The sequence below is a fragment of the Lentzea chajnantorensis genome (genome assembly GCF_054300775.1).
Map to the genome: position 1 here is coordinate 8503580 of NZ_JBSDZT010000002.1, position 113432 is coordinate 8617011.

The window sequence follows — 113432 nt, forward strand, 5'->3', positions numbered from 1 at the left end:
ACCTGGTGATGCTGGCCCTGTGGGAGCGGTCGCCGCGCACGGTGAAGGACCTCTCCACGGCCCTGCAGCTCGACCCCGGCACCCTCAGCCCGTTGCTGAAGCGGCTGGAGGCCATCGGGTACGTCGAGCGGCAGCGCGACAAGGCCGACGAGCGCGCGCTGGCGCTGACCCTCACCGAGCAGGGGCAGGAGCTCAGGAACGAGGCGCTGAAGATCCCCTTCAAGGTCGTCGAGCAGCTCGGCATGTCGTTCGAGGAGCTCGCCCAGCTGAACGAGGTGCTGCGCAAGGTGATCGCGAAGGCCACGGCATGAACCCCGCGCTGAAGCTCTGGTACTACGCCGGTGGGCGCGTGCCGCAGAAGCACCGCGCGTTCGTCTACGACGACGTGACCGGTCCGAAGTGGTTGCTGCGCTTCACGCTCCGCAGCCTGGTGCAGGTCACGCCGCTGACGACGGCCATCACGCTGGCGCTCGTGTTCGGGCTCGGGTCGCCGTGGCCGCTCGCCATCGCGTGCGGTGCGCTGGGATTCGTTGTGGGCCTTTACTTCGCGTTGTCCTACGCACCCGAAAGCGTGGATTACCGCCTCACGAAGTACGGGTATCCCAGAGGAACAGCGACCGCAGGCCGTCGAGAGCGCAATGCCGCGCAGGACCGCGAAAGCCAAGCGAAGTACGACGCGGTGTGGCGGCGATCCGAAGGGTAGGGCGACCATGGCCTTGGCGACGACCGACCGCTTCCGGTTCACCAGGCCACAGGCGCTCACCCTCACGGCCGGGGTGTTCCAGCTCGTCTTCGGGTGGCTCGACCTGTTCGGGCTCGACCCGAACTACCACGTGCTGCAGATCGGCGTCGGCGCGCTCGGCGTCGTCATGGCGTGGCGGCTCGACCTGGCGCGGATGTACGGCCTCCTGCTGCTCGTGTCGTTCGGCTTGCTGGCGTTCTACGTCGACGACATCACGGCCGAGAGCTTCCTGGAGGTGCGGACCGCGCTGATCGGGCTCGTGATCACGCTGGCCAGGGCGGCAAAGGGCGCTCGACGCTAGTGTCGCGCTCCACCGAGCGCAGCGCGGTCAGCGTCGCGTAGCCCTCGCCGAGCAGCGCGGCGTCCGTGCCGGGTGCGGGTGACTCCTCGGAGTACACGGCGACGAGCTCGACCTCGTTCTCGCCGGCCTCGTCCACGCGGCTCTGCACCGTGCCGAACCGGGCCAGCTCCGCCCAGCGGAGTCCGCGCACGTCACCGGCGTTCGGCACGTTGAGCGAGAGCACCGTCGCATCGGGCATCTCCCCCAGCAGCGGCAGCACGACGCGTGCCAGCTCGCCCGCCTTGTCCCACAGCGGTTCGGGGTGGTCCAACCCGACGTCGAGCGACACCGCGAGCGCGGACACGTCGTTCACGTGCGCGGTCAGGGCAGCGCCGACGGTGCCGGAGTGCAGGACGGCGCGTCCGACGTTCGCGCCCAGGTTGATGCCGGAGAGCAGCACGTCGGGCTTGCCGCCCAAACCGCCCTGGCAGGCGATCAGCGAGATCAGGCCGGGGTGGGCGGCGACCGCCCACGCCTCGACGTCGAGACCGGGCAGGTCACGGCGTTCGCTGACCACCCTGCCGGTGTCGCCGACCGCCGCCACCGAGGCGCTGGTGCCGCTGGCCTGCTGGGCCGGTGCCGCGACGACCACCTCGTAGCCCAGTGAGACCGCGGCCTGCGCCAGCACCAGCAGGCCGGGCGAGTCGATTCCGTCGTCGTTGGTGATCAGCGCGCGCATCCGCTCATTCCTCGATCGGCTCCAGTTCCACGCGTTTGCTCAGCTCCCGCACCGCGTCGCCGCTCCCGCTGCCGAGACCGTGGCGCGTCACGTTGACCGCGCCCGCGGCGGCGCCGAGCTTCACCGCGTCCTCCAACGACATACCCAGTGCGAGGCCCGCTGAAATCCCCGCGGTCATGGAGTCGCCCGCGCCCCGCGTGTCGACCGGCTGCAACTGGGGCATCTTCACGAAGTACAGCTTGTCCTCCAGCAGGGCCAATGCCGGTTCGTCCGCACGGGAGACCACCACGCCGTGGACGCACGACTCGGCGAGCTCGCGGCACTTCGCGATGAGCTTGGGCACGTCCTCCTCGCCCAGCTCCTCGTGGCTGACCTTCACGACGTGCGGGCCGCCGCGCACGGCCTCGGCCAGCCGGTCGCCGGCGAGGTCGACGATCACGCGGCAGCCGTTGCTGGTGAGGTCGGCGGTGAGGCGGTGGTAGACGTCGTGCGGCAGCACCCGGTCGTCGGACGGGCCGCTCAGCACGGCCGTGCCGGCGCGGATGCCCTCGATCAGGGCCAGCTCGTAGACGTCGTCGAGCTCGTGGCGGGACAACGCGTCCGGGAGCATCTCGACCACCTCGGACCGGCTTCCGTCGCGGCGGTCGTGCACGTAGGCGCCGTTGCGCGCGGCGACATCACGTGCGCGCAGGTCGACGTGCTCGCCTTCCAGCAACGTGCGCAGCACACGTCCGGTCTCGCCGCCGAAGGTCGCGCACACGACGGCTTCGACACCCAACGCGGCGATCATCCTGGACTGCCAGAAACCCTGGCCGCCCGCGTGCAGGTGCACGTCGGGCTCACCGTCGAGGTCCTCGACGGTGACGGTCAGTTGAGGGGACGGGGCGAATACGGCAACTCGGGCATCCACGGCATCCTGGTACCCGGTGCGGGCGAACACTATTCACCCGCACCGGATAAATCGGACATCACGCGCCGGAACCGCCGGTCGGGTCGTCGCCGTCCTGCGGTGCGGGCGCGCCACCCGGTGCCATCTTCTCGTCGGCGCGCCACTCGCCCGGTTGCGTCATCTCGCGGTACTCGTCCACCTCCTGCGGGGTCGGGTCGACACCGACCTCTTCGGCGAACTCCTCGGCTTCTTCCGGATCAGTCATGTCCGGCGGAGTACCCAGAAGCGCTCAACACACGCCGCCGTCGCGCCACGCACCCCACTGCCCGGTGGTTCCCGGCTCCTCGCCCCGCGTCCACCACTGCGCGATCCACCTGTGGCCGCCGTGCGAAACGACGTTGCCGCCGCTGTAGGCCTTGTCGCGGTCCCACGCGGGCTCCGCGCACGGGCCGGGCCCAGGGCCACCGGTGTCCCACGGGACCTGGGCGGACCGGTAGAAGTTGATGCCCATGGTGGTCCAGCGCGGGCCGTGGCTGCCCAGGCGCACCTTGAACTGGTCCCAACTGTGCGTCAACCACGGCGACCAGGCCAGCTCGGCAATCGCCGCGAGCCGCGGGAACGCCAGGTACTCGACGTCGTTCGAGGTCGCGACCGTCTCGGTCCACAGTGGAGCCTCGACGCCCTGGACGGCGGACTCGGGGACGCCGCTCAGGTGCGTGCCGGGGTTCCAGTCGTACGCGGTCTGGACCTCGATCAGGCCCGCCCACGTCAGGCCGATCGGCGTGCTGGAGTTGTACTTCATGTCCAGGTACGCCTTGTTCGCGGGCGACATGACGACCTTGTTGCCGCGCGCGACCGCCGCCTGCACCGTCGCGTTGGCCGTGGAGGTGCCCCAGTACTGCGGGATCGCGGCGGTGTCGGTCGTCGTCTTCACGAACTCGTGCCAGCCGAGCACGGTCTTGCCGTACTTCTTGACGATCGGCAGGGCGCGGTCCATGAACGCCTTGTAGTCGGCGTCGGTGGTCGCGTGCGCCTCGTCGCCGCCGATGTGGAAGTACGGGCCGGGGGTCAGCGCCGCGATCTCGCGGACCACGTCGTCGACGAACCTGTAGGTGATGTCCTTGCTGACGCACAACGAGGAGTAGCCGACCTCGATGTCGGTGCGCAGCGGCGGGGCCTGACCGGTGCAGTTGAGCTCCGCGTACGAGGAGAGCGCCGCGTTGGTGTGGCCCGGCAGGTCGACCTCCGGGATGACCGTGATCTTGCGGGCCGCCGCGTACTGCACGATCTCGCTGTACTGGGCCTTGGTGTAGAAGCCGCCGGGGCCGCCGCCGACCTGCGTGCTGCCGCCGTGGGAGGTGAGCCGCGGCCAGCTGTCGACCACGATCCGCCAGCCCTGGTCGTCGCTCAGGTGCAGGTGGAGGTAGTTGATCTTGTAGAGCGCGAGCTGGTCGAGGTAGCTCTTGACCGAGGCGACGGGGTGGAAGTGCCGTGCCACGTCCAGCATCGCGCCGCGGTAGGAGAACCGCGGGTGGTCGACGATCAACGCACCCGGCACGGTCCACGGACCGGGCTGCGCGGTCGTGCTCTCCACCTTGGCGGGCAACAGCTGCCGCAACGTCTGCACACCCGCGAACAGACCCTCGGAGGTGTTGGCGCGAATGGTGATCGCGGACGCGGCCACGTCGAGCTGGTACCCCTGCTGCCCCACGGTGCCCGGCGCACCGGAGAGCAGGAGCGCGATGCCGTCGGCGGGCGTGCCGGTCGTGTCGGACACCGGCAGCGCGAATCCGGTCGACGGCCGCAGCACGCCGGCCAGGAAGTCGCCCACGTCCCGTGCCGCCGGAGCGGTGTAGACCTTGGTGGTGGCGGTCAGCGCGTGCGTGACGCCGGCACGTGCCTGCACGGAGACCGGGACCGGCACCAGGCCCTGCAACGGTTCCGCGGCCTGCGACTGCGCGCTGACGGAGAGCGCGGCGGTCACGGTGATGACCGCGGCGAGAACACGAGTTCTCACGACTCCTCCTCCGAGTCGGGGGCGGCGGCCCGACTCACAGGGTGGTCACACCTCCCGATTGCCGTCAATGGTCTGAGCCAATTCCGGCCGGTCGCGACCGGGCAGGAAGGCCGCCTTCCTGCCCGGTCGCGACCGGGCAGGAAGGCCGCCTTCCGCGCCGCCCGGCGCAACGTCCTGAGCAGCACCGGCCCCGTCACCGCGACGAGCACGGCGGTGGTGGCGGCGCGCCCGAGGTCCCAGCCGAGCGAGGTGGCGAGGGTGAACGCGGCGAGCTTCACGAGGTTCTGCGCGGCGGAGGCCTCCGGGTCGAAGCTGACGCTCGTGCCCTCGCCGGCCGCGAACGGCCAGAACGACAGGTTCAGCAGGAACCCGTAGACCAGCGAGCTGACCACCCCGTACCCGGCGAGCAGCGCGATCTCCGCCTTGCCGCGCCACTGCGGCAGCAGCCCGGCCCCGAGCGCGACCCAGGCTGCGCCGAGCATCTGGTACGGCAGCCACGGCCCGACGCCGCCGGTCAGCAGGGCGGAGGCGAACAACGTCGTGTTGCCCAGCACGAACCCGAACCCCGGCCCGAACACCCGCCCGCCGAGAACCATGAGGAAGAAGACCGTCTCGATGCCGGCGGTGCCCGCACCGAGCGGCCGGATGGCGGCACCGAGCGCCGACAGCACGCCGAGCATCGCGACCGCCTTGGAGTCCATGCCGCGGTCGCTGATCTCCGCGAGCACCACGGCCAGCACCACCGGCAGCAGCAACGCGAACGTCCACGGCGCGTCACCACCACGTGCGAGGTCACTGGTCGGCGCGATGAACAACGGCCACGTGAACGCGGCCAGCCCGAGAACCCCGGAGATCGCGAGCGCGACGGCCGAGCGGGTGCGGAGGGCGATCATCGCGCTGCCTCGACCTCCTCCACGGTCAACCACGGCCCGAGGACCTTGCTGACCTGCGGCGCGAACACCGGCGACGACGTGACCACCGCACGCGCGGGCCCGTCCGCGACGACCTCGCCGTCGGCCAGCACCACCACGCGCGTCGCGAACTCCGCGACGAACTCGACGTCGTGGGTGGCCAGGACGACCGCGCTCCCCAGACCTGCGAGCACCCGCGCGAGCGCGGCCTTGGCCGGGTAGTCGAGACCGCGGGTCGGTTCGTCGAGCAGCAACACCCGCGGGGTGCCGGTCAGCATGACCGCGAGCACGAGCGCGAGCCGTTGCCCCTCGGACAGATCACGCGGGTGCGTCCCGTCGGGGACGTCGGCCAGTCCGTCCAGCACCGCGCGGCACGTCCCCGCGGGGCGGCCGGACTCGCGGTCGGCCTGGGCGCACTCGTCGGCGACGGTCTCCAGGTAGAGCAGGTCGCTCGGCTGCTGGGGGACCAGGGCGACGGTGCGGCGGCGCTCGGCGGGCTTGAGGGTCTTCGGGTCGGTGCCGGCGACGGTGACGGTGCCGGAGGTGCGGCGGCCGCTGCCCTGGGCGGCCCACAGGAAGGTGGACTTGCCGGAACCGTTGCGGCCCATCAGCGCCACGCGTTCGCCGTGCGCGACCTGGAGGGAAACGTTGCGCACGGCGTGGACGTCGCCGTACTTGACGACGACCTGGTCGACCGCAAGGGCGGTGTCACCGCGTGGTGCCGTTGCAGCAGGTGGTTCGGTGAGCCGGGCCCTGAAGTCCTTGGCCATGCGGCGCGCGTCCCGGACCGAGACCGGCACCGGCGTCCACCCCGCCAGCTGCGCCAGGCGCACCACGGGCGGGGCGACCGGGGCCTTGGCCAGGGTCGCGCCCACGTCCCCCAGCTCGCCGCCCGGCAGGAGCAGCGCGGAGTCGGCGTACTGGGCCACGCGTTCGAGGCGGTGTTCGGCGATCACGACGGTCATGCCGAGGTCGTGCACCAGGCGTTGCACGGCTGCCAGGACGTCCTCGGCGGCGCCGGGGTCGAGGGCGGAGGTGGGTTCGTCGAGCACCAGGACGCGCGGGTGGGCGGTGAGGGCGGCGCCGATGGCGACGCGTTGTTGCTGGCCGCCGCTCAGGGTCGCGAGTGGACGGTCGCGCAGGTCCGCGATGCCCAGCAGGTCCAGGGTTTCCTCCACCCGCTTGCGCATGACGTCGCCGGGCAGGCCGAGGGACTCCATGGAGTAGGCCAGCTCGTCCTCGACGTTGTCCGCCACGAAGCCCGCCTGCGGGTCCTGGCCGACGAAGCCGACCACGTCGGCGAGTTCGCGGGGTGGGTGGTGGGCGGTGTCGCGGCCGTCGACGAGGACGCGGCCCTCCAGGGTGCCGCCGCTGAAGTGCGGGACGAGGCCGTTGATCGCGCGCAGGAACGTCGACTTGCCCGCGCCGGTGCGGCCGACGACCAGGCAGAGCTTCTCCCTCGGGGATCTCCGCGGACAGGCCGGTGAGCACCGGGGTGCCGGTGTAGGTGATGGTGACGTCCTCGAACCTGATCATCGTTCCCTCGCGATCCCCAGCGGTGCCAGCGCCACCAGCACGGCCAGCGCCGGTGCGAGCGGTAGTTCGGGTGCCTGCAGCGGGACCGTCGCCGGCGACAGCGCCGGGTCGGTCGAGAGCACCAGTGCCGCGGCGCTCGCCACGCCGCTCAGCGCCACGGCGACCGCGCGCGGGGTCCAGCAGTCGGGGCGGTAGCGGGTGCGCGGCACCCGGCGGGCGCCGACCAGCAGGCCCGCGACGGCCAGCAGCACGCCGAGCGCGAGCAGGGGCCAACCGGAGTAGGCGTCGGCGAGCAGGCCGTACGTGCCGATGCAGAGGCCGAAGAGGCCCGCCAGGACCAGTGCGCCGGTCACCGCGCGGTCGCGGCGCGAGATGCCGGCGGTGCGGCCGTAGCCGCGCGAGTCCATGGAGGCGGCGAGGACGAGCGAGCGTTCCAGCGCGTCCTCCAGCACCGGCACCAGCAGCGTGCGGATCGCGTGCACGCCGTGGGCCGTGTCACCGCGCAGCTGACGGGCCTTGCGAACCGAACGCGCCGACGACACCAGTTGCGGCGCAACGGTCAGCGCCACCACCACGGCCACGCTCACCTCGTACAGCGCGGCGGGCAGGGAGCGCAGGAGGCGTTTCGGGTTGGCGAGGGCGTTCGCGGCGCCGACGCAGCTCAGGATCGTGGCGAGCAACAACCCCTGGTACAGCGCGAAGACCAGCCCCTCCGCGGTCACCGGTCCGCCGATGCGGATGCCCTGGGCCCAGTCCGGCAACGGGACCTGCGGCAAGGTGAACAACGTCGTCGGGCCCGCGATGCCGCCGAGGACCACGTGCAGCAGCACCCGCAGGCCGATGACCAGCAGCCCGAACTTGAGGAACACGCCATAGGTTCCCGCCCACGGCGTGTTCGCGCGGCACGTCACGACCACGACCCCCGCCACCGCCAGGACCAGGCCCAGCAGCAACGGGTTCGTGGTGCGGCTGGCGGCGGTGGCCAGGCCCAGGGCCCACAGCCACCACGCGCCGGAGTGGAGCCTCACGCCGCGGACCCCCGCCGAGCGCTCACTCTTCCGCGCTGCGCCGGCGACGGGCCACGAGCAGTCCCGCAACGACCAGCGCGCCGATCGCCAGCACGCCGAGCACCGTCCACAACGGACTACCCGGCTCCCGGTCCTGCTGCTGCGCCTTCTCCTCGACCGCGGCCGAGGTCACAGCGGCGGACGTGCTCGAAGACGGCTCCGAAGCCGACGCCGAAGTCGTCGCGGCAGAGGACGGGGGCGGTGCAGTGGTGGACGGCTGCCCGGCAGGCGGGGTCACGGGGACCTGCGGCGGTGCGGGCGGTTGCTGGGCCGGAGGCTGCTGGGCAGGCGGTTGCTGAGCGGGCGGCTGCTGGACCGGTGGCTGTGGGGCGGGTGCGGCCGGCGGGGCGATCCCCGGCTGCTCCCCCGCCCCGAACGCCCACCCCTCGACGCTGCCGCGAGCCGGCACGTAGGTCGCCGCGCCCTGGTTGCTGTAGGACCACGAACCACCGGCTGAGGCGTGCCAGTACGACCAGTACGCGGTGGCGGGCGAGGTGGTGACGCACCTGTCGGTGTCGGTGCCCGGCCTGCCGTTGATGCGGCAGACGAACCCCTGCTGCCGTGACGCGTAGGCGTAGCTGAACCCGGCCGCCGCCAGCGCCGCCACCCCGGAACCCGGACTGCCCGCCGCGCACCCCTGCTGCACACCACCGCCGAGACCGCGGAAGTCGACGACGACGGTCACGCCGTCACAGCCCGCCGCCTGAGCCGGCACCGGGACCGCCGCGGCGATCACCAGTGCCAGCACGCAGAAGAACCTCGTCACGGGGTGGCGCCGGGGGCGGTGCCGGCACCGAACGCCCAGCCCTCGACGCTGCCGGGCGCCGGGTCGTAGCTGCCCGCACCCGCGGAGCTGTAGGCCCAGGAACCGCCGGGCGAGGCGTGCCAGTACGACCAGTAGGCGCTGGTCGTGGGCGCGGTGCACGGGTTCGGCAGCGCGTTGATCCGGCACACGAAACCGGCCTGGCGCGGCACGAACGAGTACGTGAAGCCCGCGCCGGTCAGCGCGGCGAGACCGGTGGCCGGGTCGCCGGGAGCGCAGCCGGTCTGGACGCCGCCGCCCAGCGCGGTGAAGTCCACCACGACCTTCACGCCCGCGCAGTCCGCGGCGGAGGCGGGTGCGACGACGAACGAGCTCGCGACCAGGGCGAGGACAGCGAGGATGCGGCGCATCACGCACCAACCTTCCGACGACGGGACACGAGGACGAGCACGGCGCCGGCGAGCAGCGCGGAGGAACCGAGCAGGGTCAGCGCGACGGCCTCCTCGGGGCCGGTCGCGGCGAGCCGCTGAGTGGCCGGGGGCGTCGGACCGGCCGGCGCGGGAGCGACCGGGGTGGCCGTCGACGAGGTGGTCACCGGAGCGGTCGTCGTCGGCGGCACGGTCGGCTGTGCGGTGGTCGACGGGGGCGTGGTGGTCGGCGGGGTCGCGCAGTCGACCGCGGGCACACCGGGCGTGGCACCGGCGAACGACACGTCGGCGAGGCCCTTGCGGGCCAGGCCGAGCATCGCCTGGGTGGTCGCGCGCACGGCGCCGTAGACCTCGAAACCCGTGCTGTCGTAGGCGATCGCGCCGCGAGCGGCCTCCGGTCCGGCACAGCCGACCTGCAACGACCGCAGGTACGCCACGGCCCGGTCCGCGGCCGCCGTCCGGCCGCCCTCGACGAGCGCGCCGACCGCGAGGCCGGTGCTGTTGGCGTTCGAGCCCTGCAACGCCGACGGGAACCCGCCGTCCGCCTTCTGCTGCGCCACCAGCCAGTCCAGCGCCCGCGCGGACGCCGTCGGCTCCCCCGCCGCCTGCAACGCCTGCAGCACGATCGCCGTCGCGTCCACATCGGACTTGCAGACCGGCTGCCCGAACGAGATCGGGAACCCGCCGTCAGCGCACTGCGTGGACACCTGGAACGCGACCGGCTGCGCCACCGGCTGGTCGGCGCGGGTCAGCACGATGATCGCCAGCGCCTGCGTGAACGCGTTGGTCTGGTCGTAGTCGGGGTCGGTGCGGTCGCGGTAGCGGCCGGACTCCTCCCGCAGCGCCGCAAGGCGTTCGAGCAGGTCGGCACCGGCGAACGCGTGCGGGTCGGTGCCCAGCGCCTGCGCGACCAGCGCGAGCTTCACCAGGCCACCGACGTAGGACTCGGCCTCGCCGTCGCCCGCGAAGTACTGGAACTGCTCGGGTTCGGCGAGCCACGCCGCGGCCCGCACCGCCGTCGACCGGCCGACACCGGCGGCCGCGAGCCCGTAGACGCCGTCCGCGGTCAGGCCGTGGTCGACGAGGTCCGGCCCCTTCACCAGGTGGTCGCCACCGACGAACTGGCCGGCCAGCCACGTTCCCGCTGACGGCGGCTCGGCCGCCTGAGCGGCCGGTGTCACGACGAGCGCGGCCGCTACCACTGCGGCCAGCGCGGATGTCCGGATCACTGCTCTTCCCCCTGCCCCGCTGTCCTCGACGGGTCGATGGAGCCACCGCGCGCCACGGGCATTCGGACTGTCACCGTTGCGGGTCAGCGCCGGAGTTCCACCGGCTTCCCCCGCGGCGTGCGGATGCTGTTGTCCACCCGATCGTGCGGGAGGGATCACCCCGAGTCAAATGGCTGTGAGCCGGGCCATCAGCGGCCGGGGAGCTGGAAGGAGCTCACGACCGCGGCGAACTCCTCGGTCGGCTGCCCGCCGTTGGCCTGGTTCTTCAGCGCCATGTCCTGGTTGGCCGTCACGTACGGGCGCAGCAGCTCCTCGTAGCGCTGGAACGCGGTCTCGCGGTTCACGCTCAGCTCGCCAGCCAGCACGTACGCACCGACGAGCGCCAAGCTCGTGCCCTGACCGGACAACGGCGAACCGCAGTAGCCGGCGTCGCCGAGCAGCACGACGCCGCCGCGCGACCAGGACGGCATCCGGACCTGCGCCATGGCGTCGAAGTGGAAGTCCGGCGCCTCCCACATGTGCTTGAGCGCGGTCTGCCACTCCCACCCGGCGTCGGCGAACTTCTCCGCCACCAGCCGCCGCTGGGCCTCGACGTCGCGGTGGTCGAAGTCCACCTCGCCGTAGAACCCCATGTAGACCCGGCACTCCGCGTTGGCGCGGGCGCTCATGACCCCGCCGCCGACGACCTCGCCCTGCTGGAACACCTGCCAGTGGTCGAGGCCCAGGAAGTTCGGCGCGGTGAACACGGCGAGGTTGGTGCCCAGGTGGCGGACGAACTGCGCCTCGGGCCCGAACACGAGCCGCCGGACGTTCGAGTGCAGCCCGTCCGCGCCCACGACCACGTCGAAGTCCCGCGGGGCGGCCCGCTCGAACGTGACGCGGGTGCCGTCGATCGCGGTGATGGTGTCGTCGAAGAGGTACTCGACGCCCTCCACCGCGTCGAACAGCAGGCGGGCCAGGTCGTCGCGCATGACCTCGACGTCGGGGCTGGCGAGGTCGCCGCCGGTCAGCGTGTGCTCGGTGGAGCGGTGGAGCTCGGTGCCCTCCTCGTCGACCACGCTCATGCCGCGCATGCCCGTGGTCATGGACCGCAACCGGTCCCCCAGGCCCATCCGCTCCACCACGTCGAGCGCAGGACCGCGGACGTCGACGGCCTGGCCGCCGGGGCGCAGGCCGCGGTGGCGTTCGACGACGGTGACGTCGAAGCCGTGGTGGCGCAACCAGTAGGCCAGCGCCGGACCGCCGATGCTGGCGCCGGAGATGAGGACGTTCGTCATGGTGCTCCCCCTGTGGAGTGGCCGATGCGCACACCGTGGCGGGGTGCGCTGACCGGGGGCTGACCAACGGCTGTCAGTGGCTGACCGGGGCTGACCGGGGGCTCAGCCCGGCGTTCGGGAGGTGAGCCGGGCGGCCGCGGTGCCCAGACCGGTGGGACCGCGGTGGAAGACCGGGAGCCGGCCCACCGGCAGCGCGCCGGCCTCGTCGTACCGGCTGGTCTCCTCGTGCCAGTGGATGATCCCGGCGATCCAGTCCTTCAGCTCGTCGGCGTACCGCGTCAGGCCGGCTCGCGCACCGGCGTCCAGGGCCAGGTCGTCGAACATCTTCGGCAGGTCGGTCTCGACGGACCGCACGAACTGGCCGAGCCGGGCGTCCATCAGCGCGTAGGTCAGCTCGAAGGCACGGCTCTGCGGCACGCCGAGGAAGTTCTCGACGACGCGCACCATGTTGTGCACCTCGCCCTCGTGCTGGATCTCCTTGCGGTACGAGAAGACGTCGTTGAGCATCGTGCAGTAGTCCATGGCCGACCGCTCCATCGTCTGCACGACCCGCGTCTGCCACAGCTGCTCGGGAACGATCGCGGAGTGCGAGAAGCGGGACAGCGACGTCGTCAGCTCGGAGCCGAACGTGCTGCGCCGCATCTCCACGTAGTCCACGGGGTCCGGGATGCGGTTGTGGTGCATGTTGACCACCTCCCACACCCACGCGTCGAGCATGGCGTCGACGGTCTGGCGGAACGTGGCGCGGAAGGCCGGGTTCATCGGCGCCGCGGTCCGCTGCCAGAGCTCGGCCAGCGAGCGCTCCATCGCGTTGGCGGGCACCACGGTCTGCACGAGGTCGACCGGCATGCACGCCTTGAGGCGGGTGGTCTGCGTCTTCACGCCGAGCAGGTCGCGGGTCCGGCCGAACCACAGCGGGTAGGCGTCGTCGGCGTAGGTGCCCCAGGTGAGCCAGCAGCCGGACAGGTACAGCTCCTGCGCCGTGGCGTCCGGGTCGATGCCCGCCGAGCACAGCGGGAAGTCGAACCCGCGGACCTGGGCCTCGTCCCAGACGCCCTCACCGGTCATGCCCTGCTCGACCGCCCACGCGACCACCTGGTCGCGGGCCTGGTCCAGGTGCGGTGCCAGGGAGAGGGTGAACGGGACCTCGAACGCCGGCAGCGCGTACGGCTCGACGACCCTGGGCGTGCTGGAGAACTGCCGGAGCCGCTGCGGCAGGGTCTTGGCGAACGAGCCCAGGACGCCGAGCTGCGGCGGCGGACCGGAGTTCATGTACCGCGAGGACCGCAGGTGCCACTCGTGACCGCCCGCCTGCCAGTCCTGCAGGCCCTTCACGTAACCCAGGACGGCCGCGCGGCCGACGGGGTCGATGCCGTGCTCGTCGAGCAGGATCGGCACCTCGGTGAGCGCGGTGTGCTCGAACTGGTGCAGGCGCGAGGTCAGCAGGTCGTTGACGGCGTCCGCGGCGGCCTGGGTGGACAGGCCGAGGAACTTCTCGAACACCAGCACGCCGTTGGACAGCTCGCCCTCGTCGAGCACCTCGCGCTCGTAGGAGAACAGGTCGTTGCGCAGGTGCACGGCGTCGCTGAAGGTGTCGCGCAGCACGCCGATCGGCCGGGACAGCGCGATGCGCGCGGGCACCTCGAGGCCGACGGCGTGCTCGACGAGGTTCGCCGACCACGGTGCGCCACCGACCTTGCGGCGCATCTCCACGTACTCGATCGGGTTGGCGAGCCGGGCCGCGCTGATGTTGTGCAGCTCCCACATCGACTCGTCGAGCAGGTGCTTCGTGTTGGCGGCGAACCGCTCCCGCCAGTCGAGCGAGTGCCGGCCGACCGTGCGGCGCCACAGGTCGGCGAGGCCCTTCTCCACCGGGTTCGCCGGGTGTGCGGTGATGTGGCCGTCGACCGGCATGAACAGCGGCAACCGGTCGAGGTGGGCCTGCGCGCCCGGGACGTCCCTGGTGCGCTTGTACAGCTCGACGAAGTGGTCGTCGAAGTAGAAGACCCAGACGTACCAGTCGGTGATCAGGTCGAGCGCCTCCCCGTCGCAGTCGGGGTGCGTGTACGCGCAGAGCAGCGCGTAGTCGTGCGCTTCGAGGTCAGCGGCGGTCCAGATCACCGTGCCGTGCTGCGGCGCGTCGACCATGTCCATCTCGCGCGCCCAGGCCCGCGTGTGGACGCGGGCGCGTTCGAGGTTCGGGTTCAGCCGGGCCGGGTGGGGCGTGTAGAACTCCGGCAGCTGGAACGGCTGCATGGGCGTGGGACCTCCGCGCGGTGGACGTGATGCCCCGAACGCAACCAGTCCGGTGCCCGACGGCGCCAGATGGTGCGACCTTGATCCACACTTTGGCGGTGGGACGTCGCCCGATCAGATCAACCGGACGTTCACGGCGCACACTCAGCGCACCACTGCGCGCACGCAGTCCCGTCACCACCGTTCCGCCGGGTGAGCCGGTGTGACCGCGGTGGGGACGAGGTGTGGGCGGTGCCGCGCACCCTCGGTGGCCACACCACCGAGGGGAGCCGGGAATGCGCAGGACGAGGGACGTCGTGGAGCAGTGGGTGGCCGTGGCGGTCGTGGCCGCGGCCGTCACCGCGCTGGTGCTGCTGGGGCTGTGGTTGTAGCCGCGGCGAGGAGCGCGCGGGCGACGGCGACCGCCCTGGGCTGGTTCAGGCCCTCGGCGGCGCGGACCGCCCGTTCCCCGAAGGCGACGGCGGTCCCGTGGTCGCCGAGCGCCGCGTGCAGCCGGCACAGCTGGCCCAGCACGCGGTCACCGGCCCAGTGGCGGCCGGACCGCGTGATCGCGGCCACGCACCACCGCGCGTACCGGACGGCGTCGTGCAGCCGTCCCTCGACCTCGGCCGCGATGGCCAGCGCGAACGACAGGCCAAGCTCGCCGTAGCCGTCCTCGGCGTCGACCAGGCCGCGCAGCACCGCGTCGTCGTCGGCCAGCCCGGTTCCGGTGCGGCACAACGCCGCCGCCGTGCGTGCCATCTCCAGCGCCTTGGCCGGCCTGCCGAGCTCCAGCGCGGTGTGGGCGAAGTCGGTGCGCGCGAACGCCTCACCGCGCCAGTCGCCCGCCTCGTGGAACGCCGCGAGCGACAGCTCCAGGTGGGCGACGCACTCGTCGTCGTCGCCCAGGTTGTAGTGCACGAAGCTGATGTCCTGCAACGCCATCGCGGCCCGGTTGCGGTCACCGTGCTCCTCCAGCAGCGCCAGCGCCGCCCTGATGTGCGTCATGGCCCGGTCGTTGTCGCCGCGCAGCGCGTGCATCACGCCGACGTGGTGCAGCGCGCTCGCCTCACCGGTGGGCGCACCTACCTGGCGCATCAGCTCCAGGCCGCGTTCGAAGTGCCCCTGTGCCGCGTCGAGGTCGTTCGCCTCCCGCGCGGTGATGCCGAGCAGCCCGAGGACCGAGGCCTCCCCGCGCACGTCACCGATCTGGCGCATGAGGTCGAGCGCCGCGTGCAGGTGCTCGGCCGGGTTGCCACCGGGACGGGCGAAGTGCGCCCTGCCCAGGCCCTTCAACGCCTCCGCGCGGGCACGGAGGTCGCCGAGCTGGTACGCGGCGGCGAGCGCGAGGCTGTGCACCTCCACGCGGTCACGGCCGTGGCCGCGGTTCAGCAGGTACTGCGACAGGTGGTGCGGCAGCTGCCAGGCGTGCTCGTAGTGGCCCTGGTAGGCGGCCAGGTACACGGCGGCCCGCAGGTTGCGGCGCTCGGTGTCGAGCCACGCCGCGGCCTGGCGGGCGTTCGCGAGCGGCGGCGGGTCGAGCGGCGGGTACCGCACCGCCAGCGGGATCCGCGGGTTGCCGGGCGACATCAGGACCTCCGCCGCGGCGGCGTTGTGCAGGTAGTGGTCGAGGACGCGCACGACGCCCTCCTCCCGTTCGTCCGGGAGGACGCTCGCCTTCGCGTGGTCGGCCAGCAGGTCGTGGAAGCGGTAGCGGCCGTTGTCCCGTTGCTGCACCAGGTGTGCGTCCAGCAGCGCGTCCAGCAACCGTTCCGCGTCGGGCCGGGTCGTGCCGATCAGCGCGGCGGCGAGGGACGCGTCCCAGTCGTCGCCGGGGTGCAGCCCGAGCAGCCGGAACAACCGCTGCTGCTCGCCGGTGAGCTGGTCGTAGCTCATCGCGAACGCCTTCGCGACGCTGCGCTCCCCCGCCGCCAGCTCGGTCAGCCGCTGCTCGCCGAGCCGGCGCCGCAGGTCCTGCGCGGTCCACGCCGGCCGCGTCCGCCACCGCGCACCGGCGATCCGCACCGCCAGCGGCAGGCACCCGCACAGCCGGACGATCTCGCGGGCCGCCCGCGGGTCCTGGCCGGCGCGCGGGCCGACGATGCCCGTCAGCAGGTCCAGCGCGTCCTGCTCTGGCAGCACGTCCAGCGAGATCGTGCGGGCCGCGTCCAGGTCCACCAGCCGGTGCCGGCTCGTGACGAGCACCAGCCCGCTGCCCGGCAGCAGCGGCCGGACCTGCGCCGCGCTGACCGCGTTGTCCAGCACCACCAACGCCCTGCGGTGCGCCATCTCCGCACGCCACAGCGCCGCTCGCGCGTCCAGCTCGTCCGGGACGTCCCTCGCGGGCACCCCGAGGGCGGTCAGCAGCGCGTGCAACGCGTCCAGCGGCGTGCGCGGTTCGACGCCGTCGGTGTGCGAGTGCAGGTCCACGAACAGCTGCGCGTCCGGGAACCGGTCCTTGAGCCGGTGTGCCGCCCGCACCGCGAGCGTCGTCTTGCCGATGCCCGCCATGCCGTCGATCGCCGTGATCGCCACGCACCCCGGCGGCACCGCGGCGAGCACCCGGTCCAGGTCGTCCTGCCGTCCGGCGAAGTCCGCGATGTCGCCCGGCAGGTCGTTGCGCGCCCTGGGCCGGTTGTCCGCCCGCAGCACCTGCTGGTGCGCCTGCTGCAGCTCGGCGCCCGGATCGACGCCGAGCTCGTCGGCGAGCCTGCGGCGCACCTCCTCGTAGGCCCGCAACGCCTCGGCCGGCCGGCCGCTGCGGTGCAGGGCGTGCACGAGCTGGGCCCACATCCGTTCCCGCACCGGGTGCTGCCGGGTGAGCGCCCGCAGCTCCGGCACCAGCTGCTCGGGCCGGCCCCGGCGCAGGTCCCCCTCGATCCGCGCCTCCAGCGCCGCGAGGTGGGTCTCGACGAGCGCGGGCCCGTGGTCGCGTTCCAGCCGGTCGCTGCCGATGTCGGCGAACGGCCGCCCGCGCCACAACCCCAGCGCCACCTCCGGTTCCGCGTGCCCGAACAGGTGCAGGTCGACCTCGGCGGGGTCGACGTCGAGCAGGTACCCGCCCGGTCGCGTCCTGATCAGCTCCGGGTCGCCGAGGTCCTCCCGCAGCCGTCCGACCGTCGTCTGCAGCGCGTTGCGGGTACCGCCGACCAGGTCGACGAGCTCGTCCACCCCGACCACCTGCCGCACCCGCACCAGCAGCGCGGCCAGCACCACCCGGCGCTTGCCCGGTGGCACGTGCACGTGCCGTCCGCCGAGCACGACCTCCAGCGGCCCGAGCAGCCGGAACGCCGTCGTCACCCCCACTGCCCCCAGCGCACGACCTCCTCGAACGCCGAACGCTTCCGCGTCCGCGGCGACGCCCCCGGCGACACCTCGGTCTCCGCCGGGTGCCCGATGGCGATGGCTCCGATCGGCTCGTGCGTGTCCGGCACGCCGAACTCCGCCCGGAACGCCGGCCACTCCTCCCGCGGTATCCCGAAGAACACCGCGCCCAGTCCCTCGTCGACCGCAGTCTGCAGGATCAGCAGCGCCGCCATGCCGGTGTCGACGTGCCAGTACGGCACCGGCCAGTGGTCCTCGCTGCGGTCGGTCCAGCCCTTGTCCGGCTGCGCGTACCGGTCGAGGTAGGTGTCCTTGACCGACATCGGCACCACCAGCACCGGCGCGGCCTTCGTGTCGTCGGTGGCCCAGACCTGGCACCGCTCCCGGAACCGCCGCAGCGACTCCCCCTGCAGCACCAGGAACCCCTGCCCCTGCGAGAACCCGGCCGACGGCCCGCGCACCGCGTTGCGCATGATCCGCCGCAGGCTCTCGTCGCTGACCGGCTCGTCGGTGAACTTCCGCACCATGCGCCGCTTGCGCACGACGTCCTGGAACTCCACGGCCCCTCCCCACAGATCGCCCGGCCCCCCGACCGTAGCGGACCCCCTGCCCGCCCCCGCATCTGCAAGTACCACCAACTCAACATCAACCAGCACTTTTCTACTACCAACAGCGCTTCCGGCTCCCCGCCGCGCCCGGCCAGGTTCGGTGCACGGCGAACAAGTTGGTGGTAGTCAGCGGCGGTTTGATCAAGGGTTGGTGGTACTTGCAGATGCCGTCGGCAAGGAGGGTCAGAGGCGGCGCAGGCCGGCCAGCACGCGTTCCATCAACGCGCCGTCGGGACGGTCGTCGCCGTACGACGACGCGGTGCGGTGCACGTCGATCAGGCCGTGGCCCGCCATGTCGCCGAGCAGCACCTTCGTGACGCCCAGGGGCAGGCCGCGCAGTGCGGCGATCTCCGCCACCGACCGCGGCTGCGAGCACAGCGCCAGCACCTCCTGGTGCTCCGGCCGGACCGCGGTCACCGACCGCTCGTTCACCGAGACCAGCGTCTCGATCTCGAGGTGCACCTCGGAGGTGGTCCGGCCACCGGTCCACGCGTAGGCGCGCACGATCGACGCCGACTCGATCGGCGGCAGCGGCGGCACCGGCTCGAACACCGTCGTGGCGTACGGGTCCGGCTGGGCGTACAGGTCGGGCCGGGGGAACACCGGCGGTGCGGGGCGGTCCGGTTCCGCCACCGGCTCGGGCGCGGGTTCCCGCTTGGCCCTGTGCTTGCGGCCACGGCGTCTGATCCGGTCGCTGTCCAGGCTGAAGCCGCTCATCAGGTCGCCGAAGCTGACCTGCTGATCGTCGTCGCCGCTCATGCCAGCTCTGCCCGCAGCTCCGGCGTGAGCAGCTGACCCACCTGCCGCACGACCACCGTCATCTCGTACGCGACCTGCGCGACGTCGCAGCCGGCGGCGGCGAGCACCGCGAGGACCGAGCCGTCGCTGATCGACATCAGCAGCATGACGCCGCGGTCCATCTGGACCACCGTGCGCACCACGGCCTCGCCCGCGAAGCACGAGGACGCGGACTCGGCGAGCGAGACGACGCCGGCGACGATCGCCGCGAACTGCTCGGCCGACTCCGGTGGGAGCTTCGAGGACGAGACCAGCACCAGGCCGTCGGCGGAGATCACCACCGCGTGCTCGATGCCGGGCGTGCGTTCGGCGAAGTTGGTGACCAGCCAGCCGAACTGGTCCACCTGCGTGCTCATCGACTCTCCTGCCGGTCGGGAAGGCCCTTCTGCACGCCGCGCTGGAAGGCGTCGAGGAAGCCTCGGGCCGACTCGGGCGTCTGGCGTGCGGGGGGCGGCGGGGTGCTCGCAGCGGGTGCGGCGAACCAGGACGCGTGCTGTCCAGGAACGCGCATGGGCGTCTGCAACGTCTGCTCCTCGATCGCCTCCCCGCGGAAAGACTCCCAGGACTCGTCCCGCCGTGGTGCCAGTTCGGCGGGAACCAACACGATCGCGCGAGTCCCCTTGCCTTGTTTCGCATCGAGACGTACCACGATCTGGTGGCGCGCCGCGAGCCTGCCGACGACGAAAAGTCCCATTTCGCGGAACACCTGCACGTCTGCGCCCTCGCCGGCGGCCTCCAACCGGCCGTTGACGGCACCCAGCGCCTCGGCGTCGAGACCGATGCCCTGGTCGACGACGTCGATCTGCACGATGTCGCCGGCCTCGATGGACGCGCTGATGCTGACCCGGGTGTGCGGCGGCGAGAACGCCGTCGCGTTGTCGAGGAGCTCGGCGAGCAGGCGGACGAGGTCGCTCGCCACGTAGCCGACGACCTCGGCACCGGGCGCGGTGTGCACCACGACCCGCTGGTACTGCTCGATCTCCGCGGCCGCCGCGCGCAGCACGTCTGTCAGCGGGATCGGGCGGGTGAAGCGCCTGGCCACGTCACCACCGGAGAGCACCATCAGGTTCTCGTTGTTGCGGCGCATGCGGGTGGCCAGGTGGTCGAGCTTGAACAGGTTCGCGAGCTGCTCCGGGTCCTCCTCGAACTTCTCCAGCTCCTCCATCAGCCTGAGCTGGCGTTCCACGAGGCTCTGGCTGCGCCGCGAGAGGTTCACGAAGATGTTGCGCATGTTCGCGCGCAGACCGGCCTGCTCCACGAGCGAGCGGACGGCCTGCTGGTGCACCGCGTCGAACGCGCGCGCCACCTGGCCGAACTCCTCGGTCGTGTGCACCGGCACCGGTTCGACCTCGGTGGTGCCGCGCCCGGTCGCCACCATCTCCGGCAGCTTCTCCCAGGCCACGTCCAGCGCGGAGCGGCGCAGCGCGTTGAGCGAGCGCAGCAGGTAGCGGCCGACGACGAACCCGACGGTCGCGGCCAGGATGAGGCTCGCGAACAGCAGCGCCGACGCGGCACCCGCGGCGTCGCTGGTCTCGTCGCGCAGCCGGTTCGCGGTGTCGCGCAGGTCGGTCTGCAGGCCGCGGACGACGCCGTCGAGCGACTCGGCGACCGCCCCGGAGGCCTTCGTCCAGTCCGCGGCCGCGATCGGCAACGGCCTGGGCCGCGCGCCGCCGGACGCCGCGGAGTCCGAGGTCGGGTGCAGCAGCGCCGCGCTCAGCATCTTGCGGTGGGCCTCGATGTCGGGACCGTTGAAGCCCTGCCAGTACGAGTTCAGCTGCTCCGGCGTCGCGAGCGCGGCGAACTGGCCGGCGATGTAGCTGAGCTTCACGTTCGACTCGACCAGCGACCGCACCTCGGCCTGCGCGAGCAGCCCTCGGTCCAGGCCCGACAGCACGACGGCCTGCTGGTAGAGGACCTCCTCCTGCACGTGCAGCGCGTGGTGCAGGCCCATCGCGGTCTTCGACAGCGCCGGGTCGCCGAAGTCGCTCGCGAGCACCTCGTCGACGTCGAGCATCGACTCGGTCAGCGAGGTGTACTCCTTGACCGCGGCCGGCACGTCGGAGGTCTGCTCCCGCAGCGCGGGCAGCCGGGCGACCTTGGCCTCGACGTCGTTCATGCGCGCGGTGACGACCTCGCTGAGCGAGGCCTTCCCGATGGCGGTGCGCAACGCCTCCCGTGCGTCGTCGGTGCGGCGGACCTGGTCCCGCAGGACGTCCTGGCCGCCGCCTTCCGCGACGACCCGCCGTTCCGCCTGGACGCCTTCGACGACCGGGATCAGCGCGGTGCGGACCTTCTCCAGCCGCTGCAGTGCGGCGTAGGAGTCGGCCCGCTCCATGTGCGACTGGATCTGCAGGACGCCGGAGACCACCGCGATGGTGACCGGGACGATCAACACCGCGGCGAGCTTCACCGGCAGGCGCCAGTTGCGCCAGTTGACGAGCGTGGTGAACATCGGCTCAGACGAAGAGCTTCGCCGCGTTCAGGAAGAGGCGGTACAGCCCGTAGGCGAGTGGGATGCCCACCCACAGCCACGCGCCGACCAGCAACAGCAGCTGCGACTTCTCCCCTTGGGCAGAGTTCACTTCCGCGCTCACTTCTGCACCACGCCTTCCGACTTGTCCGCGTCTTCGGCCTTCTCGGCGGCGGTGTCCGCAGCCTCGGCCTCGTTCCACCTGGCCACGGTGGTCTGGTCACCTGCCGCGTCCCCGGTGGCCGGCACCGCGGCCGCGGCCTTCGGCTCGTGGAACCTCGGGTCGACCGGGCGGATCAGCTCGTTCGCGACGAAACCGACGACCAGCAGGCCGATCATGATGTAGAACGACGTCGCGTACAAGTCCGGTCCGGTGTGGCCGGCCTTCTTGCCCGCGTCCGCGATGGCGTTGACGATCAGCGGCCCGAGCACGCCTGCCACCGACCACGCGGTGAGCAGGCGGCCGTGGATCGCGCCGACCTGGTAGGTGCCGAAGAGGTCGCGCAGGTAGGCGGGGACGGTCGCGAAGCCCGCGCCGTAGAACGACAGGATCACCATCGCGCCGATCACGAACAGCGGGACGCTGGTCGAGCCCATGGTCAGCAGCAGCAGGTACAGCAGTGCGCCGACGCCCAGGTAGAGGCGGTAGATGTTCTTGCGCCCCACCAGGTCCGAGGTGGACGACCAGACGATCCGGCCGGCCATGTTCGCGGCGCTGAGCAGCGCGACGAAACCGGTGGCGGCCGCCGTGGCGACCGGCGTGGACGACTCCTTGAAGAAGTCGACCAGCATGGGCGCGGCCTTCTCCAGGATGCCGATGCCCGCGGTGACGTTGAAGCACAGCACGACCCAGAGCAGCCAGAACTGCGGCGTCTTGATCGCGTTGTTCGCCGAGACGTTGTGGGGGACGACCGCCTTCGGCCGGTCCTTCGCCAGCTCGGCCTTCGCCGCCTCGAACTCCTTGGAGGGCAGGCGGATCAGCAGCACGCCGACGGTCATGAAGACCGCGTAGGCGATGCCGTGGACCAGGAAGGCCTTGCCGATGCCCGAGGTCGAGGTGTTGCCGAACGCGGTGAGCATGGAGGTCGACCACGGGGAGGCGATCAGCGCTCCACCGCCGAAGCCCATGATCGCGATGCCGGTCGCCATGCCCGGACGGTCGGGGAACCACTTGATCAGCGTCGAGACCGGCGAGATGTACCCGATGCCGAGGCCGATGCCGCCCACGAGGCCGTAGCCGGCCACGACGACCCAGTACTGGCCGGCCCACACGCCGGCGGCCGAGATCAGCAGGCCGGAGCAGAAGCACACCAGCGACATGAACATCGCCCAGCGCGGTCCGCGGCGCTCCACGGTCGTGCCGAGCACCGCGGCCGACAGGCCCAGCATCACGATGCCGAGCTGGAAGGGCAGGGCGCTCTGCGTCCCGGTGATGCCCAGCGATTTCTCCAGCGGCGTCTTGAAGACGCTCCAGGCGTAGGCCTGGCCAATGGAGAGGTGAATCGCGAGAGCCGCGGGCGGAACGAGCCAGCGGTTCCAACCGGGAGGCGCGATCGTGCGTTCGCGCGCTAAGAACCCCACTTTATCCCCAACCGTCACGAAAACGCGGACCGGACGATCCTAGGCCAGCCGCACACGTGCGACAACGGTCCGAACCAGTCGCGGTGATGTTGCGCATCTCGCAACTCCGGTGCTGCCGAACCAGAAGATCCCTGCTGGACAACCATTTGAGACGAATGGACCTGTCCGATTTTGTCCTGTTCCCGGTACTCGCGCAGCTCCCAGCGGCGTTGACTGGACACGTGCGGGCGCTAGAGTGTGCCCGCACGCAGGAGGGGCGGGAACAGATGACCAAGGCGATGTGGTCGCCTGGCGAAACACAGCACGGACAACCGGAAATCAGGGGTTTCGCGTCGTTCGACGACCCCGAGGCCTTGTCGTACGTCGATTCGAACGGCAAACCGAACTTCGCGCTGATTCAACAGAGCGATGAATTCCGGACCCTGCGCCGCCGGCTCACGACGTTCATCTTCCCGATGACCGCTTTGTTCCTGGCTTCGTACCTGACGTTCGTGCTGCTGTCCGCGTATGCGAAGGACTTCGTCAGCACGAAGGTCGTCGGAGTGATCAACCTCGGGATCCTGCTGGGTCTCGGCCAGTTCGTCGTGTCCATCGTCATCACGCTCTCCTACGCGCGTTACGCCAAACGGAGGCTGGACCCGCAGCGCAGGCTGCTCGCCGAGAAGACCGGCGTCGAGGAGTAAGGCATGCCCACCACCGGCAACCCGGTGCTGAACCTCAGCGTCTTCGCGGTGTTCGTCCTGATCACCCTCTACATCGTCTACCGCTTCAGCAGCCGCAACGTGACGGCGTCGGACTACTACGCCGCGGGCAGCTCGTTCACCGGCGCGCAGAACGGCGTGGCGCTGTCGGGCGACTTCCTGTCCGCCGCGTCGTTCCTCGGCATCTCCGGCGGCATCGCGGCGCACGGCTACGACGGCTTCCTGTACTCCGTCGGCTGGGTCGTCGCGTGGCTCGTCGGCCTGCTGCTGATCGCGGAGGGCCTGCGCAACACCGGCCGCTTCACCGTCGGCGACGTGCTGGCGTTCCGGATGCGGCAGCGCCCGGTCCGCGCGGCGGCGGCGAACGCGACGCTGGTGATCTCGTTCTTCTACATGATCGCGCAGATGGCGGGCGCGGGCGGCCTGATCGCGTTGCTGCTCAACGTGTCCTCGAAGTGGGGCCAGGCGCTGCTGATCGCGGTCGTCGGCATGGTCATGGTGCTCTACGTGCTGGTCGGCGGCATGAAGGGCACGACGTGGGTGCAGATCATCAAAGCCGTCCTGCTGCTGCTCTGCGTGACGCTGATGAGCGTCTTCCTGCTCGGCAAGTTCGGCTTCAGCCTGTCCGCGATCATGGAGCAGGCCACCGAGCACAACGAGCTCGGGGCGGCGGTGCTCGACCCCGGCGCCAAGTACGGCTTCAGCGCGATGTCCAAACTGGACTTCGTGTCACTGGCGCTGTCGCTGGTGCTCGGCATCGCGTCGCTGCCGCACGTGCTGATGCGCTTCTACACCGTGCCGAACGCCGCCGAGGCGCGCCGTTCCGTGGTGTGGGCGACCTGGACGATGGTCATCTTCTACCTGTGCACGCTGGTGATCGGCTTCGGCGCGATGGCACTGGTGGGCACCGACAAGATCGCCGCGGCACCGGGCGGTGAGAACTCGGCGGCGCCGCTGCTCGCGTTCGAGATCGGTGGCGCGGTGCTGCTCGGCATCGTGTCGGCCGTGGCGTTCGCGACGATCCTCGCGGTGGTCGCCGGTCTGACCCTCGCGGCGTCGGCCTCGTTCGCGCACGACGTGTACGCCAACGTGATCAAGCGCGGCAACGTGGAACCGCGCCGCGAGATCAAGGTCGCCCGCCTCACCGCCGTGGTGGTCGGCGTGCTGTCGATCATCGGCGGCATCGCGGCGAACGGCCAGAACGTGGCGTTCCTGGTGTCGCTGGCACTGGCGCTGGCGGCGTCGGCGAACCTGTCGACGATCCTCTACACGATCTTCTGGCGGCGCTTCAACACCACCGGCACGCTGTGGAGCATCTACGGCGGCCTCGGGTCGTGCCTGGTGCTCATCATCTTCTCGCCGGTGATGTCCGGTGCGAAGACGTCGATCTTCCCGGACGTCGACTTCGCGTGGTTCCCGCTCGGCAACCCCGGCCTGGTGTCGATCCCGTTCTCGTTCCTGTGCGGGTTCCTGGCGACGATCTTCTCGAAGCGGGAGCCGGAGAACGCGGCACTGGCCGCGGAGATGGAAGTCCGCGCCATCTCCGGCATCGGCGCCCGCACCTGACCTTTTCCGGCGTCTGCAAGTACCACCAACTGGGAGTTGGTGGTACTTGCAGACGCCGGTCAGGCAGGGATGATGCCGGACTCGTGGGCGATGATCGCGGCCTGCACGCGGTTGCGGACGCCCAGCTGCCGGAAGATCGTGCTGACGTAGACCTTCACGGTGCCCTCCACGACGTGCAGGCGGGACGCGATCTCGGCGTTGGACAGGCCGGCACCGAGCAGGCCGAGCACCTCGCGTTCGCGGGCGGTGAGGACCTCGATGCGCTGCTGCGCCAGGGGTCGCGGGTGCGCGCGGGAGAGGCGGTCGACGACCCGCTTGGCCACCAGCGGCGACAGGTACGCGCCCCCGCTCGCGACCGCCCGCACACCGGCGATGATCTCCTGCGGGTCACCGGTCTTGAGCACGAACCCGGCCGCGCCCTCCCCCAGCGCCCTGCTGATGTACGCGTCGTCGGCGAACGTGGTCAGCACCAGCGTCTTCGTGCCGGGATGGCACTCGCGGACCACCTTCGCCGCGTCCAGCCCGTCGAACACCGGCATGCGGATGTCGAGCACGGCCACGTCCGGCCGGTGGCGGGCCACGAGGTCGATCGCCTGGCTGCCGTTCTCCGCCTCCGCGACCACCTCGACGTCCCCGGCGGTCGCGAGCACGGCCTTCACGCCGAACCTGACCACCGGCTCGTCGTCCGCGAGCACGACCCTGATCAACCGCTCCTCCTCGCGAGCCACAGCTTGGACACGAGCCGATCATCCCGGAAGCACAGCTGGTGCAGGTCGTGGCGGTCGCCGTCGAACGGGTTGGGGTGCGTGCTGTAGTAGCGGCAGTCGGTGCCCGGCGGTGCGGTGACGCCGAGCGGGTTGTCGACGCGGGTGCGCAGCGGCAGGTCCAGGTCGTCCTCGCGCTGCCCCGGCTGGGCGCGGTCGAACTGCTGCGGGGTGAGCACGGACGTCGCCGCGTCGAACACCATGTAGCCCGGCACGCCGATCGCGATGCCCGCGCACACCACCGACGTGATCAGCACGGTTCGGCGGGCGGTCCGGCGGATCTCCTCCTCCGTGCGTTCGCGGCGCACGTGCGTGGGCGTGGTGCGGGCGCGCGGGCGTTCCGGGAGCTTCGCCCTGACCTCGAACCCGCCGTCGTCCGACGGGCCCGCCTCGAACCAGCCGCCGACGAGCGCGACCCGTTCGGCGAGGCCCACCAGGCCCTTGCCGCTGCCGACGGCCTGCGTCCGCGGCGCGGGACCGTTCGTGACGCGCAGCTCCAGGTTGGCAGTGAGGCGCACGCTGACGTCGGCGCCGGGGGCGTGCTTGATCACGTTCGTCAGCGCCTCGGCGACGACGCGGTGCACGGTCCGCGCGATGATCCCGTCCAGCGGCTCGGTGCGGTCGTTGACGAGCGCCACCCGCAGGCCGGAGCGGCTGACGACCTCCTCGACCGACGTGACCGGTTCGTCCGCGTCGGCGCGCAGCACCTGCATGACGTCCGCGAGGCGTTCCGCGGCGGCGGTGACGCTGGCCCGCGCGGTCCTGGCGGCCTCGCGTTGTTGTTGTGACAGCGCCGGTTCCAGCTCCAGCGCACCGACGAGCAGTGCGGCTCTGGCCAGTTCGTGGCCCACGAGGTCGTGCATCTCACCGGCCAGGCGCGCGCGTTCGGCGTTACGGGCGTTCTCGGCGTCGCGTTCCAGCAACGCGGCGTGCTCCCAGCCGACCTCCTGCAGCTCGGCGTACCGGCGGCGGAACCGCCCGAACGCCCACGGCACCACGCCCAGGACGCCGATGCCGGACGTGACGGCGAGGGCGGTGTCGGAGCCACCGCGGTCGACCAGCGCCACGACCACACCGATGACCTCCGCGACGGTCAGCGTGATCGCGCCGACCCGCGGGTCACGCGCGTACCGCCCGGCGAAGAAGCTGGTGGCCGCGAGCGCCGGGGCCAGCGCGAGGACACCGGTGGCGCTGTCGAGCTCGACGCGCACGAGGTAGCAGACCAGCCACGCGCTGAGCGCCGAGCCCAGCGCGACAGCGGGTCTGCGGCGCACCGCGGCGAACGCCGCCGCGAGCACCGCGAGGTAGAGCAGGACCTCCCACCCGGCGAGGCGCCCGGCCCTGGTGGTCACGCCCGCCGCGACCACCGGCAGCGCCGCGCACACCCACAGGACCAGCCTCAGCCACACGGGGCCCATCATCCCAGCCGGCTCATCACCACGGTCGGCGCGTCGTCGGGCAGTACCCGCCGCTTCGGCAGCACCCTGGTCAGCAGCACCGCAATCCCCCACGACACCAGCGCACCGAGGGTCAGCCCGGCCAGCACGTCGTGCACGTAGTGGACACCCACGACCACCCGCGACGCCGCCGCTGCCAGCGCGCACACCGCCGCGACCCAGCCCAGCGCGCGGTGCATGGCCCAGATCGCCATCGCCGCCGCACCCGCGATCACCGAGTGGTTGCTGGGGAACGACCAGTCGCCCACCTCGGGGCACTCCGCGAGCGACGGCCTGGTCCGGCACGGCCGGTCCTCGCGCACCAGCAGCTTGACCACCTCGCTGACCGCGTAGGCCAGCACCACCCCCGCTCCGGCCAGGACGGCCCGCAACCGGAAGCGGAACCACAGGAACGCGAACATCAGAGCGAACACACCGAGCACCGCGTCGGTGCCCACAGTCAGCCAAGTCACCCGGTCGAACCTACGAAGCCCGGCGCCTGCGCACCTCTGGCGTTCGGAACCGGTGCACCTTAACTTTCGGCAAGGGTGGCCGTCAGCGCGTCTGCGCCGCCATGCGCTCCACCAGGGCGAAGTACTCCGGCGGGTTGCCGGCGCCGGTGCGGCCGTCGACCAGCTCGCGCACGACGTCGCAGTGCCCGGCGTGGTGGGCGGTCTCCGAGACCACGCGGACCAGCAGGTGCCCGAACGTGGTCTGCCGCTTGTGCTCGGCCCACCACGGCACGGAGGCGGGTGCGTCCAGCGGCAGCGCGGCGATCGCCTCGTCGGTGTGGCGCCAGGCCGTGCGGTAGAGGTCGAGCAGGTACTCGCGGCTCTCGTCCGGTTTCGCCCACATGTCGGCGCCCTCCCAGATCGAGCCGTCCTCGACCCACGGCAGCACGACCGGAGCGGGCCTGCCCACGCAGTCGCCGAGGTAGCCGAGCTCGATGCCGGCCAGGTGCTTGACGAGGCCGAGCAGGTTGGTGCCGCTGGGCACGAGCGGGCGGCGCACGTCGTACTCGGCCAGTCCGTCCAAAGAGGACACCACGGAGTCGCGGGTCTGCTGGAGGTAGTGGCGCAGGTCGTCGGCGATCATGCGACGAGTCTCGCAAAACCCGCCGGTGGGGCGCAGCGGGATGAGAGTGTCGGAGCGTGCAGAAACTCATCGTCGCCGCCGTCGTCGGCGTCTCGCTCATCACCGCCGTCCCGGCCCACGCCGGCACCGCCCACCGCGTCGACGCCGCCGCGGGGTGGCTGGCCGCGCAGCTGGTGGACGGCGAGCGGCTGGAGACCGACTTCGGTGGCGTGAAGTACCCGGACCAGGGCCTGACGATCGACGCGGTGCTCGCGTTCTCGGCCGCCCGCTCGGCCGACGGCCACGCCGACCGGGCCATCGCGTGGCTCGCGAAGCCCGAGATCGCCGGCGCCTACCTCGGCACGGACGGCGAGGCGTACGCCGGTGCGCACGCCAAGCTCGCCGTCGCCGCACGGGTGAAGGGCAAGGACCCGCGGGCGTTCGCCGGGCGTGACCTGCTCGCCGGGCTCACGGCCTTGCAGGCGCCCTCCGGCCGCTACACCGACCGGTCGCAGTTCGGCGACTTCTCCAACGCGTTCACGCAGTCGTACGGGGTCATCGCGCTGAAGGACGGCAAGGCCGCCGGGTACCTCGCGGCGAGCCAGTGCCCCGACGGCGGGTTCCCGGTGGCGTTCGAGACCTCGCCGTGCGTCAGCGACGTGGACGCGACCGCGATCGTCGTCCAGGCCCTGCGCTCGACCGGCAGGCCCACCGGCAGCGCCCTGACGTGGCTGCGGGGCCGGCAGCAGGCCGACGGCGGGTTCCCGAGCGCCCAGTCCGGTTCCAACGCCAACAGCACGGGCCTCGCCGCCCAGGTGCTGTCCGGTCAGAGCGCGGCGAAGGCCCGCGCGTACCTGCGGTCGCTGCAGGTCGGCTGCTCGGCACCGGTCGCGGACCGGGGCGCGATCGCGTTCGACTCGACCGGTTTCACCCCGGCGACGGCGACCCGTGCGACCGCCCAGGCCGTGCTCGGGCTGACCGGCGCGAACCTCGCCACGCTGCGCGGCGGCGGCCGGGACACGGCCGTGCGGCTGCACTGCCGATGAGTTTGCGGGCCCCGATCACCGGAAACCACCAGGGCATGACCGAACCCCAGCAGTTCACGACGCCCGAGGGCGGTGGCGAGCCCGTCGACGACGAGCCGGACGCGGTCGCGGTCGCGGCGGGCGAGGGCGGCCACGTCACCGCGCCCGAGGAGACCGCCATGCACGTCGAGGAGACCGAGGAGGGCGGCGGCCGGGTCGATCGCCCGGACGACGGTTACCTGAACCGGTGAACCACCGACGGTGACGACCACGTCACCGCCCTGTCGCTCGAACGCCGCTCAAGTTCCGCTTGAGCGGCGTTCGTCTAGGACACAAGCTGACCTCAAGTGGTCATAGAGTCCTTCGTGTCGGACAAACGAGCGAAGGACACAGGCGATGACCACCACCGAGATCCTCACCGGCGAACGCGCGGACCTGCTCGAGAGCCTGCGGCAGCACCGCTGGTTCCTGACGTTCACCGCGCAGGGCCTCACCGACGAGCAGGCGGCGTCCAGCCCGACGGCCAGCGCGCTGTGCATCGGCGGCCTGATCAAGCACGTCGCGACGGTCGAGGAGAGCTGGGTCCGGTTCATCGAGCACGGCACGTCGGCCATGGAGGTCGACCACGAGTCGACGGACTACGAGAACCACGCCGCGAACTTCCGGATGGCGCCGGGCGAGACGCTGGAGGGCGTTCTGGCCCGCTACCAGGAGGTCGCGGCCTACACCGACCGGCTCGTCGAGACGGTCGACCTCGACCTGACGCACGCGCTGCCCACGGCGCCGTGGTTCCCCGAGGGCGCGACCCGGTCGGCGCGGCGGGTGCTGGTGCACATCGTCGCCGAGACCGCGCAGCACGCCGGCCACGCGGACATCATCCGCGAGACCATCGACGGCCAGAAGACGATGGGCTGAGCACGACGGTCCGAGGGACGACGGTCCGGGCTCGCGGTCGGCGCCGCGGCCCGGAGGAGCTCGGGTCCGGGCGCACCCCGGCTACGCCTCCGGCGGGGAGAACGTCGAGAGGAACTGGTCGCGGAAGTCGCTCATCCGCGACACCGGTGCCGTCGCGCCCGGACGGAGCCCGTCGTCCCACCCCCACTCCCCGACCCGCTCCAGCACGGCCGGGTCCCTGGCGACGACCGTGACCGGCACGTCCTTCGAGGCGCCCTCACCGGTCACCACCTGCGCGGGCTGGTGGTCGCCGAGGAACACGAACACCAGGTCGTCATCGCCGTAGCGCTCCAGGTAGGACACGACCGACTCCAGCGAGTACGACACCGAGTGCGCGTAGTCGGCGCGCACCGCGGCCGGGTCGCGGCCGAAGATCGCCTCGGGCGGGTCGTCCGAGGCGGGCATGCCGGCGTAGACGGCGCCGTCGCCGAGGCGGTCCCAGTCGACGAGGTCCGGTGTGGGCGACCAGGGTGCGTGCGAGGACACCAGCGGGATCGCGGCCATCACCGGGCCCTGCTGCTTCCCGCGGACGTTGCGCTGGAACGACTCCAGCGTGAACTGGTCCGGTGTGGTCGCGTACCCGAACCGCGGGCCGGTGTAGCCGAGGTCCTGCGCCGCGTAGACCTCGTCGTAGTGGAAGAAGCCGCCCTCCGGCCACGCCTGCGTGATGCCCGGCACGACGCCGGCCGAGTGCCACGACGCCTCGCGGAACGCGCGCGGCAGCGTGAGCCGGTCGCTCGCCACGAGGTTGCGGTAGCGCTGCTGGTTGTCGATCCACAGCCCGGACAGCAGCGTCGCCTGCGCCATCCAGCTGCCGCCGCCCGCGGTCGGCGAGGTCAGGTAGGCCGACTTCGCCGTGTACCCGCGGGCGTTCAGCCGCGCGCCGCCGTCGGCGAGCTTCGCGGCCACGTCGGGCAGGTCCAGCGCCGACCTGCCGTAGCTCTCCACGAAGGTGAACACGACGTCCTTGCCCTGCAACGCCGACAGCAGTCCCTGGCGGCCGCGGAACGCGTCGACCGCGGCCTCCCTCGCGAACACGTCCTGGTCGCGCAGCCCCGCCTGGAAGCGCCGCGCGTGGTCGGCCACCGAGGTCGCCGCCGCGTCGGAGTAGACCGGGACTCCCGGCACCGCAAGGGAAACGCACCCCACGACGGCGAGCGCGACGACCCGGACGACGACCGGGCGCCGTCCGGCGGCCACCGATCCCAGGCGCTGCACGGACATCGCGGCCAGCACCACGATCCCGGCGACCAGCGCGACCGCGAGCGCCACGGCCAGCACCGAGGCGAAGCGGCCGAACGTCACGTCCACGAAGTCGACCGCGGGCACCAGCAGCGGCCAGTCGAGCACGAGGTCGAACGGCCGGTACAGCACCGCGTCGAACCCGATGTCCATGACCTTCACGACGGTGAAGAGCCCCAGCGCCACACCGAGGACGAGCGCGGCGGGCCGGCGGAACCGGTCCGGCAGCAGCACGAGCAGCAGCACGCCGACGAGACCTTCCAGCGGCACCCGCAGGAACGCCTCGAACGTGAACCTCTCCAGGTCGCTCGGTGCGATGAGCACGAACAACACGAACAACCCCGCCAGCACCGTGGCCGTCCGCCGCAACACCGTCCGCACCGAGTTTCCCCTTTCCCTGCTCCTGGGTTAACGCGGCGCGACCCCGGACCGGTTCAACTGCACTAGCATCGGATGCGTGACCCGCCCGCACGTTCTGCTCAGCGTGGCCGTCAGCCTCGACGGCCACATCGACGACCGCGGCACCGAGCGCTTCCCGCTTTCCAACGCCGAGGACTTCGACCACGTCGACCGGATGCGCGCGGAGTCGGACGCGGTCCTGGTCGGGGCCGAGACGTTGCGGCGCGACAACGCGCGGCTGCTCGTCTACAGCGAGGAGCGGCGCGCGCGCAGGGTTGCCGGGGGAAAGCCGGAGTTCCCGTTGCGGGTGACCGTGACCAGGAGCGGCCGGCTGGACCCCGGGCTGCGCTTCTGGCACTGCGGCGGGGAGCGCCTGGTGTACTCGCAGGCCCCGGTCACCACGGTCGGCCACCTGGCGGAGACGAAGACCTTCGGCGAACTCCCCGAAATCCTGGACGACCTCGGCGAACGCGGTGTGCGGAAGCTGATGGTCGAGGGCGGCACGAGCATCCACACGGCGTTCCTGAGCGCCGGGCTGGCCGACGAGATCAGGGTGGCCGTCGCGCCGATGCTGATCGGGCAGGCGACGGCCCCGCGTTTCGTGAACCCCGCCGAGTTCCCCGGTGGACCGGCCCGCCGGTTCCACCTGGAGGACGTCGAGAAGGTCGGGGACGTCGCCGTGCTGCGCTACTTCCCGAAGGTCACTTCTTCTTCGCGAGGCTGAGCGCGCCGAGGACCTGCTCGCGGCGGTAGACCGCGATCACCAGCGCCCACACCATGAAGAGCAGCGGCATCTTCGCGTCGTCGAGGCCGCCGTTGGTCACGAGGAACACCTCGGTCAGCGCGGCGCCGGCCATGATGCCCGCCAGCGCGAGCGCCGCGAGGCCGCAGATGCGCGGGACCAGCAGACCGACCGCGGTGGCGATCTCCAGCACGCCGGTGAAGTACCGGAACCACTGGCCGAGGCCGATGTCGTCGAACTTCGCGACGAACTGGTCGGTGAACAGCGAGTAGCCGTTCAGGAAGAACTGCACGGCGAGCGCGATCTGCAAGATCCAGACGACGACGTTGCCGACCTTCGCCGCGGTGGAGGTCTGCTCAGACATGGCGGGATTCTCCCACCACGGCAGCGCCGTTGTGCCACAGCCAGAGCACATCGCGACCGAACGACCACACCAGCGACACCAGCGCGAGACCGACGAGCACGCCCGCGAACGGCAGCAGCCCCGACGCCGCCACGACGAGGACGATGCCCTGCACCGCCGCCACGACCTTGCGCGCGTAGCTGGCCGGAAGTGGCGCGTTGAGCCAACGGAACTTCCACGACGCGGCGACGAACACGTACCGCATGAGCCCGATCGCGAGCACCCACGGACCCGTGTGGACGGCCACGTACGCGCTCAGCACCAGGATCAGGAACGCGTCGACCTCCATGTCGAACCGGGCGCCCAGCGCGGTCGACGTGCCCGTGCGGCGCGCGACCTGGCCGTCCACCCAGTCCAGCGACAACGCGACCGCCGCCAGCGCCACGACCAGCGCGACCGGCACGTCCTGCCCCGCGCGGTCGGCGACCAGCGCCGTGACCGCGCCGACCAGCAGGCCGCGCGCCAGCGTGACCCGGTCAGCGGGCCCGAGGGAGGCAATGCGGTGCCGCTGCACGCCATAGCCGAGGAACGCCCAGGTGGCGAACCCGTAGGCCAACCCTGCGGCCCACCCGAGCGGCCCGAGCCCGACCATCGCCGCCACGACCACCAGCAACGCGACCTGCGCCCCCGCCCACACCCCCGGTTCGAGGGGAACGTAGGACTCCCGCGTGCCCCTGAGGGGAACGCGGGGCCCCCGCGTGACAGCGGCGGAGGTGCGGGTGTGCTGGAGTGTGGTCATCAGTGGCCCCTAGCGCGGCGGAGGTGTTGTGAGTGACACGTACGGCGGATGCCTTTTGGCTCAATGAGTCCGGAAAAGGGGAGGTTCGGCCGGTCGAGCTGGCCGGACCGGGTCCGGGTGAGGTCGAGGTGCGCACGCTGTTCTCGGGGGTCAGCCGGGGCACGGAGACGCTCGTGCACCGCGGCGGGGTGCCGGAGAACCAGTACGCCACGATGCGGGCCCCCTTCCAGGACGGTGACTTCCCGTGGCCGGTCAAGTACGGGTACCTCAACGTGGGCGTCGTCGAACACGGACCGGCGGACCTGCGCGGGCGGACGGTGTTCTGCCTCTATCCACACCAGACCCGTTACGTGGTCCCGGAATCCGCGGTCACCCCGGTGCCGGACGGCGTTCCCGCCGCTCGCGCGGTGCTCGCGGGGACCGTGGAGACGGCCGTGAACGCCGTGTGGGACGCACGCCCGTTGATCGGCGACCGGATCGCGGTGGTCGGCGGTGGCATGGTCGGGTCGAGCATCGCGGCGGTGCTCGCGACGTTCCCCGGCGCGCGGGTCGAGCTCGTCGACGCCGACCCCGGCCGCGAGTCGGTCGCCCGGCGGCTCGGGGTCGGGTTCGCGCTGCCGGACGCCGCTCTCGACGGCTGCGACCTCGTCTTCCACGCGAGCGCGACGGAGGCCGGGCTCACCACGGCGTTGAACCTGCTGGCGCCGGAGGGCCGGGTGATCGAGCTGAGCTGGTACGGCGACCGGCGCGTCGCCGTGCCGCTGGGCGAGTTCTTCCACTCGAAGCGGCTCACGATCCGCAGCAGCCAGGTCGGCGTGGTCGGCCGGCCCGACCGGTCGTACGCCGAGCGCATGGCGCTCGCCCTGGACCTGCTCGCCGACGAGCGGTTCGACGCGCTGATCACGGGTTCCAGCGCGTTCGAGGAGCTGCCCGAGGTCATGCCGAAGCTGGCCTCCGGGGAGATTCCTGCGCTGTGCCACCGGATTGACTACGGTCGGGGCCATGTTCCCCAGTGACACCACCGCCGACGTCCGCGGGCAGCGCGTGGCCGTGCTCCCGGTCGGCAGCACCGAGCAGCACGGCCCGTTCCTGCCGCTGGCCACGGACGCGGTGATCGCCTGGACGATCGCGTCGAGGATCGCCACGGCGTACGACGTCCGGCTGCTCGCGCCGGTCCAGTTCTCCTGCTCACAGGAGCACGCCGACTGGCCGGGGACCGTCAGCATCTCCGCGCGCACGCTGGTGTCACTGGTCACGGACATCGCGGACTCGTTGCGGCACAACGGGGTGGAGCACCTCGTGCTGGTGAACGCGCACGGCGGCAACTACGTGCTGTCGAACGTGGTGCAGGAGTCGACCGGGATGGCGCTGTTCCCCGGCCGCGACGACTGGGCGTTCGCGCGGGAGAAGGCGGGCATCGAGACCTCGGCGTACAGCGACATGCACGCGGGTGAGCTGGAGACCTCGATCCTGTTGCACGCCCACCCCGATCTGGTCCGTCCCGGCTTCGAGTCCGCCGACCACCTCGCGGAGGACCGGCGGCACATGCTCACCCTGGGCCTGAGGCCGTACACGTCCTCCGGTGTCGTCGGGCGGCCGTCACTGGCCTCAGCGCGCAAGGGCGAGCTGGTGCTCGCGGGGCTGGTCGAGTCGTTCCGGCACCACCTCGACCTGGCCGACGGTCTTGCGCCGTGAGGTGAGCAGGACGACCGCGCCGGGCAGGCTCGCGACGAGGGCGAGCACGCCGTAGACGATGCCGGTGGTGAACCCCTGCTGGGCGCCCAGCCCGGCGGCGCCGAACGCCACCGCGAGGAACGCCTCGCGCGGGCCGAACCCGCCGATGTTGACCGGGATCGCCATCACCAGCAGCGCGACGACCACGACCGGCGCGAGCTGCGTGACCGTGGCGTCCGACCCGGCGGCGCGGGCGGCGACGAGGAACAGCGCGACGTACCCGGCGACCGCTCCGGCGGAGAGCGCGACGACCGCGGGCCAGGTCTTGAGCGACAGCAGCCGGATGCCGTCCGCGAGCGTGTCGACCAGCACCCTCTTGACCGGTCCGACGTGCCAGCCGAGGACGGCGAGCGCGGCCAGGCCGGTGAGCACGACGGCGACCGTGGTCACGTCCGGTGCGAAGCCGAGGCCGGGGGCGGGGTGGGTGAGGAACACCGCGACCCCGATCCCGATCAGCACGAACTGGCCGGCGAACCGTTCGAAGAACACGGCGCGCACGCCCCGTCCCACGTCACCGGACTCGCGCCCGTGGTGCACCGCGCGGTGCACGTCGCCGAGCACGCCCGCGGGCAGCACGGCGTTGACGAGCTGAGCGCGGTAGTAGTCGCCGACCGCGGTCCGCACGGTCAGCGGCAGGCCGAGGCGGCGCGCGACGAGCACCCAGCGACCCGCGCTGAGCAGCGTCGTCGCGAACCCGATCGCGAGGGCGGCGGCGACGGAGAACGCGTCGATCGCGCGCAGCCCGTCGAGGAACGCCCCGGTGCCCAGGCGCAGGCCGAGCCCCACGAGGATCGCCACCGCCACCAGCAGGCGGAGCCACGGCCAGAAACGTTTCATCACACAGCTCCAGGTAGGGCCAGCAGGTCGACGTGGTGGACCACCGCGGAGGCCTCCGACCTGCGGCGCAGGTACTCGGACGCGGCCGGGGCGAGTGCGGGTTCCTGCTCGACCGCCGCAGCGACCCAGCCCCTGAGCCATTCCCGCTGCAGGGCGTCACCACGCGTGCGCCACGGGCTCTGCGCCGTCCGCACCACCGCCCCGAGCGCCGCGAACGCCTCCTGCGCGGCGGCCGGTGCGTCCGGCCCGAGCAGCGCGCGCCCGTCCACCACCCGCCGCTGGTGCGCGTTGAACGCGTCCTGGAAGGCGGCGTCGAGCGGCTCGGCCGGGTCGAGCTCGACCCGGCCGGCCACCGAGAGCGTGAACAGGGCGGGCACATGTGCTCCTACGCAGGCCGCGGCCAGAGCGTTCACCTCGGCGGCGGTGAGCAGGTCGAGCAGCGCGGAGCAGGTGACCAGGTCGGCACCCGCGAGGTCGGCGGCGGTGAGCGCGGTGAGGTCGCCCTCCCGCGTCTCGGCGGTGACGTTCTCGACGGCGTTCATGCTCGCCCGCGCAAGGCCGAGCAGCCGGGGGTCGCGGTCGTGCAGCACCCAGTGCTGCTGCACGCCGCTGAGCTTCCCTGCGAGCCACCGGCCCATCGATCCCGTTCCACACCCCAGGTCACGGATCGTCAGCGGGGTTCGGTTCACCCGAGTTCCGCGGAACACGTCCACGAGCTCCGTCGAACGTGCGCGTGCGTCGGCGGTTTCCCGCAGTGCCAGCCATTCCGGCGCGAAGGTCATGGCCGCAGACTAGCCAGCACCCTCCGCAGGCCCTGCGCAGATTCGTCCCAAGTGGACAGCTGAGCCCTTCTGGACCGCGCCCTGCGCCGGAGCTCCGCGCGGAACCGGTGATCTTCGAACCAGCGCGTCAGTGCAGCTGCGAAGGCGTTTTCGTCTCCCGGTGGGAGGAGCAGCCCGCCGGTGCCGAGCGCGTCCGGGACGGCGCTCGCGATGACCGGCAGGCCGTGCGCGAGGGCCTCGGTGACGACCATGCCCCAGGTCTCGTTCCTGCTCGCCAGCACGAACAGGTCGGCGTTGACGTAGGCGCTGGTCAGTGCCTCGCCGGTGAGCGGGCCGGGGAAGCTGACGCGGTCGTCGCGCGGGATCTGGTGCAGGAACGGGCGGTGCGGGCCCACACACGTCAGCCGCCAGTCGTGGCTCGTCCTCTGCAACGCTCTGACCAGGACGTCCTGGCCCTTGCGCGGTGTGATCGACGCGACGCAGAGCAGGTTCGTCTTGCCGTCCGTGCCGGTGGCCGGCGGCGCCGGGTCCGTGCCCGGGACGACGACGTGGACGTGCTCCAGCCCATGCCTGGTCTTGATGTCACGCGCCGCCGTCGGACTGGTCGCGATGACAGCTGCGGCGGCGTGCAGGACCTGTCGTTCCCGCTCGTTCAGGTCGTGCGCGGTCATCGGGTCGAGACCGGTCTCATCGGCCAACGGCAGGTGCACGAGCACGGCGAGCCGCAGCCGCCGTGCGTGCGGCACGACCACTTCGGGCACACCGCAGCTCACCAGTCCGTCGAGGAGGACCACCTCCCCGTCCGGAACGCCCGCAAGCGCTTGCTCAAGCGCTCCGCTGTCACGCGGACGCGGCCAGTCACCAGCGACGGCAATCTTGCGCAGGCCGTCGCCGACCCGGAGGTCGTAGACGTTGCCGCCGCTGGGACTGCCCGGATCGGCGACGTCAGCCGGCAGTACGAAGTGCACGTTCGTAGCTCGCCCACGCCACGTGCGACTCGTGGAGTGTGACGGTGATCCCATCGATGCCGTGAGCGCCCTCACCGAGCGCCCCCGCCGCGATGGCGTCGGCGAGCTGGTCGGCGATGTGCTTCGCGAGCCACTCCGTCGACGTGTTGATGCCCGCGAACTGCGGTTCTTCGTCGAGGTTGCGGTAGTTGAACGCGGCCAGGACCTTGCCCAGCTCCTGGGTGGCGAGTCCGATGTCGACGACGATGTTGTCGGCGTCGAGCTCAGCCCGTTTGAACGTTGCGTCCACCAGGAACGTTGCTCCGTGCAGACGTTGTGCCGGACCGAAGACCTCGCCGCGGAAGCTGTGGGCGATCATCACGTGATCGCGGACGGTGATGCTGAACAGGATGACCTCCGCTGTGCGGCCGGGTTACGGTGCGACGTCAGGCCCGAGCGTAGTTGACCGCCCGGGAGGAACCTGGTGACGAGGGGACCCGAGATGTTCGAGCAGGCCTTCACCGACGAAGACGTGGCGGAGTCCGACCTGGTGACCCGCCGCGGCACCTTCCGCGCGATCGCCTTCCGCGCGGACGGCCACGAACACATGGCACTCGTCTACGGCAGGACGAAGCTGCGCGAGAACGTCCTCGTCCGCATCCACTCCGAGTGCATGACCGGTGACATCTTCGGGGCCATGCGCTGCGAGTGCGGCGAACAACTCGACGCCGCGCTGAACACCATCGTCCGCGAGGGCAGCGGCGTGCTGGTTTACCTGCGTGGCCACGAAGGCCGCGGAATCGGTTTGGTGGCAAAGGTCCGCACCCACGTGCTGCAAGACGCCGGCATGGACACCCTCGACTCGGCCACCTCACTCGGCCTGCCCGTCGACGTCCGCGACTACTCCCCCGCCGCCCGCGTGCTGCGGCACCTGCGCGTGCGGTCCGTCCGCCTGATGTCCAACAACCCCGACAAGATCGCGGCCCTGGAGGACAACGGCATCGAGGTCGCCGCCCGCGTGCCGCTGCTGATGCCGCCCAACCCGCACAACATCGCGTACCTGACGGCGAAGCGGGACCGGCTCGGGCACGACCTGCCGCAGGTCGACTCGTTCACGCTGCCGCACGCGCGGTGAGCATGCGCGACGGCACCGCGTGACCACCATCGGGATCGGCGGTCAGATCGTGACGACGACCTTGCCGGGTGACCGTCGCGAGTGGACGTGCTCGATCGCCTCGACCGCCTCCGCCAACGGGAAGGTGCGGCCGACGGCCGGTCTGACGTGGCCCGCCTCGACGAGCACGCGGAGCTCCTCGAAGACGTCGGCGCGTTCCGCGGAGGCCAGCGCGACGAGCTTCTGCGGGACGAACGCGTTCAGCGCCATGGCCCGCAGCGACCGGTCGAACCCGCCGAACAGCGGTTCGGCCGTCTCGGAACCGACGATCACCACCGTGCCGTGCCGTCCCACCGCCTTGCGCAGCCGGGACAGCGAACGGTGCCCGCCGCAGTCCAGCACCAGGTCGTAGGTTCCGGTGAAGTCCGCGACCGTGTAGTCCACGACCTCGTGCGCGCCCAACGAGCGCACCAGCTCCGCCTTGCCCGTGCTGCACACACCCGTGACGTGCGCGCCGAGTGACCGGGCGATCTGCACGCCGTACGACCCGACGCCACCACCGGCGCCCAGCACCAGGACCCGCTGGCCCGGTTGGACCGACCGCAGGCCCTGCACCGCGGTCCCGCCCGAGATCGGCAGGGCGGCCGCCTCCGTGAACGAGAGCCCCGCTGGTTTGCGCGCCAGCCGGGAGACGGGGGCGACGGCGTACTCGGCGTAGGCGCCGTCGCAGGTGCCGAACACCTCGTCGCCGACGGCGAACCCGGTCACGCCGGGGCCGGCCGCCGCGACCACACCGGCCACGTCCCTGCCCGGCACCGGCGACTTCGGGCCGCGGAACCCGAACCCGATGACGCGCACCAGGTAGGGCTGGCCGGTGAGCAGGTGCCAGGTGCCCATGTCGACCCCCGCCGCCCGCACCTCCAGCAGCACCTCACCCCGCCCCGGCACCGGCACGTCCAGGTCACCGAACACCGCCGACCCGTATCTTCGCTGCACAACGGCTTTCACGTCGTCTCCTCCTCCGGGTACTGGAACACCTTTTCGAGCGGGACTCCGAACACGCGCGCTATCCGGAACGCGACCTCCAGCGAGGGCGAGTACCGCCCCTGTTCGACGGCGATCAGCGTCTGCCGGGTCACGCCGATCGCCGCGGCGAGGTCGGCCTGCGTCATCTCGCCGTGCGCGAACCGCAGCGCGCGGATGGAGTTCGTGACCTTCGTGGGCTTCACAGCACGCCCTGCCGGTAGGCGCCGAGCTTCGCCGCGGAGCCGAGCACCGCCGACAGCACGAAACCCAGGTACAGCACGTTCGCGATCCAGAAGTGCGGCGCTTCCACCATGGCGAGCACCAGCGCGGACATCCCGCCGATGACCACGAACGACTGGCCCACGTGGTCACCGAACCGGCCGATCTCCCGGTCCCGTTCGTCGACCTGGAGCCCGCCCTCGCGCCGGGACGCGATCCCGAACCAGATGCCCGCCACGATGCCGGCGACGATCCCCGACCCGATCGTCCACAACGCCGCGCCGACGTACGGCGCTTCGGCCAACGGCCGTCCATCGGCACCTGTCAGCACCAGCACCACGTACACCGCGTACCCGACCAGGGCGACGATCCCCATGGCCCACGCGCGCTTCTCCTCCACCGCCACGGTCCCGCTCCTGATGTCAAAGAAACCTGACATCACCAAGGTAAAACAAACCCGACACCGTGTCAAACATCTTTGACTCGAAGTCGGGTTCAGCCACAAAACGCGCAGATCGGACGGTCTGCCGTCCGGCGGTCGACGCCACCTGGCCGGGTGTCTAGGGTGCGGCTCATGCTCCGGCCGATCCTCGTTGCGTGCGCGCTCGCCCTGACGGCCTGCGGCGCCGCCGTGACGGCCGAGACCCCGCTCCCCGCTCCCCCGACCGGCGCCGCCCACACCCCTGCCGCGGCGCCGCTCGTGGCCACGCCCCCGGCGTGCCCGCTGCCCGACAGCGGCTTCGAATGCGCGTTCCAGCAGCGCATCCAGGCCGCTCAGCAGTACGCCGAGACCCGGCCCGGCACCGTCGGCATCGTCCTGCGCGACCGTGAGAAAGGTGTGGTCTGGCGCAACGACCACGCCGGTGACGAGGTGTGGACGGCCTCGACCATCAAGCTCGCGATGGCCGTGAACCTGCTCGAACGCCACCGCGCCGGCCAGATCCGCCTGAGCAGCGAGGACCGCCGCCTGATGACGGCGATGCTGCACAGCTCCGACGACGACGCGACCGACGCGCTGTGGAAGCGCTACAGCGGCACGACCTTCAACGCCGCGTTCCCCCGGTACGGCATGACCGGCCTCGTCGCCCAACGCGGCTACACGAGCGCGTTCCCCTACTGGGGCTTTGAGAAGTGCACCGCCGACGACCTGGACCGCCTGGTCAACCACGTCCTCGACCAGGTGAACCCGGATGACCGCGCCTACCTCGTCGAACAGATGCGCGGCGTCGGCCCCGAACAGCAGTGGGGCGTCTGGGGCCCTGACTCCGGTGTGAAGAACGGCTGGTCGGAGGAGGACAGCGGCTGGGTGATGAACTCCGTCGGCTTCGTCGGCCCCGGCCAGCGGTACACGCTGGCCATCATGAACGACCTCGGCCGCGAGGGCGGCTACGACGAGGGCCGCGCCACCGACACGGAGATCACCCGCATCCTGTTCCGCTAGCCCGCGCGGACACCGCCCGCGAGGTCGGGGACCTGCGCGACCAGCTCCTCCGGCGCGGACAGCCGCCACGCCTCGAAGACCAGCTCGGCCAGCTCGTCGGCCCCGACGCCCTCCAGGTGCACCACGACCCAGCCGAAGCCGCCCGAGGTGAACTGCACCTCGAACACGTCCGGGCGTTCGGCGACCAGCGCCTGCTGCTCGGACAGCGTCTGCCGCAGACCGGCGGTCCGCGTGCGCGGCCAGTAGTAGCCGAACACCTTGCCCCGCACGCGGAAGGTGTCGTACTGCTGCCCCTGCGAGCGGTGCGCCTCGGTGAGCGCGCCCGCGATGTCCAGGAACTCGTCCGGTGTAGCCACTGCCGACCCCCAAAGCCGAAGGGGTGCAGTATAGGGCCGCGGTACGACACCCAGGCGGTCAGCGGACCGCCGGCTCCGCCACGGACTTCGTTGACACCACACGGCTTCGTTGCGTCAGCACCACGCACACGAGCACCACGGCGGCGGTCACGAGCGCGGGCCAGCCGACCGGTTCGCCGAGCACCAGCGCGGCCCAGCCCAGCGACAGCACCGGCTGCGCCAGCTGGAGCTGGCCGATCTTCGCGACACCGCCCGCGGCCATCGCGGCGTACCAGGCGACGAAACCGAGGAACATCGAAACCGTTGTCACGTAACCGAAGTTGAACCACACGGTGCCGGTGGCACGGGAGAAGTCCGCTGTGCACAGCGTGACCGGGATGGTCACGGGCAGCGCGACGACCAGCGCCCAGCAGATCGTGCGGGCGCCGCCGAGCTCGCGGGACAACGCGCCGCCTTCCGCGTAGCCGAGGCCGCACACCACAACCGCGATCAGCAGGTACGCGTCGGCGGTGCCGAACGACCCGGAGAAACCACCGCCGGCCGCCAGGAACGCGAGCACGGCGAGCAGGCCCGCGCCGCTGGAGAGCCAGAACGCGACGGGCGGGCGTTCGTGGGCGCGCAGGACGGCCCAGATCGCGGTCGACATGGGCAGCACGGCGATGACGACGGCGCCGTGCGCGGAGGTCTGCGTGGTGAGGGCCAGGGACGTGAAGAGCGGGAAGCCGACGACGATGCCGGCGGCGACCACGGCGAGACGGCGCACCTGCGCCCTCGACGGCAGCGGCGCACGCGATAACGCGAGGTAGCCGATCGCGAGCAGGGCGGCACCGGCGGCACGGCCGAACGCGACGAACCACGGGTCGAGTCCCTGCACGGCCAGCCGGGTCGCGGGCAACGAGTAGCTGAAGCCCAGCACGGCGAGTGCGCCGAGTGTTACCCCCGGAGGCACGATAACGTTACTCTTGGCTCTCATGAATGAGGATAACGCAGCGATGCGCGTTATCGAGGACCTGAGGGCGGCGGCACGGTCAGGGCGCGCGGGCGACCGGATGCCGTCGGTGCGCGAGCTGATGGCGCGGCACCGGGCCTCGCCGGCGACCGTGCAGCAGGCCATCCAGCGCGTCGCGGCCGAAGGGCTCGTCGAGGTCCGGCCGGGCCGCGGCAGCTTCGTCGCCGCACGCGCGAGCGGGCCGGGCGGGCAGGACCTGTCGTGGCAGTCCGTGGCGCTGGGCGAGGGACGGCCGGGCGAGGACCTGGTGGCGAACCTGGTCGCGGTGCCGAGGCCCGAGGTCATCCAGCTCTCCAGCGGGTACCTCGACCCGGACCTGCAACCCGTGGAGGCGCTCGGCGCCGCGCTCACCAGGGCCGCGCGCCGGCCGGCCGCGTGGGGGCGGGTGCCGGTCGAGGGCAGGGAGGAGCTGCGCGCCTGGTTCGCCAGGGAGGCGGGCGGCGAGCTCAGGGCGGGCGACATGACGGTGTGCGCGGGCGCCCAGGAAGCGCTCGCCACGGTGTTCCGCGGGCTCGGCGGACGGGGTGACACGGTGCTCGTCGAGTCGCCCACCTACCTCGGGGCCATCGCGGCGGCCAGGGACGCGGGGCTGAAGGTCGTGCCGGTGCCCGCCGACGCGGACGGGGTGCGCCCGGACCTGCTCCAGGCCGCTTTCGCGCACACGGGCGCCAAGCTCTTCTACTGCCAGCCGTTGCACGCGAACCCGCACGGCGGCGTGCTGTCCGCCGAACGACGGCCCGAGGTCATGCGGATCGTGGCCGCGGCCGGGGCGTTCCTGGTCGAGGACGACTGGGCGCGCGGCTTCACCGTCGACGGCACGGCGCCGCCCACACTGGCCTCGCAGGACACCGACGGCCACGTCGTGCACGTCCGCTCGCTGACCAAGATCGCCGCACCGGGGCTGCGGGTCGCGGCGATCGGCGCGCGCGGACCGGCCGGGCGGCGGCTGCGGACCACCCGGTCGCGGCAGGACCTGTACGTCGCGGGACCGTTGCAGGAGGCGGCGATCGACTTCGTGACGTCCCCGGCGTGGCGGCGGCACCTGCGCTCGCTCCAGCAGTCGCTGCGGTCGAGGCGGGACGCCCTGCGGACCGCGCTCGCCACGCACCTGCCCGACTTCACGGTCGCGCCCTCGTCGGGCGGCTTGCACCTGTGGGTGGGGTTGCCGGAGGGGCTCGACGACGTGGAGCTGACGACCGCCGCCGCGGCCCGTGACGTGGTGGTCTTCCCCGGACGGCCGTGGTTCGCGGCTGAACCGCCCGGCAACTTCCTGCGTTTGACCTACGGGGGCGCACCGGAGCACGCGCTGGTCGAGGGCGTCCGGCGATTGTCTGACATCACTCAATAACTTGACTCATTCCAGAAAAGCGGGCAGGGTGGCGTTCGTGCCCACGGCTTCCGAATTCGAGCGCATGTTGCGCGGGGCGTCACTGCGGGTGACGGCTCCGCGGATGGCTGTGCTGTCCGCGGTGCACACCCACCCGCACGCCGACACGGACTCGATCATCGGTGTCGTGCGCCAGAACCTCGGCGCGGTCTCCCACCAGGCCGTGTACGACGTGCTCCGCGCGCTGACCGGAGCAGGACTGCTGCGGCGGATCGAGCCGCAGGGGTCAGTAGCGCGCTACGAGGCCCGCGTCGGGGACAACCACCACCACGTCGTATGCCGTTCCTGCGGCGCCATCGCCGACGTCGACTGCGCCGTCGGCCACGCGCCGTGCATGGACGCGTCCGACGACCACGGTTTCGTCATCGACGAGGCCGAGGTCATCTACTGGGGCACCTGCCCCGAGTGCACGACCGCCGCGAAGAGTTCCTGAACACCCGGAAGGATTCCTGTGTCAGACAGCACTGACGCCAAGGTGAGCGAGCTGAACGAGGAGGAGGCCGGCGGCTGTCCCGTCGCGCACAGCCGGCGCAGCCACCCCACCGAGGGCGGTGGCAACCGCGACTGGTGGCCCAAGCAGCTCAACCTGCGGATCCTGCGCAAGCACCCCGTGCAGGCCAACCCGATGGGCGGGGACTTCGACTACGCGAAGGAGTTCCTGACCGTCGACCTCGACGAGCTGGCGCGTGACGTCGACGCCGTGCTCACCGAGTCGAAGGACTGGTGGCCGGCCGACTTCGGCCACTACGGCCCGTTCATGATCCGCATGGCGTGGCACAGCGCCGGCACCTACCGCACGCACGACGGCCGCGGTGGCGCGGGCGCGGGCATGCAGCGCTTCGCCCCGCTGAACAGCTGGCCGGACAACGGCAACCTGGACAAGGCCCGCCGCATCCTGTGGCCGGTCAAGAAGAAGTGGGGCCGCAGGGTCTCGTGGGCCGACCTGATGATCTTCACGGGCAACCGCGCGCTGGAGACCATGGGCTTCCAGACCTTCGGCTTCGCCGGTGGCCGCGCGGACGTGTGGGAGCCGGACGAGGACGTCTACTGGGGCCCGGAGACCGAGTGGCTCGGCGGCGACACCCGCTACAGCGGTGAGCGCGACCTGGAGTCCCCGCTGGCCGCGGTCCAGATGGGTCTGATCTACGTCAACCCCGAGGGCCCGAACAGCAACCCGGACCCGTTAGCCGCCGCCCGCGACATCCGCGAGACGTTCGGCCGCATGGGCATGAACGACGAGGAGACCGTCGCGCTGATCGCCGGTGGCCACACCTTCGGCAAGGCGCACGGTGCCGGTGACCCGTCGCTCGTCGGCGCCGAGCCCGAGGGCTCGCTGATGGACGCGCAGGGCTTCGGCTGGATCAGCACGCACGGCACCGGCAAGGGCCGCGACGCCATCACCTCGGGCCTCGAGGTGACCTGGACGCAGCAGCCGACCAAGTGGACGAACCTGTTCTTCAAGAACCTGTTCGAGTTCGAGTGGGAGCTCACCAAGTCCCCGGCCGGCGCCCACCAGTGGAAGCCGAAGGGCGACGCGGGCGCCAACACCGTGCCCGACCCCGAGGACGGCACGCTCAACCGCCAGCCGATGATGCTGACCACGGACCTCTCGCTGCGGGTCGACCCGGTCTACGAGCCGATCTCGCGCCGGTTCGCCGAGGACCACGAGGCGTTCGCCGAGGCGTTCTCGCGTGCGTGGTTCAAGCTGACCCACCGCGACATGGGCCCGATCCAGCGCTACCTCGGCCCGCAGGTGCCGCAGGAGGAGCTGCTCTGGCAGGACCGCGTGCCGGTCCGCGACCACGAGCTGATCTCCGCCGAGGACGTCGCCGCGCTCAAGGCGAAGGTCCTGGAGACCGGCCTGTCCGTCTCGCAGCTGGTCAAGACCGCGTGGGCCTCGGCCTCCACGTTCCGCCAGAGCGACAAGCGCGGTGGCGCCAACGGTGCCCGCATCCGCCTCGAGCCGCAGCGCGGCTGGGAGGTCAACGAGCCCGACCAGCTCGCGCAGGTCCTGCGCACGCTGGAAGGCGTGCAGGAGGCCTTCAACAGCTCCGCGACCGGCGGCAAGAAGGTCTCGCTGGCCGACCTGATCGTCCTCGGCGGTGCCGCGGCGATCGAGCAGGCCGCCAAGGCCGCCGGCCGCGACGTCGAGGTCCCGTTCCTCGCCGGCCGCACCGACGCCACGCAGGAGCAGACCGACGCCGAGTCGTTCGCCGTGCTGGAGCCCAAGGTCGACGGTTTCCGCAACTTCGGCAGCAAGGCCAACCCGCTGCCGTCGGAGTACCTGCTGATCGACAAGGCCAACCTGCTCGGCCTCTCCGCGCCGGAGCTGACCGTGCTGGTCGGCGGCCTGCGCGTGCTCGGCGCGAACCACGGCGGCTCGACGGCCGGTGTGCTCACCGCCAAGCCGGAGACGCTGACCAACGACTTCTTCGTCAACCTGCTCGACATGGAGACGGAGTGGAAGTCGGTCACCGAGGACGAGGAGAACTTCGAGGGCCGCGAGCGCGCCACCGGCGCGGTGCGCTGGACCGCGACCCGCAACGACCTCGTGTTCGGCTCGAACTCCGAGCTGCGCGCCGTGGCCGAGGTCTACGCCAGTGACGACGCCGCCGACAAGTTCGTCGCCGACTTCGTCGCCGCGTGGAACAAGGTCATGAACGCGGACCGCTACGACGTCCACGAGGGTGTCACCCAGCCCGAGAACGGCTGATCGCTCCCACCACACCCGGTGCCCCCGGCCGACTCCGGCCAGGGGGCACCGGCGTGTCCGGGGTCAGCCGGCGTGCTGCGGCGGCACCCGAGGCCGTGGCTGCCGCAACCGCACCGCTTGGTGGGCGTTGTAGCGGGCGCCGGCCAGAGCCGCGAGCGGGTCGTCCGCCCGGAGTGCGACGACAGCGGCCCGTGCGTGGGCCCGCGCCTCGACCTCGCGTTCCGCCACGGGTTCGGTGTCGCGCTGACGGACCGCGGCCTGGAGGCGGGCGACCGGGTCGAGGTCCGGGTCCGGTGGTGCGGCGCGGTCCCAGCGCAGCTCCATGACCCGCCGGTGGTCCCGCAGCACGTCGTCGGCCGTGGCCTCGGGTTCGACACCCGCCGCCGCGCAGGCGGTGCGCGCGACCTCCTCGGCCGCGGCGCGGACCTCGGCCTCCCGCGCGGTGGTGGCCCACGCCAGCAGGCCGGGTTCGTTGACGTCGAGCCACTGCCTCGGGTCGCTGGGCCGGAACCGCCGCAGGTCGACGACCACGGACGCGAAGTGCGGTCCGGCCGCCCACTGCTCGGTGAGCCGCACGCCCGACACCCGTTCCACGAACGCGAGCGACTCCGCGCACATGCGGTGCGCGTCGTCGAACTCCAGGCCTTCCAGGTACGGCACGAGCGCGGCGGGCCGTTCCTGCCGCAGGACGAAGTCGAACGCCCCGAGCAGCTCACCGTCGTGCGCGAGGCTCAAATTGCTGACCAGATTGACGTTCCAGAACGCCGAGGCCGCCACCGTGCCGGCGGACAGGCGTTCCAGCACCTCCCGATCCGCACCGTGCCACCCGTTGTCCTCGACCAGCAGCACCCAGCCGTCCACCTCGTCGGCGAGGACCACCGGCAGCTCGTCGGGGTGAGCGCCACCGGAGCGCGCGTTCACCTCGCCCAGGTCGGCCCTGCGTTCGCCGGGGAGGCCGTCGAAGCGGCGCAGTGCCTCGCCGACGGACAGGCCGCGCACCGCGGTGAGGCAAAGCGCATCGGACGGCAGCAGACCGCAGGACAGCACCCGGTCGTAGTGGTCGGTCGCGTCGGCGCGGACCACCGGCTCTGGCAACGACATGGGAGCCACGCTGGCACACCGGCGCGGCCCCCGGCTAACCCCGCTGCGCACCCGGTGGTCCCGCAGGCCGTCCGGATACGGTGTTGCGCAGCGGCGTTGCCCGCGGAACACGGCCTCGCACCCGCTAACCGCAGGTGGACCGGCCGGGCGGGAAACAGCCCGCTACCAGGTTCTTCACCCGTCTGGAGGACTTGATCACTATGATGGGTGCGTGCCCCTGAGTCGCCGACCTCTTCCGCTGCTCGCTGCGCTGGCGCTCCTCGGCGCGGTCACCGCGTGCACCGATGCGGCCGCCGGCGACCCCGTGGCGGTCACGAGCGAGGGCAGGCCGACGCAGACCGGCGCGACGCGCAAGGCACCACCGCCGAGGAACCAGCTGGAGCTGAAGACGGAGAACGCCCGGCAGAGCCCCGGTGTCGTGATCGCCGGCTCCGGTGACGCGCCGTACAACTACGGGCCGGCCGTGATGCTCGAAGGCGGCAAGGTGCGCGCGTGGTGGTGCAGCCAGCTCAGCGCCGCGCCACCCGGCGGCGACGACGTCCTCTACAGCGAGGGCGGGGCGCTCGACGGGCCGATGAGCACCGCGGTCCCGGTGTTCTCCGGCAGCGGCACCAGCTTCGACGCCATGCACACGTGCGACCCGTCGCTGATCAAGATCGGCGGCACCTACTACATGTACTACACCGGGGCGGCGCGCGACAACCACGCGAACGGCAGCTCCGTCGGCGTCGCCACCAGCCAGGACGGCCTGAGCTGGTCACGTGCGAACAACGGCCAGTCGATCATCGGGCCGGCCGGTGACGTGATCCGGGAGAACACCTACGGCGCCGGCCAGCAGTCCGCCGTCTACCTCGACGGCTGGGTGTACCTGATGTTCACCGACACCACGGGCCTCGCCTCGCACCAGAACGGCGCGGGCCAGTACGTGCTGCGGTCGAAGGACCCGACGTTCGCCACCGGCGTCGAGGCGCTCGGCCAGTCCGGGTTCCAGCCGGTGCCGTCGACGAACAAGCCGCGCACCCGGTCGGTCGTCGAGGCGTTCAGCGCCGACTGGATGTGGATCGACGCGGCCTCGACGTGGGCCATCGCGCACTCCACCGACGACGGCACGACCGTGACGTTCTGGAACAAGGACTTCACCCGGCACCCGTTCAAGCCGGTGCTCATCCCCGGCATCTGGCGCGAGGGCCCCGGCCTGGTGCGCACGCCGCAGGGCCACGCACCGGTCAACGGCGCCGACCCGTGCGGCCGGGTGGCGCTGGACGTGCTGCGGTCCACGGTCGACGGTCCCGGGAACGCGCCCACGAACATCACCCGCTTCGGCCTCGACGCGGTCGGCCTCAAGGGCTGCACCACGGCGGACGAGGCGAGCGCGCTCAACGGCTTCGCGCTGCCGTCACCGGAACGCACGGTCGACGTGGTCATGGGCGGCAAGGTCGTGCGGTTCGAACGCCGCTCGGTCGCGGAGAAGTTCGCCCGCGCCGTGCTGCCGGACCGCCCGGTCGGCGTCGACCAGCTGAAGGTCGCGGCGCAGGTGCCCGCCGGTGCGCCCGCGGTCGCCAACCCCGAAGGCGTCGTCGGGCTGCTGCTCGAGAACAAGCTGTGGGTGATCGGCTCGGTGGAGGTGGCGACCCTCAACTCGTCGGCGGTCAAGCAGGTGTCCGCTGAGCAGTGGGAGCGCTACGAACGCCACCAGGACCTCGCCGCGCGCTGACCGGTACCTTCACCCCTGAATTCGGACATGGGGGACAAGAGTGACGGTGACGACGGACAGACCGCGGGCGCTCGCGGACAGCGTGTTCCCCGAACCGGAGGGAGATCGCGCCGTCACCGGGTACGTGGCCGGTTTCCTGGCCTCGGTGGCGTTCCTGCTGCTCGTCCCGGCCGGCTGGGCGCGCTTAGACCACCTGTGGGCCGAGGACGGCGCGCGGTTCGCCGTCGACGCCCTCCGCTCCCCCGCGCTGCAGAACCTGGCCGACCCGTACGGCGGCTACCTGCACGTGCTGCCCCGGCTGGTGGCCGAACTGGTCGCGCTGCTGCCGCTGCCGTGGACGGCGGCCGGGTTCGCGGTCGCGGCGGCGGTGCTGCGGGCGGTCGTCGCGCTCGTCACGTTCGCGGCGTCCGGCGCGTACCTGCGGTCGACGGCGCTGCGGTTCGTGCTGGCCGCGCTCGTGGTCGTGGTGCCGGCGGGCAACTCCGAGACGTTGAACAACATGGCGAACCTGCACTGGTTCCTGCTGTACGGCGTGTTCTGGGCGCTGCTGTGGCGGACCGCGCCGCGCGTGCCGGTCGCGGTGTTCGTGGTCTTGGCGACGCTGTCGAGCCCGCTGGTCCTCCTGCTGGTCCCGATCGCGCTCGTCCGGCTGTTCCTGCCGCGCCGGGAGGTTCCGGTCGTGTTCCTGGCCGGTGCGCTGGTGCAGGGCGCGGTGGTGCTGTTCGCCGAACGCACGCCGTACTCGCACGACCCCGTGGACACCGTGCAGGTGCTGCTCGCGGCCCTGCTGCGGGTGCCGGTGGTGGCGCTGACCGGGTCGGAACGGCTCGGCCTCTTCTACCCCGCGCACGGCAACCTGGTCGTCCTCGGCGCGCTGCTGGTGACCGGTCTGCCCGTCCTCGCCGCGCTGTGGTGGGGCGACCGCGCCGGGCGGATGCTGGCCGCGGTCGCCACCTGCTGCAGCGTGCTCCTGATCGGGCTGAGCCTGGTGCTGAACTGGAGCGCGGCGCTGCAGGTGCAGCAGCCGGGCGTGGTGCTCGCCGGGCAGCGCTACAGCGTCGCGCCGGTGCTGTTCCTGTTCACGGCGGTCGCGGTGGGGCTCGACGCGGCACCTCCGGCCGCGTGGCAGCGGTTCGCCGTGCGGGCCGGGCAGTGGGTGCTCGGCATCCTGCTGGTGTCGAGCCTCATCGGACACCTCCAGGAGCCCGGCACGGTGCTGCGCGGTGTGCCGTGGGACGCGAGCGTGGAACAGGGCCGGGCGCAGTGCGCGGCGAACGCGCCGGAGGCACGGCTGGAGCACGAGCCGGCGGGCTGGTTCTTCGTGCTGCCGTGCGACCGGCTGGGGTGAGGACGCCGGGGTTCAGTGCGCGCCGGCCTGAGCGCCTCCGGCCGGGAGTCTTGCCCGCCCCCGCACCCTCCTTGCTGCTCAGGTCACCCTCGAACAACGCACCCGATCATGAGGATGGAAAAGGCTCGGTACTCGCAGATGCCGGTCAGATCGTGGCGGCGTCGATCACGAACCGGTACCGCACGTCGCTGGCCTGCACCCGGTCGTAGGCCGTGTTGATCTCCTCGGCGGTGATCAGCTCGATCTCCGCGCCGAGGGAGTGCTCCGCGCAGAAGTCCAGCATCTCCTGGGTCTCCGCGATGCCGCCGATCATCGAGCCCGCGAGGGTCTTGCGACCGCCGAGCAGACCGAACAGGTTGATCGAGACCGGCTCCTCGGGGGCACCGACGTTGACCAGCGCGCCGTCGGTCTTGAGCAGGCCGAGGTAGGCGGTGAGGTCGAGCGGCGCGGACACCGTGGAGACGATGACGTCGAACCGGCCCGCCAGCTCGGAGAACGTGGCCGGGTCGCTCGTGGCGCGGTAGTCGTGGGCACCGAGCTTGAGGCCGTCGTCCTTCTTGCGCAACGACTGCGACAGCACGGTCACCTCGGCGCCGAGCGCGGCGGCGATCTTCACGCCCATGTGGCCGAGACCGCCCAGGCCGACGATCGCGACCTTCTTGCCGGGGGCCACGCCCCAGTGCTTGAGCGGCGAGTACAGCGTGATGCCCGCGCACAGCAGCGGCGCGGCCACGTCCAGCGGCAGGGCGTCCGGGATGCGGACGACGAAGTTCTCGTCGACCACGATCTGCTGCGAGTAGCCGCCGTGGGTAGCCTGGCCATCCCGGCCGATGGCGTTGTAGGTCATGGTGTTGCCGTTGGCGCAGTACTGCTCCAGGCCGCGCAGGCAGTAGTCGCACTCGCGGCACGAGTCGACCATGCAGCCGACGCCGACGCGGTCGCCGACGGCGTGCCGGGTGACCTCGGAGCCGACCTCGACGACGACACCCGCGATCTCGTGGCCGGGGACCATCGGGAAGATGGCCTCGCCCCAGCCCTCGTTGACCTGGTGGATGTCGGAGTGGCAGATGCCCGCGTACTTGATGTCGATCAGGACGTCGTGCGCGCCGACGGCGCGACGCTCGATCGTGGTGCGCTCCAGCGGTGCCTTGGGTGCCGCAGCGGCGTAGGCAGCGACGGTGCTCATCAGGTTCTCCTCGTCTCGTCGTGTCACCGAGAACACTGCCCCGGTCGCCGGTCGCTACCCAGACACCTGGTTTTCGTACGTCCGCTGTGCCTACCACTGGCAGTAGCAGGCACGGTTCACGCAGGTCAGGGATACTCGGGGCATGACAGTGGACCCACGCACCGAGCTGAGCGAGTTCCTGCGCAGCCGCCGGGCGCGGCTGTCACCCGACGACGTGGGGCTGCCGCGGTTCGGCCGCGCCCGCCGCGTCCCCGGTCTGCGCCGCGAGGAGCTGGCCCAGCTGGCGGGTGTCTCGGTCGCGTACTACACGCGGCTGGAACAGGGCAACGGCCGCAACGTCTCGGCCGAGGTCTGGGACTCGATCGCCCGCGCCCTGCGGCTGTCCGACGCCGAGCACGCGCACCTGCGCAACCTCACGCGCAGCCGCACCGGCACGAAGAAGAAGGCGCAGCGCTCGCACGTGCGCCCGGCGTTGCAGCACCTGCTCGACAACGTCGGCGTGCCCGCGTACATCGGCGGCCGGCGTTCCGACGTCCTCGCCTGGAACCCGATGGCCGCGGCGTTGTTCGGCGACTGGTCCGAGCTGGAGCCGCGCGAGCGCAACTGGGGCCGGCTGATCTTCCTGCACCCGTCCTACCAGGAGCTGTTCGCCGACTGGCAGAGCAAGGCCGCCGACGTCGTCGCCTTCCTGCGGATGGACGCCGGGTGCTACGCCGACGACCCGGAGCTGGCCGCGCTGGTCGGCGAGCTGTCGTTGAAGAGCGCGCTGTTCCGCAAGCTCTGGGCCAAGCACGACGTGAAGGAGAAGTCCTTCGGCACCAAGGTGTTGCGGCACCCGCTGGTGGGCGAGATGACGCTGGCGTACGAGACGCTGCGGATGCCCAGCGAGCCGGAGCTGTTCTTCACCACCTACCACGCGGAACCGGGTTCGGCGTCCGCGGAGGCGTTGCAGCTGCTCGCGAACTGGGGCCGGGACGCGACCAGGGCGGGCACGTCGGTGCACAACCACCAGTCGTGAGAAGGCTGCCGCGCACCGGAACCGTCGCCTGGCCGCAGGGCACCTGAGCCTCAGGCCGACAGCGCGGCCATCGCCCTGACCGCCTGCCGCCTGCTGAGCAGGCGCGACAGGCTCACCAGGACCCGGTTCGCCCGCCCGACCGCGATGCTCGGCGGTGGGTTGCGCCGGTCCAGCGCCCGCAACGCCGTGCGCACCACCAGCTCCGGCCCGACCTTGCGCGCACCGCCCGAGGCCTGCTCGCCGGCGACGGCGAAGAACTCCGTCTCGGTCGCGCCGGGTGAGAGCGCGAGCACCCGCAGGCCGCTGCGCCGGTGCTCCTGCCACAGCGCCTCGGTGAAGCTCAGCACGAACGCCTTGGCCGCGCCGTAGACCGCCATCCGCGGCGTCGGGTGGTAGGCGGCCATGCTCGCGACGTTGACCAGCACCCCGCGCCCGGACGCCACCAGCTCGCCGAGGAACGTCCTGGACAGCTCGACCACCGCGGAGACGTCGAGCGCGATCTCGGTGCGCAACCGTTCCACGTCCTCCTGCGCGAACGGCCCGTACGTGCCGAACCCGGCATTGTTGACCAGCCCGGTCAGCGTGAGCCCGCGGGCCCGCAGCCCGGCGGCCAGCTCCGGCACGGCGTCCGGCTGGGTGAGGTCGCACGGCAGCACGGTGACCTCGACACCCTTCAGCTCGGCGGCCAGTGCCTCCAGCCGCTCCGCCCGGCGCGCCACCAGCACCAGGTCAGCGCCCCTGCGGGCGAGCTCACGGGCGAACTCCGCACCGATCCCGGCACTGGCACCGGTGACGAGGACGCGAGCACCTCGGTAGTCGATTGTCACTTCTGGGCCTCCCTGGCATCGAGTGCCAATCTAGCACCAGATGCCAGGAGTGCGCCACGGCACTAGGGTTGGCGGCATGTCAGAGCGCCTGTGGGACCGCACCCGCCGCCGCGTCCAGGAGGAGGTCGTGGACGCCGCGCTGGCGTTGTTCCTGGAGCAGGGCTTCGAGGAGACGACGGTCGACCAGGTGGTGGCGGCGACCGGGATCTCCCGGCGCTCCTTCTTCCGCTACTTCGGCTCGAAGGAGGACATCGTCTTCGGCGACCTCGCCGAGCAGGGGCCGGTGATCCTGGCGGCGCTGCGCGCGCGTCCCGACGACGAGCCGATCTGGGAGGCGCTGGCGCACGCGTTCGAGGTGATCGGCGAGCACACGAGCTTCGAACGCGGCGCCGCGATCGGGCGGCTGGTCGCGACCACCCCCGCGTTGCGCGCCGCCCACCTGGAGAAGCACCTGCGCTGGCAGGAGGCGCTGGCCCCGGAGGTCGAACGCCGCGTCGGCACCGGTGGCGCCCCGGCCGGCCTCGTCGGCGAGGCGATCGTGGCGACCCTGCTGGCGTGCCTGGACGCGGCCAGCACGGTGTGGCTGCGCCAGGGCGGCGGCGACCTCGGCGAGCTGCGCCGGCTCACCTGGCAGGCGCTCGACGCAGTCCGAAGTGGACGATGACCGGGCCTTCCACGTCGGCTTGACGCCCTCACCGGCCCGCACGGGCCGGACCGACCGTCCTCAGTGGAACGACCCTGGGTCCGACGTGCCGTGACGGCCTCGTCTCGGCACGTCCTCCAGACGGATTCGAGGCGCCGTTCGTACGTTTTCCACCGCACTGGGCTCTCGTACCCATTGGTCACCACCGACGCCTTGGGGGCTTCTCGCATGCCGAACGCAGCTTCAGTCGACGGTACGCAGCGCGACGGCGGGTGCCTGCCCGACCTGCTGCGCAAGCAGGTCGAGGAGCACCCCGACCGCACGGCCGTGGTGTTCGGCGACAGCAGCCTCAGCTACGGCGAGCTGTTCGAGCAGAGCTCCGCGCTGGCGACGCACCTGCGCAGACTGGGCATCACGGCCGACGACTGCGTGGGCATGTTCGTCGAACCGTCGCTGGACCTGGTGGTCGGCGCGTGGGGCATCCTCTGCAGCGGTGGCGCGTACCTCCCGCTGAGCCCCGAGTACCCGGAGGAACGCCTGCGGTACATGATCGAGCACTCGCGCACGAACGTCGTGCTGACCCAGCCGGAGCTCAAGGCCCGCCTCGCGGAGCTCGCGCCGAGCGGCACCAGGATCGTCACGCTCGCCGACTGCGACGAGGCGTTCGACGACGGCTTCAGCCCCGCGCACGACAGCCTCGCCTACATCATCTACACCTCCGGCAGCACCGGTAAGCCCAAGGGCGTGATGATCGAGCACCGCAGCATCGTCAACCAGATGCTGTGGCTGCACGACGCGCACGGCATCGACGGCACGAAGCGCGTGGTGCAGAAGACGCCGATGAGCTTCGACGCCGCGCAGTGGGAGATCCTCGCACCGGCGGTCGGTAGCACGGTGGTGATGGGACAGCCGGGCATCTACCGCGACCCCGAGATGCTGATCGGCACGATCCGCGAGCACGACGTCACCACGCTGCAGTGCGTGCCGACGTTGCTGCAGGCGCTGATCGACACCGAGGAGCTCCACACCTGCACGAGCCTGCGGCAGATCTTCAGCGGCGGTGAGGCGTTGTCCCGCACGCTCGCGGTCAGCGCGACCGCCACCATGCCGGACACGCAGCTCGTCAACCTCTACGGGCCGACCGAGACGACGATCAACTCGTCGTCGTTCACCGTCGACCCGGCGCAGCTGGCGAACGCCCCCAAGTCCATCTCCATCGGAGCGCCGGCCGCGAACACCACCTACCTGGTGCTCGACGAGAACCGCGACATGGTGCCGCTGGGCGAGATCGGCGAGCTGCACATCGGCGGCCTCCAGGTCGCCCGCGGGTACCTGCACCAGCCGGAGCTGACCGCGGAGCGGTTCGTGGACGGCATGTTCCGCACCGGCGACCTGGTCACGCAGAACCCGGACGGCACCGTGCAGTTCGCCGGCCGCGCCGACAGCCAGGTGAAGCTGCGCGGCTACCGGGTGGAGCTCGACGAGATCCGGCTCGCGATCGAGACGCACGACTGGGTGCGCAACGCGGCGGTCATCGTGAAGTCCGACGAGCGCACCGGGTTCCAGAACCTGATCGCGTGCGTCGAGCTGAACCCCAAGGAAGCCGCGCTGATGGACCAGGGCAACTCCGGTGCCCACCACCAGTCGAAGTCCTCCCGGTTGCAGGTCCGCGCGCAGCTGTCGAACCCCGGCGTGCGCGACGACCTCGGCGGGCGCGAGGCGTTCGAGCTGCCCGGTGAGGAGGCGTCCTGCCTGCAGCGCAAGGTCGTGTTCTCGCGCAAGTCCTACCGGTTCTACGAGGGCGGCGCGGTCACCGCGGCCGACCTCGCCGCGTTGCTGGGCCGCCAGGTCGACGCGACCGGCTCGAAGGACCCGAAGTCCGTGCGGTTCGCGGAGCTGGGCGAGATCCTGCGCTACTTCGGCGCGCACTACAGCGACCAGCGGCTGCTGCCCAAGTACGGCTACGCCTCGCCGGGTTCGCTCTACGCGACCCAGATCTACCTGGAGCTGCACCACATCGCGGGCCTGCCGGCGGGGTTGTACTACTACCACCCGCTGCGCCACCAGCTCGTCCGGATCACCCAGGTCGAGGAGCAGGAGCCGCAGGTCAAGCTGCACTTCATCGGGCGGAGGGCCGCCATCGAGGGCGTGTACCAGAACAACGTCCAGGAGGTCCTGGAGATCGAGACCGGCCACATGGTCGGCCTCTTCGAGGAGGTCCTGCCCGGCTACGGCCTCGACCTGCGGGCCGCCGCGCACACCCCCGAGACCAAGGACCTGCTCGACGTCGCCGACGAGGACCACTACCTCGGCACGTTCCAGCTGACCGCCCACACCGGCCCGCGCACCGACGACGCCGTCGACGTCTACGTCCAGACCCACCCCGGCAAGGTCGCGGACCTGCCCGCGGGCCAGTACCGCTACCGCGACGGCGAGTTCGAGCGCGTCTCTGACGAGCTGGTGCTGCGCAAGCACGTCATCGCCATCAACCAGGCCGTGTACGAGCGGGCCAGCTTCGGCGTCACGGTCGTCAGCCGCACCACCGAGCCGTGGCGCGAGTACGTCGACCTCGGCCGGACCATGCACCGGCTGTCCGCCAACGACGTCGACCTCGGTTTCATGTCGTCGGGCTACAGCTCCAAGTCCGGCAACGACCTGCCGTCGGCCAAGCGCATCAACGGCGTGCTGGCCGACCTCGGTGAGGCGCCCGGCCCGTCGTACTTCTTCCTGGGCGGCAAGGTCTCCTACGCCCAGCGGCGCAGCCCCGGCATGAACGAGGACGTCGTGCACATGAAGGGACCGGCCGAGCTGATCCGCGACGACCTGGTCAACTTCCTGCCCGACTACATGATCCCGAACAAGGTCGTGGTGCTGGACGCGTTGCCGGTCACCGCGAACGGCAAGATCGACGTCAAGGCGCTGGAGAAGTCAGACAAGACCAACGCCGACGACAACGACCGCCCGTTCGTCGCCCCGCGCACCACGACCGAACGCCGCGTCAGCGAGCTGTGGAAGAAGCTCATGAAGCGCGAGACCGTGTCGACGCACGACGACTTCTTCGAGACCGGCGGCAACTCGCTGATCGCGGTCGGCCTGGTCAACCGGATCAACAAGGACTTCGGCACCTCGCTGCCGTTGCAGGTGCTGTTCGAGTCGCCGACGATCGAGCAGCTGTCCCGCCGGGTCGACGGCGTCCACGAGGGACCGATCTCCCGGCTCGTGCCGATGAGCTCCGGCGGCACCGGCGCACCGGTGTTCTGCTGGCCCGGTCTGGGCGGCTACCCGATGAACCTGCGCACGCTGGCGAGCAAGTCGGAGAAGACGTTTTACGGCGTGCAGGCGCACGGCATCAACGAGGGCGAGACGCCGTACCGCACCATCCGCGAGATGGCCGCCGCCGACGTCGAGGCGATCAAGAAGGTCCAGCCGGAGGGCCCGTACACGCTGTGGGGCTACTCGTTCGGCGCGCGGGTCGCGTTCGAGACGGCGCACCAGCTGGAGCAGGCCGGGCACGAGGTGCGCACCCTGTTCCTGATCGCGCCGGGCTCGCCGAAAGTCCGCGACGAGCGCGACAGCAACGAGGCCGCGTACGACAACAGGGCGTTCGTGACCATCCTGTTCTCGGTGTTCGCGGGCAGCATCACCGACCCGCGGCTGCAGCGGTGCCTGGAGGTGGCGCGCGACGAGGAGAGCTTCGCCGGGTTCGTCAGCGCCGAGTTCCGCGACCTCGACCCCGAGCTGGTGCGGCGGATCATCCGGATCGTCACCGAGACGTTCTCCTTCAAGTACACCTTCAGCGAGCTCGCCGAACGCACGATCACCGCGCCCATCACCATCTTCAAGGCGCGGGGCGACGACTACTCGTTCATCGAGGGCAGCGAAGGTTTCTCTGCAGTGCCCCCCGTCATCGTCGACCTGGAGGCGGACCACTACAGCCTGCTGCGCGAGCCCGACATCGACGAGCTGATGACCGCCATCGGCCAGTCGCAGGTGCGCCGGCAGGTCGAGCTGCACGCCGCCGCGCACGTGCCGGTGCTGCTCACCGACGAGCAGATGTCCGAGCTGATCGAGGCCGTGACCAAGGCGGTCACGCTGGCGATCGGAGGTAGTTCGTGAGCATTCCCCTGGTGTACAGCGAGGAAGTGGCCGAGGCGATCACCGCCGGACAGCCCGTGGTGGCGTTGGAGTCCAACGTCATCACGCACGGCCTGGACTACCCGGACAACGCCGAGACCGCCCGCAGCGTGCAGGACGCCGTGCGCGCGGGCGGCTCGGTGCCCGCGACGATCGGCATCGACGGCGGCCGCATCCTCGTCGGCATGACCGACACCGACATCGAGCGGTTCGCGTCCACACCGAAGATCCCTAAGGTCAGCAGCCGGGACCTGCCGATCGTGCTGGCCCGCGGCGGCATGGGCGCCACGACCGTCGCGTCGTCGGTGATCGCCGCCGAGCTCGCCGGGCTGAAGTTCTTCTCCTCCGCGGGGATCGGCGGTGTGCACCGCGGCGCCGAGCGGACGATGGACGTGTCGTCGGACCTGATCCAGTTCACCCGCTCGAAGGTCGCCGTGGTGTGCGCGGGCGCGAAGAACATCCTGGACCTCGGGCTCACCCTGGAGTTCCTGGAGACGCACTGCGTGCCGGTCGTGTCCTACCGCTCCGACGACTTCCCGGCGTTCTACTGCACCTCCAGCGGGTTCCGCAGCCCGCACCGGATCGACGACCCCGCGGTGCTGGCGCGCGCGGTCGAGAACCACTGGTGGCTCGGCGGCCCCGGCTCGTTCCTCGTCACCACACCCACGAAACCGGGGGACGCGATCGACGGCGGTGAGGTCGAGTCGGTGATCGCCGAGGCGGTCGAGCGCGCCGAACGCGAGGGCGTGACCGGACAGGCGATCACGAAGTACCTGATGAAGGCCGTCGAACGCGCCACGGAAGGCCGTTCCGCCAAGGCGAACACCGCGGTGCTGGTCAGCACCGCCGAGGTCGCCGGCGAGCTGGCCGCCGCCCACGCGAGGGAGTTCAGCCGATGAGCCGCCGCTGCGTGGTGTTCGACCTCGACGGCACGCTGGTCGACACCCCGACCGGGATCGTCACGACGTTCGCCGCCGTGTTCGCCCAGCTCGGACTGCCCACTGCGGACTCGGACGCGATCCGGTCCACGATCGGGCTGCCGCTGCCGGCGGCGTTCGCGAAGCTGCTGGGCGTCGCGGCCGACGACCCGGTGGCCGCCGACTGCGTGGAGCTCTACCAGTCGACGTTCCGCCGGATCGTGCTGCCGATGGCCACCCGGCTCGTGTTCCCCGGCGTGCACGACGGGTTGGAGGAGCTGGCGGACGGCGGTGTCCTGCTCGCCGTGGCCACCAGCAAGTTCATCGCCAACGCCGAGGCGCTGCTCACCGCGGCCGGGCTGCGCGAGCACTTCGCCGTCGTCGTCGGCGCGGACCAGGTGCCCGCGCCGAAGCCCGACCCCGCCTCCGGGTTCGTGGTGCTCGACGCGCTCGACGTGGCCGCGGCGAACGCGGTGATGGTCGGCGACACCACCCACGACGTGCTGATGGCGCACGCCGCCGGGATGGCGTCGATCGGCGTGACCTACGGCGTGCACAGCGTCGAACAACTGCTCAGCGCCAACCCCACCTGGCTCGTCGACTCGTTCGCCGGGGTCGTGGCCGCTGCCAAGGAGTGCCCGTGATCTCCATCGAGGCCTACCTCGAGAAGAACGTCCACCTGTTGCCGCAGACCAACCAGCTGCGCGCGATGCACACGATCGTCCGCGACCGCGAGGTGTCGCGCGAGGAGTTCGTCTTCTACACCGAACGCATCATCCGGCTGCTCGTGGAGGCCGGGCTCGACCTGCTGCCGTTCACACCGCGCGACGTCACCACCCCGGTCGGCGCGACCTACCACGGGTTGCGGTTCGCGGAGGACCTCGTCGGCGTCCCGATCGTGCGGGCGGGCGAGAGCATGGAGGCCGGGCTGCGGGCGGTGGTCAGGGGCGTGCGGATCGGCAAGATCCTCATCCAGCGCGACAAGGTGACCAAGCTGCCGAAGCTGTACTACTCGGCGCTGCCGGAGGACATCGCGTCCCGCCAGGTGCTGCTGCTCGACCCGATGCTCGCGACCGGTGGCACCGCGCTGGCCGCGGTTCAAGTGCTGCTCGACCACGGGGTGCTAGAAGAGAACATCGTGTTCGTCACCTTCATCACGGTGCCCGAGGGCATCGAGGCGGTGTGCTCGCGCTACCCGCGGGTGCGGATCGTGACGTCCGCGATCGAGGAACGGCTCAACGAGAACGCCTACATGCTGCCCGGCATCGGTGACTTCGGGGATCGGTTCTTCGGCACCGACAAGTGACGGGGGCAGTGCCATGAAGGGCAACCGACTGCTGGCGGACTCGGCGACCACCGCGCTGGCACCGATGATCTGGGGCAGCACCTACCTCGTCACCACCCAGCTGCTGCCACCGGACCGGCCGCTGCTGGCCGCGGTGGTGCGCGCGTTGCCGGCGGGGCTGATCCTGTTGCTGTTCGGGCGCATCCTGCCCACCGGCATCTGGTGGTGGCGCGCGCTCGTGCTGGGCACGCTGAACATCGGCGCGTTCTTCTTCCTGCTCTTCGTCGCCGCCTACCGGCTGCCCGGCGGGGTCGCGGCGCTCGTCGGCTCGGTGCAGCCGATGGTCGTGCTGGTGCTCGCCGCGCTGCTGCTGGGCGACCGCGTCCGGCTCCCCCACCTGCTGGCGTGCCTGGCCGCTTCGGCGGGGGTGGCGCTGCTCGTGCTGAAGGCGACGGCGCAGCTGGACGTCGTCGGCGTGCTGGCGGCGCTGGGCGGCGCAGTCTGCATGGCGTCGGGCATCGTGCTGACCAAGCGGTGGCAGCGGCCGGCCGAGGTCAACGTGCTGCTGTTCACCGGCTGGCAGCTCACCGCGGGCGGGATCGTGCTGCTGCCGGCCCTGTTCCTGCTGGAGGGCCTGCCGAGCACGATCAACGGCACCAACGCGCTCGGCTTCGGCTACCTGATCGTGCTCGGGTCGCTCTTCGCCTACTCGGTCTGGTTCCGCGGCACCGACCGGGTGCCGGCGATCGGGCTGTCGTTCCTGGGGTTCTTCAGCCCGCTCGTCGCCACCCTGCTGGGGCTGGTGTTCCTCGGTCAGACGCTGTCGCTGCTCCAGCTCATCGGCGCGCTGGTGCTGATCGGCTCGATCGTCCTGGTCCAGCTCACCCCGGCACGACCGGTGGCCGTGCCGGAGCGCGAGCGTCAGCGCGTGACGTCGTAGACCAGCTTCTGGATGCCGTTGGAGTAGGACTCGCTCTCGACCAGCGTCAGCAGCTGCTTGTCCTTGTCGGTCTCGCTGAACAGCCGCTTGCCCGCGCCGAGCAGCACCGGGAACACCAGCAGGTGGTAGCGGTCGATCAGGCCGGCGTCGGACAGGCTGCGGTTCAGCGTCGCGCTGCCGTGGATCGAGATCGGGCCGCCGTCGGTCTCCTTGAGCGCGGCCACGTCGTCGAGGGAGCGCAGGATCGTGATGTCGCCCCAGTTGCCGACGAGCTGGTCCTCCTCCAACGTGCTGGAGACGACGTACTTCGGCATCGCGTTGTACCGCGGGAAGTAGTCGAGCGCCGGCCACACCGGGGAGAACGCCTCGTAGCTGACCCGGCCCATCATCATGGCCGCGGCCTCCTCCTGCTCACGGCCCTTGATCTCGTAGGCGGCCTCGTCGAACGCGATGTCCTTGAAGGTCCAGCCGGAGCTGCGGTGGCCCGGCTCGCCGCCGGGGGCCTCGACGACGCCGTCGAGCGAGACGAACGCGGTGGCGATCAGGGTGCGCATCGATCTTCTCCTCAGGTGCTCCGGTGTGCTCTCACCAGCACGTCGATCGGGAGCGGCCGCGATCGACACGCGCATCCTGCCTGATTTCCCCGTGAACGACCGGTCAGGAATCGAGAAGCACGGACCGCACCCGTGCTCATACCGTTGACCTCGACAAACACCCGACTGGGAGGTTCGAGATGAGCAAGCGGATGCGCCGGTTCCACCGCGTCGTGAGCATGGTCTTCATGGTCACGGTCGTCTTCACGGCGGTCGCGCTGACGGTGGACAGCTCGGTGGTGTGGGTGTCGTACGTGCCGCTGCTGCCGTTGTTCGTGCTGATGGCCACCGGCGTCACCATGTGGTTCCGCCCGCGCCGCCGAGCCGCCCAGGCCCAGGTCTAGCCGTTCGGCGTGCAGGGCAACCCGGTTGATCCCGACGGGCCGAACGGTGGCAGCGATACCCTGCCCGTCATGGGGGAGACCGAGGACGGGTGCCGGTGCGTCGACAGGACCCGGCAGCTCGTGCGCTTCCACCCGGACCGCCAGAACCCGGCGTCACCGGGCTGGCTGCACCTGCTGGAGGTGGTCGAGGAGGCCGCGGCAGACGGGCGCGCGTTGTTCCGGCCGTTGCGCGAGCTGAGTCCCGTGGAGCAGCACCAGATCATCACCCTGCCACCCACGATCGCGAAGCTGACGGCGGTCGAGGTGCTGGACCTGCGCGGGTCGAACCTGGTCCGCGTGCCGCCGGAGATCGGTGCCATGACGAGCCTGCGGCGGTTCGACCCGCACACCTCGCACCGGCTGCACTGGTTCCCGTACGAGCTGACCCGCTGCCGGAACCTCACCGAGAGCCGGGTCAGCGCGGACGCGCTCTACGCGGACCACGTGTTCCCGGTGCTGGTGCCGCCCACGACCGACCTCTCCCGCCTCGACCCCGGCACGCACGGCACCGAGCACGTCCGCGCGTGCAGCGTGTGCGACGGCCCCGTGACCGAGCTGCACCAGCGCTGGGTCGTGCGACACGTCGCCGAGGCCCTGGTTCCACTGCTCGCGAACACCTGCTCGCCCGCCTGCGCAGCCAAAACCTCCCCCTAGCCCCTCCCTTGCTGCCCAGGCAGATGCCAGGAGAGGGCTGGTCAGAGCAGGTCGGGGGCCTCCAGCAGGGCTGAGTGGCCGCCGGGGAACTCGGTGCGGGTGAACACGCCCGTGGTCACCTCGGCCCACGCGGCGACACCGGCCGGGGACGTCAGCGGGTCCTCCTCGCCGTGCGCGGCGAAGACCGGGCACCGCAGCACCGGGTGGTCCGACGGCCGGAACTCGCCCAGCAGCGTCATGTCCCGCGCCGCGGTCTCCACCACGACGTCACGCCACTCCCCCGCGACGAGCCCCGGCGCCACCCGCTCCAGGTACGCCTCGGTGTCCGAAATGGACTCCGGTGCCACGGAATGCCGGGACGGCGCAACGGCTCCGAGCACCACCAGCCGTTCGACGGCGACACCGGACGTCTCCAGCACCCCGGCGACCGCATAGGCCACGTAGGCGCCGAAGCTGTGCCCGACGAGCACCGGCCGTTGTCCGGTCACCTGCTCCGCGCACGCCTCGACCAGCGCACCGAACGACGCCGCCGGCGCGCTGCGCCCGAACCGCCCCGGGTACTTCACCAGCGTCCCCGAGCGCAGCAACGCCCGGCAGTCGCTGCCGTAGGACCCGGCACCGGGGAAGACGAACACCTCAGACCCGCAACCCGAGCTCATCCACCACCATCGCGATGCTGATCGCACTCAACCGGAAGTCGAACTTGTCCGTGCCCGGCGCGACGGTCAGGGACCCCGGCGCCAGCACCCCGCTGGCCACCACGAGCTCCTCCCACCGCGCCCACGTCACCGGGTCCACGACGGAGTCCAGGTCGTAGGCGGTGAACCCGTGCTTGCCCCGGTTCAGCACCGAGTCCGGCACGATCCCGCGGTAGGCCGACCGCAGGCACGCCTTGCCCTCGAAGTCCGCCACCTTCTCCGCGTCCGGGACCCGCAACGCCGCCGCCACCACGCCGTTGCCCAGGAACGGGTACCGCCCCTCGACCGAGTTCCGCATGACCATCGCGTCACCGTGGTCGCCGAGCAGGTGCCCGGACAGCTGCACGTGCACGTCCGCGACCGACCGCAGCTGCATGGGCGAGAGCGAGCGCACCTCGTCGTCGCTGAACGGGATCAGCCGCGAGCGCCAGAACTCCGCGCCCCGCAGGGCTTCCTGGACCTCCGGCGCGAGGAACGCCGTGCGGCGCGAGGACACCTTGTCCCAGTTCACCTCCCACGCGAAGTCGGCCCTGCCCCAGGCCTGCTCGTTCTCGTCACGACCGGGCCGACGGCCGCGGCCCGCGCTGTCGAACGCGTAGGAGTCGTAGCCGAAGAACAGCTCGTCGGCGCCCTCACCGGACACCACGCCCTTGATCCCGGCGGACCGGACCGCGTCGGCGAGCATCATCGCGGCGACGTTGTAGGTCTCCCGCTGCGGGAAGCAGCAGTGCCGCACCATCTTCTCGAACGACGCGGTGATGTCGGAGACCCCGCACCGGATCTGCTCGTGCTTGGTCTCGGCGAGGGCGGCGACCTCGCGCTGGAACCGGCCCTCGTCGAGCGACGGGTCGTCGAACACCACCGAGAACGTCCTCATCGGACGGTCCACGAGCGACGCCGCCTCCAGCACGATCGCCGTGGAGTCGAAGCCACCGCTGAGGTACGCGCCGATCTCCACGTCCGCGTGCAGCCGCGCCGACACCGACTCGCGCAGTGCCGACCGCAGCTCCTCCGCGGGCACCGGGTCCTCGGTGAAGTCGCCGTAACGCCAGTACCGCACGGTCTCCACGCCGTCGGCCGAGATCCGGACCGCACATCCCGGCGGCACCGCGGACACACCGTGCACCAGCGTCCTGGGCGCGACGACGTTGCCGAGCGAGAAGTACTGGTCCACCGCGGTCACGTCGACCCGCCACGCCTGCCCCGCGCACTGCACCAGCGCCTTGAGCTCGGAGCAGAAGTGCACGGACGAGCCCACCGCCGTGTAGTACAGCGGGCAGACGCCGAACCGGTCGCGCGCCAGGTACAGCGCGTTCTCCGCCCGGTCGAACACCACCGACGCGAACTGCCCGTCGACCTCCGCCAGCCCCGCGATGCCGTGTGCCGCGACGAGGTCGGGGATCACGGCGACGTCCACGCCGTTGGCCGGGTCGGTGCCCAGCCGCGCCTTCAGCGCACGGGCGTTGTAGATCTCGCCGTTCGTCATCGCCACGAACCGGCCGCCGCGGTCCTCCGCCGGCTGCCAGCCGTCGACCAGTCCGGTCATGCCGAGCCGGCCCAGCTTCACCGCCAGCGTCGGCGTGTTCAGCGAGTACGTCTCGTCCGGGCCGCGGTGCACGAGCCGGGTGTGCATGGCCGCGGCGACACCGCGGTCGACCTGGCCGTCGGGCGCGAACGTCCCGCACACGCCGCACATCAGGCGCTCCGCTCGCGCAGCGCGGTGGTGAGCGACTTCAGGTTCTCGGCGCGCAGCACGTCCCGCACGCCCGCGTCCATCCAGCCGAGCCTGCGCAACTCGTTCACCAGCACCACGGTCGAGGCCGAGTCGCCGCCGATGTCGAAGAAGTTGTCGTCCAGGGAGGCGTCGGAGACACCGGTGAGCTGCCGGGCCAGCGCGAGCACCCGGTCCTCCGGCAGATCGGTCACCGCCGCCGCCGTCGTCGTGCGCGCGGCCCGCAGGGCGTCCCGGTCGACCTTCCCGTTGGGCGTGTACGGCATCTGTTCGATGCGCGTGACCACCGACGGCACCTTGTAGGGGTCGAGCACCGCTTCCAGATGGGCGCGCACGGCCCGTTCGTCGACCGTGCCGACGAAGTAGCAGACCAAGGCGTCCGCGATCTCGGAACCGTCGTGCGACTCGGCCGTCACGACCGCCTCGACCACGCCCGCCAACCGGCAGGCGGCGCTCTCGATCTCACCGGGGTCGAGCCGATAGCCGCGGACCTTCAGCTGCCGGTCGGCGCGTTCGACGAAGTACAGCCGCCCGTCGCGTTCCTCGACCACGTCACCGGTCCGGTAGGCGCCCTCGAAGCGCTGCACGCCGTCGGCGGTCAGGTACCCGATCGCCACGCTGCGCCCGATGATCACCAGCTCGCCGCGGGAGGCCGGGTCGCCGGGGCGCGGCACGACCTCGTACCCGCAGTCGCCGACGACCTCGCCCAGCGGCACGGTCTCCGTGTGCAGCGCCGGGTCGAGCACGTCGCTCAGCAGGTTGCAGACGGTGGTCTCGGTCAGCCCGTAGGCGTTGTGGAACGCCGCCACCGCCGACCACTTGCCGACCAGCGCCGGACGGCACGCGCCACCGCCGTTCACCACGTGCCGCAACGACATCGAGCCGGTCGGCTCGGTCGCGGTCAGCGCGAACGGCGTGGTCTTCAGGTGCGTGATCCGCAGGTCCTCCAGCGTGGCCTGCAGCACCGGGCCCGGCGCCAGCCGCGACTCGTCCACCACGACCAGGCAGGCACCCGAGGTGAGGGTCCAGAGGATCTCGGTGACGCAGCCGTCGAACGTGAGCCGCGCGAACTGCAACGTCCGGCAGTCCGGTGTCAGCTCCAGCCGCCGCACGTGGTCGGCGATCATCCGCGCCAGCGGGTCCACCGCGACCAGCACGCACTTCGGCTCACCGGTCGAGCCGGAGGTGTGGATCGCGTAGGCGGCCCCGGTCTGCCCGACCACCCGCTTCTCGCCGGGCACCTCGACGAGCTCACCGCCGCGGGCGAGCCACGCGACGCCGAGCGCGGCGACCTTCTCCGCGTTCGACGTGCTGTCGCGCGGGTCCAGCACCACGAACGGCCGGCCGGAGGTCAGCGCACCGGCCAGCGCGACGATCGTCGCGGCACCGCGCGCGGCCTCGACCCCGACGAACTCGCCGGGAGCGGTGCACGCTTCGAGCTGCCCCGCGAACGCCGCGACGCGGTCGCCGAGCTCGCGGTAGGTGATCGTCTCGGCCGCCGTCTCGACGGCGGCGCGATCGGCGTGCTCGACGAAGGCACGCCGGATCGCGTCCACGATGGAAAGCTGCTCAACCAACACGCCTGTCGCCCCTTCACGGTGCCTGTTTGACGGTGTGCACGAGCGTTCCGACCCCCTCGACCACCGCGCGGACGGAGTCGCCCGCGGAGATCACGGCGGCACCCGGAGTTCCCGTGCAGATGACCGTGCCGGGTGCGATCGTGCGGCCGGCGGTGAAGTACTCCACCAAATAGCCGAGGTCGTAGAGCATGTCGGAAACAGGTGCCGAAGACATGACTTCCCCGTTTCGCACGGTCGACACCTGAATTGTCGCGAAGTCGGCGATCTCGTCCACCGTGACGAGTTGCGGACCGACGCTGCAGAACGTGTCGAACCCCTTCGCCCACGGGATGTACCGCGGATTCTCCCGGATGACGTCCTCCGCGGTCATGTCGAGAACCGCGGTGACCCCGACGACGACGGAAAGCCATTCGTCGCGCCGCACGTTCTTGCACTCCGTGCCGATCACGAGACCCAGCTCGGCCTCGGCGGTGACGCGTTCGCTCTGCCGCGGCAGCTCGATCACACCGCCGTTGCCGATCAGCGCGTTGTCCGGGCGCAGGTAGGAGCCGGGCCCGGACTTGGGCTGCTCGGTCAGCAGGTCCTGGGAGTGCTTGCGGTAGTTGAGCCCGGCACCCCACACGGGGCCCTGCGCGATCGTGGCCGCGTCGCCCAGGTCGAGCTCGACTGCCCGGTCGGCGAGGGCTGCGACCTGCGCTTCGAGCTCCGGCCGGTGGTCGGGGACGAGCAGGTCGACCAGGCGCACCGGCTCCTCGTAGCCGGGGATGAGCGACAACGGCACCCAGCGCCCGTCGGGCAGGCCCGCGTGGACCTCGTGGCTGATGCCCGTGCTGAACCGCGCCAGCTTCACGGCGTCTCCCCCTCAGGCCCGAGCGCCGACGGTCGCGGGCGCGGACAACAGCTCGGCGGCGGCCCTGATGTCGGCGCCGTCGATGCTGCGGGTGGCCAGGCCGGCGGCCTTCTCCATCACCGACGCCGGGTCCAGCCGGTGCTGCTCGCACAGGTCCTCGACCAGCTGGTAGTAGTTCGAGTGCACGCCCAGCACACCGCCCAGGACCTGCATGTTCCGGTTGTCCGGCAGCACGTCGAGGTGCTCGCGGCAGAACTCGGCCATCCGGGACAGCTCGCGGTAGTCGTAGCGGTCGTCGCCCTTGACCTTGAGGATGCCGGCGAGCGACTCGGTCTCGGCGTTGCCGGAGCCGCGGCCGAAGCCGTGCAGGGTGCCGTCGACGATCGACGCGCCGGCCGTGAGCGCCGCGATGCTGTTGGCGTTGGCGAGGCCCAGGTTGTTGTGGCCGTGGAACCCGACGACGGGGAACGACCGCTGCACGACGGTGACGTAGCGGTGGACGTCGCTGGGCAGCATCGAGCCGTAGGAGTCGACGACGTAGACGCCCGCGACCTCCCGCGGCACGGCCTTGAGCAGGTCCGGCAGGGCCTCGTAGGGCGTGGAGCTGGACTTCATCAGGTTGAGGTAGACCTGCCCGCAGATCTCGGTGGCCCGGCGCAGGTAGTCGAGGTTGGCCGCGACCTTCTCGGCCTCCATGCCGACGCGCACGAAGCTCATGCCCGCCGCGACCAGCTCGGACATGGTCTCCAGGCGGCTGAACGACGGCTGCGCGAACACGCCCCACGTCGACGACCGCAGGTGGGTGCCCGCCAGCTCGCACCAACGGCGCAGCGAGATGCTGCCCGGCCGGTTGCCCGCCCGTTCCGCCTCGTACCCGACCCCGTGCGCGATCTCGATCTTCTGGATCGGGGTCGCGTCCAGCCGGCACATCAGTTCGACGACGAAATTCTCGTCGAACTGGAAATCGACGGCGTAGGAGCCGTCCCGCAACGTCGTGTCGAGAATTTCACTGGTCAACGGCAGCAGCAGTGGGTCGTATTCGGCAGTCATATCCATTCCCATAATCAGGTCGGGTGGTGACAAATGCCTAGCACGCGTTATCGCGAGGCCGCAACAAATAGCGCTCGTTCCACACCTCTTCCGGTCCTGCCGGTTGTCCTGTCGGCAGGACGCCGGTTGCACGTACCCCGGCGCACTGATATTCAATCCAACAACTCGCCGATTTCAGGTTTGGAGTGGGACCCATGGATCTCGGACTGACCGGGCGCACCGCACTCGTGTGTTCGTCGACCGGCGGAATCGGTGAGGCGGTGGCCCGTGCGCTAGCCGCGGAGGGGGCCGGCGTGGTGGTCTGCGGCCGCCGCGGCGACCGGGCGCGGGAGGTCGCCGCGTCGTTGCCCAGCGCGGTGGGCGTGGAGGTGGACCTGACGGCACCGGACGGCCCTGCCGCGCTGGTCGCCGCGACGACCGAGCGGTTCGGGCCACCGGACGTGCTGGTGCTCAACGGTCCCGGGCCGCGCCAGGGCCCTGCGCACGGGGTGGACGTGGCCGACGCCGACGGCGCGCTGGACGCACTGCTGCGCCCGCACCTGCGGCTCGTCGCGCTGTGCCTGCCCGCGATGCGGGACCGCGGCTGGGGCCGGATCCTCGCGGTCGGCTCCAGCGGGATCGCCGCGCCGCTCGCGAACATGGCGCTGTCGAACCTCGGCCGGGCCGCGCTCGCCGGGTACCTCAAGACGCTCGCCGGCGAGGTGGCCGCGGCCGGCGTCACCGTGAACATGCTGCTGCCCGGCCGCATCGAGACCGACCGGCTCGCCGCGGTCGACGCCGCGAACGCCGAGCGGTCCGGCCGCACCGTCGCCGAGGTCACCCGTGCCTCCCTCGCCACGATCCCGGCCGGCCGCTACGGGCGCCCGGAGGAGTTCGCCGCCGCGGCCGCGTTCCTGTGCGGTGAGCCGGCGTCCTACATCACCGGCACGGCGCTGCGCTGCGACGGCGGACTCGTCCGCAACCTGTGACAGCCGCCGGCGCCGGGCCGTCGCTCAGGAGACGACCCGCAGCCCCTGCCCCGAGCTCAGCGTGCGCTCGGCGGCCCGGTCGAGGTTCGTCACCAGCCACTGCTCGAAGTCCTGCCCGACCACGTCCGCCGCCTGCCGCCAGGTCTCGATCCGGTCCTGCGGCAGGCTGATGCGCGAGTCGGCCGAAACCTCATTTCCGGAGTCTTTTTCGCCGCGAATGGCGGAACGCAGCTGCCGGGTGGTCCAAGAATTCATCTCCGCTTGGCTGAGCAGGTATTCCTGGACATCAGCCGGCAGGGAGGCGACTTCCGCGTGGTGTTGAAAGGTCAACGCCGGACGCCGCCGGTGCAAATCGAACCGACCGGCCACCCAGGCGTAGTTGCGCAACGTCTGATAACTCAGACCGACCGCCCGCACCGCGTGCTGGTAGCGCTCGGAGTAGTGTTCTTTGCCGAACACGAGCCAGTCCCCCAGCGACCACGCCGAGGAGTCCACGAGCTCGGCCAGCCTGCGACCTGCCCGCTCCCACTCGTCGAAGCTCAACGCCGTGGGGATGCGCAGCCCGACCCGTGTCATCATCACCTGGTCATCGCTTCGACCTGCACGGTTGGCCGCAGCCCTGCGCCCTCGGACGTCTCCAGAGCCCATGACGTGTCCCCCTCCTCGTCACTTCCGCCGACCTCGTTGTCAACGCGCACCGACCACCGCCGCGGCCGTGCGGACCATGAAGGCGAACCGGACCGTTGACCGGTCAACCCGTAAATACAACTGCAGTAACGCGGCCGTGGCAGCCCGTCCGAATAGGCGAAACAATCCGACGAACTCCGCCCCAGCAGTCGTCAAAGCTCTTGGATCCGAGAGTAGAGGCTGCGCAGAACACTGACAAGGAAGCTCCGCCGGTGGTCAGAGGGCAAATTCCGCGTGGAGCGTCCGCATTCTTCAGGCCACTGATCGACGGGGCAACTCCAGCTTCAGTGAGCCGAAAAGGCTCTACTGTGGACGGCTTCCCACGAGCGGCTTCAGCCCGGTCGTGCGGGGCCGAACCTCCCCTGTGGAGGGCGTCGGGCACCGTTCCGCTGTGTCAACTGGCAACGCGGCCACCCGACGCCAGGCCGTGGTGACGGCACCGCGGTCTGCACCACGGTGGGTGGTATGGACCGCACACCTGCACGTCGCCGGAACCGGCGTCCGTTACTGCTGGTCACCGCGTTGCTCTCGGTCGGCGGACTCGTCGCCGGCACCACCGGCGTGAGCGCTGCTCCGCCCGACGAACCCCTGCACCACTGGCAGTTCGACCACTGGCCGCAGCAGCAGCCGTGGCAGCAGTCGCGCGACGCCGCGAGAGTGGCCGCGCACGCCGGACTGCCCGGCCCGATCGACCCGCAGAACTGGGTCAACCCCGACCACATGACGTGGGAGGGGGACTACCGCAAGATCCCCGGCACCACCTGGGCCGACCCCTCGAAGCGGGGGTCGGTGCGCACGTTCAAGGGCGCCCTGGTGCTGCTGGACTACCCGAACCAGCCGTTCGTCGTGACGCAGCCCGAGCACTCCACGGTGTTCGGCAACCCCAGCGCGGAGGCCAGCGGCGTGCCGCGCGAGCAGGTCGCGCAGTTCTACCAGGACTTCCTCAACAAGCCGAACGGCCTCAACCGCGGCCACACCGTGCACGAGTACTGGATGGAGACCTCCGGCGGACGCTACGGCGTCGACCTGAAGGCGTTCGGCCCGTACACGATGCCGGGCAAGGACCACGAGTACGCCATGGAGTTCCAGGGCGGCACCGGCTGCCCGGCCGGCGACACGTGCACCCGCGACATCCGCACCGACGGCCGTGCCGCGTGGGTGGCCGACGTCGGCGCGGAGGTGCCGGCGGGCTACGACTTCACCTACTACCTGTCTGCGGGCCAGGACGAGTCGGGCACCTGGCAGGAGTTCGGGATGATGAAGTTCCGCACCAGGGAGGACGTCACCGACGACTTCGGCCCGCCGGACCCCGCACTGCCGAACTGGTCGCGCACCCGGTACGTGGACTGGACCTCGTGGGCGGCGGGCTCGTCGATCTGGCCGAACGCGGGCGGCGGCTCGTCGACCCAGGCCGAGAGCTCCGGCCAGGGCGTCTACGCGCACGAGCTGAGCCACCTCCTCGGCATCGGCGACAACTACAGCAACCCCTACGGCAGCCCGCCGCGGCGTGACTACTCCGGCCCGTGGGACATGCTGTCGCGCGGCTCGTTCAACGGCCCCGGCGGCCCGCACTCGCGGTGGACCATCCCGGCCACCGGCGGTGCGTCGCTGGGCGCGCAGCAGACCCTGCGCAACAAGATCAAGCTCGGCATCGTCGACGAGCAGAACGTCCTGCGGCTGTCGCGGGAGGCGCTGGCCGGCTCCGGCACGGTCATCGCGAAGGTCACCGCCCGTTCCGTGCAGCCCGGCGCGACCGGCCTCACCGGCGTGAACATCGCGATGAACGCCGACCGGTCGCCGACCTGCACCGTGTCGGCGAACCCGTTCTGCGACGGCGGCGGCTACAACAACTACACGCTGGAAGTCGTCGACCGCATGGGCGCCGACTCGTTCACCCCGGACTCCGGTGTGCTGCTCGCGAAGACCAAGAACGCCGACGCCGCACCGTTCACGTGGGTCGTCGACGCCAACCCGCAGGACATCGGCATGACCGACTACGTCCTGCCGGACGGCACGAAGGTCCCCATCACCGTCGGCGACTACCGGCAGCTGTCGGACGCGTTGTTCCACGCGGGCACCAATTCCGGCAGCGAGTTCGAGTACGTGGACCAGGCCAACCGCCTGCACTTCTACGTCCTCGACGTGCAGCGCGACGCCGCGGGCGTGCTGTCCTACACCGTCGCCGTCCGCTCGCTGGACGGCGCCGGCCCGCAGCAGCGCGGCGTGCGCGTGACGCCCACGGCGGCCCGCACGGGCTCGGACGGCGTGGCCACGTGCCGGTTCCCGTTGACCAACACCGGTCGCGCGGCCGCGGCGGGCGGCCACCCCGAGGACGTCACCCAGTACCTCGGCGGTGACGTCTACCGCGTGTCCGCCACGGTCGCGGACACCGGCTGGACCGTGTCGCTGCCGAACGCACTCGCGACGGCGAAGTTCGGCGGCCGTGTGGACGTCCCGGTGCACGCCAAGCGCGACGGCGGCCCGATCACGTCCAAGGTGACGCTCAAGGCCACGTCCGAGAGCAACCCGGCCAGGACCGCGACCGCCACCTGCACGGTGGTCGGCCGCTAGCCGCACGACCCGTTCGTCACCGACGTATTCTGTTGTCGGTGACGAACGGGAGGCTGCGATGACGATGACCGAGGTGCTGGACCGGCTGGCCGCGCTGGAGGACCCGAAAACCCGTGCCGTGAACGAGAAGCACGGCGACGACCACGGCGTGAACCTCGGTGAGCTCCGCGCTCTGGCCAAGGAGCTCAAGACCCAGCAGGACCTCGCCGTGCAGCTGTGGGCCACCGGCGACACGGCGGCGCGCCTGCTCGCGTTGCTGATCTGCCGCCCCAAGGCGTTCTCCCGCGCCGAACTCGACACGATGCTGCGCGAGGCGCGCAAGCCCAAGGTGCACGACTGGCTGGTGAACTACGTCGTGAAGAAGAGCGCCCACGCCGAAGACCTGCGCGTGACGTGGATCGACGACCCCGACCCGGTGGTGGCGAGCGCCGGCTGGGCGTTGACCGTCGACCGGGTGGCGAAGAAACCGGAGGGCCTCGACCTCGACGGGCTGCTGGACGTCGTCGAGGAGGAGCTGCGCGACGCCCCGGACCGGTTGCAGTGGGCGATGAACCACTGCCTGGCGCAGATCGGCATCGAGCACCCGGCGCTGCGGCAGCGGGCGATCGACATCGGCGAACGGCTGCAGGTGCTCAAGGACTACCCGACACCACCGAACTGCACGTCGCCGTTCGCACCGGTCTGGATCACCGAGGTGGTGCGCCGCCGGAACGCCTGAGCGACGCGGCAAGGGGAGCACCCGCGACGGGCACTCCCCTTGCACAGCACCGGACCAGGTCGACGTCCCCCCTGCCGGACGTCAGCTGTCCGGCAGCTCAGTCACCGTGCGGGTTCTGCACGGAGACGTGGACGTGGTCGTAGTGACCGCCGGTGACACCGCTGCCCGCGGTGTAGTCGCGCCAGCCCTCGGACGAGCGGGCGACGCTCCAGATCTTGCCCTGCCAGATCACGTAGCGGACGTCGAGCTTCGCGGCGTGCTTCTGCAGCCAGCGGGCCAGCTTCCAGCCCTGCTCCTTCTGCGCCGCGCTCGGGTAGGAGCCGATGGCGTTGGAGATGGTGCAGTCGAGCGCGTTGCCGGTGTTGTGGTTGCTCGTCGACGGCTCGTAGCTGCGGTAGTCACCGACCCAGCAGTCCTTCTCGCCGGTCAGCGACCGGATCTGGTCGTCGATGAACTGCGTGCGCTTGGTGGCCTGCGGGGCCCGCGCGGTGGCCGACGGGTGCGGGTTGGTCGCCGGGGTGCCGTAGGAACCGCTCGGCGGCGGGGTGCCGCCACCGCCGTCACCCAGCTTGTGCGCGGCGTTCTCGTTCTTGAGCTCCGAGTTCAGGTTGACCTTGCCACCGGCGGCGATGGTCTGCCGGGGACCGGCGTAGCCGCTGTTGAAGTAGACGGTGACCGGGCCGCTGGTGCGGTTCCAGACCGAGGCGGCCTCGTTCTTCACGCACAGGCCCTTGCCGTTGCCCGCGCCCTTGAAGTCGTAGCAGCTCGGCTGTTCGTCGCCGTAGTCGGGAACGGAGGTGGCGAAGTCCGACACCGAACCGGCGTGGTCGCTGTTGTAGTACAGGCAGAACTCGCCCGCCTCGCAGGAGCCGTTGCGGGCGGTCGCCGCGTTGGCCGTGGCGGCGCCTGCGGACACGCCGACCAGCGCGCCCATCAACGCCACGAAAGTGATCCTCTTGAGCGCCGAGAGCGCTGACTTCCTCATGGCCATGAGAATTGCGACGCGCGCTGACACTTCCCTGACACCGCGTGCCAGCGCGGTGTCAGCGGGTCACCGGACGCGCTTCAGCCGGGAAAACGGGTGGCACGCGTGCGCGATGATGGTGCCGATGACGACTCGACTGGCATTCGGCGTGACGGCCGGACCGGGGCTCGGCTGCTGGCCGGTCCCGTCGGGCGGACCGCCCGTGCCCGGCGCACCGGTCGCACTCGGTCCCGCCGGTGCCGCTCCCGCGGCCGTCCGCGCCGCGACCGGCCGGCTCGACCGGCTGGTGCGCCAAGGCGGTGAGGTCGCGGCGGGTGCGGGCGTCGACCTCGGTGGCGGTTTCCACTCGGCCCGGCTCGCGGGGGCGCACGGCGACCGCCGCGACGCGGTGCTGGCCGCGCTGCGGTGTCTCGGTGCCGACGGCGCGCACCGGCTGGGTGACCGGACCGCTGTGCTGGTGGCGTTGTTCGGCGAGCAGGTCACCAAACGGGTCGGCGCGGCGGCGCACCGGGCGGTCACCGACGGGCGTTGGGCCGCGGTGCAGCTGGCCTCGGCGGCGTCCGACCTGCTCGGGCCGGAACAGCTGGAACGCGTGCTGGACCTGCGTGCGCCCGAGGACGTCGACCCGTTCCCGCGCGGCGCGGCGTCCACTGTGGCCGGTCACCTGTCCCGCGTGCTGGCCGCGTACCCGAAGCCGCGCAGGCTGAAGCTCGTCCTCGACCTGTGGGACCACGTGTGCGGGCTGCTGCTGGACCGGCAGCGCCGGGCCCGCCTGGTGGCGTCGCAGGTGCGGACGGAGCGGCTCGACGAGCTCCGCGACCGCCACCGCGAGCACTTCGACGCCAAGATCGTGCAGCACCTGACCTGGGACCTCAGCGGACAGCCGGTGACGCTCGCCAACGCCGCGCGCTGGCAGCCGCCGAAGTGGTGGACCGCCAGCGAGCTCGAACACCTGCTGCACGACGCCATCGCGGCGACAGCGCTGCTGCGGTTCGCGCGGACGACGTCCGACGAGGGTTTCGCGGTCGCCGTGGACCGGCACCGGGCGGAGCTGGTCGCCGCCGACGCCTGTCTCACCGAGAGGAGCCGCACGGCGGCCACCCACCGGCCCGACGGCGCGTACAACCACCCGGCCCGGCCAGGCGCCTACGTCCACCGGATCGTGCTGGAAACCGGTCCCGACCGGACGGTCAACGCGCGGACCGAGGGCAGGGTGCGCACGTACACCGCCATGGCGCGCAACTACGGCGTGGTCGTGTTCGAGGCCGTGGAGAGGTTCCTCGACAGGCTGTTCCAGCCGCTGCACCACCCTGGCGAGGGCGATCCGGGGCGGTCGCCGCAGCTGGCCGGGTGGCGCCGGGAAGTGGGGTACCCGCGTGCGCCGCAGAGCTGGGAACAGCCGCCGCTGGCCGACACGCGCGAGGAGGCCCCCACCGCACCGCTGGCCCAGCGCCTCGCCGGCGCCGATCCGGCCGACGTCGAGCTGCCGCACGACCTGCTGTGGTTCGCGGACCTCGCCGACGCGCTGGCACCGTTCCACGGCGGCGACTCCGCGACCGTCCGGCACGAGCACCCCCACCCCACCGTCACCTACGACGACGCGCCGGCGAAGCCGGGCCACACCTCGCTGCCACTCGCCGTGGCCGAGGTGGCGCAGCTCGTGATGTTCGGCGCGGTGCCACCACCGCGCTGCGGAAGCTGGGCGGAGCTGGTCACCGGCGTCACCTCCAGCGCCGTGATCGCCGAGGCCGACACCGGCGTGTTCCCCATCCCGCCCGGTGTGTCCGCTGTGGACGGTTCGACCGTCGCGGGGCTGACCGTGGAGCTGGGTCGCGAACCGCGGCAGCTGGCCGAGTGGTCCGGGTACATGGGCAACTGCATCGGCGAGTCCTGGTACGCCGACCAGGCGCGCAAGGGCCACTGCGTGCTCATGGCCCTGCGGGCTCCCGACGGCCGCATCGCCGCGAACCTCGACGTGCGCCGCCACACCGCGGCCTGGCACGTCCACGAGCTGCGCGCGCGGTTCAACGACACCGTCGCGGACGAGCTGGAGCAGCAGGTCAGGAAGTGGGTGGAGCACCTGCCCGCGCCCCGGCCGCCGGAACCGGAGCCGGTGGTGCCCGTTCCCCCGGTGCGCGTGCGGGGCGGCTCCGCCCGCCGGTCCGCCGCGGGAAACCTGCCCGCCGAGCTCGTCCGCGCCCTGACCGCCGCCGTGGAACGGGAGCTGGCCGGCAAGCCGGTCGTGACCGCCCGGCGGGCCTACGCCGAGCTGGCCCGCGGTCTCGGCCGACCCGGTCCCGCCGACTTCGAACCGGACGCGGCCGTGGTGGCGTTGAAGCGCGTGGACGACCACGTGGACCTGGTCCGCGCGGCCCTCGCCGACGGCCTCGCCGCGACGACCCTGTGGCAGGCCACGCGCGTCCGCCCGCTGGCCGCCGCGGTGCACCGGCTCGACCAGGAGCTGCGCGACCACGAGCGGCTGCACGCCCTCACCGGCGGCGCACCGCTGCCGAGGACGTTGCGCGCTCTGGTGCGCCGCCCCGAGATCGCTCCCGCCCACGCCCTGGACGTCGTGGCGCGGTCGGTCCGCGCGGCCATGGGCGAGCTGCTCGGTGACGCCGCGCTGGCGCGTTCGGTGGCCCGTCGCCCGTCCACGGAACTGGTGTGCGCGCTGGCGATCGCGACCACCTGCTCGGAGTCCACAAAGGACACGGTCGTGGTGGCCGGGCCGAGGAAGACGACGGTGCCCGGCTTTCCCCCGAGCGACCTGGCCGACCCGCAGGGGCCCTGGCAGCAGGCGTTGCCCGCGGCCGCCGACCTCGGTGCGCCCGTGGACCTGTTCTGGTCGAAGATCGCCGAACACGGCCTGCTGATCCCGGCCGCGGTGCTGGGCAAGGGCGGCTGGCCCGCGCTGTGGGCCCGGCTGCACCGCTGACGGGTACCGGGTCACAACGCCGCCTGCGACGCCACCAACCGGGTCATGTGCGACGACGGCGCCACCCCCAGCTCGCGGTGCAGCAACGCCCGGTAGTGCTGGTAGTGCCGCAGCGCCGACCCGCAGTTGCCCTGGGCCAGGTGCGCCGCGACCACCGTGCGGTGCGCGGTCTCCCGCACCGGGTCGATCGAGATCGCCGTGAACGCCGCCTCCAGCGCCGCCAGGTGCGCACCGGCCGAGATGAGCCGGTGGGCGACCGCCTCCAGCGCGTGCAACCGGACCTGCTCCCAGCGCCGGCGTTCGGGTGCGAGCCACTCGTCGGCCCAGTACGGCAACAGGTCCCGCGACAGCGCGGCGACCAGGTCCCCCGCGGTCGCCGGGTCGACGGTCGCGGCGGGGCCGACGACGCGGTGGGCCGCCTCGATCGCCCGGCAGAAGTCGACGGTCAGCGCGGGCGACGGGCGTAACCGGTCCACGGAGCACTCGACGACCGGCCGTTCCGTCGCCCTGCGCAGGTGCCACAGCGCCTGCCGCACGTTCGCGGTCGCCCGCTGCCTGCGGCACTCCGGCCACAGCTGCTCGGCGACGGCCTGCCGGCTCACCGCCTCGCCGTGGTGGACCGCGACGTAGGCCAGCAGCCGTTGCGCACCCTTGGGCAACGGGACGTCCCCGCTTCCGGTGAGCAGCTCGAACCGGCCCAGCACCACCAGCCGCACCCCCGCGCCTCCGGCTCGTCTGCCACCTTCCGCTTCGGTCATCGTCGTCCTCCCCGCGAGCACCGGCGCCGTCGCCCCACGACCCGAGCATCGCCCGGAAGCGTCTCCGTGGCATCTCCCGCCCGACTGCCGCGGCGTCCGCCCCGGCGCCGCCGGGCCGCCGCCACTCAGTCGTGCGCGGACTTGACCCATACCTTCGTGGTCACCCGTCCAGGTAAGAACGGCAACGGCGCGTCACCAGCCCCCGGGGCCCCCCGTCGGCACCTGTACCGCCAATGGCCCAACGGAACCCGCCTGGCCCAGTCCAGCCCATCGAGTGACGGCGACGGCACGGCGACACCCCCTCGTGCGGCGCGGCGACCGGTCGGAGACGGCGGCGCCGGAGCGTGTGCCCCACGGGGTCGCACCGGCCCCGCCACCACGACCGAGGAGTGCACCATGGCCGCCGGACAGCTCAAGAAGGTGTCGATCCAGATCGCACCGGACGACCTCAAGACCTTGAAGGACAACAACTACAACCTGTGCTTCGCGAAGAAGGTGAACGGCACCTACAACGTCGTGTGGCAGTCGGCCGACAGGTACCTCTCGAAGAACACCTTCTCGTGGCAGCCGCTCTACCGGCTCTTCGGCAGCAACAGCTTCCAGGGCGACGTGGCGGTGAGCGTCTCGACCAACGACGTCGCGATCGGCCTGGGCGACAAGTCGGTCCTGGACGAGGACGGCCTGCTCCACGACGCCGTCACCGGCGGCCCGAGCACGGGGATCACGCTGGTCAACCAGTACGGCAAGATCCACCCCGGTCTGTCGTCGTACTCGACGGACATCCACGGCAACGGGTCGACGACCCCGATCTACGTCGCCGAGAAGGAGATCGTCCTCGGCGAGGACGTGCTCACCCCGGTGGAGGTGGTCCAGGTGTGGTTCGAGCAGAAGATCACCACGAGCACGATGTTCAGCGACGCGCGGTCCAACTCGGTGGAGATCGACCTCAGCTCTGCCGACTCCGCGACCCGCCTGTACAGCGGGGGCAAGTGGACGACGCCGGCGCAGGCCCAGGCGTTCGAGCTGGACCCGAAGGTGGTGCTGACGATCATCGCCGGCCTCACGGCCGCCGTGGCCGTGGCCGACCTGACGATGAAGATCGCCTCGAAGCTCACCGGCGTCTACCGCGACGTCAAGGTGAACGTCACGACGACCGGCGGGAACAGCGTCAAGATCGAGTACAGCGAGCAGCCCCGCCTCACCGGCGCCAGCCTGGTCCAGACGCAACAGCTGCTGCTGAACCCGACGGCGGTCGACCAGCTCACCGAGTTCGCCGTCGAGGCGTTCGCGCAGTCCGGGGTCGGCTACTCGTCGCTGCAGGCGCACGCGGCCTGACCCCCCGGCAACCGGCCCCTCCGCCCGCCCCGGCGCGGGGGCCGGCTGCCCGGCGCCGTCAGATCCGCTCCAGGTGGTGCTGCCGGTGCGGCATGGTCAGGACGTCCTGCCACCGTGCCAGGGCTTGTGCGAGCACGTCGAAAACGGCTCGATCAACGCGTCCCAGAGGTCACTCCGGGTGGTTCGGCGGTGCAGCCGATCCCGCTGTCCCCGGCAGGCAGGTGTGACAAGAGGAAGTGACACACCTCCGGGTGACCCTCCTGGTGGGTCAGGGGCGAACGTGTTGCCATCGGTCGGGTAGTCCAGCCGTGGGAAGTGGGCAGTCATGCAGAACTGGCACTCGTTCGTGGTGAGCGACCTGTCCGAGCCGACCGGCACGAAGTACGTCCTGGACCTGGCCAACGCCGACGGCCAGCCGTTGACGCCGCTGGTGCTCAACCCGCTGACCTCCACGCCGGCGCCGCAGGGTCCACGGCCCAACCAGCTGTGGTGCGTCGACGGCAACCTCCTGGTCAACCGGCTGAACGGCCTGTGCGCGAACGTCACCGCGAACCTGACCGCGCCGGGCACGCAGGTCATCGCCTGGCACGGGAACGGAGGGGCCAACGAGGTCTTCACCCTGACCGACGGCGCGTTCATGAGCTCGCTGGGCAACGGGACGCTCGCGCTCACCGTTCAAGGCGGGTCGACCGCGGCGGGCACGCCCGTGGTGGTGGACAGCTGCACCGGGTCGCCCGCGCAGACCTGGACGCTGTGGCCGGCCTACCCGGTGCAGGGCATCCTGGGACTGCCGACCGGGCAGTTCCCTGCCTACACCGGCGGCCAGGGCACCGCCTACGACTCGATCAACGAGCAGCTCCAGCAAGCCGAGCTGCTGCCGCGCACGATGACCGTCGAGCAGTCCTACAGCAACCTCACCATCAGCCCGCTCACGCTGTCGCTGTTCATCGGCTCCTCGGCCACGTGCCCGACGGGGGTGTCGGCGACCGACTGGAGCGCGGTGGTCACCTCGCTGCAGCAGCAGCTCAGCCTGGCCGACGACATCCAGCGCCTGTTCGGCGAGCTGACCGGGTTCATCAACTCGTTCTTCATCAACAGTGAGGCGTTGCTGGACGAGCTGGGCGCGGACGTGGGCCTGGGGTCCCAGTCGCACACCGCCGCCACGGTCCTCGCCCTGGTCGAGGGCACCGTCTACACCGCGCTGTCGGCGCTGGGGCCGGTGGCCTCGGTGGTGGCGAACCTGATGAGCACGGCCTACAACGTCTACGAGACGACCACGAAGAACCCCCTGGCGACGTTCGAGGGCGCGTTCGCCGACCTGTGGGGCGCGCTGAGCGAGGCCTACACCGGCATCCTGGCGGCGGCCGGGTCCACGGAGACCTCGGTCCTGCAGAGCTGGGCCCAGATGCAGGCCTGCCAGTCGGGCATCGCCGACGGCGAGCTGAACTGGTCGGCCGAGCTGACCGGGCAACTGGTGGAAGCGGCCACGCCCGGCTACTCGCTCGCGATCATGCAGGCGCTGGTCCCGTCCCGGTACGGCAACCAGCTGTGGGCGCAGTACCCGCGGTCGCAGGGCCCGGTCGACGGTCCGCAGGGCGCGCAGTACAGCGTCGCCCTGCCCGGCGGGGTCTACGACGTGAACCTGCTGGCCTCGGGCGCCTCCTCCGGCGACTGCCCCAGCGAGGCGGCGCTGGCCGACATCTGGAACAACGGCGCGGTGCCGCAGGACGTGTTCGGCAACCAGAACGGGTGGAACCTGTACACGCACTACCAGGACTGCGACGCCAACACGCTGTACACGACGATCTGGAACCAGACCCCAGACGACCTGTCGGTGACGGCGTGGACCTGGAACCAGACGAGCTTCGTCGCCGGTGCGGCGACCCGGCCGTTGGCGGCGTGGTCGAGCATCACCTACGGCACCACCAACGAGACCACGAACACCGATGTGGGCTTCAACGTCTTCAACCCGGCCGTGTCGACGTCCACCCCGGTCGCGACCTTCCACGGGCACATGGACGTGGCGGTGCTCAAGGCGGGGAACGTGTCGGTGACGGCACAGTCCACAACAGACGACTACCAGCTGGTGAACACCCAGTGCGCCAACGGTTCTTTCCACAGCGCGCAACCGGGCCTGATCCAGATCACCGTCACCACCGACACGGTGACCAACGGCACGCCTCCGGCTGTGCAGTTGGTGACGCACCACGGCGATCGACGTGCCCCGGTAGGGTCGCCGACCCCGTAGCGCCGCTGAACCTGCTCACGGGCCGGAAGCCTTCCCGCGGACCTCGGAAAGCCTGCCGCAGGACCAGTTGACCCTTGCAGAACAGAAATTCCCGGCTCATCACACCGATTCCACTTCAAATTCGACAAAAACGCAGACTAAGCGCCCTTGACGACGAACTGCCCGTTTTCGACCGCAGCCGCGCGAACCCGCTGATACAGCTCGGTGAGCGTCGCACTCACCGACACCCGCGGGAGCTGCAGGTTGTCCAGGTCCTCAGCGGTAGCGCTCACATCCGACCACCCCTGCCCCGTCAGGTGCCGCATCAGCGCCGGGTTCAACCGGTCCACCGCCCGCACGAGCCGCGCCTCCACCGTTTCCGCTGCCTCGTGCTCGTGCCACACCGCGAGCATTTCGGAGGCAATGGGTTCCGGGAGGGAACCGAATCGTTCCTGAGCCGACTGCTCCTCCGCCAACACCTTCTGCCGCTTGGCTTCCGCGCTGCCCTCGGCGGCACCGTCGGTGCGCCAGGCGGAGGGGTCGCCGGTGTCGATCTCGACGAGGTCGTGCAGGAGACACATCTTGATCATCTTGTCCAGGTCGACGGGTGCGTTGAACTCGCGCTCGAACTCGTCGCGCAGGAGCCAGCAGATCAGGGCGAGGTGCCAGGAGTGCTCGGCCACCGACTCGGGCCGGTCGGGGGTCGCCAGGTTGTGCCGCTCGACCTCCCGCAGGCGCGCGGAGAACTGGATGAACGAGTACAGGCGATCAAGGGTGGAGGTCACCGGGCCGAGCGTAGAGCAATGCCGGCCACCGCGTGTTTTCTCCTGACGAGGAATGACATAGCCCCGGTTTCCTCGATCAGCATCGGAGAGTAGTGCAGAAGACCACCCTTCCGGGGCAACGGCGTGAGAAATTCCTCGTGCACATGAATCAAGAATCACGCTGAGTCGCAAGATGGATTTCAGGCTTACCTGTTCTGGCCGGAAGAAGCGGTCGGCCCGACTCAAGAACTCACTCGTCCAGCCCTATGCACATAACGGACGACAAGGACAACACAACCGCTCGTTCACAGGTCGCGCTAGCTTGGGGGAAGAGCGCCTCGGTGCGCCACCAGCCTCCACTGGAGGGCAGGCGGCGAGAACGCATGCTGCCGTGGATGACAACACGAAACCGTGTCACCACGAGGGGGAATTCGAATGGCCAAGGTTTATGACGCTGAGTTTCTGCGCGCCCACTTGCCGGGTGTGTCCAACCGGGTGACGACGCTGCGCGAGTGCCTGGAGCCCGGGAGCCTGTGGCAGCCGGTGCTGCAGCTGACCATCGTCACCGACATCGACGGGGAGCCGCACGTCCTCAACGGCACGCGCCGCGCCTCGGCGAACCGGACGCACCCGAACGTGGTCAGCACGCCGACGAGCATGCTGCCGGTGCCGCTGGCCTCGGCGATCCTCGACGACAGCAAGGGCTCGCTGGAGGAGGAGCTGCCCCTGCTGCTCGACGAGGTGCGCTCCGACGACCTGCGGGTGGTCGCCCGCTACGCCGAGAACGACGTGCGCCCGGTGCCGCGCACCGCGGAGGCGCTGCCCTACGCCGTGGCCGACCTGTTGGCCCGCAAGCTGGGCTGCGGCACCGCGCTCGAGCACGCCACCGCCGAGGAACCGCTGGCCACCTGCTCGCTGTCCATGGTCGGCGGCGGGTTCAGCTACGCCGCGGACGGCGACCTGGACGAGGACGGCCTGGCCGAGCCGCTGTTCGAACCGCTGCTGATGTTCGGCGTCGTGGTGCGCTGGCAGGACCCGGCGGTCTTCCCGGAGCGGACCGAGTCCTACGACGGCATCGTCTGGACCCGGCTGCCGGACTACCAGGAGGGTGTGCGGACCAAGCGGATCGAGGCGTTCAACCCGAAGTTCGCCGAACCCGACTACATCGCCGACGCCGACGAGATCAGCGTGTGCGTGCGGGGCCTGTGCCTGCAGACGGCGAACATCATCATCGAGTCCGGCACCGTTGACCACAGGACGGTCTCATGACCGCCGTCGACCGGACACCCGCCCTCCCCCGCCTGGACTCCCGGAGCGTCCGGGCCGACTTCCCGCTGCTGACCGCCTCGGACGCGAGCTCGCTGGTCTACCTCGACTCCGCGGCGACGACCCAGCGCCCGCGCGCCGTGCTCGACGCCGAGCGCGAGTTCCTGGAGCACTCCAACGCCGCGTGCCACCGCGGCGCGCACCGGCTCGCGGAGCAAGCGACAGCCGCGTACGAGGACGCCCGCACCACCGTCGCCGCCTACCTGGGCGGGGACCCCTCCGAGGTCGTGTTCACCAAGAGCGCCACCGAAGCGATCAACCTGCTCGCGTTCTCCCTCGGCTCACCCGGCACCGGCGCGGACAGCCTGTCGATCAGGCCCGGCGACGAGGTCGTCGTCAGCGAGCTGGAGCACCACGCCAACCTCGTGCCGTGGCAGGAGCTGTGCAGGCGCACCGACGCCACCCTGCGGTACATCCCCAGCACCACGAACGGTTGTCTCGACCTCACCGTGCTCGACGAGGTGATCGGCGAGCGGACCGCGCTGGTGTCGGTGACCCTCCAGAGCAACGTCACCGGCGCGGTCACCGACACCGCTCCGATCGTGCGCGCCGCCCGCCGAGCGGGGGCCCTCGTCGCGGTGGACGCCTGCCAGGCCGCAGGCCGGATACCGATCGACGTGCGCGCGCTCGACGTGGACTTCCTCGTGCTGTCGAGCCACAAGATGCTCGGGCCGAGCGGCATCGGCGTGCTGTGGGGCCGGTTCGACCTGCTGGAGCGGATGCCGCCGTTCCTCACCGGCGGCTCCATGATCGAGACGGTCACGCTCACCGGCGCCACCTACGCCGACCCGCCGCGCCGCTTCGAGCCCGGCGTGCCACCGGTGTCGCAGGCCGTCGGGTTCGCCGCGGCCATCGGCTACCTGCAGGGCCTGGGCGAACAGCGGGTGCTCGACCACGAGGTCGAGCTGACCGGATACGCGCTCGCCGAGCTGCGGGCGCTCCCCGGCGTGCGCACCCTCGGACCCGACGACCCAGCGCGCCGGCCCGGGATCATCAGCTTCGTCGTCGACGGGGTGCACGCGCACGACGTGGCGCAGATCCTCGACGACGACGACATCGCGGTGCGGGCAGGTCACCAGTGCGCATGGCCGCTGCACCGGGCCCTCGGCGTCACAGCGACCGTCCGCGCCAGCGTGCACGTCTACAACGGACATGACGACATCGACCGCTTGGTCAGCGGCGTGCGGCGGGCCCGCGAGTTCTTCGCCGCGCAGGGGTTCATCGACCTGGAGGAGCACGCGTGAAGCTCGACGACCTCTACCGGGACGTCATCGCCAAGCACTACCGCCTGCGCAGCGGCCACGGCCTGCAGGACGAGTTCACCGCGGAGGTGCACAAGGTCAACCCGTCCTGCGGCGACGAGATCACCCTGCGCCTGCGCCACCACGACGACATCGTCGACGAGCTGAGCCACGAGGTCGCCGGCTGCACGCTGAGCCAGGCGTCGGCGTCGGTCATGCACACCCTGGTGATGGAGGCGAAGACCGCGGACAGGGTCGCTGAACTGCACGACGCGGTCCGCGACTTCCTGCGTGGCGCAACTCCGGAGCCGCCGGCCTCGGTCGGCGCGATGGGCGCTTTCGAGGCCGTGCGGTCCACCGGAAGCCGCGTACGTTGCGTCCTGCTTCCGTGGCAGGCCCTCACCGCTGCGCTCAAGAGCGTCAGGTAGCTGGTTCGTGGCCACGACTTGGGCGTGCCTTGTGGACGGCGAGGTGGAGGTCAGCTCGCAGGCGGTGATTGACGTGTTGCGCGAGCTGCCGACCAAGTCGAGTGTGCGCGGTCGCTGACCAAAGGACTCGTCGTGGAGCTCACGGTGAGGCGGCGTCCACTTAGGACAGAAAACAAGATCGCCCGCTGAACCTGTTTGCGCAGGTCAGCGGGCAATTCTTGTGCTATCCAATTGTGGAGCTGAGGGGACTCGAACCCCTGACCCTCACACTGCCAGTGTGATGCGCTACCAGCTGCGCCACAGCCCCTTGAAGGTCCACGTTCCCGGCTGGTTTCCCTGCCGTTCTCGTGTGCCAATACCGTACAACATCGGTGCCACAAGATGAAAATCGGGGGTCCCGAACCCCCATCCGCCCTGGTAGACCCCGGTCCAACCCACCCGCAACCCCAGTTTCACCCCAGCTCCCGACCCCCGAAGACCGAAGTGACTCGCAGCACACCCACGAACAACCGAAGGCCAGCGAGAACGAAGACGCCCGGCCCCCACGAACGAACGGGGACCGGGCGCTGTCAGCGAGGGGCTTACTTGAGCAGGTCGGCCAGCCAGTTGTCGTTGGCCGCCATGTCCACGCGGGAACCGTTGTGCGCCACGGTCGGCGTGCCGAAGCCGCCGTTGTTCTTCAGGGCGTCGTTGGCGCTCGTCTTCGACATGAGGTCGGTGAGCGGGGCCTTGTAGGTGTCGTTCTGCACGCACGTCTCGAAGGCCGGGTCGGTGATGCCGAGGTCCTTGCCGAGTTTGATCAACTGGTCCTTGGTGTAGCCGGGGCCGCCCTCCTCAGGCTGCTTCGAGTACAGGGCCGCGTGGAACTCGTTGAACTTGCCGACGTCGGCGGCGCAGAGGCCCGCGTTGGCCGACAGCGAGGAGTAGCCGGCCGGCTTGGAGAGGCGGTCCAGCATCGGGAGGATGTTGTAGCGGATCTTGAGCTTGCCGTCCTCGACCGCGGTCTTGAGGTCCTTGCCGTAGATCTCCTCGAACTGGCCGCAGGCCGGGCAGAGGAAGTCCTCGTAGACGTCGATGGTGGTGGTGGCGCTGTCCTTGCCCACGACCACGACGTTGTTGTCCCGCACCGACGGCGCCGAGATGACCTTCTCGGCGGGGGCGGCGGGGATCGCGCCGTCCGTCGTCGAGTCGCCGGACTGCTGCTGGTAGATCACGTAACCGATCACGGCGACCGCCAGCACGGCCACCACGGCGATGCCGGCGATGACCTTCGTCCTGTCCCCGCCCGACTTGCGAGCCTGGGTCACCGCACGCGCGGCCTGCTTCCGTTTCCGCGCACTGCGCTCTGCTCCACCCACGGGGGCGAGGGTAGCGATCCAGGCTGAAAAGAACCTGAGTACGCGCTCACGCTTCCGGGTGGCGTGGTTTGCCGCCGACGCGTTCGCCCAGTGGGACCTCGGCCGTTTCGTCGAGGGCGCCGCACTCCGGTGCCACGGCCGCGGCCGTGTGCTCCTCCTCGTGTGTGGGCAGGGTCTCGGGGGCGATGAGCCAGAAGACGACCGACAGCAGCAGTGCCGCGCCGGTGACGGCGAACGAGGCCTCGAAGCCGAAGGTGTCGGCGAGGACGCCCGCGGAGATCGGGCCGATGATGGCACCCAGGTCGGTCACCATCTGGAAGCCGGCGAGCACCGGGCCGCCGCGGCCGCGGGCGCCCATCACGTCGGCGACGACGGCGTTCTGCGGCGGGTTCAGCAGGCCCGCGCCCATGCCCGCGATCAGCGAGGCGGCCATGAAGTCCCAGGTGCCGGTGGTGAAGCCCATCCAGATCGTGGTGACGCCGCTGACCAGGAGGCCCGCGATGGCGACCGGCTTGCGGCCGCGGGTGTCGGCGATGCGGCCGGAGAGGAACAGCATCGCGGCGTTGCCGGCGGCGAACACCGACATCGAGATGCCGGCGACGGCGGGGCTCTGCTCCAGCGCCTCGATCACGAAGACCGGCACCAGCGAGATGCGCACGCCGAACACGGCCCAGCCGTTGGCGAAACCGGAGGCCAGCGCAGCGTGGTAGGCGCGGTGGCGCATGGCGTCCATGAACGGCATGTGGTCGGCGCCGCCGGACTTGTCCAGTGCCGCCAGCGTCGACTTCCGCAGGAAGAACCAGACCACGAACGCCGCGACGCACAGCAACGCGCCGTACGACACGAACGGCACCCAGAGACCCAACGGCACGAGACCGGCGCCGACGATCGGGCCCGCCACGTTGCCGACGAGGAACCCGGCCGCCCACATGCCGGAGGCCCGCCCGCGCATGGGCGCCGGGGTGATCCGGATGAGCAGCGCGAGCGCGGCGACGGTGAACATCGTCGACCCGATGCCCGCGAGGGCCCGCCAGCCGAGCATCTCGAAGTAGCTGCCGGAGAACCCGGCCATGGTGGTGCCGGCCGCCACGATCAGGATGCCGACGATGTAGATCCGCGGCTCGCCGAACTTGTTGACGAGGATGCCGCTCAGCGGCGCGAACGCCAGCCTGACCCCCGCGAACACGCTGATCAGGATCGCGATGGCGGTGTGCCCGACCCCGAACGTCGCCGCGAACACCGGCAGTACCGGTGCCACGATCCCGAACCCGATGGCGATGATGAAACTGGCCGCGACCAGTACCCAGACCTCTACCGGCAAGCGCTCGCGCACCCCATGCCTCCCTTAGCCCTGCTAAGGATATGTCACGCGGCAACTGAACACTTCAATCGAGCAGCTCATCCACCCTGCGTACGTATGCCGTCACGGGATACATCGCGACGAACCCGCACGCCTCGGCGAAGCGCTCCCCCGGACCCTCGTCGACCTGGGAGGCCACCAGCGCCGCACCGGCCGAGCGCAGCGAGGCGACCGCGGAGACCACCAGCGACCGCCCCACACCCCGGCGGCGACGGGCCGGTCGCACCACGCACTGCTCGACCAGGCCCACGCCGCGCTCGGCGAAGCCGGAGGCGAACCCGCCGATCCGCTCGCCGTCGTCCACGACCAGCAGCAGGCACCGCGGGTCGTCCAGCCGGTGGCCGAGCCACTTCTGCAGCCGCGCCCGGTTGCCCACCAGCTCGTCGGACAGCAGCTCGACGATCCCCGGCAGGTCCGCGTCCTCCGCCCGCCGCACCCCCTCGGCGACGACGGCACGGCCGCGGTGCACCACGGTCTGCAGCTCCTCGACCGCGTACCAGCCGGAGTCGTCGGCGATGCCCTCGATCTCGTCCACTGTCGTCGGTGACGCGTAGACCACGGCCTCGGCCCGCCCGACGTCCGCGAACGTCTGCTCCAGCCGCAGCAGCGTCGAGGCGACCTCCACCGAGGACCCGTCGAGCGCGCAGCCGAAGTTCCCGGTGGGCAGCGGGTTCTCCCGATTGATCACGACGGCGGCGCAGCCGACCCGCCCGACCTTGCCGTAGCGGACGGCACCGGACGCGAGCCGCGCGCCCTCGACGAGGATCGCGAGCGACCGCGACTGGTACGGGTCGAGCAGGTCCGGGTCGTCCGGGTCGCGCAACGGGTCAACCAACGCGGCGGTCCTTCCACCTCGCGCCGGGTCGCAGCGCACAGTCCAGCAGGAACACCCCGATCGTCGCCCATGCCAGCGGCGCCAGCACGGCGGAGGCCTCCGGCTGCCCGACGCGCTTCACGAACTCGCGGTGCGACGCGGCCTGCGCGGCCCAGGCGAGCCACGACCACGGCGAGCGCCACCGCAGCACCGGGACCAGCCCGTACGCGAGGTGCAGCAGCCCGGCGGCGGCCAGCAGCGGCCGTGCCCGCGCCCCGAACATGTCGCGGAACGCCGGCTGGATGCTCTTGCGCAGCGACCGCCAGGTGTCCCCGAACGTGTCCAGGCCGGAGGTCGTGAGCAGCGCCGACGCGTCGACGAACCGCACGAACCCGCCGGTGTCCCTGATCAGCGTCGCCATGCCGACGTCGTCCGCGTGGTTCCCGGCCAGCGCCTCCCAGCCACCGGCCTTCTCGAACGCGGGCCGCCGCACGAGGACGCAGTGCCCGACCGCGAGCGCCGTCGGGCCCTTGCCGTCCGGCGGCGAGCCCTCGAACACCAGCGTGTTGAACGCGGGCAGCAGGAACCACCACGCCGGCCCGGTCCCCCGCCCGGACGACGAGATCAGGTCCGCGCCCAGCTCGGACGCCGTGGCCACGAGCCGGCCAATGAGGTCAGGTGCGCAGGTCATGTCCGCGTCGACGAACAGCAGCCACTCCTCGTCCCGCACGGCCTGCGCGCCCAGGTGCATCGCGTGCACCTTGCCCGCCCACCCGGAGGGCGGTCCCGGCGACGTGACGACCTCGGCGCCGTGCGCGAGCGCGACCTTCGCGGTCGCGTCCGCGGAGGCATCGTCCACGACCACCACGCGCACCCCCGGCTGTCCGACCAGGCCGGGCAGCAGCGACGGGAGGGTGGCCTCCTCGTCGCGCGCGGGGACCACGGCCAGCACGGAGACGGTCTTCGAGGACTCCGACACCATCGGCACGTGCTTCCACTGCGCCACGTTCCGCGCGGATCGCAGTGCGGACAGCACTCCGGACACCACACCCAACAGCACCATGCCACCACCCTGACACACTCAGGAACGTGCACCTGCCCGATCTCCCGGTGAAGTCCGTCCTGCCCGAGCTCCTGCGCACGCTGGAGGACCACGGGTCGGCGGTCCTCGTCGCACCGCCGGGCACCGGCAAGACCACGCTGGTGCCGCTCGCCCTGCCCGGCAAGGTCGTCGTCGCCGAGCCGCGCCGCATCGCCGCCCGCGCCGCCGCCGCGCGCATGGCGAGCCTGCTGGGCGAACCGGTCGGCCACACCGTCGGCTACTCGGTCCGCGGTGACCGCAAGACCAGCAGGCACACCCGCATCGAGGTCGTGACCAGCGGCCTGCTCGTCCGCCGCCTGCAGCACGACCAGGAGCTCACCGGCGTCGGCACGGTGCTGCTCGACGAGGTCCACGAACGCCACCTCGACGCCGACCTGCTGCTCGCGCTGCTGCTGGACGCCAAGGCGGGCCTGCGGCCGGACCTGAAGCTGCTCGCCACGTCCGCGACCGTTGCCGCCCAACGGCTCGCGGACCTGCTCGGCGACGCACCCGTCCTGCACACCGCTGCCCGCACGTTCGACACGGCGATCACCTACGTGCCGCCGAACCGCAACGAGCGCATCGAGAACACCGTCGCACGCGCGATCAACAAGGCCTTGTCCGAAGTGGACGGTGACGTGCTCGCGTTCCTGCCCGGCGTGCGCGAGATCAACCGCACCGCGAGCCTGCTGAACGCCGACACGGTGATCTTGCACGGCCAGCTCAAGGCAGCCGTCCAGGACGCCGCCCTCACACCGGGTCAGCGGCAACGGGTCGTGCTCGCCACCAGCATCGCCGAGTCCAGCCTGACCGTCCCCGGCGTCCGCGCCGTGGTCGACGCGGGGCTGGCCCGCGTCCCCCGCGTCGACCACCGCCGCGGTCTCGCCGGTCTCGCCACGATCCGGGTGTCGCAGGCCGTCGCCGACCAACGCGCCGGTCGCGCCGGGCGTGAGGCTCCCGGCCGGGTCTACCGCTGCTGGCCGGAGCACGAGCACTCGACGCTCCCCCGCTACCCCGAACCGGAGATCCGCACCGCCGACCTGACCCGGCTCGCGCTGGAGCTCGCGGTGTGGGGCACCCCGGACGGCTCCGGCCTGAACTGGTGGGACGCCCCGCCGGAGGGTGCGCTGAAGGCCGCCCAGGAGACGTTGCACTCCATCGGCGCGCTGGAGGACACCGAGCGCCGGGACCGCATCGCGAGCGCCGGCCTGCACCCGCGCCTGGGCCGGGCGTTGATCGACGGCAGCGCGCTCGCGGGCAACCGGACCGCCGCCGAGGTCGTGGCGCTGCTCGACGACAGCTCCCACCCGAGCACGACCGACCTGGCGACCGCCCTCAAAGCCCCGGGAAAGTGGCGCCAGGAGGCCAAGAAGCTCGAAAAGCTCGGCACGAACCCGCACGGCAACGGCGATCCCGCCCTCGTGGTCGCCCTCGCCTACCCGGAACGGCTCGCGAAGCGCCGGTCCAAGAACAGCACCGTCTACCTGATGGCCAACGGCACGGCGGTCGAGCACGACAACGCGCACTCCCAGTGGCTCGCGGTCGCGATCGCCGACCGCGAACCGGGCAGCAAGCACGGCCGCATCCGCCTCGCCGCGCCCGCCGACGAGGAGCTCGCCGTCACGGCCGCCCAAGCCCTCGTGCACACCGAGGACGACATCCGGTGGGAACGCGACGTCGTCGCGAACAGCGTCCGCAAGCTCGGCGCGATCACCCTGGACGAACGCCCGCTGAACGACCTGGCCAAGTCGCAGCAGGCACTGCGCATGGGCCTCGAAGCCGAGGGGCTCGGCCTGCTGAAGTGGACCGACGCCGCCAAGCGCCTGCGCGAACGCATGGCGTTCCTGCACCGCACCCGCGACTGGCCGAGCGTCGACGACGAGAGCCTGATCGGATCGCTCGACCTGGGGAAGGCGAAGAAGCGCTCCGACCTGTCCAAGATCGACACCGTGCAGGTGCTGCGGAACCTGCTGCCGTGGCCGGAGGCGGCGGAGCTCGACCAGCTCGCCCCGGAGCGCATCGGGCAGGGCAAGGTCGACTACACCCAGGACACGCCCGCGCTGCACGTCCGCATCCAGGACGCGATGAAGTGGGCCGACACCCCGAAGATCGCGGGCGTCCCGGTGGTCGTGCACCTGCTGTCCCCCGCCGGCCGTCCGACCGCGGTGACCAGCGACCTCAGGTCGTTCTGGCGCAACGGCTACCTGCGCGTGCGCAGTGAGCTCAAGGGCCGCTACCCCAAGCACCACTGGCCGGAACGCCCCTACGACAAGAGCAGGTGACCGTGGCGCACACAGCGATCTTCCCGCTGCCGGAGTTCCAGCCAGAGGGCGGCAGCAGCGCCGCCGCGGACGTCGTCGAGAAGGAGCTGGCGCGGTGAGGCGGATCTGGGACGACGCGGTCCGGGCACTGGGCGGCACACCGGACGCGGGCGACCTGGTCGAACGCTACGCCGAGCCGCACAGGGCCTACCACAACACGTTCCACGTGGCGTCCGTCGTGCGCGACTCGTCGGAGCTCGCGGACGCCTTCGCGTTCTCCGTCGAGGAACGGGCGGTCCTCACCCTCGCCGCGTGCGCGCACGACGTGATCTACGACGGGCGACCGGGCGAGGACGAACGGGCCAGCGCGCTGTGGGCCCGCGAACGCCTCGCGGGGCTGGCGGAGGAGCACGTCACGCGCGTGGAAGCGTTGGTGCTGGCCACGATCACGCACTCGTCCGACGACCCGCTGGCGCACGTGCTGCTGGACGCCGACCTGGCGATCCTCGGTTCCGAGCCCGAGCACTACGAGCGCTACCGGCAGGCCGTGCGCCGCGAGTACGCGCGCTACGACGAACCGGCGTGGCGCGCGGGCCGGGCGAAGGTGCTGAAGGCGTTGCTGGAGCGCGAGGACCTGTACGTCACCGAGCCCGCGCGGCAGCGGTGGGACGCCGCCGCGCGGAGCAACCTGGCCCGCGAGCTTCAGTCCCTGGCGTAGAGCACGCGGGTCGCGGTGGTGAAGCGCCGCAGCACCTCTCGAACCGGCTCGACCCCGATGCCCGGCCCGCTCGGCACCTGCATGAACCCGTCCCGCAGCTCGAACGGTTCCGTCACGTCCTCCGCGAAGTAGCGGCGCGACGCCGACACGTCACCGGGCAGCGTGAAGCCGGGCAACGCGGCCAGCGCGAGGTTCGGCCCGCGCCCGACACCGGTCTCCAGCATCCCGCCGCACCACACCGGGACCCCGTTCGCCACGGCGACGTCGTGGATGCGCCGGGCTTCGAGGTAGCCGCCGACGCGGGCGGGTTTGACGTTGACGATCCGGCACGCGCCGAGCGCGATGGCGGTGGCCGCGTCCCTGGCCGAGGTGATCGACTCGTCGAGGCAGATCGGTGTGCGGAACCGTTGGGCCAGCAGGGCGTGGCCGCGGAGGTCGTCTTCTTCCAGGGGCTGTTCGATGAGCAGCAGGTCGAACTCGTCGAGCCGGCGCAGGTGGTCGGCGTCGGCGAGGGTGTACGCGGTGTTCGCGTCGACCTGCAGCAGGACGTCGCCGAAGCGCTCGCGGACCGCGCGGACCGGGTCGACGTCCCAGCCTGGCTCGATCTTGAGCTTGATCCGCGCGTAGCCCTCCGCCAGGTAGCCCTCGACGTCGTCGAGCAGCTCGGGGACCGAGTCCTTGATCCCGACCGAGACACCGGCGGGCACCCTGTCGGTGGTGGCGCCCAGGAACGTGCCGATCGGCATCCCGAACGAGCGCAGCTCGGCGTCCAGGACGGCGGTCTCCAGCGCGGCCTTGGCGAGCTTGTGGCCCTTGACCGCGTGCGTCCTCGGCCCGACCTCGGCGACGGTGACCTCCGGTGTCACGCGGGGCACGAGGTGGTCGGCCAGCACCAGCTCCGCCGCGGCGACGAACTCCGAGCAGTACAGCGGTTCCGGGTCGGCGGCGAACTCCGACCAGCCCTCCGCGGTGTCCGTGACGACCCGCAGCAGGAACGTGTCCTTCGTCGTCATCGTGCCGAACGACGTGCGGAACGGCGACACCAGCGGGATCGCGACGTGCAGCAGCTCGACCCGCTCGATCCTCATCCGGCCACCTCCAGCTCGTACCAGCCGTCGCGGGACATCGAGGTCGCGACGTACCCGCGGTCGAAGGCGTCCAGGAACACGTCCCGCACCGCCGCACGCCACTCCTGCGCCTGCTCCGGCGCTTCCTTGCGCACCCGCACGACGTCGGCCGGCACCCGGCACCAGATCCGGTCGCCGTCGGTGCGCCGCAGCGGCCCGCCGTCCGGGGCGGTCGCCGTGACCTCGCCGCGCGGTTCGGACTCGTGCGGCTCCCGCGCGCCGGTCAGGTCCCACCGCACGGTGAGCCGGTCGGACTCACCGGTGTTCACGCCGTCGTTCATCGGCCCGTAGAAGTCCACCGCGTACTCGGTGACGACGGCGCCGAGCTTCACCAGGTTGAACCGGGCGTTGCGCGCCACCAGCGGGTCGTAGGTCCAGCGCATCGACCGCGCGCCCAGGCCGACCGCCCAGTCGCGTTGCGCGAGCTTCAACGGCAGCCCGGCACCGGGGCGGGCCGCGGCGATCATCGAGTACACCGACCCGTCCGGGCAGAACAGCCCGGTCGTGGCACCGACCAGCTCGTCGCCGTCGAACGCGCCGATCGTCGCGCCGCCCGCGTGCCGGATGCAGTGCAGCGTCTCGGTGGACAGCACGTCGAGGCTCGTCTCCCAGACGTCGGCGTAGTACCGCGCGACGCGGGCGATGCCCGGGACGTCAGTGATCGCTCGAAACCTCAAGGCGGGCCTTCCGGACGCTGTAAGCGAAGTAGATGACGAACCCGAGCGCCATCCAGGCGAGGAACGCGACCCAGGTGTCCAGGCCGAGGCTGAACATCATGTAGACGCAGAACGCGAGCCCCAGCAGCGGCGTGACCGGCGAGAACGGCACCCGGAAGCTGCGCGGCCGGTCGGGCTCGGTGCGCCGCAGGATGATCACGGCGATGTTGACCAGCGCGAACGCGAACAACGTGCCGATGCTCGTGGCGTCGGCCAGCGACCCCAGCGGCACGAGCGCGGCGAGCACCGCGATGAACAGGCCGACGACGACGGTGTTGACGAACGGCACCCCGGTGCGCGGGCTGAGCTTCGCGAAGATCGACGGCACCAGCCCGTCGCGCGACATCGCGTACAGGATGCGCGTCTGTCCGTAGAGGACGGTCAGCACCACGGACGTCGTCGCCACCACGGCGCCGATCGAGAGCAGGATCGGCCAGATGGCGCCGTCGACGTTGTCGGTCAGCACCCGGCTGAGCGCCGCCTCGGTGCCCTCGAACGCCTGCCACGGCATGGCGCCGACGGCGGCGAGCGCGACGGCGCAGTACAGCGCGGTGATCACGACGAGCGAGATGATGATCGCGCGCGGCAGGTCGCGCTGCGGGTTCTCCGCCTCCTCACCGGCGGTGGAAGCGGCGTCGAACCCGATGTAGGAGAAGAACAGGGTGGCCGCGCCCGCGCTCATGCCGGCGAGCCCCAGCGGGAACAGCGGCTGCAGGTTGCCCGCCTTCAACGCCGTGAACGCCACCGCGCAGAACATGACCAGCGCGCCGATCTTCACGTACACCAGGACCGTGTTCGTCCGGGCGCTGCCGCGCGCCCCGCCCAGCAGCACCAGCATCGAGATGACGACGACGAGCACGGCCGGGACGTTGACGATCCCGCCGTCACCCGGCGGCTGGCTGAGCGCGTCCGGGATCCGCAGCCCGGTGACCAGGTGCAGCAGCTCGTTGACGTACTGGCCCCAGCCGACCGCGACCGCCGCGACGGACACGCCGTACTCCAGCACGAGGCACCAGCCGCAGACCCAGGCGACGATCTCGCCGAGCGTGGCGTAGGTGTAGGAGTAGGAGGAGCCGGACGCCGGGATGAGCCCGGCCAGCTCGGCGTAGGACAGCGCGGAGAACAACGCGGTGATGCCCGCGAGCACGAACGAGACGACGATCGCCGGTCCCGCCAGCGGCACGGCCTCGCCGAGGACGACGAAGATGCCGGTGCCCAGCGTCGCGCCGATGCTGATCATGGTGAGGTGGCCGACGCCGAGCGTGCGCCGCATCTCGCTGCCGGGATGGGTCAGCTGGTCGATCGGCTTGCGCCGCAACACCCGCGCCCCGATGCGCTGTCCGTTGCTCATCCGGCCAACATAACGCCCTGCTCGGGGACTACCTGCCACCCACCGGCCGGAACGTGCGGCGGTATGTGTCCGGCGGCACACCCACGGTGCGGTGGAAGTGCCGGCGCAACGTCGTCGCCGTCCCCATCCCCGCCGCCTCCGCGATCAGGTCGACGCTGTCGTCGGTCAGCTCCAGCAGCTCCTGCGCGCGCCGGATCCGCCGCATGTGCAGCCACTGCAACGGGGTGGTGCCGGTGACGGTGCGGAACAACCGGGTGAGGTGCCGCGAGCTCATACCGGCATGCCTGGCCAGGTCCTCGACGGTGAGCACCTGGTCGAGCCGTTCGCTCGCCCAGTCGAACAGCTCGGTCAGCGGGTGCCCCTCCTCGGCGGGCACCGGGGCGAGCACGAACTGCGCCTGGCCACCGTCGCGGTGCGGTGGGACGACCAGCCTGCGCGCCGCCGTGTTCGCCGCCACCGCACCGTGGTCGCGGCGGATCAGGTGCAGGCTCAGGTCGATCGCCGCCGCCTTGCCCGCCGCGGTGAGCACCTGGCCGTTGTCGACGTAGAGCACGTCCGGTGCGACCTCCACCCGCGGGTACCGGCGGGCGAGCTCGTCGGCGTGCGCCCAGTGCGTGGTGGCGCGGAGCCCGTCGAGCAACCCCGCTTCCGCGAGCACGAACGCGCCCGTGCACAGCGAGGCGATCCGCGCGCCCTTCGCGTGCGCCACCCGGACCGCCTCGATCAGCCGCCGGTCGACCGGCCCCTCCCAGTCGGCTACCGCGGGCACGATGACGGTGTCCGCCTCGTGGAGCCGGTCGAGCGGCAGGTCGGGCTCCAGCGTGAACCGGCCGACGCGCACCGGCCCGTCACCGCAGACGACCACCCGGTAGCCGAGCTGAGGCGCGGTGAAGATCTCGTAGGTCGCGGTCAGCTCGAAGTGCAGCATCCCGTCGGTCACGGCGAACGCGAGCATGTCCGGAATTGTACGCATCGTGTCGTTCCAGACACTGGGCAGCGAGCGCCGCCCTGGCTTGAATTGCCGTCATGGGACACCACATCGCGGTCTACGGCGCCTCCGGCCTCACCGGCCGGTTCATCCAGGCGGAGCTGGAGAAGCGCGGCTTCACGCCACTGCCGTTCGGCCGCGCGCAGGCCACCGCCGACGACCCCGCCGCTCTCGACCGGGCGCTGACCGGTGCGGACGCGGTGGTCAACGCGGCCGGTCCGTTCGCCGTGACGGCGCTGCCGCTGATCGCCGCCGCCGAACGCGCCGGCATCCCGTACGTGGACGTGGCCGCCGAGATCGAGGCGAACGCCGACACGTTCGCCCGCGGTGCCGCGGTCCCGGTCGTGCCCGCGATGGCGTTCTTCGGCGGCTTGGCGGACCTGCTGGTCACCGCCGCGATGGGCGACTGGCCCGACGCGTCCGAGGCGCACGTCGCCTACGGCCTGAGCGGCTGGCAGCCGACGCCCGGCACGCTCGCCGCCGGCGCGGTCTCCCGCGACCGACGAGGTGGTCGGCGGGTCCGGTTCCGCGACGGCCGGCTCGAGCACCACGACACCGCGCCGCCCACGTCGACCTGGGACTTCCCCAGCGGGCCGCGGGAGGTGGTCGGTGAGTTCTCGATGGCCGACATCGTGACCGTGCCCAGCCACCTGGCGATCCCGTCGGTGACCTCGTACATGTCCGTCACCGCGGCCCAGGCCCTGGCCGCCGCCACTCCCCGCTCCGAACCGGAAACCTTCGAGGTGGACGTACGCGTACGCCGGGGTTCGGAGGAACGCCGCCGAACCGCGACCGGCCACGACATCTACGCCATCAGCGCCCCTCTGGCCGTAGAGGCAGTGGACCGCCTGCTCACCGGCCGGTTCCGGATCACGGGAGTGGCCTCGGCGGGCGCAATGTTCGACGCCGAGGACTTCCTGTCCGCACTCTCCGACGTCTTGCTCCTGTCGGCGTGAGGCTGCCAGCGTGAGGGCTGTCGACCTAAGGCCACTCAGCGCCGACCCTGCTCGGGAGCCTGCGCGATGGCACTCGGGGTGTGCGTGAGGGCGCTCAGCGCCCGAACTGCTCGGGGGTCTGGGGGTCGCCCCCAGATGAACACCCGGAACGAGAAACGGCGAGCGCACGCGCAGCGTGCGCGAGCACCCGCCGTCCGAGTGGAGGTGCCGGGAATCGAACCCGGGTCCTGTGGCGGTTCATCAGGGCTTCTCCGTGCGCAGTCCGCTCTGCCTCTGCTTGACCCCATCAGTCACGCGGACGAGCTGATGTGACGGGCCCAGTCGCTGTGAGTTTCCCGAACAGTCCCCGCGACCGGGACTGCAGGTAAGCCCTCTAGCTGATGCCGGACTCTAGGCCGAAGGCACTCCTAGGCCGACAGCGTTGCTACTCGCCTCAGGCGGCGAGAGCGAACGCGCGCTTGTCGTTAGACGTGGCGCTTATTGGTTTGCGATGACGCTTGCGGTGGTCTCTCGCCTGCACCGGCACGCTTCCCCTGAATCAACGTCCACAGTCGAAACCGTTCACCCCCTCGTCGTGGTGCACCTAGCATAACGGCCGCTGCCACCGAGTTCTTCCCGAGGCAGGTAGGGCTGTCCCCACCACCGGCTGACTGGTTGGCCGCATGGTCCCTGACCAGCGACAACGACAACATGGACGTCATGAGGAAACCGAACGCGCTCGCAGCCGGGTTCTACTTGCTGACCAACCTGGTGACCGGCATCTTCTGGTTCACCCTCACCGTCGTGCTCACGGTCGTCGGGTTCTCCCTGTCCGTGCTGTGGGTGGGCCTGCCGATCCTCTGGCTCGCGATGCAGGCGGTGCGGGCCGGCGCGACGGTGGAACGGGCGTGGGTCGGTGCGGCGCTGCGCACGGACATCCCGGTGCCCTACCGGGCCCGGCAGCCGGGCACGCTGTGGCAGCGGTGGAAGGCCCAGTTCACCGACCCCGCCACCTGGCGCGACTTCGGTTACCTGCTGCTCCTGCTGCCGGTGGGGGTCCTGGAGTTCGGCGCGGTCCTCACGCTCTGGACGGTCGTGGCGGCGTTGGCCGCGGTGCCGTTCTGGATCAGCTACGCGCCGTTCGCGGTCGTCGTCGGTGAGCTCTGGACCATCGACTCGTTCGCCTCGGCGTTGCCGATCGCGGTGCTCGGGCTGGTGTTGGTCCCGTTCGCGGTCATGGGCACGAAGGCGCTCGGCGCGCTGCACGGCCGGTTCGCCCGCGCCATGCTCGGGCCGACCCGTGCCGACGAGCTGGCGGTCGAGGCGGAACGGCTGCAGTCGAGCCGGGCGCGCGGGGTGGAGGCGGCCGAGGCGGAGCGCCGGCGCATCGAACGCGACCTGCACGACGGCGCGCAGCAGCGGCTCGTGGCCGTGGCGATGGGGCTGGGCCGGGCGAAGTCGAAGCTGGACAGCGACCCGGAGGGCGCGGCCGAGCTGATCGCGGAGGCGCACGCGGACGCCAAGCTCGCCATCAAGGAGCTGCGGGACCTGGCACGCGGCATCTACCCGTCGGTGCTCGGCGACCGCGGTCTCGACGCGGCGCTGTCCGCGCTGGCCGCCCGCGTGCCGATCGAGGTGGACCTGCAGGTGGACGTCGACCCGCGGCCGCCGACGGCGGTGGAGAGCGCCGCGTACTTCACCGTCGGCGAGGCGCTCACCAACATCACCAAGCACTCCACCGGCACCAGGGCGACCGTGCGGGTCAACCGGATCGACACGGGCGTGCTGGTCGAGGTCACCGACAACGGTCAGGGCGGTGCGGAGCTGAAGCCGGGTGGCGGGCTCGCCGGGCTCGCGGACCGGGCTGCGACCATCGACGGTGTGGTTGTCGTCGTCAGCCCCGCTGGTGGGCCGACCGTGATTCGAGCGGAGTTGCCGTGCGCGTGGTGATCGCCGAGGACTCGGTGCTGCTGAGGGAGGGCGTGCAGCGGCTGCTCGCCGACGAGGGCATCGACACCGTGGCGGCGGTGGAGAACGGGACCGACCTGCTGGACGCCGTGACCGAGCACCGGCCCGACCTGTGCGTGGTGGACGTCCGCATGCCGCCGACGTTCACCGACGAGGGGCTGCGCGCGGCCATCGAGTGCCGCCGCCGCCACCCGGGGCTGCCGGTGCTGGTGCTGTCGCAGTACGTGGAGGAGCGCTACGCCGTCGAGCTCCTCGCGGGCGGTGCGAGCGGGGTCGGCTACCTGCTGAAGGAACGGGTGGCCGACGTGAAGGAGTTCGTCGACGCGGTGCGGCGGGTCGCCGACGGCGGCACGAGCATCGACCACGAGGTGATCACGCAGCTCATGGTGCGCAGCAAGAAGAGCCCGGTCGACTCGTTGACTCCGCGCGAACGCGAGGTGCTCGGCCTGATGGCGCAGGGCCTGTCGAACACGGCCATCGCCGGCACGCTCGTGGTGTCCGACGGCGCGGTGGAGAAGCACGTCGGCAACATCTTCGCGAAGCTCGGCCTGGAACCGTCGAACTCCGAGCACCGGCGGGTCCGCGCCGTCCTCGCCTACCTCGACAGCTGAGGCGAACGCCGGAACGCCCGGCTCCCGCGGTGCGGTGGGCCGGGCGTTCTCGTCGGTGCGGTGCTGGACGGCGTCAGTAGCGGCCCTTCAACGCCCGCCCGTGCGCCCGTGCGATCTCACGGTTCGCGTCGCGCTTGGCGATGTCCTGGCGCTTGTCGTAGGACTTCTTGCCCTTGGCGAGGGCGAGCTCGACCTTGACGTAGCCGTCCTTGAAGTACATCTGCAACGGGACGAGCGACAGACCGGACTCCTTGGTCTTGCCGATCAGCCGTTCGATCTCGTGCTTGTGCAGCAGGAGCTTCCGCTTGCGCCGGACCTCGTGGTTCGTCCAGGTGCCCGCGACGTACTCCGGGATGTGCAGCGCGTGCAGCCAGATCTCGCCGTCGTCGACCTGGGCGAAGGCGTCCACGAGGGACGCCCGTCCCATGCGCAGGCTCTTCACCTCGGTGCCGACGAGCTGAATGCCCGCCTCGTAGGTGTCCAGAATGGCCCAGTCGTGCCGAGCCTTGCGGTTCGACGCGATGACCTTCTGCCCGCGTTCCTTGACCATGGCGACAACTCTACGTGGTCGGTAAAACTCTTAAAGCCGCACGTAGAGCCGCAGCGTGACGTAGCCGGTCGTGGCCGAGATGAGGATCGCGACCAGGAACAGCCACGGCGAGACTATGAGGATGTCCAGGTAGCCGACCGGCGGGATGATGCCCGACTCGGTGAGGTTGCGGGTGATGCGGTCGAGGAAGAACGCCTTGAACAGCACCAGGCCGGCGACCGCGGTGACCGCGCCGATGATGCCCGCGACGACCGCCTCGATGAGGAACGGCAGCTGCGTGTACCAGCGGGTCGCGCCGACCAGGCGCATGATGCCGACCTCGACGCGGCGGGTGAACGCCGACACCTGGATGGTGTTCGAGATCAGCAGCAGTGCCGCGAACGCCTGGATGAGCGCCAGGATCAGCGCCACGTCGCGGAAGCCGTTGAGGCCGTCGAAGAACCGCTCCAGGAACTTGCCCTGGTCGTCGACGCCCTTCACGCCCGGCTTGCCCTCGAAGGCGTTCTTGATGACCTCGGTGCGTTCCGGGTCTTCGAGCTTCACCCGGAACGTGGCCGGGATGGCCTCCGGCCGGGCGAGCTTGAGCAGCTCCGGCTGGGCCTCGAAGATCTGCTTGAAGCGCTCGAAGCCCTCGTCGCGGTTCTGGTACACCACGGACTCGACGCCGGAGGTCTGGTCGAGCTGGGACCTCAGCCCCGCGCACGGCTGCTGGGTGCAGTCCTTGTCGTTGGCGCTGACGTCGTTGGTCAGCAGGACCGAGACCTCGAGCTTGCCCGCGTAGTTGGCCTGCATCTTGTCGACCATGCGGACGACGAGCAGGCCACCGCCGAGCAGCCCGAGCGAGATGGCGGTCGTGAGGATCATCGCGATCGTCATCGTGACGTTCCGGCGAAGTCCGGTGACGACCTCGCTGAACACGAAGCTGGTACGCATCGGGGGCGGGGTTCCTTGGGGGGTCGGGGATTAGGAGCGCTTAGCGGCCGACGCCGTAAACGCCGCGCGCGTCATCACGGACGACCTTGCCGTACGACAGCTCCACGACCCGGCGGCGCATCGAGTCGACGATGCCGTGGTCGTGGGTGGCCATGATGACGGTCGTGCCGGTGCGGTTGATCCGCTCCAGCAGCAACATGATGTCCTGGCTCGTGTCGGGGTCCAGGTTTCCGGTGGGCTCGTCGGCGATCAGCACCAGCGGGCGGTTCACGAACGCGCGGGCGATCGCGACGCGCTGCTGCTCACCACCGGAGAAGCTCGGTGGGGAACCGGTCCTCCTTGCCGTCGAGGCCGACCAGCTGCAGCACCTCGGGCACCACCTTGACGATGGTGTTGCGGGGCTTGCCGATGACCTCGAGGGCAAACGCGACGTTCTCGGCGACCGTCTTCGTCGGCAGCAGGCGGAAGTCCTGGAACACGCAGCCGATGGACTGGCGCAGGCGGGGGACCCTGCGCCGCGACATCTTGGCGACGTCGAAGTTGGAGACGTAGACGCGTCCCCTGGTCGGCACCTCTTCGCGCAGCAGCAGGCGCAGGAACGTCGACTTGCCGGACCCGGAGGGCCCGATCAGGAAGACGAACTCGCCCTTCTCCATCTCGACGGACACGTCGTCGAGCGCGGGACGCGTGGAGGTCTTGTAGACCTTGGAAACGTGTTCGAGACGAATCACGAGGCGCGAGTCTACCCATGGCCGCGGTAAAGCCCCCGTTCCGGTTAACTTCCAGCCCCGGAAAGGCGGTTCTCCTCCCCCACACGGCGTGGTCGGTTCAGCACAACCGGTGGACGAAAGGGCACGTTCGGACCATCGGACGGCCCGGACGTGCCCTTCGCCTCAGCTCACACCGCGGCTGCGGCTCACGCTTGCTGGGACTGCTTGCGCCAGCGGATGCCGGCTTCGAGGAAGTCGTCGATCTCACCGTCGAGCACCGCGGACGGGTTGCCGACCTCGTGGTTGTTCCGCAGGTCCTTGACCATCTGGTACGGGTGCAGCACGTAGGAGCGCATCTGGTTGCCCCAGCTGGAGCCGGAGTCCTTGAGCGCGTCCATCTTCGCCTGCTCCTCCTGGCGGCGCCGTTCGAGCAGCTTCGCCTGCAGGACGTTCATGGCCGTGGCCTTGTTCTGCAGCTGCGAGCGCTCGTTCTGGCAGGACACGACGATGCCGGTCGGGATGTGCGTGAGGCGCACCGCCGAGTCGGTCGTGTTGACGCCCTGGCCACCGGGGCCGGACGAGCGGTACACGTCGACGCGCAGGTCCTTCTCGTCGATCTCGACGTGGTCGGTCTGCTCGACGACGGGCACGACCTCGACGCCGGCGAACGACGTCTGGCGGCGGCCCTGGTTGTCGAACGGCGAGATGCGCACGAGGCGGTGCGTTCCCTGCTCGACGCTCAGCGTGCCGTAGGCGTAGGGGGCGGTGACGCGGAAGGTGGCGGACTTGATGCCGGCCTCTTCCGCGTAGGAGGTGTCGAAGACCTCGACGCCGTAGTTGTGCCGCTCGGCCCAGCGGGAGTACATGCGCAGGAGCATCTCGGCGAAGTCGGCGGCGTCGACGCCACCGGCTTCGGCGCGGATGGTGACCAGCGCGTTGCGCTCGTCGTACTCGCCGGAGAGCAGTGTGCGCACCTCGAGGCTCGCGATCTCGTCGCGCAGCTTCGCCCTGTCGGTGTCCGCGTCGGCGGCGGCGTCCGCGTCCTCGGCCTCCTCCGCGAGCTCGTAGAGCAGCGGCAGGTCGTCGAGGCGTTCCCGCAGGCCGGTGATGCGGCGCAGCTCACCCTGCTTGTGCGAGAGCTGGCTGGTGACCTTCTGCGCCTTCTCCTGGTCGTCCCAGAGGTCGGGGCGGGCTGCCTGCTCCTCCAGATCCGCGACCTGGGCACGCAGGGCATCGAGGTCCATCACCGCCTCGATGCTGCTCAGGGTGGCGGAGAGGTCCTTGATGTCTGCTTCGACGTCCGGATTCACAGCAGAAGATTACGCCAATACCGGTCACCAGCAGCGACCGGCCGTGGAACTGGTGCAGGTAGTGGCGTCTGCAAGTACCACCGACCCGTTGTCGGTGGTACTTGCAGACGCCCCGACCTCAGCCCGTGGGGATCGCGTCCAGGAACTTGAGGACGGCCTTCGCGTGAGCCAGGCCGAACTCGGCCACCGCCTTCGCGTAGGGGTCCTCCGCGGTCTTGGCGGCGCTGCGGGCGCTCTCCTGCTCGGCCCCGTACGTGGTGCGCGCCGTGGCGACCAGCGACTCGCGCTGCTTCGCCGTCAACGAGCCGGCGTGCACGAGGCGCAGGATCAGCGGGCTGCGCAGGTGGTCGGGGCCGGGCTCGGACAGCAGCCAGTTCTTGAAGGCCTTCTTGCCCGCCGCCGTGAGCACGTACTGCTGGCTGGAGCGCGGCCCTTGCTTGCCGAGTCGCAGCAGGCCCTGGTCGGCCAGCGCGGGCAGCTCGCGGTACACCTGGCTGCGGGTGACGCTGAAGAACGCTCCGAAGCGCTCCCCGGCCTCCGCAACCAACTGGCCACCGGTCTTGGGTCCGTCGTGCAGCAGCCCGAGCAGGGCGGCTGCGGTCGCATTCAGGTCTGACACAACGACAACGTTCCCACGTCCGGGGGAGGCTGTCCACAATGGTCAGCCGTTCTGTCCACTGTGGCTGATCACCGGGCTAGTCCGATGGGCCATGCGGAGCAACGAAAAGTCTCGCTGAGTAAGCGGCAGTTTTGGCGCCTCACGCGTTTGGCCGCTTGACCGTCCGTGTCCATCCCGGATGGAAAAAGCCTTTCGCACAAGCGAAACTTCCCCGGCCTCACCCGATCGGCGGCACTGCTCTCACCGGCCGAAGCCACCCGAATGGACGGACGTGGGCTGCCGTCGCACGACCCGGTGATGTCGGCTCCGGGGTCTTTCCTCCGGCGGGAAGCCTGGAAAAATGATCATCGCCCTCAGCGGGCGTCAGCGGCTGGACAGCGGAGGTCGGGGAACCATGGGCATGAAGATGAAGTGGCTGGACCACAAGAAGGTCGCCATGCACACGCGTGCGTGGGTGACGGGTGGGATCCCGGAGCAGGCGGGCAAGGACGAGTGCATGGTGTGCGGGAAGCAGATCCGCAAGCACCGCACGGTGAGCGGCGAGGGCCGGATCTGTTCCAGCATGCTGTGCGCCCAGTACTGGGCGGAGAACATGACCTGAACCGCCCGGCCCGCTCGGCCGGATCGACCCACTCGGAAATACGAAGAAGGCCCGGAGTCCTAGGACTCCGGGCCTTCCATCTAGTAGCGGGGACAGGATTTGAACCTGCGACCTCTGGGTTATGAGCCCAGCGAGCTACCGAGCTGCTCCACCCCGCGCCGCTTCTAGCTTGTCTTGCTGTCTTGCTGTTGTAGGTAGAACTCTACACCCTCGAAAAACCCCTTTTCCACCACCCCCCTCTAACCGCATTTCCCCAGCTCAACCCCAGTGCCGACCCAATCTCGACCCAATCTCGACTCAATCCCGGCCAACCCTGGTCCTCACCCACCCTCGCAAGGCGCCGCCTCGGGGTTTGGGGGTCCGGGGGCGAAGCCCTCCGGGTGGGGTTTGGGGGCTTCGCCCCCAATGAAAATGCGAAAAAGCCCTGTCTGCGTCCTCCGCAGACAGGGCTCTCCCACTTTGTAGCGGGGACAGGATTTGAACCTGCGACCTCTGGGTTATGAGCCCAGCGAGCTACCGAGCTGCTCCACCCCGCGTCGGTATGAACAGAACCTTACGCGGGGTGGAGCGGGGAATGCAAATCGGGTGGTCAGCCGGACGGTGTGGGGCTGGGCACAACCGAGGACTGGCCGGTGGGCGGCGGTGAGGCCGACCCGGTGCTGTACTGCTTGAACCTCTTCGAGGCGTCGTCGAGGCGCTGGTAGGCCTGGCCGAGCTCGGCGAAGTTGCTGTTCTGCTGCGCCCGCTTGATGTCGGCGAGCGCCGCGTCGATGTCGTTGACCGCCTTCTGCAGCTCCGGGCTGAACGTTCCGCCGGTGTTGCCGGGTGTGGTCGACGTCGGCGGCGGCGTGGAGGTCTGGCCGTTGCCGTTGTTGTTGTCGCTCGGCGGCGGCACCACGGCCCCCGCCCCGCTGAGGACCTGTTCGAGCGCCTCGTTGAGCGTGGACGCGTAGCCGACCCGGTCGCCGTACCAGACGAGGACCTTCGACAGCTGCGGGAACGACGTGTTGTTCGACGCGCGTTCGATGTAGACGGGTTCGACGTAGAGCAGCGCGCCGCCGACCGGGAGGGTCAGCAGGTTGCCGTAGACGACGGTCGTCTTCTGCTGGGTGAGCAGGTTGAGCTCGCGGCTGACGTTGTCCGAGGTGAGGAACTGTGTCTGGATCTGCTGCGGGCCCTTGGCGTCGGTGTTGAGCTGCAACACGCTGATCTTGCCGTAGTTGTCGGGGTCGGAGGACGCCGAGACGTAGGCGGCCATGAACTCCCGGTTCTCGCGCACGAGCGGGCTGGTCAGCTGGAAGCTGACCTTGCCCTGGTTGGCCGGGTCACCGGCCAGCACGTAGAACGGCGGCTGGGCGTCGCGGCGTTTCTTCGCCTCGGCCTGCTGGGCGTCGGCCGAGGTCACGTTGTCGATCGTGGGGTCCTGCGCCGGCGCCCAGTAGGAGACACCGGAGTAGAAGTCCGACGGCGACGAGACGTGGTACTTCGACAGGATCTGCCGCTGCACCTTGAACAGGTCCTCGGGGTAGCGGAAGTGCTCGCGCAGCTCCGGCTTGATGTCGCCGGCGGGCTTGACCGTGCCGGGGAAGACGCCCATCCACGCCTTGAGGACGGGGTCCTTCTCGTCGATCGCGTACAGCGACACCGTGCCGTCGTAGGCGTCCACAGTGGCCTTGACCGAGTTGCGGATGTAGTTGACGGGCTTGTTGACCTGCGAGATCACCACGCCGTCCGCCGTGAGCGAGTCGTTGGTGGCGTCACCCAGCGGCGTGCGCTGCGCGTACGGGTAGTTCTCCAGCGTGGTGTAGCCGTCGACGATCCAGGTGATGCGGCCGTTGATGACGGCGGGGTACGGGTCGCTGTCGACGGTCAGCCACGGCGCGACGGCCTGCACGCGGTCACGCGGCGTGCGCTTGAACAGGATCTTCGACTCGTCGGCGATCGACTGGTTGAAGAGGATGTTCCGCTCGCCGTAGTAGGCCGCGAACGCGAGCTTGTTGAACAGGCTGCCGATGGGCACGCCGCCGCTGCCGGTGTAGGTGTAGGACTTGGCGTCGGTGTCGTACTCGGCCGCGGAACCGGCGGGCCGGCCGCCGACGATCGAGTAGTCGTTCGTGCCGAACAGCTCGCCGTAGTACGTGCGCGGCTGGTCGACCTTGATGCCGTTGGCGACGTTGCCGACCTCGCCGTTGGGCTTGACCTCACCGGTCTTGAAGTCGGGGTAGCCGCCGTTGGACTGGTCGGCGATCTCGTTGACCTTGTTCGCCTCTGCGTAGACGAAGCCGTTGCCGTGGGTGTAGATGAGGTGCTGGTTGATCCAGTCGCGCTGGCCCTGCGGCAGGCTGTCGAGCTTCAGCTCGCGGACCGCCACGATGTAGTCCCGCAGCTTGCCGTCCACTGTGTACCGGTCGACGTCGAGCTTGCTCGGGAACCCGTAGAACGGCCGCAGCTGCTGGAACTGGGTGAACGTGCGGCCGAGGACCGCCGGGTCGAGCAGGCGGATGTTGCCGAGCGTGGCGGCGTCGTTGGTCTTGATCTGGTCGTTGGCGACGTTCTGCTTGCCCTCGTAGGGCTTCGTCTCGACCTTGTCGTCGGTCAGCCCGAAGGCCTGCCGGGTCGCCGCGATGTTGCGGGTGATCGACTCGGCTTCCTTCTGGATGGCGTTCGGCTTGACCGAGAACTGCTCCAGGACCGCGGGCCACGCCGCGCCGACCAGGACGCTGGACAGCACCAGCAGCACGGTCGCGATGGCGGGCAGCTGCACGTTGCGCATGAACGCGCCCGCGAAGAACGCCACGGCGCAGAACACGGCGATGCACAGCAGGATCAGCTTGGCCGGCAGGACCGCGTTGAGGTCGGTGTAGCTGGCGCCGACGAACTTCTCGTTCTCGTGCAGCAGCAGCTCGTACCGGTCGAAGAAGTACGCGACCGCCTTCAGCAGCACGAACGTGCCGGCGACCAGTGCCAGGTGCAGCCGCGCCGGACCCGAGAGCTGCCCGCCGCGACCGGCCAGCCGGATGCCGCCGAAGAGGTAGTGCGCGATCACCGCGCCGATGAACGACACGGCCGTGGTGATGAACAGCCACGACAGCAGCCACTCGTAGAACGGCAGCTGGAAGGCGTAGAAGCCGATGTCGTGGCCGAACTGCGGGTCGGTGATGCCGAACGGCTGACCGTTGAGGAACAGCTGGACCTGCTGCCACTCGGCCTGCGCCGACGCGCCCGCGATCAGCCCGACGAACACCGGGATGCCGATCGAGAACAACCGCATCCGCCGCATGACGACGGTGCGGTAGCGCGCCACCGGGTCGTCCGGCCCCGACACCGGGACGAACACCGGCCGCGCCCGGTAGGCGAGCCAGAGGTTCAGCCCGACGATGCCGCCGACCACGACCCCCACGGCCAGGAACAACCCCAGCCTGGTGAGCAGCACTGTGCTGTAGACGTTGCGGAATTGGACCTCGCCGAACCACAGCCAGTTCACGTAGGTGTCGAGCAGCCGCGATCCCGTGATGAGACCGAACAGGAGCACGACACCCACGATGAGCAGTATTCGGCTGCGCCGGGACAGTTTCGGCAGTCCGACCGGAGGCCGTGTGGCCACGAGGCACGCTCCTGGATCGCGGTAAATCGATACGTACGTTTAGTCCAACTCTACGGACGACGCCCTGGGTTCCCGTGAAGTGCGCCGTCTTACGATGACACGCGTGTCAGCGAGTGAAACGCCAGCGGTCGTCCTCCCGACGGTCGCCCGCGAGGTAGAAGAGTTCGTAGCGGCCGGCGGCTGGGAGCAGCCCCCGCAGCTCTTCGCCCTCGTGGCGACGTCCGACCTGATCGCCCAGCAGCCAGAGCTCCGCGCCCAGCTCGACCCGGCGGCCTCCCCGCTGACGCCGATCGCCCAGGACGCCCTCGAAGGCGACCTGGCCGACGCGCTCGCGGGCATCGAGTGGCCCCCGGCCGTCACCGGCTGCGCACTGGCCCAGGAGATCGTCGTCCTGCCCCCGGAAGCCGAGACCGAGCTGCACCACGGCGAGCTCGACGACGAGGCGGCCCGCAGGTTCGCGGCCGAGCACCCGTCCCGCCGCGAGGCACGCCTGGTCGCGGCCGTGCTCAGGGACGGCACGGTCTCCTGCGTGCTGCGCCTGCGCGGCACGGTCGAGGTCCCCGAGGAGTTCGTCGAACACCCCGAGCTGGCCCCGAACCTCACCGACGCGCTGCTCGCCACGCTGCGGCCCTAGTCGTCACGCCTCCAGGCTGGCACAGCCCCGCCGTGTGATCACGGCGGGGCTGCGTTCGTGCTGTTCGCCCGTGGCTGAAACCGTCAGGTCAGCGGGCCCGCGGGTCAGCAGCCCGGCGTCGGCTGGCCCTTGTTCAGCGCCTCCAGCGACGAGACCGCGTCCTTCAGGTTCTCGACCTTGATCAGCGTGAGGCCCTCCGGCGCCTGCTGCTTGGCGTCCGTGCAGTTCTGGGCGGGCACGAGGAACGCGGTCGCCCCCGCCTCCTTCGCCGCCACCATCTTGAACGCGATGCCGCCGATGGGCTTCACCGCGCCGTCGCCCTGGATCTCGCCGGTGCCCGCGATGGCCTTGCCGCCGTTGAGCTCACCGGGGGTCAGCTTGTCGACGATCGCCAGCGCGAAGATCAGGCCGGCCGAGGGGCCACCGACGTCCGACAGGCTGATCTTGATCTTGAACGGCACGTCGGCGCGGTCGACGGGCGAGATGCCGATGAAGCCGGACGGGCGGTCGTCGGGGCGCTGGCCGAGGGTGAGCTGGGTCGACTTCGAGGTGCCGTCCTGCTCGAAGGCGACCTCGATGCGGTCGCCCGGCTTGGTGTTCTCCAGCGCGGCGCTCACGTCGGCGGCGCTCTGCACCTGCTTGCCGTTCACCGCGATGATGCGGGCGCCGAGCGGGATGACGTTCTCCGCGGGGCTGCCCTTGGTGACCTGGTTCGCGACCACCTTGCCCGGATAGCCGAGGTAGTGCAGCGCGGCGACCTCGGCGGAGGTCTGCGACTCGCTGAACGCCTGCTCGTTGTCGCGCTGGACGTCCTCCTCGGTCTGGCCGGGCTTGATGAAGTCCTCCTTCGGCGCGAGGGCGTAGCGGCCGGACAGCCACAGGCCCAGCGCGCCGAACAGCGACAGGTCGTTGGTGAGCGAGACCGTCGTCATCCGCAGGGTGCCCTGCGTGGGGAACGTGTTCTGGCCGTCGATGGACACGACGTCGGCGTCCTTGACCTTGCCGAGCACGTCGTAGGTGGGGCCGGGGCCCAGCGCGACGTACGGAACCTGGGCGAACCCGCCCGCTGTTCCGAGGATCGCCACGACCAGGAAGCTGGCGATCAGCGTCCACGTCCGGCGGGTCAGTCCGCGTTCCCTCGGCGGGGGCGCGGGAGCGGGTGCGGTCGTGACGGTTTCACTCACGGCTGAACAGCGTACGACCATGTCGATCCGCGTACGGTAGAGGCATGAGTGACGTGCCGTTCGGGTTCAGCCCGCACAACCCCGACGACAAGGACGGGCAACCGGGGGACAACCCGTTCGACTTCAACCAGCTGGGCAACATGCTGAGCCAGCTGGGCGCGATGCTGAGCAGCGCAGGGACGTCGAGCGGGCCGGTGAACTACGACCTCGCGAAGCAGATCGCGTTCCAGCAGCTGTCCTCCTCGCAGACCACCGTCGGGTTCGCCGCCGACCAGTCGGGCGCGGTCACCGACGCCGTGCACCTGGCCGAGATGTGGCTCGACCCCGTCACCTCGCTGCCCGCGGGCACCCGCACCACGCAGGCGTGGACCGCCCGCGACTGGATCGAGCGCACCATCCCGACCTGGCAGCGGCTGTGCGACCCGGTCGCGCAGCGCATGTCCGGCGCGTGGGTCGAGGCGATGCCGGCCGAGGCCAAGCAGGCCGCGGGCCCGTTGCTGTCGATGCTCGGGCAGATGGGTGGCATGGCCTTCGGGTCCCAGCTCGGCAACGCACTGGCGCAGCTCGGCGCCGAGGTCCTCACCTCGACCGACGTCGGCCTGCCGCTCGGCCCCGAGGGCACGGCCGCGCTGCTGCCGGCGAACATCGAGAAGTTCACCGAGGGCCTGGAGCGCCCCGCCTCCGAGGTGATGGTGTTCCTCGCCGCCCGCGAGGCCGCGCACCAGCGCCTGTTCACGCACGTGCCGTGGCTGCGGCAGCGCCTGCTCGACACCGTCGAGGAGTTCGCCAAGGGCATCAAGGTCGACACGTCGGCGCTGGAGCAGCTCGCCGGCCAGATCGACCCGTCGAACCCGGCCTCCATCGAGGAGGCCATGGGCTCCGGTCTGCTCGAACCGCAG

At 70.9% G+C, this 113432-nt stretch carries 104 protein-coding genes, 3 tRNA genes, 1 other RNA gene, 3 pseudogenes and 1 riboswitch (2 of these 112 running past the window's edge); of the genes and pseudogenes, 44 read left to right on the top strand and 67 right to left on the bottom strand.

Annotated features, from left to right (window positions below):
• The 3 genes in view from ACVDFE_RS40725 to ACVDFE_RS40735 are tightly spaced (at most 7 nt apart) and all read left to right on the top strand, a layout consistent with a single transcriptional unit that may run on beyond the window.
• Positions 1-311, top strand: partial view of a MarR family winged helix-turn-helix transcriptional regulator gene (locus ACVDFE_RS40725; protein ID WP_458434153.1) — the 3' portion only. 139 nt of this gene lie to the left of the window's left edge; only the last 311 of its 450 coding nucleotides appear in the window; the start codon falls outside the window, past its left edge; it ends in the stop codon at positions 309-311.
• Positions 308-703, top strand: coding sequence for a DUF5313 family protein (locus tag ACVDFE_RS40730; RefSeq protein ID WP_360398075.1), 396 nt, complete (start codon positions 308-310; stop codon positions 701-703). The genes ACVDFE_RS40725 and ACVDFE_RS40730 overlap by 4 nt, the downstream gene beginning before the upstream one ends.
• 7 nt (positions 704-710) lie before the next feature.
• Positions 711-1043 carry a hypothetical protein gene (locus tag ACVDFE_RS40735; RefSeq protein WP_360398073.1) on the top strand — a complete coding sequence of 111 codons (333 nt, stop codon included), beginning with the start codon at positions 711-713 and terminating at the stop codon, positions 1041-1043.
• Here the strand turns inward: ACVDFE_RS40735 and surE are convergent.
• The 19 genes and pseudogenes from surE to ACVDFE_RS40830 all read right to left on the bottom strand — a co-directional run.
• Complete coding sequence (surE, locus tag ACVDFE_RS40740) at positions 1006-1761, bottom strand: 5'/3'-nucleotidase SurE (protein ID WP_458434154.1); 756 nt, start codon at positions 1759-1761, stop codon at positions 1006-1008. The genes ACVDFE_RS40735 and surE overlap by 38 nt on opposite strands.
• Before the next feature lie 4 nt (positions 1762-1765).
• Entirely contained in the window at positions 1766-2671 is a 906-nt protein-coding gene (locus tag ACVDFE_RS40745; RefSeq protein ID WP_360398069.1) for a 1-phosphofructokinase family hexose kinase, read from the bottom strand.
• Between the two features lie 58 nt (positions 2672-2729).
• Positions 2730-2915: a hypothetical protein gene (locus ACVDFE_RS40750; protein ID WP_360398067.1), complete on the bottom strand. Its 186-nt coding sequence runs from the start codon at positions 2913-2915 to the stop codon at positions 2730-2732.
• Positions 2916-2939: 24 nt separating this feature from the next.
• A complete protein-coding gene (locus tag ACVDFE_RS40755) occupies positions 2940-4667 on the bottom strand; it encodes a family 20 glycosylhydrolase (RefSeq protein ID WP_458434155.1) in 1728 nt (575 codons plus the stop codon).
• On the bottom strand, positions 4664-5560 hold the full coding sequence (locus ACVDFE_RS40760) for an ECF transporter S component (protein ID WP_458434156.1): 897 nt from the start codon (positions 5558-5560) through the stop codon (positions 4664-4666). Before ACVDFE_RS40760 ends, ACVDFE_RS40755 begins: the two co-directional genes overlap by 4 nt.
• Positions 5557-7114: pseudogene (locus tag ACVDFE_RS40765) on the bottom strand (ABC transporter ATP-binding protein). The gene ACVDFE_RS40760 and the pseudogene ACVDFE_RS40765 overlap by 4 nt, the downstream one beginning before the upstream one ends.
• Positions 7111-8142 (bottom strand): CbiQ family ECF transporter T component, encoded by a 1032-nt coding sequence (locus tag ACVDFE_RS40770; RefSeq protein ID WP_458434157.1) that lies wholly within the window; start codon positions 8140-8142, stop codon positions 7111-7113. The pseudogene ACVDFE_RS40765 and the gene ACVDFE_RS40770 overlap by 4 nt, the downstream one beginning before the upstream one ends.
• A gap of 22 nt (positions 8143-8164) precedes the next feature.
• The gene (locus tag ACVDFE_RS40775; protein ID WP_458434158.1) at positions 8165-8929 is read right to left on the bottom strand and encodes a hypothetical protein; all 765 of its coding nucleotides are present in this window, start codon (positions 8927-8929) and stop codon (positions 8165-8167) included.
• A gap of 14 nt (positions 8930-8943) precedes the next feature.
• Entirely contained in the window at positions 8944-9357 is a 414-nt protein-coding gene (locus tag ACVDFE_RS40780) for a hypothetical protein (protein WP_360398057.1), read from the bottom strand.
• Complete coding sequence (locus tag ACVDFE_RS40785; RefSeq protein WP_360398055.1) at positions 9354-10601, bottom strand: LPXTG cell wall anchor domain-containing protein; 1248 nt, start codon at positions 10599-10601, stop codon at positions 9354-9356. The genes ACVDFE_RS40780 and ACVDFE_RS40785 overlap by 4 nt, the downstream gene beginning before the upstream one ends.
• Positions 10602-10649: 48 nt before the next feature.
• A riboswitch (adenosylcobalamin-variant (AdoCbl-variant) riboswitch) is annotated at positions 10650-10721 on the bottom strand.
• A 68-nt stretch (positions 10722-10789) separates the two neighbouring features.
• Positions 10790-11878, bottom strand: a complete 1089-nt coding sequence (locus ACVDFE_RS40790; protein WP_458434159.1) for an FAD-dependent monooxygenase — start codon at positions 11876-11878, stop codon at positions 10790-10792.
• 102 nt (positions 11879-11980) lie between these two features.
• Positions 11981-14134 carry a terpene synthase family protein gene (locus tag ACVDFE_RS40795; RefSeq protein ID WP_458434160.1) on the bottom strand — a complete coding sequence of 718 codons (2154 nt, stop codon included), beginning with the start codon at positions 14132-14134 and terminating at the stop codon, positions 11981-11983.
• 336 nt (positions 14135-14470) lie between these two features.
• Positions 14471-17413: a BTAD domain-containing putative transcriptional regulator gene (locus tag ACVDFE_RS40800; protein ID WP_458434161.1), complete on the bottom strand. Its 2943-nt coding sequence runs from the start codon at positions 17411-17413 to the stop codon at positions 14471-14473.
• The gene (locus tag ACVDFE_RS40805; RefSeq protein ID WP_360398047.1) at positions 17410-17997 is read right to left on the bottom strand and encodes a nitroreductase family protein; all 588 of its coding nucleotides are present in this window, start codon (positions 17995-17997) and stop codon (positions 17410-17412) included. The genes ACVDFE_RS40800 and ACVDFE_RS40805 overlap by 4 nt, the downstream gene beginning before the upstream one ends.
• Positions 17998-18228: 231 nt before the next feature.
• A complete protein-coding gene (locus ACVDFE_RS40810) occupies positions 18229-18804 on the bottom strand; it encodes a DUF742 domain-containing protein (RefSeq protein WP_458434162.1) in 576 nt (191 codons plus the stop codon).
• Positions 18801-19199 (bottom strand): roadblock/LC7 domain-containing protein, encoded by a 399-nt coding sequence (locus ACVDFE_RS40815; protein WP_360398043.1) that lies wholly within the window; start codon positions 19197-19199, stop codon positions 18801-18803. Before ACVDFE_RS40815 ends, ACVDFE_RS40810 begins: the two co-directional genes overlap by 4 nt.
• The gene (locus tag ACVDFE_RS40820; protein ID WP_360398041.1) at positions 19196-21295 is read right to left on the bottom strand and encodes a sensor histidine kinase; all 2100 of its coding nucleotides are present in this window, start codon (positions 21293-21295) and stop codon (positions 19196-19198) included. Before ACVDFE_RS40820 ends, ACVDFE_RS40815 begins: the two co-directional genes overlap by 4 nt.
• Before the next feature lie 4 nt (positions 21296-21299).
• On the bottom strand, positions 21300-21437 hold the full coding sequence (locus ACVDFE_RS40825) for an MFS transporter small subunit (protein ID WP_360398039.1): 138 nt from the start codon (positions 21435-21437) through the stop codon (positions 21300-21302).
• Between the two features lie 140 nt (positions 21438-21577).
• A pseudogene (locus ACVDFE_RS40830) lies at positions 21578-22894 on the bottom strand (OFA family MFS transporter); the annotation flags it as partial.
• Positions 22895-23049: 155 nt separating this feature from the next.
• Here ACVDFE_RS40830 and ACVDFE_RS40835 point away from each other — a divergent pair.
• Complete coding sequence (locus ACVDFE_RS40835; RefSeq protein WP_458434163.1) at positions 23050-23577, top strand: DUF485 domain-containing protein; 528 nt, start codon at positions 23050-23052, stop codon at positions 23575-23577.
• A gap of 3 nt (positions 23578-23580) precedes the next feature.
• Positions 23581-25161 (top strand): solute symporter family protein, encoded by a 1581-nt coding sequence (locus ACVDFE_RS40840; protein WP_360398033.1) that lies wholly within the window; start codon positions 23581-23583, stop codon positions 25159-25161.
• Between the two features lie 59 nt (positions 25162-25220).
• Here ACVDFE_RS40840 and ACVDFE_RS40845 read toward each other — a convergent pair whose 3' ends face one another.
• The 4 genes from ACVDFE_RS40845 to ACVDFE_RS40860 all read right to left on the bottom strand — a co-directional run bounded on the left by ACVDFE_RS40845 (position 25221) and on the right by ACVDFE_RS40860 (position 28456).
• Positions 25221-25868, bottom strand: coding sequence for a response regulator transcription factor (locus ACVDFE_RS40845; RefSeq protein ID WP_360398031.1), 648 nt, complete (start codon positions 25866-25868; stop codon positions 25221-25223).
• Positions 25865-27334, bottom strand: a complete 1470-nt coding sequence (locus ACVDFE_RS40850; protein ID WP_360398029.1) for a sensor histidine kinase — start codon at positions 27332-27334, stop codon at positions 25865-25867. The genes ACVDFE_RS40845 and ACVDFE_RS40850 overlap by 4 nt, the downstream gene beginning before the upstream one ends.
• An 8-nt stretch (positions 27335-27342) precedes the next feature.
• Positions 27343-27834 (bottom strand): phosphatase PAP2 family protein, encoded by a 492-nt coding sequence (locus ACVDFE_RS40855; protein ID WP_360398027.1) that lies wholly within the window; start codon positions 27832-27834, stop codon positions 27343-27345.
• 82 nt (positions 27835-27916) lie between these two features.
• Positions 27917-28456 (bottom strand): DinB family protein, encoded by a 540-nt coding sequence (locus ACVDFE_RS40860; RefSeq protein WP_458434164.1) that lies wholly within the window; start codon positions 28454-28456, stop codon positions 27917-27919.
• Positions 28457-28512: 56 nt separating this feature from the next.
• On the opposite strand from ACVDFE_RS40860, the gene ACVDFE_RS40865 reads away from it, so the two are divergent.
• The 3 genes from ACVDFE_RS40865 (at position 28513) to ACVDFE_RS40875 (ending at position 30375) form a co-directional block, all read left to right on the top strand.
• Positions 28513-29481: a peptidase gene (locus ACVDFE_RS40865; RefSeq protein WP_458434165.1), complete on the top strand. Its 969-nt coding sequence runs from the start codon at positions 28513-28515 to the stop codon at positions 29479-29481.
• Positions 29482-29516: 35 nt separating this feature from the next.
• Positions 29517-29711, top strand: coding sequence for a hypothetical protein (locus ACVDFE_RS40870; protein ID WP_458434166.1), 195 nt, complete (start codon positions 29517-29519; stop codon positions 29709-29711).
• A 145-nt stretch (positions 29712-29856) separates the two neighbouring features.
• A complete protein-coding gene (locus tag ACVDFE_RS40875; protein WP_360398020.1) occupies positions 29857-30375 on the top strand; it encodes a DinB family protein in 519 nt (172 codons plus the stop codon).
• Positions 30376-30456: 81 nt separating this feature from the next.
• Here the strand turns inward: ACVDFE_RS40875 and ACVDFE_RS40880 are convergent, their stop codons facing one another.
• Positions 30457-32037 (bottom strand): sulfatase-like hydrolase/transferase, encoded by a 1581-nt coding sequence (locus ACVDFE_RS40880; RefSeq protein WP_458434167.1) that lies wholly within the window; start codon positions 32035-32037, stop codon positions 30457-30459.
• 76 nt (positions 32038-32113) lie between these two features.
• Here ACVDFE_RS40880 and ACVDFE_RS40885 point away from each other — a divergent pair, with 76 nt between their 5' ends.
• Positions 32114-32779, top strand: coding sequence for a RibD family protein (locus ACVDFE_RS40885; RefSeq protein WP_458434168.1), 666 nt, complete (start codon positions 32114-32116; stop codon positions 32777-32779).
• Here the strand turns inward: ACVDFE_RS40885 and ACVDFE_RS40890 are convergent.
• Positions 32757-33161, bottom strand: coding sequence for a DoxX family protein (locus ACVDFE_RS40890; protein WP_360398014.1), 405 nt, complete (start codon positions 33159-33161; stop codon positions 32757-32759). The two genes, ACVDFE_RS40885 and ACVDFE_RS40890, sit on opposite strands and share 23 nt — an antisense overlap.
• Complete coding sequence (locus ACVDFE_RS40895) at positions 33154-33939, bottom strand: CDP-alcohol phosphatidyltransferase family protein (protein ID WP_458434169.1); 786 nt, start codon at positions 33937-33939, stop codon at positions 33154-33156. Before ACVDFE_RS40895 ends, ACVDFE_RS40890 begins: the two co-directional genes overlap by 8 nt.
• Before the next feature lie 32 nt (positions 33940-33971).
• Here ACVDFE_RS40895 and ACVDFE_RS40900 point away from each other — a divergent pair, with 32 nt between their 5' ends.
• A complete protein-coding gene (locus ACVDFE_RS40900; protein WP_458434170.1) occupies positions 33972-34955 on the top strand; it encodes a zinc-dependent alcohol dehydrogenase in 984 nt (327 codons plus the stop codon).
• Positions 34942-35634: a creatininase family protein gene (locus ACVDFE_RS40905; RefSeq protein WP_458434171.1), complete on the top strand. Its 693-nt coding sequence runs from the start codon at positions 34942-34944 to the stop codon at positions 35632-35634. Before ACVDFE_RS40900 ends, ACVDFE_RS40905 begins: the two co-directional genes overlap by 14 nt.
• Here the strand turns inward: ACVDFE_RS40905 and ACVDFE_RS40910 are convergent.
• From ACVDFE_RS40910 to ACVDFE_RS40925, 4 genes are read right to left on the bottom strand one after another with little or no spacing between them, the layout of a single operon-like run.
• Positions 35548-36510 carry a lysylphosphatidylglycerol synthase transmembrane domain-containing protein gene (locus ACVDFE_RS40910; RefSeq protein WP_458434173.1) on the bottom strand — a complete coding sequence of 321 codons (963 nt, stop codon included), beginning with the start codon at positions 36508-36510 and terminating at the stop codon, positions 35548-35550. The genes ACVDFE_RS40905 and ACVDFE_RS40910 overlap by 87 nt on opposite strands.
• Positions 36510-37292: a class I SAM-dependent methyltransferase gene (locus tag ACVDFE_RS40915; protein ID WP_458434174.1), complete on the bottom strand. Its 783-nt coding sequence runs from the start codon at positions 37290-37292 to the stop codon at positions 36510-36512. The genes ACVDFE_RS40910 and ACVDFE_RS40915 overlap by 1 nt, the downstream gene beginning before the upstream one ends.
• Positions 37289-38260 carry a glycosyltransferase family 4 protein gene (locus ACVDFE_RS40920; protein ID WP_458434175.1) on the bottom strand — a complete coding sequence of 324 codons (972 nt, stop codon included), beginning with the start codon at positions 38258-38260 and terminating at the stop codon, positions 37289-37291. The genes ACVDFE_RS40915 and ACVDFE_RS40920 overlap by 4 nt, the downstream gene beginning before the upstream one ends.
• Positions 38238-38648: a 6-pyruvoyl trahydropterin synthase family protein gene (locus tag ACVDFE_RS40925; protein WP_360398258.1), complete on the bottom strand. Its 411-nt coding sequence runs from the start codon at positions 38646-38648 to the stop codon at positions 38238-38240. Before ACVDFE_RS40925 ends, ACVDFE_RS40920 begins: the two co-directional genes overlap by 23 nt.
• 75 nt (positions 38649-38723) lie before the next feature.
• Here ACVDFE_RS40925 and ribA point away from each other — a divergent pair, with 75 nt between their 5' ends.
• Positions 38724-39374, top strand: a complete 651-nt coding sequence (ribA, locus tag ACVDFE_RS40930; RefSeq protein ID WP_458434176.1) for a GTP cyclohydrolase II — start codon at positions 38724-38726, stop codon at positions 39372-39374.
• A 42-nt stretch (positions 39375-39416) separates the two neighbouring features.
• On the opposite strand, the gene ACVDFE_RS40935 is transcribed toward ribA, so the two are convergent.
• The 3 genes from ACVDFE_RS40935 to ACVDFE_RS40945 are packed head-to-tail and all read right to left on the bottom strand — an operon-like array spanning position 39417 to position 41004.
• The gene (locus ACVDFE_RS40935; RefSeq protein ID WP_458434177.1) at positions 39417-40361 is read right to left on the bottom strand and encodes an NAD(P)-dependent alcohol dehydrogenase; all 945 of its coding nucleotides are present in this window, start codon (positions 40359-40361) and stop codon (positions 39417-39419) included.
• The gene (locus ACVDFE_RS40940; RefSeq protein ID WP_458434178.1) at positions 40358-40582 is read right to left on the bottom strand and encodes a helix-turn-helix transcriptional regulator; all 225 of its coding nucleotides are present in this window, start codon (positions 40580-40582) and stop codon (positions 40358-40360) included. Before ACVDFE_RS40940 ends, ACVDFE_RS40935 begins: the two co-directional genes overlap by 4 nt.
• A complete protein-coding gene (locus ACVDFE_RS40945; protein ID WP_360397996.1) occupies positions 40579-41004 on the bottom strand; it encodes a hypothetical protein in 426 nt (141 codons plus the stop codon). Before ACVDFE_RS40945 ends, ACVDFE_RS40940 begins: the two co-directional genes overlap by 4 nt.
• 168 nt (positions 41005-41172) lie before the next feature.
• Between ACVDFE_RS40945 and ACVDFE_RS40950 the strand changes: the two genes are divergently transcribed.
• Positions 41173-42039: a serine hydrolase gene (locus ACVDFE_RS40950; RefSeq protein WP_458434179.1), complete on the top strand. Its 867-nt coding sequence runs from the start codon at positions 41173-41175 to the stop codon at positions 42037-42039.
• Here the strand turns inward: ACVDFE_RS40950 and ACVDFE_RS40955 are convergent.
• Together ACVDFE_RS40955 and ACVDFE_RS40960 are read right to left on the bottom strand one after the other, a co-directional pair.
• Complete coding sequence (locus ACVDFE_RS40955) at positions 42036-42395, bottom strand: MmcQ/YjbR family DNA-binding protein (RefSeq protein WP_458434180.1); 360 nt, start codon at positions 42393-42395, stop codon at positions 42036-42038. The genes ACVDFE_RS40950 and ACVDFE_RS40955 overlap by 4 nt on opposite strands.
• Before the next feature lie 58 nt (positions 42396-42453).
• Positions 42454-43344 carry a DMT family transporter gene (locus ACVDFE_RS40960; RefSeq protein WP_458434181.1) on the bottom strand — a complete coding sequence of 297 codons (891 nt, stop codon included), beginning with the start codon at positions 43342-43344 and terminating at the stop codon, positions 42454-42456.
• Positions 43345-43387: 43 nt separating this feature from the next.
• Between ACVDFE_RS40960 and ACVDFE_RS40965 the strand changes: the two genes are divergently transcribed.
• From ACVDFE_RS40965 to katG, 3 genes are read left to right on the top strand one after another with little or no spacing between them, the layout of a single operon-like run.
• Positions 43388-44752 carry an aminotransferase-like domain-containing protein gene (locus ACVDFE_RS40965; RefSeq protein WP_360397990.1) on the top strand — a complete coding sequence of 455 codons (1365 nt, stop codon included), beginning with the start codon at positions 43388-43390 and terminating at the stop codon, positions 44750-44752.
• 37 nt (positions 44753-44789) lie between these two features.
• The gene (locus tag ACVDFE_RS40970; protein WP_360397988.1) at positions 44790-45224 is read left to right on the top strand and encodes a Fur family transcriptional regulator; all 435 of its coding nucleotides are present in this window, start codon (positions 44790-44792) and stop codon (positions 45222-45224) included.
• 18 nt (positions 45225-45242) lie between these two features.
• Complete coding sequence (katG, locus tag ACVDFE_RS40975) at positions 45243-47504, top strand: catalase/peroxidase HPI (protein WP_458434182.1); 2262 nt, start codon at positions 45243-45245, stop codon at positions 47502-47504.
• Positions 47505-47567: 63 nt separating this feature from the next.
• Here the strand turns inward: katG and ACVDFE_RS40980 are convergent, their stop codons facing one another.
• Positions 47568-48605 (bottom strand): DUF6461 domain-containing protein, encoded by a 1038-nt coding sequence (locus tag ACVDFE_RS40980; RefSeq protein ID WP_458434183.1) that lies wholly within the window; start codon positions 48603-48605, stop codon positions 47568-47570.
• 211 nt (positions 48606-48816) lie between these two features.
• Between ACVDFE_RS40980 and ACVDFE_RS40985 the strand changes: the two genes are divergently transcribed.
• On the top strand, positions 48817-50319 hold the full coding sequence (locus ACVDFE_RS40985) for a beta-xylosidase (protein ID WP_458434184.1): 1503 nt from the start codon (positions 48817-48819) through the stop codon (positions 50317-50319).
• A 46-nt stretch (positions 50320-50365) separates the two neighbouring features.
• Complete coding sequence (locus ACVDFE_RS40990; protein WP_458434185.1) at positions 50366-51667, top strand: hypothetical protein; 1302 nt, start codon at positions 50366-50368, stop codon at positions 51665-51667.
• 145 nt (positions 51668-51812) lie between these two features.
• Here the strand turns inward: ACVDFE_RS40990 and ACVDFE_RS40995 are convergent, their stop codons facing one another.
• A complete protein-coding gene (locus ACVDFE_RS40995; protein WP_360397978.1) occupies positions 51813-52853 on the bottom strand; it encodes an NAD(P)-dependent alcohol dehydrogenase in 1041 nt (346 codons plus the stop codon).
• 142 nt (positions 52854-52995) lie between these two features.
• Between ACVDFE_RS40995 and ACVDFE_RS41000 the strand changes: the two genes are divergently transcribed.
• Positions 52996-53871: a helix-turn-helix transcriptional regulator gene (locus ACVDFE_RS41000; RefSeq protein ID WP_360397976.1), complete on the top strand. Its 876-nt coding sequence runs from the start codon at positions 52996-52998 to the stop codon at positions 53869-53871.
• Positions 53872-53921: 50 nt separating this feature from the next.
• On the opposite strand, the gene ACVDFE_RS41005 is transcribed toward ACVDFE_RS41000, so the two are convergent.
• A complete protein-coding gene (locus tag ACVDFE_RS41005) occupies positions 53922-54698 on the bottom strand; it encodes an SDR family NAD(P)-dependent oxidoreductase (RefSeq protein WP_458434186.1) in 777 nt (258 codons plus the stop codon).
• A gap of 76 nt (positions 54699-54774) precedes the next feature.
• Between ACVDFE_RS41005 and ACVDFE_RS41010 the strand changes: the two genes are divergently transcribed.
• From ACVDFE_RS41010 to ACVDFE_RS41035, 6 genes are all read left to right on the top strand, one after another.
• Complete coding sequence (locus ACVDFE_RS41010) at positions 54775-55362, top strand: TetR/AcrR family transcriptional regulator (RefSeq protein WP_458434187.1); 588 nt, start codon at positions 54775-54777, stop codon at positions 55360-55362.
• Between the two features lie 207 nt (positions 55363-55569).
• Positions 55570-59457, top strand: a complete 3888-nt coding sequence (locus tag ACVDFE_RS41015) for a non-ribosomal peptide synthetase family protein (protein WP_458434188.1) — start codon at positions 55570-55572, stop codon at positions 59455-59457.
• Positions 59454-60374: a pseudouridine-5'-phosphate glycosidase gene (locus tag ACVDFE_RS41020; RefSeq protein ID WP_458434189.1), complete on the top strand. Its 921-nt coding sequence runs from the start codon at positions 59454-59456 to the stop codon at positions 60372-60374. Before ACVDFE_RS41015 ends, ACVDFE_RS41020 begins: the two co-directional genes overlap by 4 nt.
• Positions 60371-61036, top strand: a complete 666-nt coding sequence (locus ACVDFE_RS41025) for an HAD family hydrolase (protein ID WP_458434190.1) — start codon at positions 60371-60373, stop codon at positions 61034-61036. Before ACVDFE_RS41020 ends, ACVDFE_RS41025 begins: the two co-directional genes overlap by 4 nt.
• On the top strand, positions 61033-61698 hold the full coding sequence (upp, locus tag ACVDFE_RS41030; protein WP_458434191.1) for a uracil phosphoribosyltransferase: 666 nt from the start codon (positions 61033-61035) through the stop codon (positions 61696-61698). Before ACVDFE_RS41025 ends, upp begins: the two co-directional genes overlap by 4 nt.
• Before the next feature lie 13 nt (positions 61699-61711).
• Positions 61712-62617 (top strand): EamA family transporter, encoded by a 906-nt coding sequence (locus tag ACVDFE_RS41035; RefSeq protein ID WP_360397962.1) that lies wholly within the window; start codon positions 61712-61714, stop codon positions 62615-62617.
• Here ACVDFE_RS41035 and ACVDFE_RS41040 read toward each other — a convergent pair.
• The gene (locus tag ACVDFE_RS41040) at positions 62599-63171 is read right to left on the bottom strand and encodes a dihydrofolate reductase family protein (protein ID WP_458434192.1); all 573 of its coding nucleotides are present in this window, start codon (positions 63169-63171) and stop codon (positions 62599-62601) included. The two genes, ACVDFE_RS41035 and ACVDFE_RS41040, sit on opposite strands and share 19 nt — an antisense overlap.
• A 179-nt stretch (positions 63172-63350) precedes the next feature.
• Between ACVDFE_RS41040 and ACVDFE_RS41045 the strand changes: the two genes are divergently transcribed.
• Together ACVDFE_RS41045 and ACVDFE_RS41050 are read left to right on the top strand one after the other, a co-directional pair.
• The gene (locus ACVDFE_RS41045) at positions 63351-63554 is read left to right on the top strand and encodes a hypothetical protein (protein WP_360397958.1); all 204 of its coding nucleotides are present in this window, start codon (positions 63351-63353) and stop codon (positions 63552-63554) included.
• Positions 63555-63623: 69 nt separating this feature from the next.
• Positions 63624-64247: a leucine-rich repeat domain-containing protein gene (locus ACVDFE_RS41050; RefSeq protein ID WP_458434193.1), complete on the top strand. Its 624-nt coding sequence runs from the start codon at positions 63624-63626 to the stop codon at positions 64245-64247.
• Between the two features lie 41 nt (positions 64248-64288).
• Here ACVDFE_RS41050 and ACVDFE_RS41055 read toward each other — a convergent pair whose 3' ends face one another.
• Genes ACVDFE_RS41055 through ACVDFE_RS41075 form a run of 5 tightly spaced genes read right to left on the bottom strand, consistent with a single transcriptional unit; the run spans position 64289 to position 70157 of the window.
• Positions 64289-64906 (bottom strand): thioesterase II family protein, encoded by a 618-nt coding sequence (locus tag ACVDFE_RS41055; protein WP_458434194.1) that lies wholly within the window; start codon positions 64904-64906, stop codon positions 64289-64291.
• On the bottom strand, positions 64884-66641 hold the full coding sequence (asnB, locus tag ACVDFE_RS41060) for an asparagine synthase (glutamine-hydrolyzing) (protein WP_360397952.1): 1758 nt from the start codon (positions 66639-66641) through the stop codon (positions 64884-64886). The genes ACVDFE_RS41055 and asnB overlap by 23 nt, the downstream gene beginning before the upstream one ends.
• Entirely contained in the window at positions 66641-68257 is a 1617-nt protein-coding gene (locus tag ACVDFE_RS41065) for a non-ribosomal peptide synthetase (protein WP_458434196.1), read from the bottom strand. Before ACVDFE_RS41065 ends, asnB begins: the two co-directional genes overlap by 1 nt.
• Positions 68258-68270: 13 nt before the next feature.
• Positions 68271-69107, bottom strand: a complete 837-nt coding sequence (locus tag ACVDFE_RS41070) for a fumarylacetoacetate hydrolase family protein (protein WP_458434198.1) — start codon at positions 69105-69107, stop codon at positions 68271-68273.
• A 12-nt stretch (positions 69108-69119) separates the two neighbouring features.
• Positions 69120-70157, bottom strand: coding sequence for a hypothetical protein (locus ACVDFE_RS41075; RefSeq protein ID WP_458434199.1), 1038 nt, complete (start codon positions 70155-70157; stop codon positions 69120-69122).
• 194 nt (positions 70158-70351) lie between these two features.
• Between ACVDFE_RS41075 and ACVDFE_RS41080 the strand changes: the two genes are divergently transcribed.
• Positions 70352-71125 carry an SDR family oxidoreductase gene (locus tag ACVDFE_RS41080; RefSeq protein ID WP_458434200.1) on the top strand — a complete coding sequence of 258 codons (774 nt, stop codon included), beginning with the start codon at positions 70352-70354 and terminating at the stop codon, positions 71123-71125.
• Positions 71126-71149: 24 nt separating this feature from the next.
• Here ACVDFE_RS41080 and ACVDFE_RS41085 read toward each other — a convergent pair whose 3' ends face one another.
• The gene (locus ACVDFE_RS41085; protein ID WP_458434202.1) at positions 71150-71704 is read right to left on the bottom strand and encodes an LmbU family transcriptional regulator; all 555 of its coding nucleotides are present in this window, start codon (positions 71702-71704) and stop codon (positions 71150-71152) included.
• Between the two features lie 573 nt (positions 71705-72277).
• On the opposite strand from ACVDFE_RS41085, the gene ACVDFE_RS41090 reads away from it, so the two are divergent.
• Both ACVDFE_RS41090 and ACVDFE_RS41095 read left to right on the top strand, forming a co-directional pair.
• Entirely contained in the window at positions 72278-74383 is a 2106-nt protein-coding gene (locus ACVDFE_RS41090) for a M6 family metalloprotease domain-containing protein (RefSeq protein ID WP_360397942.1), read from the top strand.
• Between the two features lie 58 nt (positions 74384-74441).
• Positions 74442-75101: a DNA alkylation repair protein gene (locus ACVDFE_RS41095; RefSeq protein WP_458434204.1), complete on the top strand. Its 660-nt coding sequence runs from the start codon at positions 74442-74444 to the stop codon at positions 75099-75101.
• A gap of 97 nt (positions 75102-75198) precedes the next feature.
• Here the strand turns inward: ACVDFE_RS41095 and ACVDFE_RS41100 are convergent, their stop codons facing one another.
• A complete protein-coding gene (locus tag ACVDFE_RS41100) occupies positions 75199-76086 on the bottom strand; it encodes a peptidase inhibitor family I36 protein (protein ID WP_360397938.1) in 888 nt (295 codons plus the stop codon).
• Positions 76087-76210: 124 nt separating this feature from the next.
• On the opposite strand from ACVDFE_RS41100, the gene ACVDFE_RS41105 reads away from it, so the two are divergent.
• A complete protein-coding gene (locus ACVDFE_RS41105; protein ID WP_458434206.1) occupies positions 76211-79021 on the top strand; it encodes a hypothetical protein in 2811 nt (936 codons plus the stop codon).
• Between the two features lie 11 nt (positions 79022-79032).
• Here the strand turns inward: ACVDFE_RS41105 and ACVDFE_RS41110 are convergent, their stop codons facing one another.
• Complete coding sequence (locus ACVDFE_RS41110) at positions 79033-79779, bottom strand: AfsR/SARP family transcriptional regulator (protein ID WP_458434208.1); 747 nt, start codon at positions 79777-79779, stop codon at positions 79033-79035.
• 396 nt (positions 79780-80175) lie between these two features.
• Here ACVDFE_RS41110 and ACVDFE_RS41115 point away from each other — a divergent pair, with 396 nt between their 5' ends.
• Both ACVDFE_RS41115 and ACVDFE_RS41120 read left to right on the top strand, forming a co-directional pair.
• Positions 80176-81114, top strand: a complete 939-nt coding sequence (locus ACVDFE_RS41115; RefSeq protein ID WP_458434209.1) for a hypothetical protein — start codon at positions 80176-80178, stop codon at positions 81112-81114.
• A gap of 325 nt (positions 81115-81439) precedes the next feature.
• A complete protein-coding gene (locus tag ACVDFE_RS41120; RefSeq protein WP_458434210.1) occupies positions 81440-83362 on the top strand; it encodes an RICIN domain-containing protein in 1923 nt (640 codons plus the stop codon).
• Between the two features lie 137 nt (positions 83363-83499).
• Here the strand turns inward: ACVDFE_RS41120 and ACVDFE_RS41125 are convergent, their stop codons facing one another.
• Positions 83500-84351, bottom strand: coding sequence for an HD domain-containing protein (locus tag ACVDFE_RS41125; protein ID WP_458434211.1), 852 nt, complete (start codon positions 84349-84351; stop codon positions 83500-83502).
• A gap of 237 nt (positions 84352-84588) precedes the next feature.
• Here ACVDFE_RS41125 and ACVDFE_RS41130 point away from each other — a divergent pair, with 237 nt between their 5' ends.
• Genes ACVDFE_RS41130 through sufU form a run of 3 tightly spaced genes read left to right on the top strand, consistent with a single transcriptional unit; the run spans position 84589 to position 87100 of the window.
• Positions 84589-85374, top strand: a complete 786-nt coding sequence (locus tag ACVDFE_RS41130) for a hypothetical protein (protein WP_360397926.1) — start codon at positions 84589-84591, stop codon at positions 85372-85374.
• Positions 85371-86675 (top strand): aminotransferase class V-fold PLP-dependent enzyme, encoded by a 1305-nt coding sequence (locus tag ACVDFE_RS41135; protein WP_458434212.1) that lies wholly within the window; start codon positions 85371-85373, stop codon positions 86673-86675. Before ACVDFE_RS41130 ends, ACVDFE_RS41135 begins: the two co-directional genes overlap by 4 nt.
• Positions 86672-87100, top strand: coding sequence for a Fe-S cluster assembly sulfur transfer protein SufU (sufU, locus tag ACVDFE_RS41140; protein WP_360397922.1), 429 nt, complete (start codon positions 86672-86674; stop codon positions 87098-87100). The genes ACVDFE_RS41135 and sufU overlap by 4 nt, the downstream gene beginning before the upstream one ends.
• A gap of 234 nt (positions 87101-87334) precedes the next feature.
• Here sufU and ACVDFE_RS41145 read toward each other — a convergent pair.
• The 5 genes from ACVDFE_RS41145 to ACVDFE_RS41165 all read right to left on the bottom strand — a co-directional run bounded on the left by ACVDFE_RS41145 (position 87335) and on the right by ACVDFE_RS41165 (position 91695).
• A tRNA-Ala gene (locus ACVDFE_RS41145) sits at positions 87335-87407 on the bottom strand.
• Positions 87408-87681: 274 nt separating this feature from the next.
• On the bottom strand, positions 87682-88458 hold the full coding sequence (locus ACVDFE_RS41150) for a DsbA family protein (RefSeq protein WP_458434213.1): 777 nt from the start codon (positions 88456-88458) through the stop codon (positions 87682-87684).
• A 46-nt stretch (positions 88459-88504) separates the two neighbouring features.
• The gene (locus tag ACVDFE_RS41155; RefSeq protein WP_360397918.1) at positions 88505-89791 is read right to left on the bottom strand and encodes an MFS transporter; all 1287 of its coding nucleotides are present in this window, start codon (positions 89789-89791) and stop codon (positions 88505-88507) included.
• A 52-nt stretch (positions 89792-89843) separates the two neighbouring features.
• Positions 89844-90653: an N-acetyltransferase family protein gene (locus ACVDFE_RS41160; protein WP_458434214.1), complete on the bottom strand. Its 810-nt coding sequence runs from the start codon at positions 90651-90653 to the stop codon at positions 89844-89846.
• A complete protein-coding gene (locus ACVDFE_RS41165) occupies positions 90646-91695 on the bottom strand; it encodes a glycosyltransferase (protein WP_458434216.1) in 1050 nt (349 codons plus the stop codon). The genes ACVDFE_RS41160 and ACVDFE_RS41165 overlap by 8 nt, the downstream gene beginning before the upstream one ends.
• A 26-nt stretch (positions 91696-91721) precedes the next feature.
• Here ACVDFE_RS41165 and hrpB point away from each other — a divergent pair, with 26 nt between their 5' ends.
• A complete protein-coding gene (gene hrpB / locus ACVDFE_RS41170) occupies positions 91722-93995 on the top strand; it encodes an ATP-dependent helicase HrpB (RefSeq protein WP_458434217.1) in 2274 nt (757 codons plus the stop codon).
• Between the two features lie 94 nt (positions 93996-94089).
• Positions 94090-94692, top strand: a complete 603-nt coding sequence (locus ACVDFE_RS41175) for an HD domain-containing protein (RefSeq protein WP_458434218.1) — start codon at positions 94090-94092, stop codon at positions 94690-94692.
• Here the strand turns inward: ACVDFE_RS41175 and menC are convergent.
• From menC to ACVDFE_RS41195, 4 genes are read right to left on the bottom strand one after another with little or no spacing between them, the layout of a single operon-like run.
• Positions 94677-95780, bottom strand: coding sequence for an o-succinylbenzoate synthase (gene menC, locus ACVDFE_RS41180; protein ID WP_458434219.1), 1104 nt, complete (start codon positions 95778-95780; stop codon positions 94677-94679). The two genes, ACVDFE_RS41175 and menC, sit on opposite strands and share 16 nt — an antisense overlap.
• Positions 95777-96496: a hypothetical protein gene (locus ACVDFE_RS41185; protein ID WP_458434220.1), complete on the bottom strand. Its 720-nt coding sequence runs from the start codon at positions 96494-96496 to the stop codon at positions 95777-95779. Before ACVDFE_RS41185 ends, menC begins: the two co-directional genes overlap by 4 nt.
• Positions 96474-97886: an amino acid permease gene (locus ACVDFE_RS41190; RefSeq protein WP_458434221.1), complete on the bottom strand. Its 1413-nt coding sequence runs from the start codon at positions 97884-97886 to the stop codon at positions 96474-96476. Before ACVDFE_RS41190 ends, ACVDFE_RS41185 begins: the two co-directional genes overlap by 23 nt.
• 28 nt (positions 97887-97914) lie before the next feature.
• Positions 97915-98859 carry a GlxA family transcriptional regulator gene (locus ACVDFE_RS41195; protein WP_458434222.1) on the bottom strand — a complete coding sequence of 315 codons (945 nt, stop codon included), beginning with the start codon at positions 98857-98859 and terminating at the stop codon, positions 97915-97917.
• A gap of 53 nt (positions 98860-98912) precedes the next feature.
• On the opposite strand from ACVDFE_RS41195, the gene ACVDFE_RS41200 reads away from it, so the two are divergent.
• Positions 98913-99830 (top strand): saccharopine dehydrogenase NADP-binding domain-containing protein, encoded by a 918-nt coding sequence (locus ACVDFE_RS41200; RefSeq protein ID WP_458434223.1) that lies wholly within the window; start codon positions 98913-98915, stop codon positions 99828-99830.
• 196 nt (positions 99831-100026) lie between these two features.
• Here ACVDFE_RS41200 and ssrA read toward each other — a convergent pair.
• Positions 100027-100399: a transfer-messenger RNA gene (ssrA, locus tag ACVDFE_RS41205) on the bottom strand.
• Between the two features lie 121 nt (positions 100400-100520).
• Between ssrA and ACVDFE_RS41210 the strand changes: the two genes are divergently transcribed.
• Positions 100521-101759 (top strand): sensor histidine kinase, encoded by a 1239-nt coding sequence (locus ACVDFE_RS41210; RefSeq protein WP_458434476.1) that lies wholly within the window; start codon positions 100521-100523, stop codon positions 101757-101759.
• Positions 101747-102388 carry a response regulator transcription factor gene (locus ACVDFE_RS41215; RefSeq protein WP_360397896.1) on the top strand — a complete coding sequence of 214 codons (642 nt, stop codon included), beginning with the start codon at positions 101747-101749 and terminating at the stop codon, positions 102386-102388. Before ACVDFE_RS41210 ends, ACVDFE_RS41215 begins: the two co-directional genes overlap by 13 nt.
• Before the next feature lie 73 nt (positions 102389-102461).
• Here ACVDFE_RS41215 and smpB read toward each other — a convergent pair whose 3' ends face one another.
• The 5 genes and pseudogenes from smpB to ACVDFE_RS41240 form a co-directional block, all read right to left on the bottom strand.
• Positions 102462-102938 (bottom strand): SsrA-binding protein SmpB, encoded by a 477-nt coding sequence (gene smpB, locus ACVDFE_RS41220; RefSeq protein ID WP_360397894.1) that lies wholly within the window; start codon positions 102936-102938, stop codon positions 102462-102464.
• 30 nt (positions 102939-102968) lie between these two features.
• Positions 102969-103871, bottom strand: coding sequence for a permease-like cell division protein FtsX (ftsX, locus tag ACVDFE_RS41225; protein WP_360397892.1), 903 nt, complete (start codon positions 103869-103871; stop codon positions 102969-102971).
• A 40-nt stretch (positions 103872-103911) separates the two neighbouring features.
• A pseudogene (gene ftsE, locus ACVDFE_RS41230) lies at positions 103912-104602 on the bottom strand (cell division ATP-binding protein FtsE).
• A 185-nt stretch (positions 104603-104787) separates the two neighbouring features.
• A complete protein-coding gene (prfB, locus tag ACVDFE_RS41235) occupies positions 104788-105891 on the bottom strand; it encodes a peptide chain release factor 2 (protein WP_360397890.1) in 1104 nt (367 codons plus the stop codon).
• Between the two features lie 118 nt (positions 105892-106009).
• The gene (locus ACVDFE_RS41240) at positions 106010-106510 is read right to left on the bottom strand and encodes a PadR family transcriptional regulator (RefSeq protein WP_360401364.1); all 501 of its coding nucleotides are present in this window, start codon (positions 106508-106510) and stop codon (positions 106010-106012) included.
• 340 nt (positions 106511-106850) lie between these two features.
• Between ACVDFE_RS41240 and ACVDFE_RS41245 the strand changes: the two genes are divergently transcribed.
• Positions 106851-107111: a hypothetical protein gene (locus ACVDFE_RS41245; protein ID WP_360401367.1), complete on the top strand. Its 261-nt coding sequence runs from the start codon at positions 106851-106853 to the stop codon at positions 107109-107111.
• 84 nt (positions 107112-107195) lie between these two features.
• Here the strand turns inward: ACVDFE_RS41245 and ACVDFE_RS41250 are convergent.
• The 3 genes from ACVDFE_RS41250 to ACVDFE_RS41260 all read right to left on the bottom strand — a co-directional run bounded on the left by ACVDFE_RS41250 (position 107196) and on the right by ACVDFE_RS41260 (position 110715).
• A tRNA-Met gene (locus ACVDFE_RS41250) sits at positions 107196-107269 on the bottom strand.
• Between the two features lie 304 nt (positions 107270-107573).
• Positions 107574-107647 (bottom strand) — tRNA-Met (locus tag ACVDFE_RS41255).
• Positions 107648-107700: 53 nt separating this feature from the next.
• Complete coding sequence (locus ACVDFE_RS41260; RefSeq protein WP_458434225.1) at positions 107701-110715, bottom strand: UPF0182 family protein; 3015 nt, start codon at positions 110713-110715, stop codon at positions 107701-107703.
• Between the two features lie 94 nt (positions 110716-110809).
• Between ACVDFE_RS41260 and ACVDFE_RS41265 the strand changes: the two genes are divergently transcribed.
• Positions 110810-111349, top strand: a complete 540-nt coding sequence (locus ACVDFE_RS41265; RefSeq protein ID WP_458434226.1) for a PPA1309 family protein — start codon at positions 110810-110812, stop codon at positions 111347-111349.
• A gap of 104 nt (positions 111350-111453) precedes the next feature.
• Here ACVDFE_RS41265 and ACVDFE_RS41270 read toward each other — a convergent pair whose 3' ends face one another.
• On the bottom strand, positions 111454-112533 hold the full coding sequence (locus ACVDFE_RS41270; protein ID WP_360401374.1) for a YlbL family protein: 1080 nt from the start codon (positions 112531-112533) through the stop codon (positions 111454-111456).
• Between the two features lie 44 nt (positions 112534-112577).
• Between ACVDFE_RS41270 and ACVDFE_RS41275 the strand changes: the two genes are divergently transcribed.
• Positions 112578-113432 carry the 5' portion of a zinc-dependent metalloprotease gene (locus ACVDFE_RS41275; protein WP_458434227.1) on the top strand. It continues 489 nt past the right edge of the window, so only the first 855 of its 1344 coding nucleotides appear in the window; it begins with the start codon at positions 112578-112580; its stop codon lies beyond the right edge, outside the window.

Bases quoted from the DNA above. Each gene is read 5' to 3' on its own strand.
- ACVDFE_RS40980 (WP_458434183.1), bottom strand. From the start codon at position 48,605: ATGTCGTTGCCAGAGCCGGTGGTCCGCGCCGACGCGACCGACCACTAC.
- ACVDFE_RS40810 (WP_458434162.1), bottom strand. From the start codon at position 18,804: ATGAGCGGCGACGACGATCAGCAGGTCAGCTTCGGCGACCTGATGAGC.
- ACVDFE_RS41050 (WP_458434193.1), top strand. From the start codon at position 63,624: ATGGGGGAGACCGAGGACGGGTGCCGGTGCGTCGACAGGACCCGGCAG.
- ACVDFE_RS40840 (WP_360398033.1), top strand. From the start codon at position 23,581: ATGCCCACCACCGGCAACCCGGTGCTGAACCTCAGCGTCTTCGCGGTG.
- ACVDFE_RS41245 (WP_360401367.1), top strand. From the start codon at position 106,851: ATGATCATCGCCCTCAGCGGGCGTCAGCGGCTGGACAGCGGAGGTCGG.
- ACVDFE_RS41080 (WP_458434200.1), top strand. From the start codon at position 70,352: ATGGATCTCGGACTGACCGGGCGCACCGCACTCGTGTGTTCGTCGACC.
- ACVDFE_RS41040 (WP_458434192.1), bottom strand. From the start codon at position 63,171: ATGCGCACCCTGATCGCCACCGCGTTCGTCTCGCTCGACGGCGTCGTC.
- ACVDFE_RS40875 (WP_360398020.1), top strand. From the start codon at position 29,857: ATGACCACCACCGAGATCCTCACCGGCGAACGCGCGGACCTGCTCGAG.
- ACVDFE_RS40965 (WP_360397990.1), top strand. From the start codon at position 43,388: ATGCGCGTTATCGAGGACCTGAGGGCGGCGGCACGGTCAGGGCGCGCG.
- ACVDFE_RS40905 (WP_458434171.1), top strand. From the start codon at position 34,942: ATGTTCCCCAGTGACACCACCGCCGACGTCCGCGGGCAGCGCGTGGCC.
- ACVDFE_RS41105 (WP_458434206.1), top strand. From the start codon at position 76,211: ATGACGACTCGACTGGCATTCGGCGTGACGGCCGGACCGGGGCTCGGC.
- ACVDFE_RS41110 (WP_458434208.1), bottom strand. From the start codon at position 79,779: ATGACCGAAGCGGAAGGTGGCAGACGAGCCGGAGGCGCGGGGGTGCGG.
- ACVDFE_RS41075 (WP_458434199.1), bottom strand. From the start codon at position 70,157: ATGACTGCCGAATACGACCCACTGCTGCTGCCGTTGACCAGTGAAATT.
- ACVDFE_RS41025 (WP_458434190.1), top strand. From the start codon at position 60,371: ATGAGCCGCCGCTGCGTGGTGTTCGACCTCGACGGCACGCTGGTCGAC.
- ACVDFE_RS41015 (WP_458434188.1), top strand. From the start codon at position 55,570: ATGCCGAACGCAGCTTCAGTCGACGGTACGCAGCGCGACGGCGGGTGC.
- ACVDFE_RS41210 (WP_458434476.1), top strand. From the start codon at position 100,521: ATGGACGTCATGAGGAAACCGAACGCGCTCGCAGCCGGGTTCTACTTG.
- ACVDFE_RS40790 (WP_458434159.1), bottom strand. From the start codon at position 11,878: ATGACGAACGTCCTCATCTCCGGCGCCAGCATCGGCGGTCCGGCGCTG.
- ACVDFE_RS40760 (WP_458434156.1), bottom strand. From the start codon at position 5,560: ATGATCGCCCTCCGCACCCGCTCGGCCGTCGCGCTCGCGATCTCCGGG.
- ACVDFE_RS41035 (WP_360397962.1), top strand. From the start codon at position 61,712: ATGAAGGGCAACCGACTGCTGGCGGACTCGGCGACCACCGCGCTGGCA.
- ACVDFE_RS41100 (WP_360397938.1), bottom strand. From the start codon at position 76,086: ATGAGGAAGTCAGCGCTCTCGGCGCTCAAGAGGATCACTTTCGTGGCG.
- ACVDFE_RS41095 (WP_458434204.1), top strand. From the start codon at position 74,442: ATGACGATGACCGAGGTGCTGGACCGGCTGGCCGCGCTGGAGGACCCG.
- ACVDFE_RS40910 (WP_458434173.1), bottom strand. From the start codon at position 36,510: ATGAAACGTTTCTGGCCGTGGCTCCGCCTGCTGGTGGCGGTGGCGATC.
- ACVDFE_RS41120 (WP_458434210.1), top strand. From the start codon at position 81,440: ATGCAGAACTGGCACTCGTTCGTGGTGAGCGACCTGTCCGAGCCGACC.
- ACVDFE_RS41085 (WP_458434202.1), bottom strand. From the start codon at position 71,704: ATGATGACACGGGTCGGGCTGCGCATCCCCACGGCGTTGAGCTTCGAC.
- ACVDFE_RS40835 (WP_458434163.1), top strand. From the start codon at position 23,050: ATGGACCTGTCCGATTTTGTCCTGTTCCCGGTACTCGCGCAGCTCCCA.
- ACVDFE_RS41265 (WP_458434226.1), top strand. From the start codon at position 110,810: ATGACACGCGTGTCAGCGAGTGAAACGCCAGCGGTCGTCCTCCCGACG.
- ACVDFE_RS40895 (WP_458434169.1), bottom strand. From the start codon at position 33,939: ATGACCACACTCCAGCACACCCGCACCTCCGCCGCTGTCACGCGGGGG.
- menC (WP_458434219.1), bottom strand. From the start codon at position 95,780: ATGAGGATCGAGCGGGTCGAGCTGCTGCACGTCGCGATCCCGCTGGTG.
- smpB (WP_360397894.1), bottom strand. From the start codon at position 102,938: ATGGTCAAGGAACGCGGGCAGAAGGTCATCGCGTCGAACCGCAAGGCT.
- ftsX (WP_360397892.1), bottom strand. From the start codon at position 103,871: ATGCGTACCAGCTTCGTGTTCAGCGAGGTCGTCACCGGACTTCGCCGG.
- asnB (WP_360397952.1), bottom strand. From the start codon at position 66,641: ATGTGCGGCGTGTGCGGGACGTTCGCGCCCGACGGCCAGGTCGACCGC.
- ACVDFE_RS40870 (WP_458434166.1), top strand. From the start codon at position 29,517: ATGACCGAACCCCAGCAGTTCACGACGCCCGAGGGCGGTGGCGAGCCC.
- ACVDFE_RS40815 (WP_360398043.1), bottom strand. From the start codon at position 19,199: ATGAGCACGCAGGTGGACCAGTTCGGCTGGCTGGTCACCAACTTCGCC.
- ACVDFE_RS40890 (WP_360398014.1), bottom strand. From the start codon at position 33,161: ATGTCTGAGCAGACCTCCACCGCGGCGAAGGTCGGCAACGTCGTCGTC.
- ACVDFE_RS40915 (WP_458434174.1), bottom strand. From the start codon at position 37,292: ATGACCTTCGCGCCGGAATGGCTGGCACTGCGGGAAACCGCCGACGCA.
- ACVDFE_RS41010 (WP_458434187.1), top strand. From the start codon at position 54,775: ATGTCAGAGCGCCTGTGGGACCGCACCCGCCGCCGCGTCCAGGAGGAG.
- ACVDFE_RS40735 (WP_360398073.1), top strand. From the start codon at position 711: ATGGCCTTGGCGACGACCGACCGCTTCCGGTTCACCAGGCCACAGGCG.
- ACVDFE_RS40995 (WP_360397978.1), bottom strand. From the start codon at position 52,853: ATGAGCACCGTCGCTGCCTACGCCGCTGCGGCACCCAAGGCACCGCTG.
- ACVDFE_RS41000 (WP_360397976.1), top strand. From the start codon at position 52,996: ATGACAGTGGACCCACGCACCGAGCTGAGCGAGTTCCTGCGCAGCCGC.
- surE (WP_458434154.1), bottom strand. From the start codon at position 1,761: ATGCGCGCGCTGATCACCAACGACGACGGAATCGACTCGCCCGGCCTG.
- ACVDFE_RS41090 (WP_360397942.1), top strand. From the start codon at position 72,278: ATGGACCGCACACCTGCACGTCGCCGGAACCGGCGTCCGTTACTGCTG.
- ACVDFE_RS41135 (WP_458434212.1), top strand. From the start codon at position 85,371: ATGACCGCCGTCGACCGGACACCCGCCCTCCCCCGCCTGGACTCCCGG.
- ACVDFE_RS41190 (WP_458434221.1), bottom strand. From the start codon at position 97,886: ATGAGCAACGGACAGCGCATCGGGGCGCGGGTGTTGCGGCGCAAGCCG.
- ACVDFE_RS40750 (WP_360398067.1), bottom strand. From the start codon at position 2,915: ATGACTGATCCGGAAGAAGCCGAGGAGTTCGCCGAAGAGGTCGGTGTC.
- ACVDFE_RS40730 (WP_360398075.1), top strand. From the start codon at position 308: ATGAACCCCGCGCTGAAGCTCTGGTACTACGCCGGTGGGCGCGTGCCG.
- ACVDFE_RS40860 (WP_458434164.1), bottom strand. From the start codon at position 28,456: ATGATCGCCGACGACCTGCGCCACTACCTCCAGCAGACCCGCGACTCC.
- ACVDFE_RS41165 (WP_458434216.1), bottom strand. From the start codon at position 91,695: ATGGTGCTGTTGGGTGTGGTGTCCGGAGTGCTGTCCGCACTGCGATCC.
- ACVDFE_RS41055 (WP_458434194.1), bottom strand. From the start codon at position 64,906: ATGAGCTCGGGTTGCGGGTCTGAGGTGTTCGTCTTCCCCGGTGCCGGG.
- ACVDFE_RS40820 (WP_360398041.1), bottom strand. From the start codon at position 21,295: ATGTTCACCACGCTCGTCAACTGGCGCAACTGGCGCCTGCCGGTGAAG.
- ACVDFE_RS40795 (WP_458434160.1), bottom strand. From the start codon at position 14,134: ATGCAGCCGTTCCAGCTGCCGGAGTTCTACACGCCCCACCCGGCCCGG.
- ACVDFE_RS41115 (WP_458434209.1), top strand. From the start codon at position 80,176: ATGGCCGCCGGACAGCTCAAGAAGGTGTCGATCCAGATCGCACCGGAC.
- ACVDFE_RS41200 (WP_458434223.1), top strand. From the start codon at position 98,913: ATGGGACACCACATCGCGGTCTACGGCGCCTCCGGCCTCACCGGCCGG.
- ACVDFE_RS41045 (WP_360397958.1), top strand. From the start codon at position 63,351: ATGAGCAAGCGGATGCGCCGGTTCCACCGCGTCGTGAGCATGGTCTTC.
- ACVDFE_RS40950 (WP_458434179.1), top strand. From the start codon at position 41,173: ATGCTCCGGCCGATCCTCGTTGCGTGCGCGCTCGCCCTGACGGCCTGC.
- ACVDFE_RS41195 (WP_458434222.1), bottom strand. From the start codon at position 98,859: ATGCGTACAATTCCGGACATGCTCGCGTTCGCCGTGACCGACGGGATG.